The sequence below is a fragment of the Acinetobacter sp. FDAARGOS_558 genome (genome assembly GCF_003937785.1).
In the GTDB taxonomy this organism is placed as follows: domain Bacteria; phylum Pseudomonadota; class Gammaproteobacteria; order Pseudomonadales; family Moraxellaceae; genus Acinetobacter; species Acinetobacter baumannii.
The window spans coordinates 3,114,262-3,228,752 of sequence record NZ_RKJH01000001.1 but is presented as its reverse complement, the minus strand read 5'-3'; the positions used below and the strand labels follow the sequence as shown (position 1 = coordinate 3,228,752).

Genomic DNA, 114,491 nt, shown 5'->3' with positions numbered 1-114,491 from the left:
CACTCGATATAATTGAAAAACATTTTAGTGAGTAAAAAATAGATAAAAAGAAACCACGCAGGAGCGTGGTTTTTAAAATGGTGGCTATGACGAGACTTGAACTTGTGACCCCCGCATTATGAGTGCGGTGCTCTAACCAACTGAGCTACATAGCCGTAAACTGTGTGCGCATTATCTATAGTTCTGTATAGCAGGTCAATACTTCAAAACTCTTTATGCCCACCAAATGAACAAATATGATTCAGATCACCATTATTTGTTCATTTTTTAGCAAATTCTTACTTTAAGCAATTGATCGGCCACAGAAATATATTAAAGATCTAATACCAATTTTTTACCTTTTGCTCTTGATACACAAATCATCATACTCTTTTGTGAAGCTTTTTCGGCATCACTTAAGTATTGATCGAAGTGTTCTGCTTCACCTTCTAAGATAGCGGTTTCACATGTACCACAAACCCCTTCTCGGCATAGACATTCCACATCAATATTTAATGTCTCGATGGCTTGTAAAATAGTCTGGTTACTTTGTACTTCAATTTCCTGATTAGATTTGGCAAGTACCACCGTAAATGCTTCACCATCTTCAGGAACTGTTGAGGCAAATTGTTCCCAATGAATGTATTCATCGCGGTAACGGTGCTTGTTACAACAATCAATCACAGCATCAATCATAGGTTTAGGTCCACATACATATACATGTGTGCCTTTTGGTTGCGATGAAATTAATTCGTCTAAATTAAGCATGCTGCCTTCTGAGTCAACATAACTAAATACATGCCCTGCATGTTTCTGTGTTAGCTCATCAAGTAAAGCTGCATGTTCAGGTGAACGGTAAGCATAGTGCAGCTCATACTCTGCTCCACGTGCTGCCAGCTCATCCATTTGAGGTAAGAATGGTGTAATACCAATACCACCAGCTATCAAGATATGTTTATTGCCTGTTTCAGCTAATGGAAATAAATTTTTTGGTTCTGAAATCTGGATTTCACAGCCTTCATTGCACTGATCATGCATGAAAACTGATCCGCCCTTACCTTCCACATCCTTACGAACGCAGACTTGGTAAGTTGATAAATCTTGCGTACAGCTCATCAATGAGTAGGCATTGGAAAGTTGTTCATTCATTTTGACAATAATATGGCTTCCCCCACTAAATCGAGGAAAGTTCTGCCCATCTTGACGTTTGAACGTAAACCGTTTGATTAAAGGGGTTAGCTGTTCCACACGAGTAACAACCGCTGGGAACATTTCATAATGACTCGCCATATTAGAATCCTTCTTTTACCGCATATTTTTGTTGTTAGGGCTTATCCTTAAAGCCCTAAACACATGTATTTAATGGTCATGAATTCTTCAAGACCATATTTTGAGCCTTCACGCCCAACACCTGATTGTTTCACACCGCCAAATGGTACAACTTCATTTGAAATTGCAGTGGCATTCATACCGACCATTCCATATTCAAGCTGTTCTGACACTCGCCATAAACGTGAAATATTTTCGCTATAAACATACGCAGCCAAACCGAAGATAGTGTCATTTGCTTGAGCAACCACATCTGTTTCATCTGTAAAGCGAATGAGCGGCGCAACTGGACCAAAAATTTCTTCTTGGACAATTTCCATTGTACGGTCAACGTTAGTTAAAACTGATGGTTCATAAAAGGTTTGTCCTAAAGCATGCTGCTTACCACCACAGGCAATCTTAGCGCCTTTGCTCACTGCATCATCAATTAACTGCTGTGCTTTCAAAACTGCTTTTTCATTAATTAATGGACCAATTTGTACGCCATCTTCCAAACCATTACCGACTTTAAACTTTTGTACTTCTTGTACAAACTTCTCGGCAAAAGCTTGATAAATATTGTCATGTACATAAATGCGGTTAGCACAAACACAGGTCTGGCCTGCATTACGGAACTTGGCAAAAATCGCGCCTTGTACAGCTTTATCTAAATCGGCATCATCAAACACAATCAGAGGAGCATTTCCGCCCAACTCAAGCGCCAATTTTTTAATGGTGCTTGAACACTGCTGCATCAGTAAACGGCCCACTGGTGTTGAACCAGTGAAAGTCAACTTCTTCACTTTTTCATGTGAAGTAAATACCGAGCCAATTTCTTGAGATTTACCAGTAACAATATTAATCACACCAGCTGGTATACCTGCCTTTTCTGCAAGCTTTGCAATCGCTAATGCACAGTAAGGTGTTTCATTGGCTGGCTTAATCACGACAGTACAACCCGCTGCTAAAGCTGGCGCTGCTTTACGGGTAATCATGGCAATTGGGAAATTCCACGGCGTAATCGCAGCCACCACACCTACAGGTTCTTTACTGATAATAAAGCGCTGCTGGTTATTTACCGTTGGAATCACATCACCATAAATACGCTTGCCTTCTTCGGCAAACCATTGAATAAATGATGCAGCATAGCGAACCTCACCTTTTGCTTCTGCTAAAGGCTTGCCTTGCTCTATGGTCATGATTAAAGCAAGTTCATCGGTATGATCGAGAACCAGTTTATGCCAAGCCAATAAGATATCAGCACGGTTTTGTGCCGTTAAAGCTTTCCAACTTTGTAAAGCCGTATAGGCAGCTTCAACTGCTTGGGTTGCCTCTGCCGCTCCCATATTAGGAATTGTGCCAATTTCTTCGCCTGTAGCTGGATTACTCACCGGAACCGTGGCATTTGACTGTGCAGCTAGCCATTGCCCATTAATATAGGCTTGTTGCTGAAATAGTTCAGTACTTTGTAAACTCGACATATCGTCTTCCTAACTGAAGAATCAGGTGTAAGTCATCTTTACACCTGAATAAATCCCTTTGTTTTTATTGATGGTACTGCGCCACAAGATGTTGGAAGTAAGCAATACCATGCTCACTGATACCAGAACGTTGCTTGTCAGTCATGATACGGCCTTGACCACGATAACCACGTGATTTCAAACCACGTTGTACGCTCTCTACCAAGTTCAAATCTTCCGGACGGAATACATTGCGATACCACTCAATCAAATCTTTTTGATCTTGAGTCAGTTCTTCGTTAGTGAAGTAAATATCGTAATGCTGCAAAGTTGTTTCTGCATCAACAGGGAATTCATAAATAACTGTCATGAAGTTGCTGCCTGGTGGTACGTTGAACATGGTGCAAGGCCAAGTCCAGAAACCATGAAACTCAGGATCTGTTACTGATGGATCAAGTTTGAATGACTTCTCAGATGAACGTGCAAAGCCATATTGCAATGTCCAGTTTTGATGTGTTGTATGCCAGTATTTATCGACTTGTACAGAGTCAGCAAAGCCTGGATGTGCAGGTCCACAGTGGTAGCATTCCATGTAGTTATCAACAATCACTTTCCAGTTTGCTGGTGTTTCTGTCACAAAGCGTGCTGCCAATTTTAAATCTTTAATCACACCACATGCTTGATTTAAACGTTCAGCAAAGCCCGGGAGCTGGTCTTCTACGCAAGTCGCATTTTCATCCATATTAATAAATACGAAACCTGCATATTCTTCGACTTTTAAAGGCACCATGCTTGAGTTTTCTTTATCGAAAGATTCAACGTGGTCACAGTTACGTGCCAATGCCAAGCTACCATCTAACTTAAATGTCCATGCATGATATGGGCAAGTAATTACGTTTTTTGCTTTACCACTGCCACTTAAAAGTTCATGACCACGGTGTGGACATACATTATAAAAAGCTCGTAAAACGCTATCTTTACCACGAATGATGACAATATTTTCACCAATTACTTTACGGGTAATATAGTCATTTGGCTGAGCCAATTCACTACCATGTGCAACGCAAATCCAGCTTTTAGCAAAGATTGCCTCTTTCTCGTGCTCGAAAACTTGAGATGAAGTATAGAAAACTTTAGGGAAAGTCCATGCAACATCTGGGTTTGCGCAAAAATCTTCAGGTAATTTTTCAACTGCACTCATGTTTTTACTCCATTAAATTCTTTTCGTCCAAATGACTCGATATTAAATTGATGTCTTTTCAGTACTGCTCAACATGCGGTGTATTGCACTTAGCATGTTTTGATATAAATGTTGAACTTCCGGACAGTCACGCATCAGACGTAAACTGCCATGTAATAAACCTTTACCTAAATGAAACTCGTTAGGGATGCCTGCTTGTTCCAGTTTTTGGGTAAAGAGATAACCGTCATCACTTAAAGGGTCATATTCTGCAACAGCCACAAAACTTGTAGGCATATCTGAAAAATCCGTCGCCAATAAAGGGGCTAGACGTAAATCCTGCCAATCTTGTGAGTTCGGAGCATATTCCTTTAAATAAAAATGCATATCTTCTGTCGTTAACAACGGCGCATGGGCGTGCTTTTGTGCGGATGGGGTATCAAATGCTGTCGTTAAACATGGATAAACCAATGCCAGCCCTTGAGCTTGCAAACCACTATGTTGTAGTTCCACTGCAAGGGCAGCTGCTAAATTACCACCCGCGCTATCACCTGCTAGAACGATATTTTCACTATCGATTTGCCAAACTGAACCATGTTGTTTAAGCCATTGATAGACTGCTAAACAATCTTCAAAGGCTGCTGGAAAGCGATGCTCTGGTGCCAAGCGGTAATCCACACTAATAACAACCGCATTTAAGTCCTTACACAAATAACTGGTAATAAACTCATGTGAATCGAGTCCACCCACCATCCAACCACCACCATGTAGATACAACACACATGGCCAACCAGACTCAGGTCGATTTGTTTTTGGTAAATACACACGAACAGGCACAGGATGCTCTTCATTTGCAATCACTCGATCTTCTACATCTAACTTGTCATCACGTGGCAAAGTGTAGTGTCGGCACATGGCATCATATGCCGCACGGACTGAGTCAATATCTGCATCTGCTGGTGAATAAATGCTGCTCCAATACACAAGGCTTTGCATTTCTTCACTTAAGGCATAAGTAGCCTGTTCATATGTCGTCATTACCGTTCCCTCTAGCTGGTTTTTCTATCCAGTTTGATTGAGCTTGCAAGCTCAAGCTGCATCCGTTTTGCATGTTCATCTTGAGTCTGGTTTAAACCAATTTCCTGATCATCATAACCTTGTTGCTCAATTAAATGTGATGGGACTTTGGCATAATCCTGTATGAGCCATTTCACTAAGCCATAGGTCTGAATCAGAATAATCACGATGAATGGTAAAGCCGTCACAATAGTTGCCGTTTTCATGGTGTCTAAAGGTGCTTTACTAAAGATCATGGCAATTGGAACTAAGGTCAGCATGACACACCAGAACAGACGTGCATTTGGCGATGGGTCTTGCCCTTCACTTAAACCGCGTGTACATGTTGCTGAAACTGCATACCCAACTGCATCCATATGTGCTGCCAAGAACACCACCATAATGCCGAGGAAAATCCACATCATGAGTTTTCCGGCAGGTAACAGGCTAAGCAATTGACCAATCGCAACCTCACCACCTTGTTGGCTCAAGATTTGTGGCACATTTACAGCCCCATGAATAAAGCTATAAACACTATAGTTTTCAAACACACCAAAGATGAACCAAAGACCGACACTGCCACCAATGACCATGGCAAAGATCACTTCTTTAATAGTACGGCCTTTAGAAACACGCGTTACAAAGAGTGCCACACCCGGTGCATATGAAATCCACCATAACCAGTAGAAAACAGTCCATTCACGAGTAAACTTGCCGTCACCCATTGGGTCAGTAAACAAGCTCATATCGACAAAGTTGGTTGCCATTAACCCAAAACTCATTAATGAATTATTCAAAATGAATTGAGTCGGACCAAAGCAAAGTACATAAATTGCAAATAGCACTACACCCAAGCACACCATATGGCTTAAACGCTGCATGCCCTTGTCCATACCTACATATGAACTGAGTGCGAACAGAACTGAAACTGCCAAAATAATGATGACCTTGGTCATAAAGGTATTTGGAATGCCTGTGAGCTGAGACAAAATATTGGTAAATGTCACGGCAGTGAGTACCAATGAAATCGTCAATGCACCAAACATGCAAAGCAAAAACATTAAGTCGACTAAACGACCAACCACGCCGGTTGATTTAAAGCCTGTCACAGCCTCAATCACAGAAGCCAAACTTAAGCCTTTATTTTTTCTCACATGATAGCTGTAGCACAAAGAAATTGATGCCAAAGCATAAATTGCCCAAGCACTTAAGCCAGAGTGAAAAAACGAGTAAGCCACGCTATATTTCAATGCTTCTGCTGACTCAGGCGGTAAGCTCAAACCCGGAGTTTGATAATAGTAGGCCCAGTCCAAAAAGCCCCAGTACAATGTAGAAGACCCAATACCCGACAAGATGAACATAAAAATCCATGACATTGTGCTGTATTGAGGTTTTCCTTCTCCAAGCTTAATTTTTCCGTATTTACTAAAGGCAAGACCAAAAGTAAAAATAATGGCTAAAAAAGCAAACAGTAATACTGGGGTTGTAAATACCGATGTCGTCCACTGCATCCATGTTGCAGCAATCTTTATCGATTCTTGCGAATAAATCGCCAAACCAGCAACTGAAATAAATACAAACAGTAAGCTGGTGACGGCAAGAAATTTATCCGTATAAATTTTTGTGTTTTGATTATCCATATCCATACATCCATTTTTGGATGGCGTTATTCCATAGCGAATACGTCCATTTTAGTTTGGGCTACACATGATGCAATTGCATCTCCTACCTCATAAGTCTTTGCCTGACCGCCGATATCGGCTGTTTTTGGGCCATTAATTAATACATTCTCAATCGCCTGCATAATGTCTTGACCCGCTTGGATACAGCGCTCGTCTTCTTCACCAAAGAATTCGAACATCATGGCACCCGACCAAATCGCAGCGATTGGGTTGGCAATTTGTTTACCGTAAATATCTGGTGCTGAACCATGGACAGGTTCAAACAGTGATGGAAATTTTCTTTCTGGGTTTAAATTTGCCGATGCGGCTAAACCAATGGTTCCCGTACATGCAGGACCTAAATCGGAAAGAATATCGCCAAATAAATTCGATGCCACAACCACATCAAAGCGTTCAGGTTGTAAAACAAAACGAGCCGCTAAAATATCAACATGCTGTTTATCAGCTTGAATTTGTGGATACTGTTTTGCCATCGCATCAACGCGCTCATCCCAGTACGGCATGCTCACTGCAATACCATTTGACTTGGTCGCTGCGGTAATTTTTTTTGCATCACGCTGATTTGCAAACTCAAATGCATAACGCAAAATTCGGTCTACGCCATGACGTGTAAATACTGCTTCTTGTAAAACAAACTCTCGGTCTGTCCCTTCAAAAGCTTTACCGCCAATCGCTGAGTATTCACCTTCACTATTTTCACGAACCACGTAGAAGTCGATATCGCCCGGTTTTTTACCTACCAATGGACATTTCACACCCGGCATTAAGCGCACTGGACGTAAATTCACATATTGGTCAAAACCACGACGGAACTGGAGCAGCGAACCCCAAAGCGAAATATGGTCAGGCACTTTATCTGGCCAGCCTACAGCGCCAAAATAAATTGCATCGTAGCCCTGCAAAGTTTCAAACCAGTCATCTGGCATCATTTTGCCGTGCTTAAGGTAGTAATCGCAGCTTGCCCAATCGAAAGCATCTAACTGAAGATCAATGCCGTACTTCTCTGCTGCTGCCTTTACAACCTTAATACCTTCTGGTAGAACTTCTAAACCAATGCCATCGCCTGCAATCGTGGCAACTTTATATCTTTTTGCCATAAGCTTCCTTCACACCTTCGACTAATATCCTTGTATGGCTTAAACATGATGTTTTAAGCAAAAATGATCAACAACAGAACTATCACTCCAATGGACACGGATCGTGAATAATCTACCTAACCTATCGGATTTAAAGGTTTTTTGCACAGTCGCCAAACTAAAAAGTTTTGTCGAATCTGCTGAGGAACTCGGGACATCGCCAGCTTTTATTAGCAAGCGAATTAATATTTTAGAAAACACGTTGAGCTGCAAACTTTTTCACCGCAGTACACGTCACGTTAGCCTGACAGAAGATGGCAAACTCATTCTTGAGAGAGTTTCAAATATTCTTGAAGAATTTGATGAAGTCTGCGAACTGGTCAATAATCCGCTCAGTACACCTACGGGTCGTATGGATATTATTAGTAGCTTTGGTTTTGGCAGAAAACATGTCGCACCAATTTTGTCTAAATTAATGATGCTGTATCCAAAACTACAGATTCATTTTGATACCATCGACAACACCAAAGACCTGATTCAACACAGTATTGATTTAGACATTAGAATTGGTAATGAAATTGCACCCAATATGATTGCGAAGAAGCTGGCTTCTAATTTTCGTATTTTGTGCGCGTCACCGAGTTATTTACTTAAACACGGCGTACCTGACAGTATTGAAGATTTGCAAACACATGACTGTTTAACAATTAGTGAACGCGACCAATCCTCGGTTTTATGGAAATTTAGGCATGCTTCCGAAGATGTCTCAGTGCATATCAAACCCCGCTTTGTTTCAAATAACGGCGAAATTATTCATCAACTTGCCATAGAAGGTCACGGTATTATTTTCCGTTCGATTTGGGATGTTGCAGATGAATTGATTACCGGCCAACTTCAGCATATTTTGCCTGAGTACTGGCAAGATGCAGATGTCTGGGCAGTTTATCCATCACGACTCAAAAGCTCCTCCAAACTGCAAACCTGTATTTTGTTTATTCAAAACGAATTGCTCAATCGTTTACAGCATGTGCAAAACCTAAGCCGTGGACAACTTATTTCACCAGCCGTCAAACGAGAGCCACCGCCTGAAAAAGTCTTTCTATAAAAAAAGCCCTAAGTGGGCCTGTTCACTTAGGGCAATAGTTTACTTTTAACTTCTAGAAATAATATCCAATTGAAAGATAAAACAGTTTATCCCAATCATTACTGCTACCTTGTGCAAGGCCATTCGCCCCACCACCAACCATTGGATCGTTTTTACTCATAATATATTCACCCTGAATACCAATGGCTTTGTAATTAAAATAAACGCCTGCAATTAAACGCTCAGAGTCTTTATATCCATCCTCATCTTTGAAAAAGCGGCTATGAGAGATATAGGGCTTAATATTTTCAAGTTTGTGGAATGGCTGAGCAAAGGTATAGTTAATTTCATTGACCAGATATTTTCCTTTGTTAGCAACTTGATAAGGGTAATCAAATGCTCCAATGGTTGAGCTATTTGGCAATAAATTATCGCCATTAGTGACATCTTGCTTACCTGCTAAGAACATCCATTGCCATGCTTGATATTGCGTTTGAGCAAATACATTCCATGATTTGCGGTGTCCATCTTCATCTGTTCTTTTATTTTCTAAATCTGAATACCAAACTGAACCACCTAACTCGGTCGAAAATTTTTGAGCTTTATCAAGCCCAAATTTTCTAGAGGCCCGCGCAATCCACATATTTTTTTCTTCAATATTGGTTCCTGTAGTTAAATCATCAGCTTCAACGAAATTACCACTATATCGGCTTGAGTCTTTTGATGTCCCCTTATAATTTCCTCCATCAGTTGGATAGAATCCTAAGGTTAAATTGTATTTGTCATCTGCAAATTTATATTTAATCCCCAGATTATCAATATCTTCTAAACCAACGGTATTTAAAAGCGTTTCGTAATAACTACTTCCCCAAAATTCACCAAAGCCAAAATCAACAGGCTGCAAACCTGCCGTGACTTTTTGTTGGTCAGATAACTTATACCCTACCCAAGCTTTTTTTAGAAAAATCGCATCACACAAGCGATCATATTGATAACAGCGAGCATCTGCTCCTGAAATCCAGTTTGGGTTTTCATAACCTAACACTAATTTAATATCAGTAAGTCGCCAGTCATCATTTTGGGAACCTTCATTCGCCCCGACCACATAATCTTTATGTAAATAACGAGAACGTACTGCGCCAGACACTTTAAATTGACCCGAATCTAAAGTTGGATCACCCCAACTCAAATCAGCTGCAGAGACTTGTGCTCCAGCAGTTAAACTTAGAATTCCTAAAAATAATAATGACCTTTTCATGTCTTCAACATCCTTGTTAAGTGTTATAAGAACATGAAGAAATTGGCTTAGACAAACAATGCCAGAACTATGAAGTCGGTCTTTACAAACTGTGTTTAATCAAAAAACAAGCATAAAAAAAGACCACGCAGGAGCGTGGTCTGTAAAATGGTGGCTATGACGAGACTTGAACTTGTGACCCCCGCATTATGAGTGCGGTGCTCTAACCAACTGAGCTACATAGCCGTAAACTGTGCGCGCATTATCTTAGCTTCTTAACCGCGCGTCAAGAAAAATTTTCAATAAAATGAGGTGAAGTGAGCCTATAAGCCGGGTTCTGTCGAGGATGGTCATTCCTCTAGGCGTACAATCACTCATACGCTCAAGCGACCTACCCGAATCCAGTACGGGCCGCACCTAGGATTCCTATTTGGTCTTGCTTCTGGTGGGGTTTGCCATGCCGTGAACTGTTACCAGACACGCGGTGCGCTCTTACCGCACCCTTTCACCCTTACCTCACGAATGAGGCGGTCTACTCTCTGCTGCACTTTCCGTCGGCTTTCACCGCCCAGGCGTTACCTGGCACCCTGCCCTATGAAGCCCGGACTTTCCTCTCCTGCTTCAGTCACGGAGACCTCCACAGCAGCGACCATCCGGCTCACTTCGAGGGCGCATATTAACAAATTTATTGACTAATTGCTTGTGCTTTTTTGAGCAATTAATCTTTTATATTTGTCGAGTAACTGTTCTTCCGTTTCCTCATGCTGCGGATCTTTTGGAATACAGTCTACTGGACAAAATAATTGGCACTGTGGCTGGTCATGGTGACCAACGCACTCTGTACATAAATCCGGATTGATTTCATAAATCACTTCGCCCATAAAGATCGCTTCATTAGGGCAAACTGGTTCACAAACATCGCAGTTTATGCATTCATCAGTGATATATAACGACACGTTACCAACCTTGTTGATGTTTACGTTCAAAAGCTTCAACCACAGCTTGCGGAACAAACTTGGTTACATCTCCTTTTAAACGAGCAATTTCTCGAATTAATGTCGAAGAAATAAAAGAATACTGTTCAGAAGGTGTTAAAAACACCGCCTCGAAATGTGGATCAAGCTGACGGTTCATATTGGCCAGTTGAAATTCATATTCAAAGTCAGAAACTGCTCTTAAACCACGAAGTACTGCTGTGGCCTTTTGTTCTTTAAAAAAGTTAACCAACAAACCATCAAAACCTACAAACTCAACATTTGATAGATGGCCTAATGATGATTGCGCCAGTGCAACTCTTTCTTCTAAGCTGAACAAAGGGTTTTTATGATGTCCAATTGCAATCGCTACTACAACTTCATCAAACATTCTTGATGCTCTAGTAACTAAATCAACGTGCCCATTCGTGATAGGGTCAAATGTTCCAGGATAAATTACACGCGTTTTAGACATCCGCTAGTACTCTAATTGTATTGTGCGCCTATTTTAGCAAAAGTTATACATGAGACGAAATATTGATATGTGGGAAAAAACTTCACCTTGGCATCAGTTTACGGCACAATAGGGACAATTGTGGAAGTTTGAATTATGGCGAAAGCAACAGTAGTAAAGAATAATAAGTGTCGATGTTTATTTTAATTCTCTATAGTTCCTTTTTTAAAGCTAAGTTATTGAATTATAAAAGTTGCTGTTCTTATTAGTTCCTTATAGTTTGTTTACATCCTCCAAAAAAACGGGTAATAATGCGGGTAACAAACTACTTACCCTTACCTCATGGCCTCTGCAAAACTTTCTGATCTTAAAATTAAAGCACTGAAACCTAAAGAAAAAGTCTACAGAATATTAGATGCAGATAGACTTTACATAGAAGTCCGACCTTCAGGTGCTAAAGTTTGGCGGTTTAAGTTTGTTTTTAATGGTAAAGAATCTTCTATGAGTCTTGGCGAATACCCAGCTATTACTTTGGCAGACGCTAGAATCTTAAAGGATGAAATGCGAGCAAAATTAGCCAAAGGCATACACCCAGTAGAAGATAGACAAAATAATAAGGCCAAGGCATTAGAAGAAGGAAAAAATACATTCAACGCTATTGCAGCCGAATTTAAAGAAAAACGTATGACGTTGAAGTCTGAAATTTATCAAGAGAAGTTCGATACTGCTTTAGAAAAAGATATATGCCCAGTTATTGGCAAAAAAAATATTAAAGATGTGACTGCGGCTGACGTATTGAAGATTTTAAATAATACGATTAATCGTGTTACTAAAGAAACCAATGGAAAAATGACAGGTGAATCTGCCGCTTTACAAAATCGAAGATTCATTGGTGCTGTAACCCGTTATGCAATTGCCACATTGCGACTAGAGAATGACCCGACTTATGCTGTACGCGATGTTATCAAGCGCCCTCGTGTAAAACATGCAAGAGCCTTAACCAAAGAAGAAAGAAAAAAAGCAAGAACTCAATTGCCTAAATACAATGGAACAGAAACGGTCAAAAATGCTGGCTTCATTCTCTTATATACAATGCTTCGGGCAATTGAAATTAGAAAAATGCAATGGAAATGGGTCGAGTTTGATACAAGACTTATTAGATTTCCAGAAGAGGCAATGAAAAAATCCAGAATCCATATTCTCCCTATATCTGACCAAGTTTATGAAGTTCTTAAACGCCAATATACTATTTCTGGTGATAGCGAATTAGTTTTCCCTGCTATTTTCAGTAAGAAAAATGATGGCATGTTAGCTAAAGAAACGCTTAACAGTATGCTTGAATATATTGGCTTAAAAGGCGTTACCACTCATGATTTTAGAGCTACAGCTTCTACCCTACTATATGAAAAGGGCTATGAGGAAGCTTGGGTAGAAAAACAGCTTGCTCATGCTGAATCTAACAAGACAAAAGCATCGTACGACCATTCGCAGCACTTAGAGGCTAGACGGAAAATGATGCAAGACTGGGCTGATATTGTAGATAGTTGGAAAGACTAAAAACTTTGCTTCTTATCAAAGGTCCATCTTTTGCCATTGTAAGACACAGTTCCATCCAAATTAATAGGCAACTCTTTTAATGAATAGTCATAGATTTTAAGAACATTCCCGTTCTTATCTAAATCAGCGGGTAGATTGCAAGTATTCTCCATTCTGCCCACTTCCGAAACCATGATCATGACTTGCGACATCACAAAGCCCTTACACAAATCGAGACATTCACATTACTATTAATAGTGTGAGCTGTGCAACCTGAGAATAGGAGGCACAGCAATGTGATGATCGATGCAACTTTGGTACGTTTACACATATAAGTTACTTCTTTAAAAAGAGTGCTCGTTCTGCTTCTCGGCGACGAACTAGGCCCTTCATAACCTTGCCACCTGCTTTGTTCCAAACTAGGAATTGATCAGCAGCACCTTGATAGTCACGTTTATTGAGTTTCTTTAATAAGGTTGAATTATTAAAAGCACCAGAGCCAATGTTGTAAGTCAGCGATACTAATGCATCAAACTGATTTTGAGTTAAAGGTACAGTTACCGATTCATTTACAGTCTTTTCAAATTTGGCTAAGTCATGCTTAAAGTAAGTCTTAGCTTGCTCAGGTGTGCAAGTATCACCTTGCTTAACCTTCACGCCATTTGGATAAACTGTTGTGCCAGTGCCAATAGTCCAGACTCCTACACCATCGTCATAAGCTTTGAATCGTGTGTCTTCAAATCCTGAAATTAGATTTACACCAACATCACTTGTAGTCATGCCAGAAGGCGCAAGTTTATCGACCACCTTATTTAGATCATCTACTTGTGCTTGTGTAAGCTTGCCACCTGCAATCACACGAGCAGCATCAAAGAATGGTTTAGTTGTCATTGGATTCACCTTTCTTTTTCTCTAACTCAGAGCTACCAAAATAAAAGCCACATGCAGTTGTCATAGCCCCAGCAATAAAACCCAATGCCGTATTAATCAGATTGCTGTTTTCTCGCGGCATATCCACAAAAATAAAGCAATCACTAAAACAAACATCAGTCCCACTAATGCGAAAGCTAGATAAGCTCTTGTGTTTTCACTATTCATCGTCCTGCTTCCTCTAACCGTGAAACCTTCTCTTTAATTAAAGATTGATCTTGGCTTAATTGAATAATTGAAGATCCAACCCAAGCGCACAGCGAAAATACGATTCCTGCAAAGATGCCAAGCAGTACACGCAATACAGAAATTCCACCATCTTGCGCTGCTGTGCGGTTTTCTAAATTGGCGACTTTGATATCCAATGTATCGATATCCTTTTTGTTCTGTTCGCTAGTCTCTTTGTGTGCTTCATTAATAAAAGTCAGTCGAGTAACATGATCTGACAACATGCGAATATCACTCTGAATTGAGTCAATTTTCTTTTCAAATCTCAACCCGTATGATTCATTTTCAGTCATGCCTTCCCCCTTTCGTTTAGGCAATAAAAAAGCACCCGGTTGGGTGCTGTTACTTTTTCATTTCAATAACACTTAACGTTCTCGAAGTAATCATAAAGTTGCTTCTTGATTCCACATTTAATGGAATATTAACGCCCTCCTGTCGAGCAAATCCTGCTTTAAGTGTGTAGGTAACATTGCCAATAGTACTGTTATCATCAATAGCTGAAACGATAACCGCAGTCCCGTTGAAATTGACATTAATAGTACCAGTTTCAAGATTTGCACCTAATGAACCCCGTCCAATTAAATTTCCATTCCGATATATAGAAATATAAAAAGAAGCCATGGCCCTGTCATTTGCTGCAATTGGATTACCTCGTCCGTCACTTACACTAAAAGCGCCAAAAGTAGGTGTGCAAATATTTACTGAAGCATCAATTCTAACTTTTCCACCACTTCTATTTAACGTTACTTGTAAAAGTGTACCTATATGATTTTCCCACGCTGATAGGTGGTTGTTAAAATCATTATTAGGCTGTCCACTTGTAACTCCACCTGCAAAAGTAGTGATAGTCTTTACATCAATTGCTTTTACACCTATTGGAACAGTTACTGCTTCATCCTGGATTTTAAGGGTGCTAATTGCACCATCATCAATATTTGCATTTTTAACTTTAATTGAACCTAGATCAGCGCTAATAACACTTAAGTTTTCTGCCCAGATCCTATTCGCATTGATATATCCAAAACTACCATTGTCGACATACAATCCACGCGGAATAACAGTACCGTTTGGCAAAGTAACTGGAGTATTTTGCAGTGTCATTAATGGTTTAGGTTCTACACCATCAACACCGACAGGCGTACCAAACTGAATTGCATCATAGTTAAAGATGAATGTTGATGTTGTACCATCGTTCATTGAACCATGTCCTGAGACATGGCCATTCACATCAAACTTCATGAATTGCTCTGCATAGACACCATCTACACTTTTTGACACTTCCTGAATCGATGCTGTATGTCCGTCAACAGTTGTTTGAATAGTATCAACTTTCTCTGCTGTCGCATTCTGAGCATCAGCCACAGCATTCACTTTTTGTTGAACTGTTGCCAAATTGGTGTTTGCTGTGTTTGCTTTATCTAGGGCATCGTTTGCAGTTTTTTGAGCTGCATTAGCTGCCGCTGCCGCATCCGTTGCTGCCTTATCAGTTACTGTTACCCACGCTGAACCATTCCAACGCTTAGGTGTATTCGCGCCACCTGTTGTATCAATCCAGAGATTTTGTGCAAGGCGTTTATCGGCTGCGGGTACTGTTGATCCAAAAATTACCTCCCCTTTATTACCCGCTGCCGTCGCGGCTGCTTGTGCAGCCTGTTGTGCACTGTTGGCTGTAGCTTGTGCATTACCCGCCGCTACATTCGCAGATGAAGCAGAAGCTTGAACAGTATCAATTCGAGTAGCTTGTGAAGACTGATTATCTGTAAGCGTTTTGATCTGGCTTTGCACTGTGGCTTTGTTACTCTCAAACTGAGTTTGAACAGTATCTATTCGTTGCCCAAGTGCGCTATCAGCATTTACACGCGCAGTAGATTCAGAGGCAATAGTTGCCTTATTTTCATCTATCTGAGCCTGAGTAATATCAATCCGCTTACTTAAAACCAAGTCACCTTCAGCTGCTGCTGACTGTAATGACCATGAGCCAGCCTCTGTTGATGAGCTATCTGCTGTTAAAGCAGTGCTATCCGCTGTAAGCGGAGTAACTTTTGCAAATACTCCACTTAATCGCTCTGTATTTGCATTGATCAAATCCCCTTGCTCATCAACGATAGCTTTCACGCTATCCACATAACCGGTTGAAGCCTTGTCTCCAAGTTCAGCCTCTACAGACTCAACACGATCAATTGCTGCACTAGATGCATCTGCTGCTGCATTGGCTTGTGATAATGCTGTAGCTGCATTTGCCTTGGCTGTTGCAGCGTCACTACTGGCAGTGCCGGCTGTTGCTTTCGCCTGATTCGCTACAGTAACAGCAGACCCAGCTTCCGAAACTGCTGCTTCAGATTTAGTTACAGCAGTAGCACTATTTTCAAGTGCCTGACCTGCTTGATCAGTTGCAGTATTGACTTTGACATCAATTGCATCAACTTTTAAAGCGGTTGCTTCATTGTCTGCAGTATTAATATCAACTCGTTGACTCACTGCTGCTAAAGCTGCATCGTTACTCGCTTTATAAACATTTAAAGCTTGGACTGTAGCAGCATCACCACTCGCTCTTGCTGTAGCTTCCTGTTGAATTAATGCAGTGTTTTCACCAACTGAAGCTGAAACGGTATCGATGCGCTTACTTAAAGCTAAATCGCCATCAGCATAAGCAGACTGAATTGTCCACGCCCCTGCTTGGTTGCTACCACTATCAGCTGTCCAGTTGTTTTGGTCAGCAGTTAATGGAGTAACTTTTGCATAAACACCATCAAGCTTCTGCGTTTGAGCTTTAACAACGCCATCAATATCCTCTACATCCGCTTTGACTTCTTCAAGCGCACCAGTTGAAGCCTTGTCCTCTAAAGCAGCATTGATTTCATTAATAGATAATGCATTAGCACTAGAAGCATCAGCAGCAGCTTGCGCTTTACTGATAGCAGTTGCAGCATTGGTTTTGCAGTTGCAGCATCACTACTAGCGGTATTGGCTGTATTAATAGCACCATCTGCTTTTGAACTTGCCGATTGTGCTGTTGCTGTTGCTTCCCGTGCCATTGATGAAGCTGAACCTGCTTGAGACACCGCTGTATCAGCCTTGCTTATGGCAGTAGCACTATTTTCAAGTGCTTTGCCAGCATCATCCGTGGCAACCTTTACACTGGCTCTTAAACCATCAATTGCCTGTGTATTTGCACTAGTGTCATCAACAACTGCTGTTACATCGTCTATAACCGAAGCCAGAGCCAAGTCATTGGAAGCAATGTAATTATTCAGTGCCTGAACCTGTGCTCCATCGGCATCAGCCAAAGCAATAAGTTTTTGCTGAACAGAAGCATTGTTATTGCCAAAATCTGAACTCAACGTATCAATTCTTTGGCTTAGTGCGCTGTCACCATTGACTCTTGCTAAGGCTTCTTGCTGAATAGCAGCTTGGTTATTTCCCACCTGAGCATTAACAACATCGATACGTTTACTTAGGGCTAAATCACCTTCAGCAAATGCTGACTGAATTGTCCAAGCAGCAGCTTGGTTACTTCCATTATCTGCGGTCCAGTTGTTCTGATCAGCCGTTAAAGGTGTTACCTGTGCGTAAACACCGTCCAGTTTTGTTGCTGTAGCATGTAAGTCATCTGCAACAATATCAACCGATTCTTGAACAGCTGCAATTGATGTGTCGGTGCTTTCTTTATAGGTAGTGACAGCATTAAGAATCTGCTGGTCACCATCAGTTCTAGCCTGAATCTCTTGAGTTAAACCATCACTGACACCTTTAACTGCAGCAATGCGGTCATTGGTTTCTTTCGCAACGGCATCAGAAACTTGCTTAACTTCACCCTGCCGTACCAAAGATTCTTGTGCAATTGCATCTGCACGGGCTTGTGCTTCAGCTGCATCTGCTGCAATTCGATCACTAATTTCTTGTGTAAGGCTATCGTTTAATCCAGAAACATCACTTACTCTTTGCTGGGTTTCAGCATCGATTGCTGCATTCGCAGAATCAATTTCACCCTCAAGAGCAGTAACTTTGTCAATTAAATTTCCGATATCTCCATCAAGACCTTCAATCGTATCAATCTTATTGATCGTATCTCTTAAGTCCTGATCTAACTGCGTTGCAGAAATTAAGCCATCAAGCGCATCAAGAATATCATTCGCCTGTGCAGTTGAAGTGCCACTAACCCAACTAGACCAATCCCCTTTATTACCGATCCGGTCAACCAACCGCCCCCGATACCAGAGTGTCACATTAGCAGCCAAACCCTGCTGCTGTAGTGAAGTCGTTGGATAAGCATAAGAACCCAGAGGCTGAATATTGGCACCATTGGAAGTCGTAGAATATTCAATTTCCGTATATGCAGTGTCTAATGCGCCAGTTGCCGGGAATCCCCATTCCACTTTCATTCCGAACATTGTGCCAACTGCACGGATAAAAGCTATTTTTGGTGGCAACCCTTGCTTACCAGTCAATGCAGTCAAAACTGAGTATGCCGGTAAAGAAGCTATCTCAAAAGCTGAAATCGCTGTTACTCGTGCTTGATATTGACCCGCATAAATACCTGGTACTTCGACTGAGTTGTTGCCGGTTATTGGAAGCTTAATCCAACTACCGTCATCTTTACGCCACTCAACCAGATACTTTACCGCCCCACGGGCTTGTGCCCATGACACAATCATTGTGGCAATATTAATACCTTGATCTACTCGGCTTTCACTTGTAATGGTGACGTTTGTAACCGCATCTTGAACAGTAGGATTAACAATTGAAATTGGTGCTTCTTCAAAATGTGCTCCAGTGTCGATTGCATCAAACTTTGAAGGATTGTATTGAAGAGCAGTAATGTTAAATTGATGTTTATCATCTTGAGTAATAGAGATGACCCGAAACTTCATTGTTGCCAAGTCTTGAGCATCTAAAACCCAAATGTTTTGCACAGCAATCGAATTCATATCAAAAGCCGTGGTTACTGTAATAACTCTACCTGCTATTGACTGAACAATACGTGTTTGGGCTTTGCCATTTTCACCATTAATTACGAGTCGGTCGCCAGCTTTTGCAACCACATTATCTCGGTCCAAAGTAATACTTTTACGATCTGCCGAAATAGCAGATACACGACCACCATTTGCACGACCTGCAAATAGAGGATCAGCAACTTCAATTACTTTCCCCGGCAAAGGAATGTGTCCATCTAGACCAACTTTGAAAGACACTGTGCGTGTTTCAAGTTGCTCTGACTTTAAAGCCCAGTGACCTGCTCTCTGCGCTTGTCCGCGCGAAGTGCATCCCCAAGCATCAATTTCCAAAATACGAACTTGGCCCGCTTCAGCAATTGCTTTCTCATCACGAACAAACTCATATTCGGTTTTGTAGTGATTAGCTGGGTTATCCCACGCAATTTTTACAACATTATGGCGATCACGCGCACGGGTTCCTGAGTATTCAAAATTGCCATCAATGACATTGGCACGCGTATAAGTGAAATACGTATCTTGGGGAATATCCGCATCACAAATAATGCTATTACCATCCCAAAATGTGATAGCACGGAATACACCAACTAATTTCGTTAAAATTTCAAAGGCACCTTCGGCACTCTGAAGATAAACATTACAAGTAAAGCGTGGTTCTTGGCCGCCTAGACCGTCTGGTACCATTTCGTCACAGTATTGTGCTAAACGATATAAGGACCACTTATCAACCATTAGCGGGGTTAATCGGTCACCCAAAGCATAACGGTCTACGGTGCATATATCGTAATAGATCCATGCCGGGTTATTGGAATAAGCCTCTTTGAAAGTGCCGTCCCACATTCCAACATATTGCCGTGTTGCTGGATTGTAATTAGTAGGAACTTTTAGGAGCCTACCCTTTGTATCCATAGCAACTTTTGCTACGTTTCCAAAAGTCTCGGCATCATATTGAAGACCAAGTAAAGCAGTATTTGGATAACGTAATTTTGCATCAATTACCTCTGTTACCGCAGATACATACATCTTGTCGCTGATATATTCAGAAGATGAGTTAGGGGTAATACGTCGAACTCGCAATAACCAGCCACTATCAGCCTTTGGCAGGTCAATACGGTGAGCACGCTCATAATTTGCCGAAGTCTTATCTGAAATTTTAGCTCTTAATACTTCACTCCAACTATTGCCATCAGTCTGCAAATCAATCGCATACTCAATTGTTAATCCGCTCACATCCCCATTTGTTGCGTCTTGAGTACGCAAAGGACCCCATTTGAAACGTACACGGACGGCATCCAGATCTAGATTATTAAATGCTTTTACCCAAGGCGTGCCTGATTTCAACTCAACATCTATTGCTGTCTCATTTTCAACAGCAGGAAAACCCTCAATGTATTCCTGATCATTAGTACCATTTCTAAAATCAACTTTTACATTTTCAAAGTTAAGGCTTCCATCTGCATTCTGAAGTGGAGTTTCTTCTAAATAAATTGACTGAAGCCCATTAGCTAAACCTTCAATCTCGCCTTCAGCTAAACCATATAGAACCTTGATAAAGGTTTTCGATTGAGCAGAATCTGGTGAAATGACAGGTTGCCGTTGTTTTTTACTGCCTTTTTTTGCGCCTACTACTGCATTCATAAGAAATCTCACGCAATAAAAAAGGCGCTAGAAAGCGCCTGTTAAATAATTAAAAATTACATCTGATCTTCAGGATATTGACCTGCGCTCACAATGAAGCCGCCGATTTCCCGTTGACCATAAAGAATTGGAACAGGATTACCTTGTGCAACTGTGGTAACTGCACCGCCAAAGCCTTTATTCGCTCTGTTTCCATCTTGGTTTTGGTCTTGAGTAGTATCAACCTTCGGCATAAGCATCATAGCCACACCACCAAGCATCATTCCAATACCTGAACCAATCAATGCAGCACCGAGTGGTGCTCCACCGCCTAATGTGCCTACAGTTACTAAGACTCCCACCACGACCATCACAGCACCTAAAACAGTCTGTAATATTCCATTACCGCCTGCACCAACTACACGTGGAACAATATGAATAACCTCAGCTTCAGTATTCATATCAAGCTGTTCTTCACCGATATTGTCACCAGTGATTAGACGCTTAGTTTCATGATCGTAAATTGCTGGGCGTTTCTTGCCTCGCTTATTACTTGAGTTCTTTGATTTTAAAAATACGGCAAAGCGTAGGCCCTGCTCATGTGCATGCAACATAAAGTGTTCAAAGCCAGCGATCTGAACAGATAATGCACGCATGGCTTCACGTGTATTTGCGACATCGAGCTTAAATTCACGACCGAATTTTTGCCCCAAGATGCCGTACAACTTAATTGTTTTTAACATCTCTATGCCTCAAGATTTTTACAGTACGTTCAAGCCATTGTTGACCATATATTTCCCGAACAGATTTGCGGTTATATGGATGATGAAGAATTAACGCTGAACCAATGCAGTTTTCACTTTCTTCTGATTTCAATTTTCCGTTATCTCCGAGCCAGACAACCGCATGATTTGGATGTTCAGTACGTCCAACACGACAAACAAGCATATCGCCATATTTTGGTTTATCTACTTCAAAGAAACCTGCTTTTTCGTAATTTTCAAGGTAAAGTGATGGATGGTCTTTATCTTCCCACCATGCATCATCCCGCTTAAAATCCATAAGCTCTATACCTAATTCACGACTATAAAAATCACGTACAAGCGCATAGCAATCTTGCCAGCCATGAAAATAATTACGCCCCACTAAAGGGGCGCGATAACCGCAAGGCTCATATATTTGAAAATCCAGATCCGGATATGAACAAATTACCCATGGCTTTTTATGTAGTTCAATCTGAATCAGATCGAGTTCCGATGCTCTTGTTGTTCCATCTGGATGGGAATGCACGTAAGCTAAGATTTCGCCTTGATCTTCAGCCATAGCTAAATCTTCAGGATGGATTTCGAACTGATCAGATTGAGCGGAAACATTGCGGCAGCGGATATATTCTTTTCCAACAATTACCCCGCAGCATTCATGCGGATAGCATTCATCGGCATGGGCCATGATTGCTTTTTTGGTTTTTGCTGTAAGTTTCATAAAACCTCACAATAAACTTGATGCAGGGAACCCGCCAAAAGGTAATGGCTTGTTTTCACCAAATCGTAAGCGGCATGAACGCAAACTCCCACTACATCGATCTAAAGCTGGATCATTGGTAGGCTCATCTTTATCGGTGAACATTGCCGCTCCGGTATATCCACATTCCTCACCACGGTAATTTCCCATCATGCACCAATGACAAAGTGAAGTAATTTGACGTACAGGAATTTTCAACCCTTCAAAATCAATTGGATTTGAAAGCTCAAAGGTCACTTGCTGGGCATTTTCGGATGTTTTTTGCTCGATATACCAAAGCTGCTCCTTGAACTCATTTGAAGCAGTAGGATTACCTGCCGTGAAGTTTTCGGCATCCAGATATTTAGCCAGCGTGGTAATGACTTTAAGTTTCGCCCCAGCAAAGTCTTTAAACTGGAGACAATAAGCAGAAACAGCATTTTGAATGCCATTAATGTTGTTTGCCATTGTTAAAGTGGGTGCAGAAGCCTTGCCATCCGAGCGCATCTCTAAGCCAGAAACTTCAAGTGCCATTGGCTCAAAGACTTGTCCTTGCCAGATGATGTTGCGCATCCAGACTTTCTGATCGCCAATATTAAAAACTTTATCGGCCTTGATCGTTGCTGTGTCTGCTTTCCAGCTCGTTAAATCCGCAGAGACATAAATCTTTTCCCAATCTTCGTATGAGATATGCCCATGGAATCGCAAAATGCCAGCTCCTAGAGCGCTGGCATCTAATTCATACAGGGTGATTAACCCATCTACATAAAGTTTCTGGAAATCACTATTCAGTGTCATCTGGTAGTGTCTCCTCTAATACAACTTCCTCATGGAAACGGATGTCAATATTACGACCCTCAGGAATATCTACGGGATTTTCCAGATCAGGAACAATCGAAGCAGTTTCAATATCAAACTTCTTCTTATAGGTCTTGATGGAAATATCATTGTTTTCAAGTTGCTTATAAGCTACAGCAACCAACACATTGCCGTTTGCATCCTTTGGCATTTCGATATACCAACCTTCTTGAGCAAAACCAAGAGAGCCTTTAATTAAGTAATCACCAACACCTAATTTTTCTAAAGTGATTGGCTGTTTTTGTGCGTCATCATTTAACTCAATTGAGTCAGCAAAGAGTTTGGCAACGGGTGAAGCGGATTTAATAAATCCGTTTGCATCGACTGTGGTGTTATGCTCTCCGCGCAATGCGTACCACGGTGTATAAGAGCCTTGATATGATTTACGTCTAAAGCCGATATATGTTGCTGAAGTTGCAATACTTAAATTAGCAGCATGTTCAATAGCACTACTCGCATTCAGCCCAAGAATATATTGTGCCTGTGCCATAGGATAATCACCTGCAGCAGTTGCGCCTACACTAGTGCCTTGTAATCCAATAAATGAACCACCTGCATCAAAATTGGATAATGCTGTTGACCCCAAGTTTTTATTTGCAGCAAAACCATTGTTAAGTAATCGTTGATAGTCTAATGAATTGCTACTAATTAAACGTGTCCACGGACTCCAAGTCGCACCTAAATCTGAAGTCGATCGAAAGAAAAAGTTTCCGCTTACTGAACCACCAGTTAACGGAATATAAATTTGTGCTCTATAGTTATTTGTCCCACTGATATCAGTGACAATCAATGTTCCCACTTGACCTGCAACTGGGAAATTTAAAGCCAGCGTTCCAGACGCAAAAGTATCATTGCCATAAAAACCAGGAGTAATGACTTTATTTAAATCTCCAGATGCATCTATGTCTGTAACTCGAATTCCACGCCCGATACCAAAATTTCCAACTGCTAAAGATCGCCCTAAAGTTGCATCTGTATTGCTGGCAGTTTTTGTCATTGTTGCAGCATCACCCAATCCTAAATTAGTCCGTGCAGCCGCTGCCGAAGTTGCGCCTGTCCCCCCTTTTGCAATTGGTAGAGCTGTGGGGAGTGTGGTTGCATTAGTGGTTCCGGTTAGGAAATCATATAGCTCAGAAAAGTTGGCATTCACATACTGGAAAGCTGTTCGAGCTGGTGTTCCTGATCCGTCATTTGCAGCTGAACCAACATTAATAACTTGCTTAGTCATTTTCTTGCTCGCATAAAAAAAGCCCCTAAAGAGGGGCTTCAAAGAGATTAAAAATTAAGGATAAAAGACTTGGGTGAATGTCGTAGAGATTTGCCAAACATCACCGCCCAAACAGCGGGGTTGATATTCACCTGTTTTAACTCGAACCTCACCATCTAACGGCGAATCCCAAAGAAACGAGTCAGCTCCTTTATGGTCATCAAAGAATGCTTTGATTTGCATAATTTCGGCTTTTTTTGCTGTCCGTGAATATTGCCAAGTACCTGTTCGGTTATTGATTCCTATTGAGACATTTTGCTCATATCCATCACCAAACTTAGATGACAAAGTATTAAAGCTCTGTGAACCTGAGTTGCCTTCTAGATCTTGGCACCAAGTGAATTTACGGTTGCTCATTCAATTATTTTGCTCCAAAAAACCCACTTCATAGAGTGGGTTAAAGTGGTTAAACTTGGGTAATTAACGTCTTACAAGATTAAATAAGACACCGCCTTGACGACTTTCACGTCTAGCCCATGCGTCCATTGCATTATTCAGAGATTCAGCAATTTGCTTTTGACCTTGTGTATTGACGCTTGCGGATCCATCAGCAAACGTAATCTGTTGGCTGATTTGCACATTGCCCTCACTAGACCCGTTTTGACGATTATTTAAATAATTCGTCAAATCTTTGTTCTGTTGAGGGTTTAGTACACGTTCACCACCATCTAAAAGCCATGTACCTTCACGCGGGATATTGTCTATACCGTTATGAGCCATACCTTGGATTGTTTGAGCTGCCATGATACCAACTGAAGCGTAACCTGTTGCCCTAACAACTCCAGCCAAAACACTTCCATAAGCGCCACCTTGTGCCAGTGCTTTTGTAGCCCCCTCTTCTGTGTTAACAATTGCTTGAGCTATTGAAGCAGCCTTAGAGGCAAAGAACATAGTTTTGTAAAGCGCATTTGACTTCCCAACACTTTGCTCTAATAGTGCGGTCATGTCTGAAAAAACCTGCCCCGTCATTCCAGCAATTTGCGAATAAACTTGCATCTTGGTTTCAAAATTCTGTTGATCCAAATCACGCTCTTTTTGTGCGTAATCTGCATCAAGTGCAGCTTTTGCTTTCAAAAACTGTTCACGAGCAGCCAACAATTGAGCGTTACGCTCACTCTCATTTTCAATCAATTTAATGCCAGACACTTCATCGTTATAGGATGTTTGGAGTCCTCCGAAATCCGAAGAATATTGATTTTGCAAATTAAACTTTGAAAACTCTTCAGGATTAAGTCTATTAAATAGGGATTGAGCAGAGTTCTGACCAACTTGAAAGACGCTGTCAGAGGCTTGGTTTAAAGTTTCAAAAATTGCATAATCCTTAGATTTTGCCAACTCTTCGCGAACACGTTTACTTAAACTATAAGTTTGAAGTATTTCTTCACGTTCACGTTGGTAACGCTTCACAACAATTTCGATCTGGTTTAGATAACCCTCAAACGCCGACTGAATTTGTGCATCTTCTTCGCGTTTTACGGCAGCAATTTCAACTTGTTTTTGACGCTCAAGAGCAGCTTTAATCTCTAAAGCTTTTTTCGATTTCCCGTACTCATACTCGGCATTAGAGTCGATTAACTCTTTTTGTCGATCAAAGTTTTGTTCAATCTGCTTGATTCGATCAGTTTCAAAAGCAAAGTATTGGTTGTACTCTTCCTTTTTATCAGACTCAAGTTTTGCAATTTGAGCAGCATATAATGCATTCTCTTGAGCAAGCTTTTCTTTTAACTGTGGTGTACCAGCGTACGCAAGTGTGATCTTATCAATATTATCTTGATGCTCCTTGGCAAGGCGTTGAGCTTCAGTGTAATACCGCGCGTTAACTTCTTTTCTTGTATCATCAATAGCCTGTTGAGACTCGGCAGCTTTGTTGATTAATTCAAGTTGATCTGCCTGAGTAGGCATTAAAATTGAATTATCTACAGTAGATTTCCCAGATACTCCAGCGAACCATTTTTGGAAACCGGGTACGTAACCAGCAACCTCTTTGCGCTTGCTATCTGATAGACCACCTTTCAAATAGGTTCTTAAGCCACCTGCACCTGCATTGTAGGCCATTAAGGCTTTTGCACGATCACCAAAGTCTTGGTAGTTTTTTTGCAAGTCTTTAGCCGCTGCTGTTGCAACTTCTTCAATCGAACTTTTTGAATTAAGACCATACTGTTTTCTAAATACACTCGTTGTTTGGAAAAGACCTATTGCCCCAGTATGGCTTCTTGCTCCAGCATTAGCTCCAGACTCTTGAAGAATCAAGGCTGCTAATGTTCCAGCAGGCAAACCATACAAACTTTCAATCTGAGCAAAATTATTTGCCTTAGCAATACCTTGTGCACGAGCAATTGCCTCTAACTCAGCTTTCCCAAAAGTATAGTTTTTGCGATTAAAGCTATTAAGTGCTGCATCAGCAACCGCTTTTGGCAATTTAATTTTATATGCATTTTCTTCATTGGTATTAGCTTGAACATCAGCAAAAAATTCAGCCTTCTCTCTAGTCCAACCGCCTACACGCATATTTTCCTGAATATACTTCTCACGCAAAGCATCCTTGTTGGCCTGATTAATATATTCTCGCTGTTTTTGTGTTAAAGACATCCAAGCTCTTGCAGATTCATTGACAGCTTTTGCTTGGTCTTGCTGTGCCTTTGTTGCATCATTGGTGGCATCTTTAACTAATTTTTGGATCTCTTTTTGACGATCTATAGTGTTATTAGCAGCATTAATTTTTGTATCTAATTCAGCAACAAACTTAAGTGTACTCTCACTAACCAAGCCTTGCTTTTGTAGCTGAGCAAAAGCATTCTTAGCTTCATCTCCACCTTCTTTCAAACTCTTAAGATAGTTTTGAATACCAGTTAGTTGTTTAGTGTCACCTTGAACTCTTAAGTCGTTCTCAAATTGTTCCAAAGCGATAAACAAACTTTTTAATTGTTTAGTTTGTTTATCAATTTCCTCTCCAGCTTCGATACTTTTAAGAGCTAGTTGCGATGCTGTTAATTTTTTATATTTTTCCCTTAGCTCATCAACAACAAGGCCTTGATCTTCAAGTGCATCAGTTGCATCTTGCGTCTGTTTAGACATCAAATAATAGGCGCCACCAGCTACAGCCAATTGCGTAAGAAGCATGCCAATCCCAGCAGGACCGCCCAATAATGCCATTACACTTGTTGTTGCGCCAGCTGTTCTAGCGAAGTTTGCTAAACCCACACCGGCACGCACTGCAAACAATGCTGTTTGCCCAAGTTGATAAGTTGCAACAACCAAAGCTGGTACAAATCTTGTTGCAATACCAGCAGAAACAGCAATCGTAACCGCCTTAATGTCGCCCCAATTCTCTATCACTGTTTCGATAGCAGGAACAACACTATTTACAAGTCTTGCCTCAACGCCCTGCCATTGCAAATCCATTAATTGAAGGTTTTCTCTTGCTTGAGCTAGGCTTTTAACTAAGTCGTCAGACATAATTGCGCCAGCACGCTCAGCAGCATCACCCCATTTTTTAAAACCTTCTCCACCATTTTCTAACAATGGAATAAGCAATGAAGAATCTGAAATGATTGCTTCCATGTAGAATTTCATATCATTGGTAGAGGCTCCAGCTTTTTCCAATGAGTTATAAAATAGTTGAAGCGCTTCTGGACCGGACAGCTTTTGAAACTGTTGAATCGTTACACCAACTTTAGGGGCGATATTTGTGAAAAAGTCAGCTAAAGGACCGCCACCCGTTTGCTGAAAATCGCCTATACGATCCTGCATGTCTTTCATTTTATCTGCAAAAGATTCCAATGAAATTCCGGCAGTTTCTGCCCCTTTGGCGTAATACTGAAATTCACGCACTGAAGCATTCGCAAGTTTTGAAAACTTTTGAATATCATTTCCAGTCTGAATAACTTGATCACTAAAATTAACAAGCTGAGCCACTGAAAGACCAGCCACTGCTCCACTCAATGCACTTACAGCAATAGCAGCAATATTTAAAGAATTAGCAATCCCTTGACTCGATGTTCGCGCCTGCCGTTCAGCTCTACTTAGTGGCTCTGAAAAACTAGCCGTCTGAACCACTAGATCCAGTGTTAATCTGCCAAGTGAAGTTGTGGCCATTACTTTTCTCCGGGCAATAAAAAACCCCACTAATTAGCGGGGTTTTTAAAAATTAATGTTTACTGCTATTTGCAGTCAGAATTCCAAACTTGATTGAAGGCTGCTATAGATGTTGGGTCAGAGTTATAATCATTTTCAAAGTATATTTTTTCTTTTGTGATTATGTAGCGCTGAAAGCCAGTATAGGCGCCAAAACTATTTTTAGCATTTACCTCACCGCATAGCTCCCATTGATTACGAAACTTAGCTGTATCACCATCTTTTAACACATCTCTAACAATTTTTTGCACTTGTAAGTCGAGTTTCTGCCTTTCGTCATTGAGTTTTTCTTGTTCTGTTTTTCCACATCCAAGCAACAAACAGCCCAGAATAACAATAATTAAAAACTTATTCATTTACACACCGTTTTTCACTTTTTTTCAATTTAACAAAACGGTGTGTAAATGTCACATGCCCCACCTTATGATAGGGTTAGTTACTATGGAACCTTTCTAGATATTCCTCTAATGACAATGAATTGTCATCGTCTGGTGGCGTTTCATGAGGCATAAATATATAAGGGTCTACTTTTGTTCCCTCTTTAACTTTGAAGCCTGTGTAATGTGCCATCCAGCTTCCAAAGCTTTGCTCTAAACGGCGACCAAAGAAAAGAGAGCCATACTTTTGACGGTAGGCTCTCCATTCCATCAACTCTTTATGTGAAAGTTTTTGTTCAGCTTCTTCTAAGGTGTTTCCGCCGATTCCGTTGAGGACGAGTTCAATGAGGAGTTCTCTGTCTGCAAGCTCTTCTTCCGAGACTTTCCCAAAAAATTATTAACTTCATCAGCAGCAGCATACATAGCATTTATTAAACTAGGCTCTGCTTTATAGATGTCATTAACACTTGAGAAAAAAGGTGTTCCCTTTTGATCTGAGCAAATTGAACCAAGTAATTGAGCAGCTTGCATGTGAGTTGAATCGATTTTCTTAACTTTTGAATCCTCAAGATTCTCATAATTAAGATCCCATTCAATTGCTTTGGATGCCTCGCGACTTTCCTTGAAGTTCATTTTTTTGACAAAAATATCAGCTTCAAGCTCAACAATATCACCAAGTTCTAATGAATTGTTTTTCGTCAATTTTTTAAGTGACTCAATATTACTTTCAGTCGCTTCAACATTCCACTTGACGGCTTTTTTAACTGGAACGTTTAGAGTAGTTACACTCTGCTTTAAGTCTGTAATGCTGATCTTAGCCATTATGGAGCCACCGTGCGTTTAGTTGCAGTTACGCCAGAAGTACGAATCAATGTGAATGAATAACCAACTACAGAATCGACTTCAAAAGCATTTGGTGCTGTAGGGTTAATATAGCCCTTGAATGACCACCACATGCGATCTTCAGGAAGATCAATACCAGTGGTTGGATCATAGGTCGGAGGCGTTGCAGCATGACCCGAACCAACATGCCATTCCAAAATCTCTCCGGATTCGGCAATTTCAATTAATTTGTCATGACTGGTGTTCGTATCATCGTAATCGATTTCTACTGCACCTTCGCCGGGATCACGCATACCGCGAATATACTGTTTTGATTCTGCATCAAGACAAGTCACATCAATTTTTTGAAATGAATCTTGCCCCAAGTCAATCCGTTTAGAGCAAACAAAACGAACCACTTGACCATTTAACACAGTAAATAACTGTGTTTTTTGAGTTTTAACATTAGCCATTAAGAGCGCTCCTTAATTTTAGGCATAAAAAAGCACCCGAAATGGGTGCTAAGTGAATATGGTTTAAGTTTTATTAGCGGTTTACGATCCAGCTAACATCAAAAGAATAGTGAGGCATGCCTGTTACGGGGTCCTTATCTGCCTCGCCATAACGAACCACATAACAATCAAGCTCTATTGCATCTCTCATTGCAGTTGCAACTTGCTCCACAACATCTTCATCTGTTGCGTATACATCAATTTGAATAATTGCATTATCTGAAACAGGACGTGAATCAAGGTTGCTATTTGAATCACCAGAAATTGTTTGCCATGTCACATATGGCGCTTGTGGCTCATCTGGAGCACTTCCAAACTTCCAGACTCGCAAAATTCCATCGCTTTCAAGTAGAGCCTTAACCGCTGGATCTGCTCTGGCTAATTTAAAAATTGGAACATCAATCATTAAGCTGCACCTAAAACCACGCTGAGTTCAAAATTAAACACCTGAACAAATTTATCGGTAACTTGTTCAATGTTTTCGTATAAAGCAGGGCGTAAAAACGGAGTAGCAGGCTGTTTACTTGTGCCTAACTCAAGGAATCGCCAGTAAAAGACTCGTCCGTCCGCTTGGTAAGTTTGACCAACACGACCAGCACGTCTATTTTGGGCATTATTTGTATATGGAATACGTGCCCCACCACGCACTCCCACACGCATAACCAAAGTGTTTTTATTTCTACTCCGGCCATTTTGAACCACAATTTCTTTCCAGATTTTTTCGGGAGTGGTAGGATCATCTAGGCGTTTAACTTTTTGACGAGCTGCATCTCTTGCAATGTTCATTGCCTGCCGCATCGCTTTACGGGCAATACGTTTTACAGTCTTGTCATTACCAATTGCCCGCATTCGTCTTAATGCAGGCTCCAAGCCATGTATTTGAGTAGCCATAAATCACCCATTCCATGCTTTATCACCTGTTGCAAGGTTGATAGTTAAATACTCACGGCGTGAGTCTGGGTCTCGCATTGGGTTCCCATCAATCTTGTAATAGTAACCATCAAAAAGAACCCGCATTGTGCTATCAACTTGTTTTGTAGCGCTGCTATATCGCACCTTAGCACGGGCTTGTATTGCGCTGTTTGCTGCTTTAGCCGCAATAACATCCCTTGTTGAAAGGTCAGTAACTTCCGCCCAAATTGTTGCAAAATTAGACCATGAGGTGATTAATTTTCCTGTGTTTTGGTCTTGGGTTTGAATTGCTTTTTGAATAGTGATGCGGTGACGTAGGTCGCTTGCTTTCTGTCCCATAAATACCTCAAATAGCAGTAGGATTGCGAAATTTATAGAGCAAAGCTCTTACTGGAGGTGGTAGATAATTGTCATCAACCATCATTCCATTTTCAAGATTTCGATTGCTATCGTAATAACCGCACAGAAGAAGAACCGCTACTTTAAATTGATTTGGATAATTGCCATCTTCAAATTCATCGGTTACATAATCCAAAACAGCCTGCTCTGCTGCTTCTCTATATGCATCAAGCTCCAAATCATTATCGTTTGTGTCATAACGCAAGTGAGCTTTAACAGTTGCTAGGTCAGTAATAGGCATTATTTAGCCCCCTTCACACAAAGCTTAAAGCTTGAATGGTTAAATTCCCCAGTGTGATCTTTTTCGCAATGCCATAGGCTTCCTTTGTGCGTTACGAATTGGCCCTTTTGATAAGGCACTGAATCAGAAAAGACACCACGGTACAAAGATTCAAACGACTTTTGGTCATCTGATTTTTTTGAACTATCGGATTTTTCAAATGGATCGTCTTTGGCATCACGCTTAGCAAGAGCTTCTAGTGAGTAGTTTTGCTGCTGCATATAAATAGCATTACCACCAGGCACAGGAAGCATGCCAATTTTTGCCCGCCCTTCATCTGGGGTCAAAATACAGCCTTTAACATCTTCACGGATCATGTTGTGGAATCTTTCTGAATCCATGCGAATTAAAGTATCAAGATCAAGAAAACTCTCTAATTTAAAGTCTTCAAGATTCAAACCTTCATCAATCAGATTTTCACGCGATTCAATGAATGCTTGTAGGCAGTCGGAATAATAGATTCCATTTGCCTTTTCTGGATCATCTGGCACTGTTCCTATGCCAACCTTAAAAGGTGGAACATTAAACACACTACAGACCACACGGCCAGACATCTCCAGAAGCTCAAGCATTTGGGAATCAGCAGCACTCATACCCAAAACGGTATAAGTCATTCCGTCACCAATGACAGCCGTTTTACCGTAATTTGCCCCAGAATAGTTTTGATTCCATCGTGCTTGAATTTCTTCAGCCTTTTCTTTTGAGATTGGTCCGGGTGCAACCAAAATTCCACCCGGTCTACTTCCGTTTCCAAAGAAATTTGCAGCATTATTGATGATCTTTACCCCCATTTTGGCAACAACGCCACACGCCATAATTGGAGATAAGCCAACTAAAGGGTGGTAAAAGGTATTGATTCGATCATGAATAATTTCAGAAGCTGGTAGAATTTCAGATTCTGCCTGAGTCAAACAATCCTTACTTAATTGGTAAAAGACATTCCCATTTTTATCAATTAGCGGTGTTACCAAATCGGGGTTTAAAACCACCATTCGATAAACCTCACCAAAGGCATCGCGTAATTTCCAAACGTAGGTATTGCCGCGCAATAATAGACTTGATGTCCATTGTTCTTGAAACTGTTGCCATGTCTGATAGTTATTTGGCTTTTTTAACACCCGAAGCTTTTCTGGGATGTCAGCATGTACCAGAACACCATCAACTTTAGTTTTGAGTACAATGGGAAGTTTGCCGATATCTTTGGAAATAAGGCTTACACAAGAAAATACTGCATGAGATGCTGTTAGTTCAGTGCGTGTTAATTCGTCATTTTTCTGCCATGCGCCAGAATATGGCTCCTGTACGGTTAAGCTGTTCCAAACATTCTGCCCAGAATTATGGACACTTTGGAGGCTTTTTTTACTTTTAAACCAGTCTCTAATGCCCATATTTACCGCCTTATTCGATTGGTTTTACTTCTTTTTTAGGTTTTACTGATGCCTTTTTTTGCTCTTCATAAGGCTTTGCAACACCTATTTTAATTAGGACATTTGCTGCCAAGTCTGGTACATCCTTAATGTCACCAACATTGGCATCATGCATCTGCTTTAAATATTCAATTTTCATGAGACTGTTCCTATAGCTAAACAATTGTGATGCTTAGATATAAAAACAGCCCAATTAAGGGCTGTTTTTTAATCAATAGATTCAAACAATTAAGTGTATTGAATGAAGCTTGCAGCAATCGGACGGCGTTTAGCCCAAGAAACAAAACGTTCAGCACGAATAGCAAATTTGTTTTCTTGCCATAAGTTATGAACAGTTGTTCCATCAACTAAAGTTGCTTGGTCAGAGTAAGCAATTTCAACTTGACCACCATCTGCCATCAGAATTTCAGATGTTTTAACAAGAATAATCACATCACCCACAGTTTCAGATTCAATAACTGGGATGCCGCCTAAGGTCTTCTGATTAAGTCCTGCTTCCATGCCTTTAAAGTAGGTATTGCCTAAAGCATCGCGCATATCTGCAAGCTCTGCAGCCTTAACTTCACTCATAAGGTAGTAAGCACCAGCAAGAGAAAGGTTGTTAGATAGGAACTGAGCACGTAAAGCGCGCAAGTCATTAGCAACTGCTTCAGGTGTATTACCTGTTGAAGTAATTGGCGTAACGCCATTTAAAAGACCTGCTGGCTTTTTGGTGGTTCCTGCACTAGCGCTAAGGAATTCAGCATCAGTGAATTGAGCAGATGAAGCAACCAAGTCATCACGAATTAATACATCAACTGCTGGATCGCTACCCTCTAAAAGCTCAAGGGTGTAAACCACAATTGCAGCTACTTTATGCTTGCCGACTTTGACATCTGCGTAAGTTGGATTAGTTAAAGGCTTGGCCTCGCCCTCACCAACCCAAGCCGTCATAGAACCTGTCGCCTGCGCGGGAATTTCAACATTAAATGGAACTTTTCGGAATTGCAGCTTATCAAGCACTGTATTAGCGCGAAGCAATTCAATGTATTCACCTACTAAACGGTTTGTATGCACCAATGGTGAAGCAAAACCAGCATCAGTCGTTGTGCCTAGGGTGGCTTTTTCAATTAAAGCAATTACTTCTGGCGGCTCACCTAAGCTTTTAGCAACATCAACTGCTGATTTATAATTGCCCTTCTTCGCTTCAATTGAGGCAATCATTCGACACTTTACAAATTTTGCAAAACCAACACCTTTTTCAAGATTGGATTCAACCTCAACACGTGGTGCTGGATTACCACCACCAGCGGTATTAGCAGCCTCTTCTGGACTGCCACCTGCTACAGGTGTTCCATTTTCCCCAGCCTCTTCGGCTTGTTTGATCATGTCTTTTACACGATCAATATTTTTTTGAATTGTGGCAATTTCTTGATCAATTGCAGTAATTTGCTCTTCTTCTTCTTCATTGGGTGTGCGCTGATCATCCAATGCTTTAGTGATAACACCTTGCTTTTCTGCTTGTTTTTTTGCCAACGCATCAAGCAATTGTTTTAAATATTTATTCATAGAGATACTCCACCCTTAGTTGGGCTACCAAGTTTTACGATTACGTGTTTTTGCTCAGATGAAACGCCATCTGCTGCGGGTTTCTGAGGTTTATTGCCCAACGCGGCTTTGTATTCCTCGAAAGCTTTTGAATAATCTGTTGAACTGTCGCGATTGCATGGAATGGTCACCAGTGAGAGTTCGTACCACTCCCATTCGTTAAACTGGATGCCACCACCTTCGATAAATTGGGCCTGTTCCCAATCGGCTAAAAACCCAACTGAAAGCCCTTTAACTAATCCATACTTGAGGCTTTGATAGGCTTCATCGACACGGGCTTTTAAGTTCCCTTCTTCTATGATTTCTGGGATATGAATCTCTACTTCGATTCCCTTATCAGTCACCTTTGCATCAATGACCTGTCCGATCGGAGCACTGTGCTCATGATGGAAAAGAAGTGGCATTGGAAGCTCGAACTTAGCCCCGCTTGGGACCATGATGTCTTTTGCGCGGTCTGCATTTGGTGTGCTTGCAATCCCTTTAAAAGTTCGCTTTTCCTCGTTCGTGCTCTTAATTTCAAAAGAGCCAAATGATTTCTGTAGAGCAGGCATTAAGCTCTCCTTTAAAAAGAAAAAGCCCGCTATTCGCGGGCTTTAAGTTAAAAATTATTTAGAAAAAATAGACGTTGTATTCTTTATTTGTTGGCTCAGGGTTCATGGTCATTAGAGCCACGGCATTAAATGTTGCAATCAAAGGGTCAATTTTCCCCACCCCTGATTCTTGCTTAGTGATTCGCATCCCATTACCAACCATTACAACACGCGCATTTCCCGCTGCCCAAGTCATGAGTTGCTGACCTGCATGAAATAAATTTCCCTCTGCAAGTTTTCTTTCTGTTGTAAGGATATAACCCATCAACTTGTAGCCTTGTGGAACAGCAAGCATCGACTCTTCTGGTATTCCAACTTCTAACAACCCGTCAAGTAAGCCCCCTAAACCAAGTGGATCTAGTCCAATTTTATAAAGCTTGCCGCTGTCATAGACTTTCTTAGCAATTGCTGCCAATTGGTCGATATCTTCGCCAACTTTCTCAACTACAGTCAGACTTCCCTCTTTTTCAAAGTCTTGGTACTTTGGGATATTTTCTTTTCGGCGCTCCAAAGCAACTTTATTTGCCCATGCATGATTCCAAAGCCACCAAATGCGAGGATCTTTTTTAAGACGCCCTAAAACCGCGGATCCAAGCAAATCATCTAACCCACCGCCATCAATACCAATCGTAATGACATCTGACTGTTCAATTAGTTGGTCTAAGCCGAAAACATGTTTTTGTTGATTCCAGAACTCTGCACCAGCCCATCGATTTGCACGTAAATTCATGCCAATCTCGATGTTTAAATGTTTGGCCAAGAAGTCTCTAAGAGATTCTTCACCAGCATCTTTAACTTTGTTAAATTCCGAAATCAGATATTCATGATCAACCGAAGCACCTAAGTTTGGATTGGTTATATAGAAGTTTTCTGGCTTTAAATGTTCTCCAGCTTCTACAAGATGCTTAGGGAATTCATAAATAAGTGGCAGAAAGCTTTTATCCTCTTTAATGCCGTCACGCACATCACGGGCATAATCTAAAAGCTGCTTAAATACACCACATGGCACTTCATCTGACATCGTAGAGAGGTAAATTACACAACCTTCTGGACGAGATGCTAAACCACCCTTTGCTTCACGGAACATTGATTCAGCGTTGGCACGTTTCCCGAATAGCCAGACCTCATCTATCAAAATGATTGAAGCTTTCTTACCAGCTGCAGCGTTAGATTCTGCTGCAATAACTTTAAGTGTTGCTCCGGTACCTAGATGCGTAACTGTTTTGTGTGCTCAGATACATTAAATCTTTCACTTAATTCTTCATCTGCGCGTATGAAATCCCGGATTGGATTAAATGAGTTATCAGCAACTTCTTTAGTAGGCGCAAGAATAATTAGTTCGGCAGATTGTCGATCATTAAGAATTAATGCAGTAAGCATAATGCCGGCGGCAATCGTAGATTTAGTATTCTTCTTCGAAATCAAAAGAAAGAATTCACGAATTAATCTGCGCTTTGTGCTTGGATCATATGCGCCAAAGATTGCACGAACAAACTCGATCACCCATTCCAATGTGACATCACCCATCTTAGGGCTACCCATCACATCAACAAGAATTAACTCTTTAAAGATACGCTCCGCTACGTCAGCCACTTTGGGAAATAATGGCTTACACGGCATTAACGATTGTTTAGCAACAATACGAGTCGCCCAATCTGGGCAAGCTGTAGTCCAGATGGGTGACATTGAAGACATAATTTAGCTCATCAATTGATTATCTAAAGTTGCAAACTTTCCTGATTTACTACCTTCTCTTGCAGTTTCTGCTTTGGTTTGTTTCTTGCCTTTTCAGCAACCTTCCCGTGTTTATAAGGCAATGCTGCAATTGCGGCTTGCATTCTTAGTGGCAGCTTGTTGCCATTGAAGTTCATGACCTTAATTAAAAAATCTAAGGGATCATCACCCTCAAATTGAAATTCCTCAATAGGGTCTTCATCTTCACCACTATTTTCGGGTGTATCTTTAAGTTTAACTTTTGGTGAATCAGATGTTAAAGAACGCCCTTCTTTTTGAGCCTTTAACATTTCAATATAGACAATAATTTCAGGATCTTTTGCTAACCTAGCACCTGCGGCGGATGCAGTTTTTCTGCATAACCTGCTGAAATTGCTGCTTCTTTATTTGTCTTGCCGTCAACAATGGCAAGAGCAAATTTTTCCATTTTCTCTGTTAATGCCATTGCTCTACCTTTAACTTGATTTTAACTTTTTGCTTTAACTTTTTCTGAAAGGGAATTTTTTTTATAAATGAGATGGGGGGCGGTGTCCAACGGCGAAGGGCTTGGAACTTTTGACCTCCCCCCCTGCCTGCTGGATTTTTGTGCGTCATTTTGCTGCACCCCAAATATATTTAATAAAGCTTACAACCCGCTTCTATCTCTTCCGGTTCTGCATGCCGTACCTTGCTTAAATCTGCATAATCGCCTGACGTAAAGTAAACCTTCCCATACTCTACCTTTTCAACTGTCATAAGGTCAGTCCAAGCACCCTGCAAAGCAACCACATCACCTTTAGCAAAATCATTAGTAATCATTTAGCAATCCTTACCCGCATATAGGATCTTTATAGAGTCTATAGAATTGATCTATAAGCAGAGCTTCCACATCACCATTATCGTGACGAAATAAAACATGCTGCTTATCCAGCTCTTCCATGTAGTCTCTAGTGTGAACACAAATGGAACTGCCACCAATAAGAAACTTGTTTTCTTGGTGCATCTTTTTACCCATGCAGGCAATGTTGAAAAATCTTCTTTTGCTCTTATTAAAAGCGCCTCAACATGCCAAGCATCAACTGTGCGCTCAATTGTTATGCATTTCATTGCCGACTCTCCTGTTGGGTTTTCTTTTATGGCATGGAACACAAAGAGACTGGAGGTTTGATTCATCATCCGTTCCACCTCTTGCCACATTCACAATATGGTCAAGCTCTAAGTCTTTAGTGACAATGCCACAACATTGACAGGTCCACTCATCACGTAAATGGATCTTAGCTTTAAGACGGCGCCACGGACGGCCACCTCGACCAGAACCCCAATTGTTTTGTTTAGGATTCTTCTGGGTTTGTGCGGGTGCCTGTAGCGTCTGTAACTTGTTCTTGAATGTTTGGAGTTTCATTTAAGTTTACTCGCGCATCTACACCATTAAGTAAGTCAATGGATATCCAATCGATATCCAAACCGTCACGTTGATAACTTTGAACCAGTTTAACTAATTCAAGCTCCAGTTCTTTGCGCTTCAATTCAGGAGTTCTAGTCTGTTCCAGCATACTTAAAGCATTTTTATCCCACATCTTCCGAGTATCTTCATCAATTAAGAAAAATTGCTGGCCTTTATTCATTATATTCACCCATCCAATGATGTAGATTTACGTGTTGGTTCGCCGTCTTCAAACATCATTAGAACTTCATTTAATTGGGCGGCTTGCTCAGCATTGATTTGGACAATCAAGCTGTTTTGTTCAATCAACTTATTGTTTTGCTCTATCAGCTTAAGCACCACGTCTTGCAAATTTGAATCATTGCTCATTTTGATAACACCACTTAAGGTCATCCGGGATAATCAACATCACGCCCAAGTCTCTATGTGCATAGATGTTGATCTTATCCAGATATTTGGTGAATTCTTTAATGGTGGCCTTCTTGCTTTGCAGGTGGTCTTTAATGAAGGTATTGACCAAAACTTGGTAATCCTTTTCAAGTTGACGGCGCTTAGGTCCATCGAATGCTTGAATAACATCTTTAAAGTTCTGCAAAGCCATGTACTTTTCTGCAGTCTCTTGCCGACCTTCAACATAGATCCGGGCAAGAAACTTTTTCTTAAAAGTAAATGAAGGTCATCCTTTGAGTTACCGGTCTTTTGCTTGATCTGCTCAAGCCAAGCCCAATAAAGCCGATTTTGTGCGGCGCTCCTGTCGTCTTCCTTCTGGTTGATTCTAACGACTAAAGGTTTACCTTCTGCGGCTGCTTTGGAGTGGTTATTGTTCAGATAGTTAATTACCTGAACAATTCCTGAATAACTATTGATTGGGAATGTTGCTGGTTCCATATTCCCACCTATACCTTAACCCACCGCTTTTAATGGGTTTGTTTGGGTTATTTATAATTCAAAATAATTCTTTATCAGACTCAAGCATTGCGTTGGTTCGCTTAAGCCACTTATTAAATAAGTCTTCGCTTTCCTGTCTGTTGCCTAGTTGGTAGGTATCAAATAAATGATGGCAGGAAAAACACATAGAAACAGTTTTAGAGTCGCAAGCCTTAATAGATCTGCCTTTACCGTCTTTGCTTGAATTAGAGTGCGCGGCTTGGCTTGGTGCTGGTGCACCACATCTCATGCATGGCAGCTTGCGTACTTCGGCTAGTCTTTTGGCATCACGCATTCAACATAGACCGTAAATTATTAATCTTGTTTCTCAGTCGAATAATGATTCGATCTATAACAAGCATTTCTTCACGACTTAACCCAGTGCGAGATAAGTTCTGGTAGCGGTTTAATTCATCCGAATATTTATTTAGATTTTTCTTGGCTTCGCTTGTGTCCATAGTCACCCCATTAATAGCTTGTAAGCCCCGTAGACAGCCAGACCTAAGATAACCAAGATTGAACCCAAACAAATGTAACTATGAATACGATCTGCTCGGTCTGCCTTTCTAATTCTTTCTTGCATTCGTTTTGAATAGTCATCCATTGGCATTCTCCAAAAATAAAAGCCCCGCCAATAACTAGTATTTGGCAGGGCTTCATGCGCCGTAATCCGTTCGGCAAAATTGAGAGGTGCCCCAACAAAGCACCTCCCGCGAGATATTCTTGGTGGAAGATGTGAGACTCGAACTCACACGGCTGTAACACCCAACTGTTTTCAAGACAGCGACCCATAGACCGACTTGGTTTAATCTTCCTGAATTGCCACAGCTTTCTCAGTACTGTGGCCTACTGCTACTCAACACTACTTGCTTCTCAAAGTTAGCTATTGATCGGCTTTTGTGTCTTTCGTTCGCTTTGGGCGGGGTGTCACCCACAACTTAGGGCTCTACGGCTAACTCAGCATGTGACGAAATCATACTGGATTCAAACCATCTACACGGCAGGTTTCAGCATCTCACCGTTTGCAATACAAATACTGCAAATCTCATCACAAAAAGATGAGCGCCTATTAACTTAAGGTTCCCTAATAGGTAGGACCAGAAACGCAAAAAGCCCATCAACTTAATGACAGGCTTTGATCTAGTTTCGCCTTCTTGCGTATGGTGCAAGGGTTACTTACTAATTTAGTTGCACCTTATTTACACTTCGCACAACTTTAACATAAAAATACCACTAGCCCTGATCAGGGTCAAGTGCTCAAGCAAAATTATTTGCATATTTCTCAATAATTTTTTGATCATGTGGTTTTGTAAATAACACGGAGAATTGAACTAGGTTTTCAGGGGTAAATAAGCGATTACCTCTTTTTATATAGTCCTCCAACTCCCTCAAATTTTGGTCATGCTGTCTAAGCTTTTTGGATAATGCCTTAATTGCCACCCCGTCCATTTGGTTGGGGTTCTTGATTTCCCTGTACAGACGATCAAAGTAGTCCTTTAACCTTTCAGCATTATGCCAATTGGCGATAACATCATATTCAGCAATATTTGCGACCAAAACCCGCTTGATGTCTGAGATGTTCTTTCTACCACTTAGGATTTCAGCATTGATTTCTTCTTCTGTTTTGAAGTCATCAATAAAAATAGATCCGTTGCTTGTTACCTCTTGTCCAATTCTCCTTCGCATCCAGTAATCAAATGCATCTTCTTTAAAGCTCTTTACTGCCATCTTTATTTGCAAGAATGTCATTTTGCCCGACTGGTTCAAAATTCTTTCTAGACTTTCCTTTAACTGTGGCAGCTTTTCATACATTGCCTTAATTTGCAGATATTGATTCGCATTGTCTCTAAGATGCTTGAATTGTTTAGCTTTTTCATCAAAACTCACACCAAAGTGTTTTTTCCCGCACTTATGGCCAATGATAATTTCATTTCCATCATGCAGTGCTGCGATATAACCTTTTTGATGTTTCTTTCCACAACTAGAAATCCCACAACTAACAAAATCCCTTAGCACATAAAAACCAACTAAATCAGAGATAGTGTTTTGAACATCCTCACCCCTAGCAATCGTCACTTTTTCAACAAAATTAGGTCTAGATGTGATTTCTTCAAAATTTGTTATTAAATTAAAATGTTGCGGATTTTCTATCATTCTTGCTCACCGTTGTTTAATCTTCATACAATTATCTGAATTACCAATAAATATCAATAGTTAGATCATACTGAGCCATTTTTATATCTAATAAACTGGTAGCGATTGTGCAAAGCTGCTAAGCCACAACGAACATCGTATTTTGCATCCATGGCTGTTCGCTCTGGAGTTACTAACTGAGTCCATGATTTTTGATTGAAATAACGCTCAATAATTGCATCCATCCAATCAAGCATAGCCTCAGAAGTGCAACCGTCTAAAATATCAATAACCAAGCGCTGTACAGCTCTAGCCTCATCGTCTGTAATTAGACAGACATTAGGTTTTTTAGATGGCTTCTCGATAAAATTTTCATCACAGAGATAATAAGCAACGATCTTTTCCCTATCCCCTTTCTTAAGTCTAAGTTTTGCTTTTTTAATCGCTCCTACTAATGGATTTTCAGTAGATCCACCAAAGCGAATCACTGCCCCTTGCCAATAACCAAATTGGCGCAACCATTCAGGCAAATCATATTTAGACCAGTCTACACCTTGCATGATATGCAACTTTACATTTTCTTTTATCACGCTTTACGCTCCCACTTTTCGAACCGATAAAAAATTAGATACAACGCCAACAAAAATAAAATTCCGTGAGAAAACGCCAGATATTTACCTCCACCCAATACGATTAGGGTCAAAACACATAAAAAGAAAAAAGTGATATCCATGAAAGCCAAAGAAAAACGAAATTTAGCTAGACTTCCTGAAAACTGGTGCAGCTTTGCAGCTAATGCAGCCATAACCAAACCCATAAAAGTTGCAATACAAACAACGGTCATAATGATTAGGAACGTTTTCATTCTGCAGTCACCTCAATTGCCTTAAATTTACAAACATCTAGAAACTCTTGAACGCGCACACTCCCTCTTTTGCCATGTCGATTTTTGGCAATAATCAGTTCAGTGACCCCAAGAGGTTGTAGTGTCTTGTCATCAGTGAGCGGATTAACGAGAATAATTTGATCCGCATCTTGTTCGATCTGCCCTGATTCCTTGATGTCAGAAGCTTTCGGTTTCTTACCTTTTTCTGATTCACGATTTAATTGAACGAGCGCTACTACCGGGCATTCAAACTCCTTAGCCATAGATTTAAGTTCACGACTAATAGAGCCAACTTCTTGAAAGCGGTCTTTTTTGCTCGGATCTCTTACAAGCTGCAGGTAATCAACAATAATGCATCCTAGTTTTGTACCCATCTTAGAGAAACGGCGCTTAGCTCTCCTTGCATATGCTCTTACTTCACTAATGCTTGGTTTTTGCTTTGGCTCTATCCAGATAGGCAGATCGCTATAAACTTGTTTGTAATTTGCATATTCTTTTAGCAGCCCATCGTAAAGTGTTGCATTGTGTAGGTTGTTGTATGGGATGGAGCTAAGTGAGCTAAACATACGATTAGAAAGTGTTTCTTTGTCCATTTCTGCTGATATGAAAAGAACACCCTCTTTTTTAAGCATTGCCGTATCAATTGCCATCATTTGGGCTAAAGTTGACTTCCCAGAACCGGGGCGACCACCAACTACACAAAAATGACCGTTTTGTACGGTTCCCAGCATCTCATCTAGTGTTTTAAGGTTGAACTTAACACCTGTTGTTTCGTGTCTGCTCTGCTTATCAAACTTGTCAATCATTTGCTCTAAGGCACTATCGAGAGCACTTCCAAAACTTGCCCCCATATCAGCATCATCCGCCTTATCTACTTGCCCAAGAAGATTTTCAGCCTCAACAAATACATCAGGCAAAGTTGTATCTTTCGCCATTGCAGCAATACGTAAACCAATCTGCTCAATTCTTCGATGTGTTTTGAGTTTATTTAACTGAGTGATATAACTTTCAGCGTTGTAAAAACTACTCGGTGCATCTTGCATAAGTTGAATTAAGTATTCTTCCCCACCCATCAAATGCAAAACGTTTTTGCCTTTTAGGTGGTTACTCACCATTACCACGTCATACGGACAGTTGCTTTCTGATAGCTCTACAATGGCCTTATAGATCTGTTGGTGACGATCTGAATAAAAACATTCAACATCCAATTCTTGACCAATTGTCTCAAGTGACAAAGCTGTGGTCATTAGAGCAGCTAGTACACATTGCTCCATATTCACATCATGAATATTTGAACTAAACCCCATTACCATCTCCCTTCAATTACTTTGTATTGAGTGGGTGCTGGTTGCTCATCCTCAGTTTGTGGTTGGATAGCAACCTGTGCTGGATTAGACATGGCAAGAAAGTGATCAAGCTTGGTTGCATCGCGGCAAATTAGCGTTAGATCAGTATGATTGCCCTCAATATGGAATTGAGATTTAGAGCACCCAACAATAGCTGTCTTGATATCTTCAACCGTGTAACCCTCTTTGAGTCTTGCTTGAATTTTGGATTTGCGCGGGTTATCAAGAACGGTTCGATTATTCTTGTTAAACGTCACTTTCCAAAACTCGAAAACCTCTTGAATCTCATTTTTTAAATTCTCTTTAGGCTTTTCAGCAGACATAGGTTCGCCGTTAGGCGGACATATATTATTTTCTTGGTTAGATGGTTCGTTGGTTAGATGGTTAGATGGTTTAGGCTTTGTTTGGGTTTCTTTGGGTTTTTCTGGGTTTAATTCACTTTCATTTGGGTTTTCTTGGCTTTCATTTTTAAAGCCAGAATTATCAAAATCATTCCCATTATTACCAGAATCATATTTTGGGTTTTTCTTTGGGCGACCACCTTTTTTGCCATTCTCTGCTTGTTTAGCAAGGAAGGCTCTATACTTTTCAAGCTCTTCTTTAATGTGGTTTTGAATATAAACCCCGTCCTCATTTAATTTGAAAAACTTCTTAAGTACAAATTTAACAGCGTCAATTTCTTCCTCAGATTCCGCCCATACCCATTCAATAGCCTCTTCAAGCGTTGGGAACGATTCACGGTCGTAACAGGCATCCATGAGCAAGTTATAAACCCCATGCTGCAAGATATTTAATCTTCCAGCCTTGCGGTAATAGTCGCCTATATTTCGCTCGTAGTAATGCATTACAACTTATCCTTTGCTCTTAGACGGTTGATTACGGCATCTTCAAAGCGGTTAATTAGTGCGTACAAGTGCCCGTTCTTTCGCAAGTCTTCAATGATTTCCTTTGCGCTATGAGAAGTTTTGTCAAAGTCCTTTTCAATACCTAAAGCTTTTTCAAGATCCCTGTGTGTTTCTCTATAAGCATCAATCGTTTCAACATAAGCATCATGATCAATTTGCCATTGAGTAAGGACTTGATCCTCATCATCATATGGGCTTGCACAGTCTGAATTTTGTGCTAAGATTTGTTCATTCATTTTGGTTCGCTCCAAATACGATATTCAGACCGCTATCTGTTACAGCAGATGGCGGTTTAATTTTTTGATAAATCAATATTGAGTAATTCACTATTGGCGGGTCTTAATTCGATCCAGATATCTTGGTATGTATCTGGGAAAAGCTCTTTTCGTGTACATACCCCCATATCCTCAGCTATTACAGCAAGCCTGATTTTTCGATCGACAGGTATTGAACTCCATCCAGATACGGATGCAGCTGTTATTCCAAGAAGTCTTGCAACAGCGTTGACTCCACCTAATTTTTTAATAAGTTGAGCATCATTCATTTAATTCTCCTTGCTCACACAATTATTAGGTATGCCTAATATAAAATCAATAGGGACACCTAATAAATTTTGTGTTAGGATTGCCTAACTTTATGAGGATATTTTATGAACACTCTTGCTGAACGTTTGAGATACGCAATGGAAATATTGCCACCTAAAAAAGTTAAAGGTATTGATCTTGCTCGTGCAGTTGGTGTTAAGCCACCTTCTGTAAGCGATTGGTTATCAGGCAGATCAAAAACAATGGAAGGAGAAAATCTAATAAAAGCAGCCAAATTTCTAGGAGTTAATCCTGATTGGTTGGCGACTGGTGCGGGAGAGCCCAAAGAAATTAATGAAGCAAAATTTAAAAACTTAGATATTGAAGCCTTTAAGCAGAAGTACAATATTCCGGATAGCGAAGATGCTGTTAAGTTTGTTCAAACTCCAGTTAAACCTTTCCCTGTTCAAAAAAGATATGTGCCTGTTAAAGCTTATTCTAAGATGGGCATGGATGGATATTTTACCGATATGGGTTATGATGGAAATGCTGGTGATGGCTATGTTCCAACACATACGGGTGGTGAAAGAGCTTACGGAATTAAGGGAACTGGAGATTCAATGTTTCCAGCAATTCGCAATGGTTGGTATGTTGTATGCGACCCTGATGCTGAGCTAGTGCCGACTGAATTCGTTCAGGTGTGCCTGAAGGATGGGAGATGTACCATTAAAGAATTTATTGGAATCCATAATAATGTACTAAGCCTTATTGCAGTAAATGGCGGTGAACGCCTTACTTTCAACATGGATGAAGTTGAAAGTATTACAGCTATTACAGATATCGTACCGCCTAGCCAACACAGACAAGAACATCCTTATTCGCATTAATCACAGGAAGACTTATGGACAACTCTAAACTACCAATCAACCAGATTATTGCTCGCATCAATGATGCTGCGAAACATGGTGAGGCTTTGGTGCTAACCGCTGAAGAAGTAAAGATTCTTTCTAAAGATATTGGCGACAAAGTCTTTATTCCTGTGCTTACTAATGAGCAGGTCGTGCAGTTGGTAAAAGAAGGAAAGCTTGGGCAGAAAATTAATAACACCAAAGATTAATAAGCTGTGAACCCGACACAGTACTTTATAACAGTTCGGGCAAAGTGGTGCGACAACCAATGTCAAACTCATGATGAAACTAAAAATACAGACTGTTAGACTATGACAATAACCAATACAGACCTGATTGATGATGATGCTATGAGTGAGAAATTCCATGTAGTTTATGATGGCAAAGCATTAGAAGAACACCTAATGGATGTTCGAGATCTTGCGCCTGCTATGATGGCTATAAGTGACCTCTTGACTCATGCCAATAAAGAGATCAATGGGGATAAGCTTGAAATTCAATTAAATGTCAAAGCAAACTTTAAAACAGGTTGTTTTGGAATAGAATTTGTTGAGCACCTATCTTGGGTGAATCAAATCAAAGATCTATTAGTTGGCCCTACTGCAACGGCCTTAGCAAACGCAAGTGGGATCTTGGGATTGGTTGGTTTTTTTGGGGGTGCTACTGTTGGTGTAATTCAAATCTATAAAAAACTGAAAGGCAACCCTCCTGTTAAGATAGAGGAAACTGTTGATCATGCAAAAGTCTTTTACACTGAAACTGAATATTTAGAAGTTGATAAAAGAGCGTTACGTCTTTACCGAAGCAAGGTGATTGCATCCGATATTGAAAAAATGCTAGAACCACTAAGCAAAGATGGGATTGACTCATTTTATGTTGTAAAAGAAATGCTTGATGAAAATGTTGAGCTATTTATTGACAAAAAAGAAGTTGAGTATTTTAAATTTCAGGACATTGATGATCATTTGAGCGAAAGCATCACAGAAACTTTTTTGCAAATTGAATCAATATCATTTAAGGAAAAAAACAAGTGGCGATTCAATAATGGCGGCTCAACAATTAATGCTTCTATTACTGATGAGGTGTTTCTGCAAAAGATTGATTCTGGATTGCTTCGTTTTGGTAAGGGCGACTTACTTAAGGTTAAGCTAAAGACCATCCAATTTTTAGCTCATACAAAACTTAAGACAGAGTTTGAGGTTATGGAAGTTATTGAGCATAAGACTACCAAACAAGAAGAATTTGATTTTTAAAATACAAAATTAGCAACGCTTAACCCACCCCGTGTGGGTTTTCTTTTGTCTATCAAATAAAAAATTAGGAATACCAAATTTAATTAGGCTTCCCTATTGACATTGAAATTAGGCAAGCCTAATATTTATATCAACAAACACAAAAAGCCCCACACTGTGGAGCTGATTTACTAACTAGATGCTTTCTCTGTCCTCTACCAAAATTTCAGAGCAGCATCGCTATAACTGGTGCTTTATTATGAACCAAATCACAGATATTAGTCAACAGGGCTGCATTAGCCCATACCTTCGCTCATCAAACAAAAACAAGACTCCTGAAAAGATGCTTGCCCAAATTAATGCATGGTTGCTTGATGAGGACTTTTGTCATTATTTTTCAATTCAAATACAAGGCCAAGAGGTTTATCCATTCGGCGTGATAAATCGTCCGTTCTTTCATCTTGATCAAGCAGAAAGAAAGCTAGAAAGCTTAAAAAGCTCAAATCCAGAAGTGGATTACTACATTACTGCAGGCGCTTTTGCCACCTATGCTTTAAATTTTGAAGACGAAGAGGCGCCAATGTGGGAGCGAGTTTGGCTCAATTTTCATGAGTACCGACTAATAAATCTTCAAGTTCAGAAAATGTCTCATGACGAGTTGGTAAAACTTGTACCAAATTATAATGAAACATTGCTTTGGCAAGAAACTCAAAACACTGAAAGTGCTTGTCACTATTACATGGCTACAGCATTAGATGAGTCTGACCAAGGCATCTCTATGTCATCAGAGTGGTTTATTGATTTGTTAGATGCCATTAGTGCAAAACAGTATTTTTCCAAAACATATCCTGGTCGCAAAGTTGAGATTCGCTCAGGCGTTGTGTCCACTGAAGATTTAATGGCTTTAGATGGCCGTACTAGTGATTGCTATCAAGCTCTAATCGATGCTCACAAAGAGCGCTTAGCTTCACTTAAAAATAAAGGGGAATAATCATGCGTACTAGTTCACAACTTTTTCCAGAAAACAAAAGCGTGACTGTGGATGACCTTATTGCAGCTCGTAGTGAAGCTAAGAATGATATGGGTGATATCAATGCCCTACTGTCCGCAATTGAGCTAAGTCTTGTTGACAAACTTAAGGACCATAACTTAAGTAAGTTTGCCTTTGATAAAACCTTTCGCTTGATTGATGTTGCCAAAACTCAAGCAGATTTATCTCAAGATTATCACAACGGCGAACTTGCTCAATTAACTGGTGGTCAATACCAACTTGATGAGTTGAAAAATAATATTACACACCTAGAGGTTGTCCCAGAGACGCAAGTAATCAACACAAATCATTTAGCTCCAGCGAATGCGGCCATCTCTAAAACACTTACGGAAGGTTTTAAGAATGACGGACGGCGTTAATTACGCCGACCTCTCTAGGGAGGTTCTTTTTAAGGCGTTTTTATTGTGGCTTACAAAGATTGGGTATCGCGGAATTGTTAGACCATGTGGGCGTATGGAGTTTTATTGCGCCACGGTAAGCAAACTTTTTCCTAGAAACGTACACATCATGTATGACGGGAAAATGAATAAAGCAGCTACCCAACTTTATAAAGAATTTGAAGATCATTTAAAGGCGTGATCATGAGTAATGTAATTCGCTTTAGACGAAACGGGCTTGCACACAAGATCAGCCCGCAAGATGTGAAACAAAGATTAATCAATCCAAGTAAGGATGTTGAACTAAAGAAAGCAGATCAAATACTTGGAATTGATTTTGAAAGCTTGCCATATGATGAGCTTTTAAAGTTGGCTAGAGCTGGAGCTATAGACCTTATAGAAACAGATGCTCGCTATAAGAAAACCAATAATGCAACTAAACAGATTCTTCACTTGCTAGGTAGATTCTTGGATCGCCGATCTAAAGAGGAATGGAAGAAGTATAACGACTCCATGACACTAGATTCAGAAGCAGCAGCAAGAGCTATCGCCTTTGAGGAAGCCAATAACATCTTGCCAGAATTAGCGGGCAGTACGTTTGCCAATGTGTTTGCAAATAAAAATGAGGTGCAACCATGAACTTTTTGAAACAAGTAACTCTTAATTATAAGCACCTTCAAGCAACAAGTCTTTTTGCTGCACATCGTGAAGTAAGGTTCTACTTAATGGGTGTATTGGTTAAAGATGGAGTGATGGCCGCAACAAATGGACATTGTGCTCTTATCTGTGACGCTCCAGAAGTAAAAGATTTAGAGGTGATTATCCCAATTGAAATAGTTAAATCTTTTATTAAAAAGGTCGGTAATAACCCAAAAGTAAAGACTATCACTTTAAGCCAAATTGATGATGAATTTTGGTTGCTGGATTACGAAAATGGGATGTTTGAATTCTTCCGACCAATTGACGGCAAGTTTCCAGATATAAGCCGTGTTGATATTCCAAAACCGACCGAACCCCCTAAAGAGTTTGTGCAGTGGAATTTAGAATATGTGGGCCAATTCATGAAGTGCTCCAAAATTCTTAATTGCCGATTCCCTCTCTTTTATCCATCTGGTGCCACTACTTCAACTTATGTGGAATTTGTGGACGGCGTACACGGCCTATTGATGCCATTGCGAGTTTGAGGAGAAAGCTAATGTTAGATTTGAATAAGGAAAGAGAGGCTTTTCTGAATACCTTCCAATATTACAAAGGAAGAAGAGACATTATTTTTAGTAATGAGCATGAACTGTTTATGACTAGATCAAACAATCCTTCTGAAATTGCTCAGAAAGAAATAAGCAACATGAATAGACGTTGGGATGCTTGGCTTAGATGTGCAAAGCATCGTGATGCAGAGCTAGAAAAAGCCAAAGCTCAGGCGGTGCCAGAGAAAAAGATTTACTTAACCTGTGAGCAATTATATGCAGCAGCAAACTTTGGTGCACCAAACAAAGATCCAGAACTTTTAGAAACTGAATTAACAATTGCTTGGTTTGATGAAGCTCATAGCGGCAGTGGTTACTACGTTTATATAAGTGAGTATCCAGAAGAAGGTGCAATGAAGTTGGAAAGCGAATCAGGAGCTGAGGGATGAGTGAATTTAACTTTGAGCAACTTTATCTAATGGCTCTCATGAATAGTAAAAAGCCAAAGTACGTTTTGAATTGGGTTCATGTATCCAGACATGGGCCAGGTGCGACAAAAGCTACAGAAATTTGTGAATATTTTGGGATAGATCCAGAAGGCACTGATTTTAGAAAAGCGGAAAGTAAGGAGGGGTAAATGGAGATTGATCGTCGAGTACGTGCTAAAGAGTTTATGATGCTAATGTCTATTGGCCGGACTAAATTCTATCGCATGATAAAGAATGGTGAAATTCCTCAACCTATCAAGGTAAGTGACAAAGAGGTATTTTGGCACGAATCTAGTGTTAAGAAAGTTGTCGAAAAACACAAAGATAATTCTGATATGATAGCCTGCTAATTGCAGGCTTTCTTTTAAGTCGAGTGTGTTTAAAAACGGGTAATTAAACGGGTAACACTCTAGCCATTTAGAATTTAATTGATCATTTTCAAAAGGTTAAGATGAACAAGATAGTTGTAAAGAAACATAATGGCGGAACCATCGCACAAAACAAACGTGCCCGTCATGATTATTTTATCGAAGAAAAATTTGAAGCTGGCATGTCTTTACTAGGCTGGGAAGTAAAATCTTTACGTGCCGGTCGTATGAGTTTGACAGAAAGTTATGTCATTTTTAAAAATGGTGAAGCATTCTTATTTGGTGCTCAGATTCAACCACTCCTTTCTGCATCTACACATATTGTGCCGGAAGCTACACGTACACGAAAATTATTATTATCTCGTCGTGAACTTGAAAAGCTTATGGGTGCAGTGAACCAAAAAGGTTATTCGTGCGTTCCATTAGCATGTTACTGGAAAGGTCATCTGGTTAAGCTTGAAATTGCACTCGTGAAAGGTAAACAACTTCACGATAAACGAGCGACTGAAAAAGAACGTGACTGGCAACGTGATAAAGCACGTATATTTCATAAGTAATAGACTAAAAAGCCTCTTTATAGAGGCTTTTTTATTTTTCACTAATTTAATCTATATAAAAGCCCAGCAATATATTCACCAAACCATTTAGCAGTATCTAAATCACCTTGTGGGGGTGTAATTTCAACAGGTGCATTATCTGATTGAGTCATCAACCCTAAACAGCTCGATAAACGGTTTAAATCGGTTTCAGTATGGCCTGTTGTCATTAAAGGTAAACCTGACCACAACATGCCGTGCTGCATCGCAAAAATGTTAAGTTGTTGCAGAACCGCCAGTTTATCACCACTTAAACCGCCCGAATTTGCAAAACCCGCTGCTAACTTACCCTGCCATAAACGATTTTTCCAACGTTTAGATGTACTATCCATAAACTTTTTAAAATCGGCAGTTACACTTCCCATATAAGTTGGGGAACCAAAAATAATGCCCTGTGAGGCATCTAAAACATCCCAATCAATATGCTCAATATTCATCACATGTACTTTGACGCCCATCACTTCGGCGCCACTTGCGATAGCAGACGCTACCTTTGCAGTGTGACCATAGGGACTGTGATAGACAATAGAGAGATGTTTTTCAGGCAAAGACATAAGCTTAATATTTTGAGCGATTTTTTCTATTTTATCATTTTATTAAAACTTGCTAAACCTTCCTCTATAAACATGAAATCTCAGTACTTGCCTTAATTTCTTGAATAAATATGGAAAATTCAAAATAAAAAACTCTCTTATGCTATTTTGAAATTTAAACAACATAAGAGAGTATTATTACAACAATCATATCCTTAAGAAGAAATATGATTTTTCAAAACTACATAAAAACAAAAGTTGCCATACGGCCAGTTTTAGCCTCACGGCGGTAAGAAAAATATTCATCTTGCTGTTGGTATGAACACTGATCTCCCCCTAAAACTTTTTCAACTCCTAGGCTCTGTAAGATAAAACGAGCAATTGCGTACAAATCAGCATGAAATTTATTTGGAGCTGCCCCATCAATAAATGCAGTTTCCAATTCAGGATATTTACTACAAAAAGCAGTTTTTACCTCTGCTCCAATTTCAAAGCAAGGTTGACTAATCGCTGCACCCAACCATGCCCATGTTGGAGAGCTCTGCATTGCAGCGACTGTATTTTCAATAATACCTCCCGCTAAACCTCGCCACCCTGCATGTAAGTTAGCAATTTCTGTACCTTCAGCATTACCAAGCACGACAGGTAAACAATCGGCTGTCATCATCATTAACGCATGACCTTTGGTTTGCGTAATCAAGCCGTCGCCAATTAAAGCTGTAAAAGGAATTTGTTCATTTACTGTATGGCAAATCGTGCTATGTGTTTGGGTCATCCATGTCATTTTTTTAACCCCAAACTGAGCAAATTCATCTAACAGCATCATCCGATGCTGCTGGACACGCTGAGCTTCGTCTTTAACGTGCAAAGCAAGATTAAAACCTGTTAGCTCTGTTTGCTCTGTTGGCAATGCCAAAGGGTGTTGAACTCGTGTCTGCCCTACGAATACGCCTTGAGGTAAACCTTGAACAAATTCCATATACCAGTCCTTAATATGCAGCGTTTTCTGTACGTAAAACATTAACCAACTGCGTAAAATCTTCAGGCCATGGTGCTTCGAATAACATTTCTTCACCAGTACGAGGATGTTTTAAGCCCAATTTAGCTGCATGAAGTGCTTGGCGTTTAAAACCGCGTAAAGTTTCGATGAGTAACTCAGACGCCCCTGCCGGAATACGTACACGGTTCATATAAACTTGGTCACCGACCAAACCATGTCCAATATAACTAAAGTGAACGCGAATCTGGTGGGTACGGCCAGTCTCAAGTTGCGCTTGTACACGGGTAAAGTCTCTAAAACGCTCTTTCACGTTATAGTGCGTTACAGCATCACGCCCACCCGGCAAAATTGCCATTTTTACACGGTCAACCGGATGTCTTTTAATCGGCTCATCGATTGTGCCACCTGCAATAATATTGCCATAAGTGACTAAGTCATAAATACGATAAACAGATTTATCTCCTAATTGTTTACTCAAAGAAAATTGTGCTTCGAGATTTTTAGCAACAACTAGTAAACCACTGGTATCTTTATCAATACGATGTACTAGACCAGCACGTGAAAGCTCGGCTGACTTGGGTGAATGGTAAAGCAAAGCATTGACCAAAGTACCCGAGGTATTACCTGCGCCAGGATGAACCACCATACCTACTGGTTTATTAATGACTAAAATATCTTCATCTTCGTAAACAATATCGAGTGGAATATTTTCTGGTTGACTGTTGGTCTGTGCTTCAAGCTCAACATTTAAAGTTAGCGTTTCATTGCCTTCGCAGCGATATTTAGGTTTGACAATGTTACCATTTACCAACAGATGACCTTCTTTCATCCATTGTTTAAGTTTTTCGCGTGAAAACTCACTCCACACCATGGCTGCCACTTGGTCGATACGTTGCCCTAAGTAGCTTTCATCTAACTGAACTTGCAACGATAAACGTGTTGCAGTTGTATCAGAAGTATGGTTATCTGCATCCTCAGAATCTTCTAGTAAATTGAAGTCTGTTTCAGAGAAGTTTGTGTTTGAAGATTGTGCTGAAGTCATTTGATCATTTAGATAAAAGTGGTTTAATAGCGCAATTGTAGCTCATTGCCCAACATAACAGAGGAGTTTTTATGTCGCTACCACGTTATAAAATTACGATGCTTGCCTTATCTTTAGGTGTAGCGTCTGCATTTGTGGGCTGTAGCAGCAATCCAAGTAAAAAAGAAGTGGTCGATACTGGCCCTCAATCTAGTGAACAAGCATATTTTGACAAGGCTCAAAAAGCTCTTGATCGTGGTCAATATCTTGACGCTACCAAATCTTTAGAAGCGATTGATACTTATTATCCAACTGGACAATACGCACAACAAGCACAACTTGAACTTCTCTATTCAAAATTTAAGCAAAAAGATTATGAAGGTGCGATTGCACTCGCAGAACGTTTTATTCGTTTAAATCCTCAGCATCCAAATGTAGATTATGCTTACTATGTACGTGGCGTATCTAATATGGAGATGAACTACGATAGTTTGTTGCGTTACACCTCTTTGCAACAATCTCATCGTGATGTGAGTTATTTAAAAGTTGCATATCAAAACTTTGTTGATCTTATTCGTCGCTTCCCAAGTAGCCAGTATTCTGTCGATGCAGCACAGCGTATGAAGTTTATTGGACAAGAGCTTGCTGAAAGTGAAATGAATGCAGCGCGTTTTAACGTTAAACGTAAAGCGTGGATTGCCGCGGCTGAACGTTCACAATGGGTGATTGAACACTATCCACAAACACCTCAAGTACCAGAAGCTTTAGCAACTTTGGCATATAGCTATGATCAATTAGGTGATAAGGCAACTTCGCAACAATACATCGAAGTTTTAAAACTTAATTATCCGAGCCTTGTCAATAAAAACGGCACTGTCAACATGCGTGCTGCACGTAAAGAAGGTAACTGGATCAACCGTGCAACCTTAGGTATTCTTGGTCGTGAATCTAAGTCTGTAACACCAGATACGACTACTTCTTCTGAAGCTGAACCAAAACGTAGTCTACTAAACCGCGTAAGCTTTGGTTTAATTGGTAACTCGGGTAAAGAAGAAACTGAAGAAACAACTAACACACCTGTTGAAGCACCAAAAAGTGAACGTAGTTGGACTAATCGCTTAAGCTTCGGTTTATTAGATAAACCTGAGCCAAAAGCAGCAGAAGGCGCAACAATTGCACCAGCAACATCTTCGAGTGAAGCACCGAGTGCCTCACCAGCAGATAACGAAGCAGATGACGCTGCTCAATAAGCAATAAAAGCTTAAAAATAACCAACAAACAGGCAAGTAATATCACTTGCCTGTTTGTTTTTATAAAATAGTAAAATATTTATCGGGCATATCTCGATTCATCATGTCAGAATAATCTGACCTATCGCATCATTAGTTTAAACACGGTTATCTGAATTATGGCAATTCCACAGCATACGATTGATCAGATCTTAGATCGCACAGATATTGTCGATCTGATTGGTCAACGTGTGAAACTGAAAAAAACCGGACGAACTTATTCTGGTTGTTGCCCTTTTCATCAAGAGAAAACGCCTTCTTTCCATGTTTACCGCGATAAACAGTATTATCACTGCTTTGGCTGTCAGGCGAACGGAAATGCTATTCGCTTCCTAATGGACATTGATAACCGAAACTTTATTGATGTGATGAAGGAATTATCGAGTAATACGGGAGTCGAATTACCAAAAGATAATACTGATAATAAAAAACTGTCTTATACACGCCAAGTTACAAAACCATCAACACCGCCCAAAACGGTTGCTGAACCGACTACTCAAGCACCTATAGAAGATCAGTACAATACGTTTGAACCCGTATATTTTGATGATCCCTTTGCCCAGTTTGAACAGCCATTTAGCTTTGATGAGCCAGTACAAGAAGGTAATTTATATGACCTTCTAGAAAATGTTGCCCAGTTTTATGAACATCAATTACCGACTAGTCAAAAAGCTAAAAACTACTTTAAGCAACGTGGTTTAAGTGACCAGACTATTCAGTTCTGGCGTTTAGGTTATGCTCCTGAAGACTGGCAGCATCTAGAAAAAGCTTTCCCTTATGATATTGAGGGCTTAAAGCAGCTTGGCCTCATCCGTTCAAGTGACAGTGGTCGTGACTTCGACCTTTTACGTGATCGTGTTATTTTTCCAATTCGGGACCCTAAAGGCCGTGTAGTTGGCTTTGGTGGTCGTGCGCTCAATGATGAAATTAAGCCTAAATACATCAACTCGCCCGATTCGGAAGTATTCCATAAAAATCAATTACTGTATGGGCTATATGAAGGTCGAAAATTAAAAGCAAATGACTGGTTAATGGTCGAAGGATATATGGATGTCATTGCATTACAGCAATATGGCATTACTGGTGCAGTTGCGACTTTAGGAACAGCAAGTAATACCGAACACCTTAATATCTTATTTAAACAAAATAACCGGATTACGATTGCTTTTGACGGTGATGCTGCAGGTCAAAAGGCCGCACGCCGAACTTTAGAAATTGCATTACCCTTACTCAATGATGGTCGTGAGCTCAAATTCTTTGTATTGCCAAATGACCATGACCCTGACTCTTTAATCCGCCGTGAAGGGGTGGAAAATTTCCAGAAGCTTCTACAGCAAGCTCCTTTACTTTCTGACTTTGTTTTTGCTCATCTTACTGGGCAACATGACATTAGTACGCCCGAAGGTAAGAGTCTTGTTATGGGCGAATTAAGAGAATTGACCGAGTTATTGCCAAAACAAGGGTCTTTTCGCTATCTACTAACCCAATCTTTCCGTGAAAAATTAGGCTTAGGTAAGCGCTTCACTCCACAAATTAGCCACGATGCATCCCTATCTTTTAATATTCAAACGAAAGATGAAGACTTTGCAATTGCAATTTTGATGCACCATCCGTTTCTTTATATTCATTTTGAAGGATTACGGGCTTATATTCCTCAAGATGAGTTGTTGGCTAAAATATTAGCAATTTTAAACCGTATATTTGACGAATTGCCTGATGACCAAGAACTAGCTACCTATTATGTTTTAGGTGCTTGTAGCAGTTATTGCCATGAAATTGCAGATATTATGCAAAGGACCAATATTCAAGCCTTAACTCAAGCACCGGAAGTAGCAGATAAACTCGCAAAAGAATATGCTTTAGGCTTACAAGAAAGATATTTACGTCAAAAACTAAAATCTAAAATCTCATTAGTTGAGTCAAGAAACTTAAGACAACAACTCAATGAACTTACCAAACAAATTAGCTTAAGACTTCTTTCTTAACGTTTGGGTTTTCGCTCATGATCAAATACATCCTGTAAATGCTGCTGTAACCATTCAAAATAGTCTGGGCTCTCTGCTTTTGCAGCTTCACGCAACAACATAGAGGTCGGATGTATTAGTTTTTGCGTCAAACGATGGGCAAATTGCTGCAACACTTGCTCAGGATTTCCACCATGATGCAGAGCCTCTAATGCATGGGTAAGCTCTCGCTGGCTAATTTCTTCACTATGTTGGCGATAAGCATGAATTGTACTGCCCGCCTCTTTGACTTTTTGATGCGTAATTAGCTGGGTGGCTAACTGATTAACCATCACCTCAGCTTCAACAGCCGCTTGACGACGTTGAGCCAAGTTTTCATCAATCACACTTTGTAGATCATCTACACCGTATAAATACACCCCATCAAGCGACTCTACTTTAGGGTCAATATCACGCGGTACAGCTAAATCGACCATTAACATTTGCTGATAACGGCGTTTTTTTAATGCAGTTTTGACATCTGCATAAGCAATAACCTGATGCAAACTACCCGTACAACTTGAAACAACATCGGCACGATATAGATTCTCAGCCAAATCTGAAAAATCAATAATCTCAACTTCAACTTGATGTGCAATTTCTTGGGCCAATTGATCAGCACGTTCACGGCTACGATTACAAACAATTATCTTGGCAACGCCCATTTCGGCTAAATGCTTGGCAACAAGGCTGTTCATTTCGCCTGCAGCAACCACCATAACCGTTAGTTTTTCAGGTTTACTAAAAACCTGTAAAGCGAGCTGCGCAACTGCATAACCCATTGAAACGGCATGACTACCTACAGCTGTTTCAGAGCGCACACGTTTAGCGGCGTAAAAAGCGTACTCAAATACACTATTTAATTCTGGAGAAACTGTTTGCGCTTCTTTAGACAATGCTAGAGCACTTTTCACCTGCCCTAAAATTTGCGGTTCGCCCAACATGAGTGAGTCCAAACCACTTGCTACACGCATTAAATGTGTGATGGCTTGAGCATTTTCGTAACGATAAACATGATGAATTAACTGCTTTACATCAATATTATTGGCATCGGCTAACCATTTCAGAAGGCTTTCGGCATCTTCCGCCATGGCGTAGACTTCTGTACGGTTACACGTTGAGACAACCACTAAGTCTTTTAAAGACTCGTGATGACGTTGTTCGGCAAGCAAATTACTTAATCGCTCTGCATTGAAAGCAATTTGCTCGCGGAGTTCTACAGAAGCTGTTTGATGGTTGACACCCAATGCAAAGAAAGACATATCAGATCATCATTTCGCTAAATTTATGCTATTGTGCAACATCGGTGTCATAAAAAGCATTACTTTGGATCAATAAAAATTGCGTCAAATGAATAGCCGTATTAATTTTAACGGTGCTTCGATAAGACAGTATTCTACCACATTCTTATTGTTAGGTAGCATGTCCTCATATGTCTATGCACGTCCAGTGCAAGAGACCTATGCCGTGCATTCATTTGATCAGGCTTTACAGCAGAGTATGGTTGCTGAATTTGCCTTAGCTTATGACGATATTCCCACAGCACTGCACAATTACACAGTGCTTGCGATAAAAAGCAACTCAACAACAATTAAACAGCGTGCATTAGACGTTGCACTTGAATATAACGACTTACAAGCTGCCCTAAATATTGCAACACATTGGGTTGTTCAAGAGCCTAAAGATGTCCCTGCTCTATTTTATTTATCGCATATTGCACTAAAAACACACGAATATCAGCTTGCTGCCGAGACTTTAGATAAAATTTTAAAAATAGATCCAACTGCCGATCTTGAACAAATTTTGGCAAGCATTGCACCTGAAAATGCACAGGATCGAGAAGTTTTATTAACCGCTTTACGTTCTAGTGCAGAGAAAGACAACCCATCCATCTTAGCGCTTATTGCCAACCTAGAAGCACAAAATGGTCAGTTAGAACCGGCCTTAAGTACCATTAATCGCGCACTACGCCGTCGCCCTAAAGTGACCAGCTTTATCTTAATGAAAGCCAATTTACTAATCGCACTCAGTGATCAGGAAGGTGCTTTAAAATGGTATGCAAAATCAAGCCGTAAATATAAGAAAAACCTAGATATTCGCCTAGCCGAAGTACGTTATCTCATCCAGATTAATCAACCCCAGCTTGCTCTTGAAAAATTAGAGAAAATTATTGAAAGCAATCCTCATGCTGAAGAGGCTTTGTTTATTGCTGGTTTAACCAGTATTGACCTTAAGCAATATGACAAAGCAGAACAATATCTGGTTGATTTACGCAACTCTGCAAAATATCAAAATGAGGCGTATTACTACTTAGCGATTAATGCTGAAAGAAAACAACATTATGAAACTGCTAAAGCTTACTACCGTTTAGTCGATGGTAGTTTGTATATTGTTTCAAGACGCAATCTCATTGCGATCTATGATAAACAAGAAAACTTACACGACGCTTTACGCTTTTTAACCCAAGAGCGAGTCAATTATCCTCAGCATGCAAGCTTTCTTTACCAAGCTCAAGCTGAAATTTTAAAGAAGATGGGCAATAAAAAAGCTGCATTAAATTTATTAGATGAAGCGATCAAAAACTTACCAGATGATCCGGAGCTCATCTATGCAGAAGTTTTATTATTAGACCCTTATACTGACCGCGATAAACTCGATAAAACACTCAAACAATTATTGCAGTTAGAACCCAATAGCCCAACGTATCTAAACGCCTATGCTTATACATTAGCTTTGCAAAATCGTAGGCTTAAGGAAGCACGTCAATATGCTGAACAGGCTTTAGAATATGCCCCAGAACAAGCTTCTATTCTGGATACGCTAGGCTATATCGCATTTTTACAAAATGATTATGAAGCGGCTGCGGAAGCTTTAGGCAAAGCATATGAACTAAGTCATAACATAAATATTGGCATTCGTTACGCTAAGGCACTTTATATGCAAGGATCATTAACTCAGTTCAGTGCCGTGTTACAACAACTGAAACAAAAGCACGCAAATGATCCACAATTACAACAACTTGATGCGTTAATTTTACCTACATCTGCAAAAAAGAGTTAAATTTATGAGCAAACTTGCCCAACTGTGCACAGCAATCTGTGGATCAAGTGTTTTATTTTTAACCGGTTGTCAGCATTTTACTCAACCTAAAGCTGCAGTTACCCACCAAGTACAAGACGAAAAACACTTCAATTTACAAGGTAAAATTGGAGTACGCACTCCCCAACAAACTGGTAGTGCATTCTTTACATGGATTCAACAGCAAGACAATTTCGATATCGAATTAAGCGGTATTTTAGGTGTTGGAAAAACACAAATTCAGGGTAAACCTGGTGAAGTTACTCTAAACAGTGCTAAAACTGGACTGATTACGGCTGCATCTCCTGAAGAACTTTTAGAGCGTGCAACTGGCTGGCAAGCACCAATTACTCATTTAACCAGTTGGATTTTAGCGAAACCTGCAACTTTAAGTGCTCAAATTAGTAAAGATAATGCAAATCGTGTGAGCCAACTCATCGAAGATGGCTGGACAGTTAATTTTAGTTATGATGGTGAACAAACTCTACCAAATAAACTGGTTTTAAAGCAGGCTCTTGCTGAAGATAAAGAAAACCGTATTACAATGGTGATCCAAAACCGCTAATCCTTATTATATAAATCTATGATTCGAGTACCTTCTCCAGCTAAGCTCAACCTGTTTTTGCATATCACAGGACGACGTGAAAATGGTTACCATGAACTACAAACCATTTTCCAACTTATTGATTTATATGACTGGATGACATTTACGCCTATATCTGAAGATGAGATTCAGATTGAAGGTTTAGGTGAGGTTCAACTTGAGCAAAATCTGATTTATCGGGCGGCACAGATATTACGCCCTCACACTCAAAATCCTTGCGGACTCCATATAAAAATTGAAAAAAATATTCCGATGGGTGCTGGTTTAGGTGGCGGTTCTTCCAATGCAGCAACGACGCTTATTGTCTTAAATCAATTATGGCAATGTGGTCTAACTGAAGAACAATTAGCTCAGTTCAGTGTCAAGCTTGGTGCCGATGTTCCAATTTTTATTTATGGGTTAAATGCATGGGCTGAAGGGATTGGTGAACATTTATCATTCATAGACTTAGATCAAAAACAATTCATTGTTTTAAAACCTGATTGTTTTATCAGCACTCAACTGCTTTTTTCACAAAAAACATTGACAAGAGATTCTAAGCCCACTACATTTTGCGCCTATCAGTTAGAACCTTCTAATTTCGGAAATAACTTTGAGCCTTTGGCTAGAGAGTTATACCCTGAGGTTGAAGAAGCAATGCAATATCTCGATCAGTTTGGTCATGCAAAGCTTACAGGTACAGGTGCTTGTGTTTTTGCTGAGGTAACCGATGAAATGAATGTTGATGACATTCTTAAACATGCACCATGTAAAGCTTACTTGGTACATAGTTTAAAAGAATCTCCTTTACGTCATTTTAAAGTTGCAAGTTAGGGGCGTCGCCAAGTGGTAAGGCAGCGGGTTTTGATCCCGCCATCCGTTGGTTCGAATCCAGCCGCCCCTGCCATTTTCCACCTGTAATGATGATTGTATTAGGGGCGTCGCCAAGTGGTAAGGCAGCGGGTTTTGATCCCGCCATCCGTTGGTTCGAATCCAGCCGCCCCTGCCATCTTAATACAGCATCGAATTTAGGGGCGTCGCCAAGTGGTAAGGCAGCGGGTTTTGATCCCGCCATCCGTTGGTTCGAATCCAGCCGCCCCTGCCATTCTCTTATTTAAAAGACAGACTTAATTGCCTTGCTTTTTGTTGATTAACCTTGACATTGCATTGCAAAAATATTAAAGTTCTGCCGCATTAGGGGCGTCGCCAAGTGGTAAGGCAGCGGGTTTTGATCCCGCCATCCGTTGGTTCGAATCCAGCCGCCCCTGCCATCTACTTCATTACATACCAACCGCCAAGGGTGCTTCATGCCCAATCTTGTCGTTTTTAGTGGAAATGCTCATCCACAGTTCGCTCAAAAAGTCGTAAGTCACTTACATATCCCTCTAGGTGCTGCATCAGTCGGTCAGTTCTCTGATGGTGAAATTTCAGTAGAAATTACTGAAAATGTTCGTGGTAAAGACGTATTTATCGTTCAGCCTACTTGTGCTCCAACCAATGACAACCTTATGGAAATCTTGGTTATGGCAGATGCTTTGCGTCGTGCAAGTGCTGGTCGTATTACTGCTGTTATCCCTTATTTTGGTTATGCTCGCCAAGACCGTCGCCCACGTTCTGCACGTGTGCCGATCACAGCGAAAGTTGTTGCAGACATGCTTACCACTGTTGGTATTGACCGTGTCGTAATGATTGACTTACATGCTGACCAAATCCAGGGCTTCTTCGATATTCCAGTCGACAACATCTACGGTACTCCTGCTTTGCTTGCTGACTTACGTCAACAACAACATGACAACCTTATGGTGGTTTCTCCTGACGTTGGCGGTGTTGTACGTGCTCGTGCCGTTGCTAAACAGATGGGTGATATCGATTTAGCAATCATCGACAAACGTCGTCAAAAAGCCAACGAGTCGCAAGTTATGCACTTGATTGGTGACGTAAAAGATCGTGATTGCGTTATCGTAGACGACATGGTTGATACAGCTGGTACATTGTGTAAAGCAGCTGATGCGCTTAAACAATTCGGTGCACGTCGTGTTGTTGCTTACGCAACTCACCCTGTACTTTCAGGCAAAGCAATTGAGAACTTACGTAACTCTGTTATTGATGAGTTAGTTGTAACTGACACAATTCCTCTTTCTGAAGAAGCATTAAACTTAGGCAAAATTCGCCAAGTTTCTGTTGCTAGCATGGTTGCTGAAACGATTCGTCGTATTAATAACGAAGAGTCTATCAGCGCGATGTTCGATAGTTTATAATATTGCAGCTTTTTTCTTAACCCTAGCTTTGGCTGGGGTTTTCTATCACTAAACTGGTCGCAAGTTTAGTTTATTTAATCTTTAATGAGGATTTATCTCATGGCAAACTTCGTATTAAACGCTCAAGCGCGTGCTGAAGACAAACAAGGGAAAGGTGCGAGCCGCCGCCTTAGTCGCGAATCTTTAGTTCCAGCTATCATCTACGGTGGTAACGCTGAGCCTGTAGCAGTTACTTTAGAACTTCGTGAGCTTGTAAAAGCTTTAGAAAGCAACGCTTTCTTTGAAGAAGTTGTTGAAATCAAAGTAGGTGACAAAGTTGAAAACGTTAAAATCCAAGCGTTACAACGTCACCCAGCTAAAAACACTCCTATACACGCTGACTTCAAACGCGCATAAGTGTTTAAAGGCGTAGATTAGTGTCAAATATTTCGCTAATTGTTGGTTTGGGCAATCCTGGTTCAGAATATGCCCAAACCCGCCATAATGCAGGTTTCTGGTTCGTCGAACAGCTTGCAGATAAATATGGCATTACATTAAAAAATGATCCAAAATTTCACGGAATCAGTGGTCGTGGTAATATAGAAGGGCACGATGTTCGCTTACTTCTACCTATGACTTATATGAATCGTTCCGGACAAAGTGTTGTTCCTTTCTCAAAGTTCTATCAAATTGCTCCTGAAGCAATTCTGATTGCTCATGATGAACTTGATATGAACCCTGGTGTAATTCGCCTCAAAACAGGCGGTGGACACGGCGGTCATAACGGTTTACGTGATATTGTCCCGCATATTGGCCCAAATTTTCATCGTTTACGTATTGGTATTGGACATCCTGGCTCAAAAGAAAGAGTTTCTGGACATGTGCTCGGGAAAGCACCAAGTAGTGAACAAAGCCTGATGGATGGAGCAATTGATCATGCTCTCTCTAAAGTAAAGTTACTTGTTCAAGGGCAAGTACCACAGGCCATGAATCAAATTAATGCGTATAAACCAGCTTAAATTGTTGAACAATCAAGCTTGCTATCTTGCTTTTTTAGGAGCAAAATGCGCATCAGCCACCTAGCCGGCGGCAAAGGCGAAAGATTTCACCATAAGATCTTCATCTTAGGTCTACTCAGGAGACGCTAGCCATGCTATCTCGTTTATTAAAATGCAAAATTCACCGTGCAGTTGTAACCCATGCTGAACTTCACTATGAAGGTTCTTGTGCAATTGATGGCGTATTGATGGACTTAGCTGGTATTCGTGAATACGAAGAAATCCACGTTTGGAACGTAACTAATGGCAAGCGCTTCACAACTTACGCAATTCGTGGTGAAGATAACTCTGGCATTATTTCAGTAAATGGCGGCGCTGCACACCAAGCAGATGTAGGCGATTTAGTTATTATTGCTACTTTTGGTGATTTCACAGAAGCTGAAGCAAATGCCCATAAACCACGCTTGGTATATGCAAACCCAGATAATACAGTCAATCACACAGCGAACTGTATTCCGGTGCAAGTTGCCTAATTAAAGATTTAAAAATAATAAAAAGCCCGTAAATACGGGCTTTTTTTATAAGACTTTATAAACTTCTGGCAGTTCCCTTCCACCAGCTCTGTTGCTGCTTACAATTTAGAGGCTGTAGCTCTTCTCCACGTAAATCAAATAAAATCGCCTCTCCTTTTGCATTTACCTTAAATTCAGCATATTTCGCTTTCTCATAGCAATGAGCTAAGCCTTCGGCAAATAAGAAACTGCGAGAAGCTGGGTACAAAGATTGATAGTGATTGTCCGGATTTTTTAAAATTAAATTCTGCTCATTAGATAAAGATTTAGGGTCTAAAACCGTACGGATTACTCGATTTCGTGAATCTAAAATAACTTTTGCTGGAACAGAAGCATGATTAAAAATCACCTGATCTAAAGCTTCACTTTCACTTCCTGTCAGAGCTTTGAGAGATTGTAAATTTAATTCATAAGCCAACGCCATGTAGTCTCCTTGTAGAATAGAACGGGGATCAACTGGTTTCAGCTTAATAAAAATACTTTTACTCTGATGCAGGTGCCATTCATTTTTCATCACTAAACCTGCAAAAAATAAAACAGTGACTATTGCAAGCATAAGAGAGAAATACTTTTTCATTACTTTTCTCCCTCAATACAATTAATTTTAGCTTCTTTCATAAGTAGCCCATATAGAGCCAGCAATATAATGCCCGACACCAAGATTGATGCACTTTTAGCTAAAAAACTTAATTGTAAACTGTAATAAAGTTGCCAAAGCACAAAGGCAAATACTACGAGCGTAACACCATAAACAATGCGATCTTTATTTTTTAAAGCCCATGTCAAAATAACAAATAAGATGAATACTTCAAAATAGCCGAGTGCAATAAGTAATATGCCAAAAACTAAAAAGGCAAAAAAAGTTATACCGTGAAGTTGCCGATAGAGAAAGAAAAAACTAAAGCATAATAACCATACGCACGGCAATGCATAAAGGAACCATAGTGACTGATCAGCCGAATCAACAAGTGCTAATCCTATAAAGGTATCAAAGAATGAACTCACCCAAATTACAACGAGCGTACATAAGAAGATACTCCGCTTATACGATACGACCGCTTTACTTCCTATCAGTAGTACCGAGCTAAAAACCAAATAGTTAAGTAAGACTAAATTTAAATAAGTCTGAGTAGAGTTTAAGGACCATAATGAATGATCCATTTGTAGTAGATAGATTACTGCTATACCATAAGTTGCAAGCATTTGAATTAAAATAAAGAACCAGTGAGGCTTAAGAAAATAACTAATACATAAAATAAAGATCTGGGCAATCAATACCCATAAAATTTGATCTGTTTCAGAACCAAGATGAAATAAAAAAGCAGTCTGTCCACTCACAAATAAACAATATGCAAACTGCCGGATGAAATAACTTTGCGATTTTGTTAGTAAAGTTATAGCTACAGCAACAAAGATGATTCCAATAATTAAGGAAATAGTATCCCAAAACACCAAAGTAAATGCTGCAAGCGCTAGAGCAGCAAGCCAAGCACCAATTGCCAAAGGAATGATATAAAAACGGCTTTGACGGAAAATCTTGATTAAGAAATAACTAATGAGTGCAAACCAAGTAAAAATAATCCCCGCGATCAGTAAAAAGATGAACTCATTAGAATCTTTAAATAGTTGATTAATACCATCCACAAGCCATATGGTAGCCGTCACACCAAGAACAGCAGCCATTAAACTGGCACACAACTGATCACCTTTATTAAAAAAATAATAAAAAGCGATGATTCCTAAAAAAAAAGCCGAGATCAGATAAGGTAAATTTTCACTTGATAAGAATTGGATCATCCCTGTTATTGAAATAACAGCAAACCAAGCAATAAAAATAAAACGTAAAGCCGTATATTTCTTTTGACAGATCCAAAACTGCACAAGACTTAATAGATTTAGAGCAAAAAGATAAAGATAGGGAAATTTTTCTGCCCAGAAAGTCTGTTTAAAAAATAAAAAAAGGGCGAGTTGGCTTGTGATACAAATTAAAGCAAAGATTCCAATATTTGGTCGATATAGCCACGGCAATAAAAGCAAAGTCCAAATCAAGAAAAGTAAATAACTGTCTGCACCAGTTTGATAAACTTGCCCAATTACAGCCAAACTCAAACCGACCATTAAGCCGCAGATGCCATGTAAAGTTTGCCTTATTCCCTCACTTAAAGTCTTTTTGATACTCACCCAAGCTGTCATAAGTAATATAACAGGTGGAATAATGAGTTGAATGCTATCTGGAAGCATCAACCAATTAGCAGCAATTAAGTACAGAATACTGAGCGCCATAAATACATAACTGAAAATATGGAGATGCTGAATAAATAAAGTATTCCTAAAAGGATAATAATCTCTTATCTGCATGAAACACCTGTTTTATTTATAATTTTCTAGAAAAAACATAACATTCACTTTTAAGCTCAACAAGTAAGCTCTTGTTAAAAAGCCTATTTCAATTTATGAAAATACTTATTCATAAAGAGACTTAGCATTCTACAAAAGCATCTAGCCAATTTTGCCAAGCGCGCTATAATAAAACCCATCGCTTCAGGGCGGGGTGTAATTCCCCACCGGTGGTAAAGTTAATTTTTATTGTTAGATTAACAAGCCCACGAGCTTAAATTATGTAATTTGAGCAGATTTGGTGAAACTCCAAAGCCGACGGTATAGTCCGGATGAAAGAAGACGACGAACTGGAATAAATCCGTTTTATTTCAGTACCAGCCTGTTTTTGCATCAGTCCTGAAATGTTCAACCGTATTCTTACGAGAGCGTTTCATTATGTCTAGTTTAATTCAACCAGAACTTTTTTTCTCAGCCCTCTCTCCTGCTGAGCAACGCATTCAACAAGCATTAGAAGATATCCGTCAAGGCAAACCTGTCTTGGTGATGGATGACTTCGATCGTGAAAATGAAGCAGATTTAATTGTTGCAGCAGAAACCCTAACTGTTGAGACCATGGCACGTATGATTCGTGATGGCTCAGGTATCGTATGTTTATGCCTTACTGAAGAGTTAGCTGATCATCTTGAACTTCCACCAATGGTTTCTCAAAACTCAAGTCAGTTTCATACTGCATTTACAGTGACTATTGAAGCTGCTCAAGGCGTTACCACTGGCGTTTCTGCTAAAGACCGTGTAACAACGATTAAAACTGCTATTAAAGATGGTGCTGTTGCAAGTGATCTTAACCGTCCAGGCCATGTTTTCCCATTACGCGCACGTAATGGTGGCGTGCTTACCCGTCGAGGTCATACGGAGGGGACTATTGATCTAGCAAGATTAGCTGGTTTAAAACCTGCTGGAGTATTATGTGAATTAACCAATCCGGATGGGACAATGGCATCAGGAATTCAAGTTTTAGCATATGCTCAAACTCATCATTTAACCGTGATTACAATTGAAGAGCTTGTACAATATCGTCAACAACACGGTATTTAAAAATAAATAAAAAGGTTTGACTTGTTCACTTGCAGGTCAAACCTCTAAATTATAATTCTTGAAATTTAAGAAACTTTCTTTTGTGCGGCCTGTTCTTCAACATAATCTAAAAGTTCAGAAAATTTTGTAATCTTTGCTTTAGGTTGTGCTTGAGTAAGTTCTTCTGGTGTCCCATAACCATAAGTCACAGCTACCGCTTCAATACCATTATGACGGGCACCTAAAACATCATATTGACGATCACCTACCATTAAGCATTCTTCTGGGTTTAATTGCTCACGTTCAAGAATATAATGGATAAGCTCAGCTTTATTGGTCCGCTCACCCGTTAATTCACTACCGTAAATTTGTACAAAATATTGGCTTAATTCAAAATGATCTAAAATTCGTTTTGCATAAATCGTTGGTTTAGCAGTAGCAACGAACAAACGATACCCTTCTGCTTTTAAGGCCTTAAGTGTTTCCGCAACAGATGGATATACTTCATTTTCAAATAAACCAATCACCGAGAAACGCTCACGGTAAGCAAGTAAAGCTTGCTCAGCTAGTACATCATCTTGAGTAGCTAATAATTTTGCTAATGACGCTTTTAAAGGTGGGCCAATCGTCCAATCAATATTTAAATCGGCAGCTAATGGATAACCTAACTTATCCATTGCATAACGAATTGATGTATGGATACCAACTTTAGGGTCTGTTAAGGTTCCATCTAAATCAATCAAAATATGTTTTATAGCCATTCAATCACTAACCCAGTAAAGTATTTAATTCAATTGGTCGAGAGTTTAATTAAACTCTCTTATACTAACGTAAATTTAAATTGAAAAGGAAATAACCGTGCGTCCAACCGTACTTTGTTTCTCGGGTTTAGACCCTTCAGGTGGTGCAGGTTTACAAGCCGATATTGAAGCGATTGGACAAAGTGGTGCACATGCAGCAATTGCATGTACAGCCCTCACCATTCAGAATTCTCAACAAGTATTTGGCTTTGAAGCAACCTCAAAAGAACTATTATTAGCCCAAGCAAATGCTGTTGTAGGCGATTTACCCATTAAATGTGTTAAGTCTGGCATGCTAGGCACTACCGACAATATTGCGGCTCTAGCCGAATTTTTACGTGCTCATCCTGACTATCAATATGTACTTGACCCTGTCTTAGTTGCAAACAGTGGCGGTTCGTTAGGAGACCAAGCAACTTTAGTTAAAGCATTTGTTGAACTGATTCCCCTAGCGACACTCATTACTCCAAATACAGTTGAATTGCGCGCTTTAACAGGCGTTACCGACTTAGATCAGGCAACCCAAAAGTTATTTGAAATGGGTGCCAAGGCTGTATTAGTGAAAGGTGGGCACGAAGATACACCTGACTTTATTAAAAATAGTTTATATATTGATGGCGAGCTTGCAGCAAGTAGTACATGTCCGCGCCTTGAAGGTGAGTATCATGGCTCAGGTTGTTCATTAGCGAGTTTCATTGCAGGTCGTTTAGCTCTAGGTGACTCTTTAAAAATTGCAGTTCAACATGCAGAAACATGGTTATTTGGTGTGTTAAAAAATGCTGAAACACCTGTACCCAATGGACAAAAGATTCCAAAACGGTTTTAACCAATAAATAAAAAAGGCGCTTTAAGCGCCTTTTTTTATATTCCTATTACTGAGGAATACGTAAAACTTGTCCTGGAAAAATCTCATCTGGATCTTTCAGCATTGGTTTATTCGCTTCAAAGATTTTTTGATATTGATTGGCATCACCATAAAATTCTTTTGCAATTTTTGAAAGATTATCACCAGATTTCACTGTATAAAATTTGCTTTCTGGCTCAGGAGTTGCAACAGTCATCTGGTCATCTACTTGTGCCACATGATCTACATTACCCACAATAAGAATGATTTTTTCTTTATCTGCTTGGCTTTGGACTTGCCCTTTAATAATAGCAGTGTCAGTTGAGCCATTATATGTTACAGATAAGCCTTCCACCCCAAGGCCTAAGCTTTTAATCAATCCCAATAATTTATTCGCAATTTCTTGTGCAGAAGGTTCTGCTGGTGTTGCTGGAGCTGCTTGTGGTTCTGCTGGCGCGGTATTTTTCTTACCAATACCTTTTACAAAATCAAAAAGACCCATTTTTTAGTCCTCATATTATTGTTTATAGTAAAGTCATTAAACTGACCCTTATTGTTATACTTGAAAAAAGAGATACCTCTGCTATCAATTGAGGTTGATCTTGTAAAAATATGTATCTCTATCAATTATCTTACCGTATAAAAAAAGCCACCTTACGGTGGCCTTCTTTTTTAATCAGCAATATGCGAATTAACCAAGTTTTTTAGTTACATAGTCAATTGCAGATTGAACTGTAGTGATTTCGTTTGAATCTTCATCAGGGATAGTGATGTCGAAGTCATTTTCGAAAGACATAACAAGTTCAACTAAATCTAAAGAGTCAGCACCCAAGTCATCCATGAAAGATGCTTCGTTTTTAATCTCTTCAGCTTTAAGACCAAGTTGTTCTGCAACCGCTTGTTTAACGCGTTGTTCGATATCGCTCACAGGAATTCTCCTCATTGCTTGTGGCGTTTGATTTGCCACTAGTTTAATTGAATATAAAAATTTTTAAAAGTTTATACATCGGCGTTAGGCCATGTATAAACCACCATTTACATGTAATACCGTACCGGTAATGTAACCTGCTTTATCACTTGCAAGGAAACTCACCGCATTTGCGATATCTTGTGGCTCGCCTAAGCGATTTAAAGCCACTTGATCACTCATTTTTTTGCGAATGTCTTCACTAAGTGCATCTGTCATTTCTGTCGCAATAAAACCTGGCGCCACACTGTTTACAGTGATTTGGCGACTACCCATTTCTTTTGCAAGACTACGGCTAAATGCTTCAATACCTGCTTTAGCAGCAGAATAGTTTGCTTGGCCTGGGTTTGCAAAGTGAGCTACAACAGAACTGATATTAATAATGCGACCAAAACGTGCTTTCGTCATACCCTTAAGCACACGTTTAGATAAACGATAAACGGCTTTAAGGTGGATATTAAGGATGTCATCCCAATCATCTTCCGACATACGAAGCAACAAATTGTCTTTCGTAATACCTGCATTGTTAACGAGAACAAGTACAGGACCATAGTTCTGTTCAATATGAGACACGACTGCTTCAATCTCATCGAGATTACGCACATCGAGAGCCAAACCTGCACCTTGTTCACCAAAGCTATCAGTTAGCTTTTGTGCACCAGATTCAGAAGTCGCAGTACCTACGACAAAATAACCGTCTTGAATAAGTTGCTGGGCAATTGCAGCGCCAATGCCCCGACTCGCGCCCGTTACTAATGCAACTTTGCGTTCTTGTGTCATGCAATTTTTCCTTCTGCCACTAAAACAGCATTTAGGGCATCTTCCATTTTGCTCTTACTATCAATAGAAAAAGCTTTTTCAATATTTGGTAAACGCTTTGCGAGATTACTCAATACTGTACCTGGGCCACACTCAACAATGTACTGAATACCTTGGTCTTGTAGAGACTGCATGGTACGTGTCCATTGTACAGACTGGTACAATTGTGCTGTTAAAGCCTGACGTAATTGAGCAACATCGGTAGCAATTCCCGCGTTGACATTTTGTATTACAGGAATGGTAGGTAGCTCAATGGCAGTTTGTTCCAAAGCTTCTGCAAATTTTTCTGCTGCCGGCTTCATCAATGAACAATGTGATGGAACAGAAACCGGTAAAGCAATTGCTTTAGCAGATTGTTCTTTTGCCAATGCCATAACTTGCTGTACAGATGCAGTACTACCAGCAATCACAACTTGACCTTGTGAATTATAGTTTGCTGCTTCAACTGAACCTTGGCCTAATGCAGATACGCTCTGGCACAATTCAACTACTTTATCATCAGCTAAACCAAGAATAGCAGCCATAGCGCCTTCCCCTTGAGGAACAGCATTTTGCATGAGTTTTCCACGCAAATTAACCAACTTAACTGCATCCGCCAAACTCATTGAACCTGCTGCAACTAAAGCGCTGTATTCACCTAAAGAGTGACCTGCAAGGTATTTAGGGGCTAAACCACCTAAATCTAACCATAAACGCCATAAAGCAATACTGGCAGTTAATAATACAGGCTGGGTATTTTCTGTTTGGTCTAAACCTTCACCACTTTGTGCAATGTGCCAAAGATCAAATCCTAGCGCGTCTGAAGCTTCGGCAAAAGTTTGCCCAACTCCACTAAACTGTTCTGCGAGTTCAGCGAGCATACCAACTTTTTGTGAACCTTGACCTGGAAACACAAATGCAGTTTTTGTGGCTAAAGCTACTTGTTCAAGACGTTTAGCAGACATAAGAAATCCTTTTTGGGTTTTCACTCATTTCTCTGGAGCGGAAATTTAACATTTAATTTGTATATTTATAATTGCGAAAAACAACAAAAAAAGGGAGCTTTCGCTCCCATTTTTTCTATACTTAAGCATCACGCTTAATGCATATCATGCAATTATTCAGCATCAGCTGCTTTAGCGAATAATTGGCGACCACGGTAGAAACCGTCTTTAGTCACGTGGTGACGACGATGAGTTTCACCAGTTGCTTGGTCTACTGTTAATGCATTCTCGGTTAAAGCGTCATGTGAACGGCGCATGTCACGGCGAGAGCGACTTTTACGGTTTTGCTGAACGGCCATGATGGCTCCTTACAAAGATCGAAAAAATGGATCAGAACAAATTCAGTTGTCTTATCCCATAATCATAACACAAATTATGAGTTAAGTTTACCCTTCAAACCTGCCAAAACATCAAACGGATTATCCCGTTTCTCTTCGACAACGTTCTGAATGGTAGGTTGATGTTTATGTTCACAAGCATCATGCTTGGGAGATAAAGGCATCAACAATAACAGTTCATCTTCTAGTAATGCGAGTAAGTTGATCGAGGCAGGTGTATCAAAATCACCTTTTGTCGAAGACTCACTTTCACCTAAAACGATGAAATCAGCATCCTCATCCAAGCGCTCTATCAGTGACTCATCATCTACAAGTGCAATATGAAAGTCAGAAACAATTGGCATTTCAACAGGTTCCAAACAACGTTGGCACTCCATTGGAACTTTTGTTTCCATGTGACCATCTAACCACACAATGCGATGATAGGCATCCATTGATAGCTTACAGTCTATGTTGATCAATTGATTATCAATTGACCCAACAGCTTCACGAGCAATACGAGCAAAGCGAGACAATGGCAGTTGACCTGACCATGTAAAGCCTTGTTCAGCCCATTTAAACGGCTCAATCTGTGCCGGAAAGGTATTTGCTGACATAATTAAGGCGGCAATTCTACAAATTCATCGGTACTCTGTCAAAGATTAAGATACAATTTTGTACTTCTTTAGACAGAACTCGGGGTAAATTAAGCAATGCACCTGTTGCAGCCGCAACCTGAAGTTAACACTTCATTACTCGTTTGCACCCATTCAACCCACCAGAACCCTCTTTTACCTGACGTGGTGCAACTCTCACCATGGCCAAGCTCAAAATTAGAGTCTGAGCAAGTTGATTGGCTTATTTTACACTTTAATCACTGGTTTTCCCACCATAATGTGACATTAGTTCGTGGAGAATTTGAACCAGAATATTTCCCAGCGAATGAGCATGAGCCAGCGAAAATTCAATTTGCTCATGGTTTTTTCAATAGTGCTCTTCACGAAATTAGCCATTGGACGATTGCAGGTGCAAAACGTCGTCTATTACCCGATTTAGGTTATTGGTATGCGCCAGATGGCAGAACTAAAGAACAGCAAGATTTATTTGAACAAGTAGAAATCAAACCTCAAGCCATTGAATGGTTATTTGCACAGTCTTTTGGCAGAAAATTCAGAGTCTCGCTAGATAACCTTACGGGCGATGGTGGAGATGGCAGAAAGTTTAAAGATAATGTTTATGCCCAAGTTCAACGTTACTTTTCTGGTGAAGCAAAGCTGCCTGCCGATGCAGCAAGATTCATTGAATGTATTTGCCAATGTACGCGAGCAGGTGCAGCATTACAATTAAATGAATTTAAACGTGAACTCCTTGATTAAATGACAAAAAAACTACGTAAGTTACTTGCTTCACAAGTTTGAAAGGTCTAATACTATTTTTAATAATGGCGTGATGGAGTCTCTAAAATATGCTGCATTTACATGTACATCCTGAAAATCCACAGCAACGCCTCATTGAGCAAGCGGTTGAGCGTATTCGTGCCGGAGACGTTGTGGTCTACCCTACCGATGCTGCCTATGCAATCGGATGCCAGATTGGTAATAAAAATGCGATGGAACGGATTGCCCAGATTCGTGGTTTAGGTCCTAAACATCAATATGCAATTATGTGTTGCGATTTATCAGATATCGCGACTTATGCCAAAGTTGATAATGCGACGTACCGTTTACTAAAGGCAAATACACCAGCCATCACCACTTTCATTTTACCGGCAACCAGTGAAGTTCCACGTAGGTTAATGCACCCTAAAAAGAAAACGATTGGTCTACGTATTCCAAGCAATCCAATTTGTCAGGCTTTATTAAAAGAGCTCGGTGAACCTTTACTCACCAGTACATTAATTTTACCGGGGCAAGAAGATCCACTAGATGATCCTTACGATATTGAAAATCAATTAGCTAAGCGTATTGATGTCTTTATTGATGGCGGTTTTGGTACTTTAACAACCACGAGTATTATTGATTTATCAGGTGAGCATCCTGAAATTATTCGTCGTGGTGTCGGTGATGTAAGTGCTTTTGAATAAGCACTTACTTTTCATTTTTTACCAATAGTTTAAAAAAAAGCATTATCAAGAAAAAAAATACTCTTTATTTAGTTTGGATTTTTTTTACACTTTAGTCGTTAAGCAATTTATTAAAAGTCACAATTCCTTTAGAATGCTTCTCACTATCTGCTGTTCTTCTGCTACAGCTATTATTGACTTGAAAAACAAGTCTCATGCTTTTGAAAATTCGCGTGGCTTATAATCGTAATGAACCAATCACTTCATCAATCCATGGAAGACGTTCCACACATCCGTGTTTTAGATGAGTGGCACGATACGATTCCTGAGGATCTTTATATTCCTCCAGCTGCCTTTGAGATTTTGCTCGAACAGTTTGAAGGACCACTCGACTTTTTAATTTATCTGATTCAAAAAAACGGTTTTGATCTCATCCAGCTTGATATTGCTCCTATTGCAACTCAATATTTGGCTTATATGGATAGTATGAAATCCTTAAACATTGAGCTGACTGCCGACTATATGGTCATGGCTGCTTTATTGGCTGATTTGAAATCTCGCTTACTTTTACCTAAGCCTACTGTAGTAAGCATCGAAAAAGATCCTAAACAGGATCTTATTGATCGACTCGAAACTTATTTACGCATTAAACGAGCCGCTGAACGTTTAGGCCAAATGCCAGTTCTTGACCGTGATACATTCAGTGCCAATGTAAGCTTAGGTCATATTGCGCCTGTTTATGAAGGTTATGATGTTTCAGCATTACATGATGCTTTGTTCTGTGTATTTAACCGTCCGGAACCTGTAACACACACAATTGCGCAAGAGCCTGTACTGTTAGAAGAACGTATTGCTTATATTGAAGAGAAATTAGAGTCAGGCGACGTGTTAAGTTTTAAAGAATTACTTAATCCCCAACAAGGCCGTATGGGAATGGTTGTAACTTTTATGGCTGTTTTAGAATTGACCCGACAACAAAAGATTAAGATTATTGCTACAGGAGTTGAAGCTCCACTAGCTATTCAAGGGTCTTCAATATGAGCAGTTTTGAACAAAATAATAATGATTTGTCATTAGCCGATATTCATCATGAAGTTTTATTACAGCTTGAAGCCATTATTTTTGCTAGTGAAGCGCCTGTCTCAATTGCCCGTTTAAAAGAAGCATTTAATAATCAATATAACAAACAACAGCTTCGTCAGCTTTTACAACAGCTTGCCCTTTTACAACATGGCCGTTCCATTGAGTTGATTGAAACTGCGCAGGGCTTTCGTTTTCAGGTAAGATCCAAATATCGCAATATCATTGCGCAGATTTGGCCAGAGCGACCAACAAAACTGTCGCCATCATTACTAGAAACGTTGGCTGTCATTGCGTATCATCAACCGGTCACACGTGCTGATATTGAACAAATTCGTGGTGTATCTAATAATAGTCAGATTCTCAGAACGCTATTTGACTGGAACTGGATTAAAGAAGCCGGTTTTAGAGATTTACCCGGAAGACCTGCGTTGCTAATTACAACGCCTCAATTTCTGAATGCTTTTGGTCTAGCCTCTCTAGGCCAATTGCCTCCCCTGCAGAACGCCAAGGAAGCATTTATGGCTCTCGATGCAAATGCACCGAAGTCATAAAGAGGTGGACTGTTGATCATTATGTCTAAGGTTGTGCTGTCATGAGTGAAAAATTGCAAAAAGTATTAGCGCGAATCGGATTAGGTTCTCGCCGATATATGGAAGAGGTTATTGCCGCAGGACGCGTGAGTGTGAACGGCCGCGTTGCCCAAGTTGGCGAGCGCATTGAACCAGGCGATGAATTACGCATTGATGGCCGTAAAGTTCAGTTCCAGATCGAAGATGAAATTCGTCGTCGTGTACTGATTTATTATAAACCAGAAGGTGAAATCTGTTCACGTAATGACCCTGAAAAGCGTCCAACCGTATTTGATCATTTACCACAAATTGCAAATGACCGTTGGGTAATGGTAGGCCGTCTAGATATTAACAGTACAGGTTTATTACTTTTTACAAACGATGGCGAGCTTGCTAACCGCTTAATGCATCCATCTAATGAAATTGAACGTGAATACGCTGTACGTGTAATGGGTGAAGTAACACCACAATTACGTCAAAACATGGTCAATGGTGTAGAGCTTGAAGATGGCCCTGCCAAATTCGAATCTTTCTCTGAAATTGGTGGTGAAGGTATTAACCGCTGGTATCAAGTTGTAGTGAAAGAAGGCCGTAACCGTGAAGTACGCCGTATTTTTGAATCACAAGGCCTTAAAGTAAGCCGCTTATTGCGTACTCGCTACGGTACTGTCATTTTACCACGCGAATTACGTACTGGTCGCTGGATGGAACTCGACAAAACTGACATCGACAACTTGGCAAAATCTGTTGAGTTAAAACCACGTCAAGGTACAGGCTTATTTGGCATGGCAAAACGTCGCACCGAACGTATGACAGAAAAGCCAATGGCAGCACGCCGTGGTGGTTACTTACGTCAGCAACGTCGTGATGATGAAAAAGAAGCGCCAGCTAACACAGGCAATCAGCGCAAATCGACTGGTTTTAACCGTGGATTTAAAAAGTTCTAAGTAAAGTTTTTAAATCAAAAAACCGCTCTAAATTGAGCGGTTTTTTTATGGCCTACTTTTTTAATTAATTCATTTTTGCTAGTTCAATCCATTCAGCTTCAGGGAAATGAATCGCTATATAATCCTTCAAATAATTTGAAGTATCTTGAGAGATTAATGGATCTTTTGATTCATCTTTTAGATTGTAAACCAAAGCTTTTAATTTCAGACCACGTGACTTAAGTGCCTCGAGACTAAGCAATGTATGGTTAATACTCCCCAAACGACCAGACGTCACCAAAATAACAGGAAACTGATGCTGAGCAACGTAATCAATAGTAAGTAAACTGGTGGTTAAGGGTACCATTAAGCCACCTGCACCTTCTAACAATACAATTTCAAAACGCTCAGCCAATGTTTGAGTCGCATTCTCAATTTTTTGAAAATCGATCTCTCGGTTATCAAGACGCGTTGCTAAATGAGGTGAAGCAGGATAACTAAAGATTTCCGGCATAGTCAGCTTGTCATGATCTTCCTGAAACCAACCTTGCCCCATAATTTCACGATGCTTCTGGATATCCTCAGAGATATCAGCATTACCTGTCTGAATGAGTTTTTGGGTAATTACTTTTTTACCCTGCTCAGTCCATAATTTTGCTAAGAAACCTGTCGCGTAGGTTTTACCAATTTCGGTATCAATCCCACTCACAAAATAGATCTGGCCACTCATTTACTTCATTCTCCGGGCAATACAATAAATCGGGTGATATGTTAGGGAGTACCCCTCGGCGTGCTTAAACTGGTCATAATCTTGATAAAACTGCTGTAAAGATTGCTTAGTCCAACGATGCTGAGCAGTTGCCGTTACGCCTGTTGCTTTTAAATGCTGCAACACGGCTTTAGGCGAATCGAAATAAAGCTGAGTTTCTGACTGTGCCAAATGCAAAATCTCAAAACCAGCCTGAGTTAAGGCACTGTTCCAATTTTCAAGATTCCAATAATTTAAACCTTGTCCGGTTAGCTCTTTAATTTCAATGAGGTTTCTAGGACCAAATGTTGAAAAGCATAGCCAGCCTTGCTCATTTAAAGCAGCATAGCAATGTTGAAGTAGCCGTGGTAAATCTTGCATCCATTGCAAAGCTGAACCGGAAACAATCATATCAAGCTGCTGAGGGAATTCTAAGGTTTCAACGTCTCCAATTAACCATTTCACATGTTCTTCATGATTAAAGTGCTGTTGCACCTCTGCATACAAATCATTTAAAACTAAATCTTCAATTTGAAAAGATTCAACAAGCAGACGAGTTAAATTGCCAGAACCACAACCAATTTCAAAGACACGTGACATCGTGCTTGGACAAAATTGCTTTAGTAAGTTCGTTAAGTTTTGGCAAATTTGTTTTTGGACAATTGCATGCTTTGAATAGCTTTGCCCTGCTTTAGCAAAACGTTGGGCAACCAAATTTTTATTCAAACTCACAGGAAACTCACCAAGGCTTCAAGTTCATGTTGCTCAACCATTGATGTTAAGGAAATGCGCAAACGCGAACTATTTTTAGGTACTGTTGGTGGACGTACAGGCATGGCATAAAAACCGCTTTCCTGAACCTGTTTCGCCTTATCGATAGCAGCCTGACTTTCTCCCACAATCACTGGAATAATATGGCTGGTCGATGGACTCACATACCCCTTTTGCACCACTGCTTGTTGAAGATATTGGCTAATATTTTTTAAATGTTCACGTTGAGATTGAGCGTTTAATACTTTTTGAAAAATAAAATTTGCCCATGCCATAACAATCGGAGGTTGAGCGGTACTAAAAATAAGCGGACGCATTTTATTAATGAGATAATCTTTAATAATTGGATGGCAAATAATATAACCACCGACTGCTGCTAATGCTTTACCCAAGGTACCAACTAGAAAATCAATTTCCTGAATTACATTATATTGTTCGGCACACCCTAAACCTTGCTGTCCACGTACGCCAATTGAATGCGCTTCATCGACATATAACATAGTTTTAGCAAAACGTTTTTTTAGCTGAACTAAAGCGGCTAAATCCGTCTCATCACCGTCCATACTAAAAATACTTTCTGTGACCACAATGATTCGTTCAATCTGGTCATCATCATGATACTTTTGTAGAAGTTGCTCTAAATGCTGTAAATCATTATGTCGATACCGCACATACTGGGCACCAGACAAACGGATCCCATCAATCATACTGGCATGAACTAACTTATCTGCCAGAATTAAAGTTTTACTATCAGCAACAGCGGGCAAAATACCAATATTCATATGGTAGCCACTATTAAATAATAGAGCCGCCCGACCACCAAATGCTTGGCTTAGGCTATTTTCCAACTGTTCATATTCATCAAAATTGCCCGTTAATAAACGTGAAGATGAAGAACTAAAATAGCTACGTTCTAATGGATAGCAATCTAAAAATTCTTGGCGAAGATCAATATCAGCTGCCAACCCAAGATAGTCATTTGAAGCTAAATTGAGCATCGTTTTATTTTGAATTGTAATAAAACGGCCATGCTGCACATTTTGGGTAAATTGTCTGAAATTACCTTGTCGTTTTAACTCATCTAACTCTGTAGCAAAATGATCGAGCAATGACATCTTAATGTGCCCCCTGCATCGTTTTAACTACTTCAACCAACTGTTCGAGCAAGTCACTTAACTCTTGTTGAGTGATGACATAAGGCGGCATGACATAAACTAATTTTCCAAAAGGACGAATCCAGATTCCACGCTCTACAAATTGTTGCTGTAAAGTTTTCATATCGACATTAAAGGTGAGTTCTACCACACCAATTGCACCGAGCACTCGTACATCAGCAACATAATCAAGCTGATTTAAAGGCATTAAATATTGGCTAAGCTGTTGCTCAATTCGCTTAATATTGGCCTGCCAATCTTGCTCAATTAATAATTGCGTACTTTTTAAAGCAACGGCACAAGCGAGTGGATTGGCCATAAAAGTTGGGCCGTGCATAAATACCCCAGCCTCACCGCGACTAATGGTTTCTGCTACATGCTTTGTCGTTAAAGTCGCAGACAAAGTCATATAACCGCCTGTTAACCCTTTACCTAGGCACATAATATCCGGCTCGACTTGTGCATGTTCCCAAGCGAAAAGCTTACCTGTACGACCAAAACCAGTGGCAATTTCATCAAAAATTAATAACAGATGATATTGTTCACAAAGCGCTTTAGCCTGACGTAAATATTCAGGGTGATAAAAGCGCATGCCCCCTGCACCTTGGACAATCGGCTCAATAATAAGTGCAGCAAGGTTTTCATGATTTTGCTGAATAGCTTGCTCTAACTCGGCAATATCTTCTCGGTTCCACTCCTCATGAAATTTGGTTTGCGGAGCTGCTACAAAAAGACGGTTCGGTAAGCTAGTACCAAAAATCTGATGCATGCCTGTCACTGGATCACAAACAGACATCGCATTCCATGTATCACCGTGATAACCAGAACGTGTAGTAATAAAATTTGTTTTTTGTGGCTGGCCTTGTGCTGTCCAGAATTGCACAGCCATTTTCAAAGCAACTTCAACGGCAACCGAACCTGAGTCTGCATAAAAAATTTTATCGAGACTCGGCGGTGTAATTTTTAAAAGAATTTTGCCAAGTTCAATAGCAGGATCATGAGTTAAACCGCCAAACATGATATGAGACATATTTTGTAGCTGGTCGGTCACTGCCTGATTAAGTTCAGGGTGGTTATAGCCATGAATTGCACACCACCAAGATGACATACCATCAATTAAAGTTCTACCATCATCAAGTTCAATCGTTGCCCCATAGGCACGCTTCACTTTAAATGTGGGTAAAGGTTGGGTCATTGAAGTATATGGATGCCAAATATGTTCCAAATCAAAATTATCGGTCATCCTCTATACCCTTTTACAGCAATCAAATCTTTCATTTAGCACATGTTAAACCTGTTAAGAATGAAAGAAAATTGCGAGATCAATCAAAGCTTATGAACTTTGCTGATGAATTGTTAAAAATTGGCAGATTTCTTCAATTGTTCTTTCTACCTGTAAGTAGGGAAAAGCATGTGTAGCATCTTTTATTAGCTTATAACTCATGTTTTCTGTCGCTATATCTTTAAAATTTTCCATAATCTTGCAAGGAATGACATTATCCTGTTCAGCAAACAGGTGAAGTTGTCGTCCTGGATAGGTTTTCAAGTTATCTACCAAATTTAGCTGCTCAAGCATTTGCAAAGCTTCTAACAACAGTTTATTTGAGGGCGGATTTGCTATGTTTTGTACACTAAGCCAATCTTGTTTTGCCTGAGATGAGCCAAGTGTAATTAAATAATAAAAACGTTTTAAAGTAGCTTGGGGATTCTGTAAAAAGGATGCTTTAAATTGACTAAATACATCAGCAGGCATAGCAGTATGCCACGAGGTATTAGCCACAAAACAAGGATTAGAGGCAAGCGTAATTAACGTTTTAGTTTGGCCCGTTTGTTTATAAAAAAAGTCAACCAGATATGTTGCTAACTGTCCACCTAAAGACCAACCTACAACCACATCAATATCAGTTAAAAAATCAAGCTGCTCGTGAAAGTCACCATCTAAAATATTAAAAATATTAATAAGTTGTGTGTCATACCCAGCTTTCGTTAAACCTAATTTTAACGATTGCAAAGGTTCTATTCCTACTCCCCAACCTGTAATCAATAAAATTTTATTTTGTAACTTCATATGCACGCTCAAAGACAAATTTATGGAAATTATATATTAATATCAATTTAAAATATCTTTTAAAATCAATATAAAAATTGAATTCAAAAAAGTAAAATCAACTATTTATGGCTGTTAAATATTCTGAAATATATTGATAAATAAGGCCTAAAATATTTATATGAAATATACAAAAATTTAATTATCTAAACATTGAAGCAAATCAAAAAACAACATAATCCACACTTGACCCATAAATCCATTATGCAATGTAATTAATGTTAATACTTATGTTTTTTTATTAAAAAAAATGACTCATCAATTCATTTTAATGTTAGAAGATTAAATATTGATCAAAAAATATGGGCAGGCAAATATGAACAATCAAAGTATAATATCTGATGGGAGAGAAAAAGATACATATTTTGTTACACCCAATGATATTATAAATATCTTACCTACAGATAAAAATTATTGTTTATTTCTGGATATTGATGGAACATTAGCTCCATTTCAAATTCATCCTGAGCATAGTTTTATTCCAAATACTACCTTAGAAGTTATAAAAAAAATTATTGAATTAAATATACCCGTGATTGCTGTAACAGGACGTGATGTTGAAACAGCGGGTAAGCTACTTCAGTCTATTGAATTACCTATAGCGGGCTTACATGGTTTAGATATTTATTTTGATTCTGATACTTATATTCGCCCAGATTTAAGCGATATTAATTTTCAAAAATTAAAAGAAGATATTATAAATTCTTGTGAAAAATATCCCGATTTATTAATTGAGGATAAAGGACATTCTATTGCTTTACATTATCGAAAAAACCCAGAATTAGAAGATAATGCAATTTATATTATGCAACAGATTAAATATTTTTATCCTCAATTAAAATTAAATAGAGGAAAATTTGTCGTTGAATTATTACCTAAACAGGCAGATAAAGGTAAAGCAATACAAACAGTATTAAATCATATTAATTTACCGTTAACCCACCCTATATTTATAGGAGATGATTTAACGGATGAATCAGGTTTCATTTTTATTAATCAACAGTTTGGCACTTCAATTAAAGTAGGTTCTGGTGAAACAGAAGCTCAATATAGATTAAAAGATATTAATAGTGTGTCTAATTTTCTTTTTTTCTTCCTAGAAAAAATAAAAAAGTTATACGTCAAAAATAGTCAAGATCAGAATGGAGAACAAATATGTCTAAATTAATCGTGTTATCGAATCGAATTAGTATGCCATCGGGTAAGGCTTCAGCAGGTGGCCTTGCAGTAGCTGTACAAGATGCATTAAATGATAGTAACGGCATTTGGCTAGGCTGGAATGGTCAGCAAATTACCGATACTGAAGCGCCTGAATTCGATCAGGCATATTCTCATGGGATCGACTACATTACCTGCCCTCTTACACATCAGCAATATGCACAGTACTACTGTGGTTTTGCCAATAAAGTATTATGGCCTGCCATGCATGATCGGGATGACCTGATCGAATATAATGCAGAAGAATATAATACCTACCAAAAGGTCAATCGTTTATTTGCTGAAAAATTACAACAGATTGCTCAGCCTGATGATCTTATTTGGGTGCATGACTATCACTTTTTCAGCGTAGCTCGTCATTGCCGTGAATTAGGTATGCAAAATAAAATCGGTTTCTTTTTGCATATTCCTTTCGCAAGCTTAAATATCTGGCGCAAGATCCCAGTTGCACTACAGTTGGTCCAAGATCTTTGCCAATATGATGTGATTGGTTTACAAACTCAAACCGATCAGAACACCTGTATGCAAACCTGTATGGGCTTACTTGAAGCTCAAAAAATACTAAGCGACAGAATCAGTTATAAGAAACGTCAAATCTTGATTAAGTCCTATCCTATCGGTGTTCAGCCAGAGCTTATTCAGCGCCAAGCACAACAGGCCTTTCATACACCATACGTATTTAACTTTGAAGATATACCACGTCAAAAAACAATTATTGGGGTTGACCGGATTGATTATTCAAAAGGTTTACTTGAGCGTTTCAATGCATTTGCAACTTTCCTTGAAACTAATCCTGAATATCATGGATTGGTACGTCACCTTCAAGTTGCAACGCCTTCACGTACAGATATTCCAGCCTATCAACGCTTATACCAACGCTTTAAGGCCAAATTAGAACTGATTAATGAAGAGTTTGCTCATGAAGATTGGCGACCTATCGATTGTTGCTTCGACACAGTTCAACATGACAGCTTGATGCATATTTATCGTCGTTCTGACATTTGCTGGATTAGCTCATTACGTGATGGTATGAATTTGGTCGCAAAAGAATATATTGCGGCTCAAGATCCAGAGAACCCAGGTGTGCTGATTTTATCTAAATATGCCGGTGCTGCTGAACAAATGACTCAAGCATTGATTGTTGATCCATTAGATAGAGCAGCCATGATGGATTCTTTAAAAACCGCTCTAGAGATGTCCAAAGCTGAACGTATTAATCGTTATGAACAGTTAATAGAAGGTTTAGCAGCTACTGACCTGAGCGATTGGCGAAATAATTTCTTGAAGGATTTAGAAAATTCTCCGACATTCACAAAGTCTAAATTGTCCTTACAAGAAAAGTATCAACCCACTTACCATGTTTTATAATAATTTAAGCTTAGGGAACATCGAGGATGTTTTTCTCGATGTTCCGCGGCTGGTAAGCAAGCTTAAATTACTTTGCCTTCACAAGAGTAAAGCGATTGAGTATAGCAATCATGGTTAATAAAACTGCCACTCCTGATAAGACGGTGGTTAGGCTAGTCCACTGGCCAATCAAACCAATTAAGGCTGGGCCACTTAATGAACCTGTATAAGCAATCGTTGACACTAAAGACAGTGCCGCTGCTTTAGGCATATCATTTTGGCGTCCAACACGAGAGAACATGACTGGTACAATATTAGAACAGCCTAAACCTAAAAGTGCATAACCCAATACGACAACTTGCCAAACAGGTGCCATCACAATAGTGACCATAGCAAGAGCAGCAACAATTGCACTATAAGTCACAATAGTTTTCTCACCCCACTGTTTTAACAAGATATGCCCTGCAAAACGACCACTTGTCATACTAAGCGCGAAGAAAGTATAAGCCAGCCCAGCAAAGGCAGGATTAAGCTGGTATTTACTAGTTAAATAAATACCACCCCAGTCCATTGCCGCACCTTCTGACAAAAAGGCAATAAAACACATCATCCCAATCAAAAGGATCGTACCATTCGGACGTGAAGATTTTTTAGGCGCGTCAGTTATTTCCGCTGCACCTTGTTCATCTTGCTCAAATGTTGTTAAGGCAGATGGAATGGCAACAAAGCTCACCACCAATAAAACCATGACTACAGACAATGTGCTCATGAGTGGTGAAAGGCCAATTGCTAATAGTGCAGTGACAAGCATGGCACCGATTAAACCGCCAAGGCTACACATACCATGAAAACTAGACATGAGCGCACGTAAGCTGTGCTTTTCCACCACAACTGCTTGTAAATTAATAGCAACGCCAAGACTACCTGCTGCCGTACCAAAAATGAATAACGCTACAGCCATCGATACAAGACTATGCCAGATCGTTAAACTTGGTAGTAATACCATCAAGAGTATGGTCGCCACAGCAATTAATGGACGACATCCCCAACGCTTAACTAAAGCCCCAGTCGCAGGCATAGCAATCATTGAGCCGATTCCCATACAAAGCAGCAATAAACCAAAATTTGCGTGATTTAGGTTTAAACGTTGCTGAGCATACGGAATAAGTGGTGCCCATGCAGATATCGCAAAGCCCAAGCTAAAAAAGCTAAGACGAGTTGCTAATCGTTGTGTACTTAAGAGAGTAGCTGTATCTAAAACAGCAGGTTTGGAAAATAACATATACGCGAAGCTCACCATAAAACCATTGGCGATCCATACCAACCGATTCCCCATAGAAAAACCCTTGCCTCATTAAATTTCTAGGCAAGGGTTTTTGTTGGCGAAATTATATCCAATTCCACAGAAAAAACATGGGGTCTGATACAAATTTTCTGACTTTTTTGTAACTGCCAAAGCCTTATGTAATAAGGCTTTGAATATATTCAATTTGGCAGAATTAACATTTAAATGGTGACTTCATTTTATTAAAATGAGCCAATAAAAAAACCCAGCCTAAGCTGGGTTTTTCAAGTCATTAAATTTGAGACTGGATATAATTTTGTAGGCCAATCAGTTCAATTAAACGCAACTGTTTTTCAAGCCAATAAGTATGGTCTTCTTCAGTATCTGATAATTGTTGACGTAACATGTCACGACTGATGTAGTCGCCTTTTTCTTCACAAAGTTTAATACCTGTCGCTAATTTTTCACGCACATGATATTCAAGTGCTAAATCAGCTTTTAAGCAAGATACAACGTCTGTACCAACATTGATATCTTCACGATGCATGTTTGGTTTGGCACCTAAAAATAATACACGACGAATAATCGCATCGGCGTGAGACGCTTCTTCTTGCATCTCATGGTCAATACGTTCATAAATCTTGTTTAAGCCCCAATCTTCATACATACGAGAATGGATTAAATATTGATCACGGGCAGCCAACTCTCCGCCAATGAGCATATTTAAATAGTCTATGACTTCTGGATTGCCACGCATAATAAATCTCCTATCGTATGAGTCTATTATGGGCAAACTTAAAAATGATTGCAAAACAAAAAATAGTTAAGTTTATGATTTTTATCAAATTAAAATGAGAAACATACGCATTTGCAGTTTAAGTTATTTAAATTTCCTTTGCAAAAAGAAACGCTTGTCCGATTTATAAGCTCAGACAAGCGTTCAAATATAGCAAAAACCATCAATTTATAAATTTGTAACTAAAATCAATGGTTCTTATTTCGCTAACCTTTTAGCTCAAAGTTTGCCCATAGCCTGCCATGAGTGATAAGAAATCTGTTTCATTCATGACAGGGATACCTAACTTTGCAGCTTTTTCTAATTTTGAACCCGCCTTCTCACCAGCAACTACACATTTTGTTTTGCTAGAAACACTCCCACTTACTCGTGCACCTAATGCTTGTAGCATTTGAGTGGCCTGATCACGGGTCATTTGCTCTAATGTACCTGTAAGTACCCAGCTTTCACCATTTAAAGGCTGACGCGTTGGTGCTGTTGGCGCATCCCAATGAATTCCTGCAGCAATTAAACGATCGAGTACTTCAATGTTATGCGGTGCCAAGAAAAAGTCAGCAATCCACTCTGCTGTAATATCCCCTACGTCTGGGGTTTTCTTTAAAGCTTCTACATTCGCAGCTTTAAGAGCCTCAAGCGTCTGGAATGTATTTGCTAACATTCTAGCCGTTGTTTCACCTACTCCACGAATACCTAATGCATAAATAAAACGTGCTAGAGTTGTTTTCTTACTTGCTTCAATCGCATCTATTAAGTTCTGTACTGACTTTTCTCCCATTTTTTCGATGCCCAACAGAGTTTCTCTGTGCTCATGCAAATGGTAAATATCAGCAACATCTTTAAGTAAATCGAGACGTAATAAAGATTCTACCCAACGATCTCCCAAACCCTCGATATCCATCGCTTTACGCGATACAAAGTGACGAATGGCTTCAATACGCTGTGCGGCACAATATAAACCGCCTGAACAACGTGCGAGAGCCTCACCTTCAGGCATCACTACAGGCGAAGCACATACTGGGCAGGACTCTGGTAAATGAACAACTTCTGCTTCAGCAGGACGGAACTCCGGCCAAACTTTTTCTACTTTAGGGATCACGTCACCCGTACGATATACACTTACCGTATCGCCAATGCGTACATCCAGACGATGAATTTCCCCAATATTATGCAACGTTACGTTAGAAACAGTCACACCACCCACAAAAACAGGGTTTAAGCGTGCTACAGGGGTCAAAGTCCCTGTACGCCCTACTTGCCAGTCAATCTGCTCAACTGTAGTTAATGCAGCTTGTGCCGGGAATTTATAAGCAGTTGCCCAGCGTGGTTCACGACTTAAGAAACCAAGCTGCTGTTGTTGTTTTAGGTCATCAACCTTCACCACCATGCCATCAATTTCAACTTGCAAGTTTGGACGTTCTTGCTGAATTTGCTCATAGCGCTGCTGTACTTCTTGAATTGAATTACACAAGTACTGACGCTCAGCAATTTGGAACCCAAGTTCCGTTAACCATTGCAAGCTATCATGCATGGTTGTTAGGCCATGATTTGGTTCACACTGTGCAATCCCATACGCATAAAATGCCAAAGGTCGAGCAGCAGCAATATTTGGATCAAGTTGTCTTAAACTTCCAGCGGCTGCATTTCGAGGGTTAGCGAAGGTTTTTTCTCCCTTTGCTTCTTGGTCAGCATTGAGTTTTTCAAAACCAGACTTTGGCATCAATACTTCACCACGTACTTCAAGTAGACGAGGTATTTCATATTTTTCTGAATGCAGAACTTTAGGTAAGTTACGAATGGTTTTAACATTTTGAGTAATGTCTTCACCCGTTTCGCCATCCCCACGGGTTACGCCGCGAACGAGTACGCCATTTTCATACCATAGTGAAATCGCAAGGCCATCGAGTTTTAACTCAACTTCATATTGTACTTTCTGGTTCGGAAGTCGCTCTTCTACACGGCGTGCAAATGCAAATAAGTCTTCTTGGTTAAATACATTACCAAGTGAAAGCATTGGCACCACATGTGTCACACTCTCAAATTTTGAAAGCGCTTGACCACCTACTTTCGTTGTTGGTGAGTCGGCTTGTACAAATTCCGGATATTGTTCTTCTAAAGCTTTTAACTGATGAAATAAATGATCATATTCACTGTCCGAGATTGTCGGCTGATCCATGACATAGTAGGCATGGTTATGCTTTGCAATCAGTTGAATAAGCTGACGCATCTGTTCGATCACGGAAGTTATTGCCATTATTTTATTCACCATAAAAAAGGGTGGAAATTTCTCCACCCTGAGCTGCGACTAGATATATTACAATTATCGCAACCTATACCAAAAATTTAAACTAGGCTGTTGCCTGTGCTGGACGATAATCAATCACATGATGGCGCCAATGTTCTTTTAACTGTGGCGTAAATTCAAGGTTATTTTCATCATAAACCTTACCATCAATTTCACGAGCAATAAGGCCTGCAATACTGGTCATCATGTCAAAACCGGTAACAGCTTTGCTGTTTGGAAGTGCAAGGAAAAATGCTAAGCCTTGAACTTGTTCAGTCGATAAAGTTTCTAAATCGAAACCAGCAGGACCATTATCAGTCATACGCAATACAGAGAACATCAATGCACTCGGCTCATCGGTATTTTCATAGCGGTGGAAACAAGACATTTCACCGTAACGTAGACCATATTTTAAAAGCACTTTCAGTGCTTTATCACCCGATAACGCACGGCGCGGATTTGGATATACATTTAATGCGATAATCTGCTCAGCCATTGCTAACGCACTTTCGTCATCAAAACGCTGCTGCTCATGTAAATGTACATCAAGAATGTTGCTTTCACCTTCAAACTCAGCAATTTCAGCAGTTTCGATATTTGGATTTAAGCTTAATTCCGGCTCAGTTTTCGGTTGCCCTTCTGCAACTTTTGGTTCTGATGAGCTAACAACTTCTGGTTCAGCAGAAACGGTATCAACTAACTCAACTGAACTATTTTCACTTACAGTTGGGCTAACAGTATTTTCTTCAGCTTTAACTTCTTCTACTTCTACTGGCGTATTTTCAACGGGTACTTGTGTCTGGACTGTTTGAGCTTGTGAAGCCTGTTCTAGTTCTTTTGTTCCCTTTTCTTCTGACTGTGCTGGCTCGCTTAAAGTTGGTTCCACTCGTTCAGCAACGGCTGCTGACGCAACAGTAACTTCTGGCTGTTCAAGTTGATCTCGTACATGACGAGGGATAACCGGTTGATTACTTTCAGGATTAATATGCAAATCACTGTCTAGCGAGGGTTCAGCATGGTTCGGCTTTTTTAAAATCATTCTTAAGCCAATTAGCATGATAATAATGGCAACAACGATGCCAATAATCGTATTGATTTCCATTCTATGACTCCGAAACTAACCCGTATTCTTTTGCCTGTTCTAAATTGACAGTGACTAATTTTGATGTACCCGGTTCAGGCATGGTTACACCCAACAAGTCAGTTGCCATGGTCATCGCCAGCTTATTATGTGTAATGTAAATGAATTGTACATGTTCAGAAAGCTCTTTTACCAAATTACAATATCTCTGTACATTCGCATCGTCGAGTGGAGCGTCCACTTCATCAAGTACACAAAACGGTGCCGGATTTAACCTGAAAATAGCAAATACTAATGCTAACGCTGTTAACGCTTTTTCTCCACCGGAAAGTAATGCTAGAGAACTGTTTTTCTTACCCGGTGGTCTCGCCATGAGCTTAACCCCAGATTGCCAATCATCCTCAAGACTTAAACTGGCTTCACCACCATTAAAAACTTTTGGAAATAGATTTTGTAACTCTTGATTAATCTGATCAAAAGTCGACATAAACAACTTACGGGTTTCTTGGTCAATGCTCTTCATCGCATCTTTTAACTGAGTTACCGTATTTTCCAAGTCTTGAATCTGGTGGCTCAACTCATCAAAACGCTGAGAAACTTCTTCAAACTCTTGTGAAGCAGCTAAGTTAACTGCACCGATTTTTTCAAACTGTTTCTGTACTTTTTCTAGTTTTTGCTGGTGTTCAGTTAAATCTATTTTCAAGCCCGTTTGAAGCTCGGCATTTAACTCTTTGAGCTGTTCTTGATAGTGCTCTCGGTCCGACTTGGCGGCTTGCCATGCTAAACGTTTGGCTTCAAGCTGCTCTCTAAGCTTTTCATCTTGCTGTTGGTATTGATGGCGTTGATCTGTAAGCGTTTGTTGCTTCTCTTGGACACTATTAAGCTCAATCTGCCATTCATTCCATGTCTTTTGCAGCTTTTCGGTTTGAGCAAACTGTTGTTGAAACTCTGACTCAAGGTTTGGCAACTCTAACTGAATAGGGTCAACAAACTTTTTCGCCTGTTCCATTTGCGCTGTAATTTGTTGATATTGGCTCTGCAAGAACGAAATATCTTTTTCAAGCAGCTCAATTTGTTGAGTTGTCTGCGTACTATTACGTCGTAAAATCTCACGTTCTTGTTGTTGCTGTTGTAAGACTTGTTGCTGTTCCTCAAGCTGCTCTGTTAATTCTTCTACCTGAAATTGCAAAGTTTTATAGTCAGGTAAAATAGTTTCGAGCTTCATTGCCAATGCATGCAAATCAATTTCAAGATCATCTTTTTGCATCGCATCTTCTTCAAGCTGCGTATCTAATTGAGCGAGTTGATCTTTCAATTGCTGTTTTTGCAATAAAAATGCTTGTGCTGCGGTTTGTTGCTTGGCAATTTGTACATCAAGCTGTTGCAAGTCTTTTTGTTTTTGTTTAATGACTTGTTGTTTTTGCTGTAGGTCAACTTGTAACTGTCCTAGCTCATCTTTTTGCTGAACTATAATTTGATCTAATGCTTGTAATTCTGGTTGCTGCTTTTGAAGAACTTGTTCAATTTCGTCTAGACGAATACGATGACTGAGCATACCTTGCGCACTTTGACTTTCGTCATCATACATAAGAGCAATTACCCAATCTTGCCCGACATGATAACCATCTAAAGTCAAAATAGACTGGCCATATTGCAGTTGCTTTTGTTCATTTAAAGCATGAGATAAATCTTGTGCAATCGCTACATTCGAGAATATTGATAGCTGTGGCGATGCAATCCAATCATTCAAGCAAGTCAGGTTCCCCTTAAATTTGCTTGATTGCTCTGAAGGCTTTAACTGGCGAGCAATTCCTTCCTGAAAGGCTTGTTCAGTTTCAACAATATGTGCCTGCAACCATTTTGCTAAAAACTTTTCAATAATCTGCGCGTGTGGTTTGCCCTGCTCTGTTAACTCTAAAGCCTGCATTAAACGTAGCGTATCTTGGTTTTGCTTTGGACTTTGTTTAGCAACAAGCTGGCTTAAGTTTTTCTGCTCTGATAATAAAACCTGTATTTCTGTTTTTAACGTTTGCTGCTGGTTTTTATTTGCCTGATACGATTGTTGAGCTTGTTCAATACGCTGCACATACTGCTCAATTTCCGCTTCTAACGTTGAAATTTCACGACAAAGCTGCTGCTGTAATTGCTCAAGCTCGCCTTGTTCATCTTCGTGTACTTGCGATTGGATCTGGTTTGCTTGATGTTGCAGCGTTTCTTTTTGCTGTTCAATGCGCTGTACATTTTTGCCTAATTGCTCGATTTGGGCAGACATTTGCATTTTTTGCTGCTGTTGTTTTTCAACCTGAGCTTTTACTTGCTCAAATTGTTGCTGCGCTTGCCGTTGCTGTGATTGTAACCCGGCAAAACTTTGCTCTGCTTCAGCTGCTGTATGCTCAATTGCAGTTAAAGCTTCGGTTTGCTCTTCTAACTGGCTATTCAGTGTTTCGAGTTGCAATTCAGAAAGCTGTAAACGTTCTTTCGTTTGGGCTTTTTGCTGTTCTAACTGAACGAGAGTTGTACTATTTTGCTGAAATAAACTTTGTTTTTGCTCTAGAGTCATTTTCAGTTCAGACAGTTTCTTTTCAGCTTGTTGCCATTCTTGTTGTAACGGTGAAGATTGCTGAATAAGTCGCTGAAATAAAGCACTGGTAGATTCTAAATCATGTTCAATCGTACTTAATTCTGAACGAACTAATTTAAATGTTTCCCCCAGTTCGTTCATTTGAACGGTATATTCTTCTTGTAGGCGTACACTTTTCTCTGCCTGAAAAGACAAAATTTCAATTTTTAGGGTACGAATCTGGCTTTCTAACGTTTTATATTGAACTGCCGCTTCTGACTGGCGTTTAAGCGTTTTAAGCTGCGATTTTAACTCAAGCGCAATATCTTCCAAGCGTGAAAGGTTTTGCTCCGTATGTTCAAGATGTTGCAAGGTTTCGCGTCGACGCGCCTGATAGCGTGAAACACCTGCCGCCTCTTCAATGAAAATACGCATTTCTTCAGGCTTGGCATCAACCAAGCGGTTGATCATGCCTTGTTCAATGACTGCGTAAGAGCGTGGCCCTAACCCTGTTCCCAAGAAAATGTCAGTAATATCACGGCGGCGGCAACGTGTACCATTTAAGAAATACTCAGATTTACCTTCGCGAGTCACCTGACGACGAACTGCGAGCTCATTATAAGCGTTATAAGCTCCACCTAATTTGCCATAGGTATTGTCAAAACGCAGTTCTACACTAGCAACCCCAACAGGCTTACGCTTGGATGTTCCGGTAAAAATAACATCTTGCATGCTACCACCACGTAGCTGACGAGCGTTTGACTCCCCCATCACCCAGCGGATCGCATCAATAACATTGGATTTGCCACAACCATTTGGACCAACCACTGCTGTGCGGTTCGCCTTAAAATTTAAAGTTGTACTATCTGCAAAAGATTTAAAGCCGGAAAGTTTTAAACTGCTTAAACGCATAATGCCCTAACTAGCGGCGTGAGCGTCTCGCCCAAGCCAATTCAATCTGTTTCATTCGTGTCAGCGATTCCAACACAAGGTTACGTAAGTGTCGACAAAAATCTTCCATAAATAAAGCGGCTTGTTGTGATTTTCGGATCAAAATTGCATCAGTCACGAGTTTAAATAATGCAAACGCTTCTTGTAGTTCCCGTTTAGAGGTATTTAGCGTCAAAAAATAACTACGACGTAATGATGGTAATAATTCTTTATAAAATTTCATTAAATAAGGATTACCGACCATATCTTGTTGTTCAGCAAGATATTGGAAAATAGCATCGTAGAATTTTTCAATATCGCCTGCTTTTACATGCTCAAGAAGCTGTTCTAACAAGAGTTGTAATTGATCGGCTTCATGGGCACGCCATGTTTCGCTTATGCGTTGTACAATATGCCCCAATAACATCATATTTGTATCAAATAACGCTTTGACCTGTTGTGCCGACATTTCCGAAACAATTGCACCACGACGCGGAAAAATTTCAATGAGATGCGTACGCTCGAGTAATAATAGCGCCTCACGAACTGATCCCCTACTTACGTCAAGTTCTTTAGCGATACGAAGCTCTTGTATACGTTCGCCCTCAACCAATTCGCCACTAATAATCTGTTCGCTAATATATTTGACAATTTGCTCAGAAAGACTTTCTGTCTCTTCGAGATTCATAAATCACCCGCTACTTTTTATATGCATTAATCCATGCTTTTCTTTCGCATCCTTGTTTTTAACTGATCCCATCCATTAAAAACTATGTCATTGTCTGACAATTTTATTGCATTTTAAGCCAACCCACCCAAAATCCATACAGAAATCGGATGAAAAACTCACCTTTAATCTTTTCAAGTCTTCAAATAAAAAAGCTTAAACCGTGAGAGTCTAAGCTTTCTTTTCTATATATTTTTAATAAAACATTTTTAATTCATAAAACCTTTATAAATAAAATAACTGCCGACCACGACTAACAAGCAAGCAAAGCATTTTTTTAGCATTTGTGGTGACAATGCGTGGGCAACCTTGGCCCCAAGTTTAGCGGTGACAAAACTCATGACACTAATACCAATAAAAGCATAGATATGGATATATCCAATCGTATTAGGTACAGAAATGTGCTCTTTAGCACCAAACCACATAAAACCAATTGCACCTGCAATAGCAATAGGTAAACCACAAGCAGCAGAGGTCGCAACTGCTTTTTGCATGACTACGCCATGACGGTTTAAATATGGAACGGTTAAACTTCCTCCCCCAATTCCAAAAATTGCAGAGGCAATACCAATGCCTCCACCCGCCATGAATTGCATAGGGGTTGAAGGAAGCTGACGTGTTGGGTCAACCACAACATGGGCTCCTTTGAACATCCGATAAGCCATCACAACAGCAAAGACACCAATAAGAAGCTGTAAATGCTGTCCAGACAAAAGGTCGGCAATACCTGCACCTAAAAAGGAACCAATCACTAGTCCCGGTGCTAAATTACGAAAAACAGGCCAGAGGACTGCACCTTTTTTATGATGAGCCGAAACTGAACTAAAGGAAGTCACAATAATGGTTGCTAGGGAGGTTCCGACTGCAATATGTATGATTACCGCGGGATCATAGTGCAACTGGGTAAAAACGACATAGAGAATTGGTACAATAATTAGTCCACCACCAACTCCAAACAGTCCGGCAGTAAAACCAGCAATTGCGCCAATGAGTAAATATATGATTAACTCCATAAATGTTTTACCACTCTGCTCATATTCAACATGGATTTAGAGACTCGCCAACTACAACAACTTTTAAGCGCAAAAAACCAGCTTCCAGAAGTGGTTTTATTAAAAGCAACCACAACTTCGACCAATGATGATATTCGTGAAATTGCCCAAAAAGGCATTACAACAGGCTTGGTTTGCAGTGCTCAACAAACTCAAGGGCGAGGTCAACATCAACGGCAATGGATTTCACCTGAAGGAAACATTTATTTAAGCACATTGGTGCAAACTCGAACACCCTTAGATGGTCGCTTAGCACTTGAAGTTGCGTTGAATATTTTGCAAATTCCACAGCTACAACCTTTGAGCCTACAAGTGAAATGGCCAAATGATTTGTATAGTACACAAGGAAAATGGGGCGGAATTTTGGTTGAGCCTCTTTCCCAACATCAGGCGATTGTAGGTGTAGGTATTAATTTAAAAACACCACCAGTCACTGATAGTGATCAACCGATCACGTCTCTAGAAGATTTAGGCCTAGAGCAAATGAGTCGTCTTGAGTTAATTTCGGAGCTTTATGTTGCAATTCAAAATGCAGCCCGCTGGTTTGATCATGGTTGTTATAACCTTGCAGGACGTTTTAACCACCATGCTGCATGGCTTAATCAGTTAGTTCAGTTCGAACATAGTCAAGGACTGGTATATGGCCGTTTCGTTGGAATCTCTAATGAAGGTGCGGTGATTCTTGAAACTCCTGAACCACAGCAGTTTTATCAAGGTCGTCTAAGACCACAAACCACTCAGTAATCAGGTATTTTTCCCATGAAAAGTTTATGGCTTGATATCGGAAACACCCGTTTAAAATACTGGATTACTGAAAATCAGCAAATTATTGAACATGCAGCTGAGTTACATTTGCAGTCCCCTGCCGATTTATTACTGGGATTAATCCAACACTTTAAACATCAAGGCTTGCATCGTATTGGGATTTCTTCGGTTCTCGATACCGAAAATAATCAGCGTATTCAGCAGATTTTAAAATGGCTAGAAATTCCTGTTGTTTTTGCCAAAGTGCATGCTGAATATGCAGGTTTACAATGTGGCTATGAAGTTCCAAGTCAGCTCGGGATTGACCGCTGGCTACAGGTACTTGCTGTTGCTGAGGAAAAAGAAAACTATTGCATTATTGGTTGCGGAACAGCGCTTACTATTGATTTAACCAAAGGCAAACAGCATTTAGGCGGTTATATTCTGCCAAACCTTTATTTACAGCGTGATGCGCTGATTCAAAATACCAAAGGTATTAAAATTCCTGATTCGGCTTTTGATAATCTAAATCCAGGCAATAACACCGTAGATGCAGTACATCATGGTATTTTACTGGGCCTCATTAGTACGATTGAAAGCATTATGCAACAATCACCTAAAAAGCTACTCCTCACAGGTGGCGATGCTCCTCTTTTTGCAAAATTTCTACAGAAGTACCAACCTACTGTTGAAACAGATCTTTTACTTAAAGGGTTGCAACAATATATTGCATATCATCCTAAAGATTAATAAATACTCTACAAAATAAAAGGCGCTCTGGGCGCCTTTTATTTTATATTTTTATTTCTTTTGGTCATTGTTCCCAAACAGTGGTCCCATACCACCACCACCGCCAAATTGTTTTTGCATATTGCCTAATGAGCGCATCATTTTGCTCATACCAGATGGATTCGCAAACTTCTTCATCATTTTAGCCATTTGTGCTTGTTGCTTAATGAGTTTATTCACTTCAGCTACATCCATACCACACCCAGCTGCAATACGTTTTTTACGGCTTGGGTTCATCAGGTCTGGATTACGGCGTTCCTTAACAGTCATTGACTGGATAATAGCTTCCATCTTTTTGACTTGTTTTTCAGGGTTCGCTTGCTCAATCGCTTGCTGAATCCCTGCACTGCTCATGCCTGGCAACTTGTCTAAGAAGCCCATCATGCCGCCCATCTTCTTCATTTGCTCAAATTGCATCAGCATATCTTCAAAGTTGAAGCTGCCGCCTTTTTGCAATTTTTTCGCCATTTTTTCGGCTTTTTCTTTGTCGATTTTACGTTCAACTTCTTCGACTAAAGAAAGTACGTCACCCATACCTAAAATACGTTGGGCAACACGGTCCGGATGGAATGGTTCTAAAGCATCAAGCTTTTCGCCCATACCTAAGAACTTAATTGGCTTACCGGTAATCGCACGTACAGAAAGTGCCGCACCACCACGCGCATCACCATCAGTTTTAGTAAGAATCACACCTGTAAGCGCTAAAGCATCATTAAAGGCTTTTGCTGTATTTGCAGCATCCTGACCTGTCATAGCATCAACCACAAACAAGGTCTCAGTCGGCTTAACTGCTGCATGCAATTCTTTAATTTCGTCCATCATGTCTTCATCGACATGCAAACGGCCCGCCGTATCGACAATCAACACATCAGCAAACTGGATTTTTGCCTGGTCAATTGCACGGTTAACAATATCAATTGGTTTTTCAGAAGGATCTGATGGAATAAAGCCTGCACCAACTTCTGTTGACACAGTTTCTAACTGTTTAATCGCTGCCGGACGATAAACGTCGGCAGAAACGGTCATTACTTTTTTCTTTTGACGTTCTTTTAAGAAACGTGCCAGCTTGGCTGCTGTCGTTGTTTTACCTGCACCTTGTAAACCAGCAAGTAATACCACAACTGGAGGCTTAGCACTTAAATCCAGTGTTTCATTGGCCTCACCCATCATCTTGGTGAGTTCATCATAGACAATTTTTACAAATGCCTGGCCTGGAGATAACTGAGTCATCACTTCTTGGCCCAATGCCTCTTCCTTAACTTTCGCGATAAATTCACGAGTTACAGGTAACGCGACATCGGCTTCAAGAAGAGCCATACGTACTTCACGTAAGGTATCTTTAATATTGTCTTCGGTCAGCTGCCCTGAGCCAGTAACATTTCTTAAACTCTGCGTGAGTCGTTCTGTTAAGGTATCAAACATTGCAAAATCCGCTTAAAATGGCTAGTTGCAAAAAAATCTTTCTCGAAATAGAAAATTTATGCATAGAATGCTATAGGATACTTTAGTTCGCAGCGAATTTATATCTTATCTAGATGAATTAATCCTGAAAAAGGTTTGACATGATTAGCCTCCCCTTGGTTTACACAATTTTGGCACTCATCGCATATACCACTTCTTTCTGGTATCTGTTCATACGTTTAATGTCAAAACGTGAACCAAACCCATGGTTATTTGCTTTTGTTACGACCTTAGCACTGCTGTTACATGGCACAGTTTTATGTCATGCCATGCTGACGCCATCAGGAATTAACTACGATGTTTTTAATCTGGTGTCTTTTACATCAGGACTTATGTTGTTGTTAAGCTTAGTTTTTAGTACTTTCCGCCCGATTGTACCGTTAAACTTGCTCGGCATTCCTGTAGCGGCGATTGGTCTTATTTTAGGTTTTGCATTTAGCCGTCCCGATCAGTTTATTGAACAGCATTCATTAGGTTTAGATACTCATATTATTCTTTCACTTTCTGCTTATGCTGTTTTACTGATGGCAACCATACATGCGATCTTGATATGGTTCCAAAACCGTGAACTCAAAAAGAAACAAAAAAAACGTATTTGGGTCAATTTACTTCCATCCATTCAGGCCATGGAGTCTTTATTATTTGACCTCATCATTACTGGTTTTATTTTATTAACCATTGCTCTCGCGTTTGGTTTCTTAACAGTTGATAGCTTCTTTGCCCAGCATCTCGCTCATAAAACCGTATTTAGTATTATTTCATGGTTTATTTATGGCTCTTTATTGATTGGCCACTATAAACTTGGCTGGCGCGGTCAAAAAGCGATTCGTTTCACCTTAATTGGTTTTGCATTATTAGCGATCGGTTTTATTGGCAGTAAATTTGTGCTTGAGATGATATTGGGCCGATAAAACAATTAAAATTTCAGCACTACTAGACAGCGTTATACATATCCCGTATAACGCTGTTTTTGTTTTGCTCAGGTGACTCAGACTGTGAAACTCATACTCGCTCCAATGGAAGGTTTAACTGACCCGATCATGCGGGATACACTCACATCTGTTGGTCACTTCGACTGGTGTGTAACCGAGTTTATTCGCGTTACAGACAGTATTTTGCCAGACCATATTTACTATAGTTTTTGTCCTGAACTTAAAAATGATGGTAAAACAGCTGCTGGAACACCTGTACACGTCCAGTTCTTAGGCAATAACCCAGATATGCTGGCAGCAAATGCGGCAAAAGTCGTTGAACTGGGTGCTCCTGCAATCGACCTTAATTTTGGTTGTCCTGCAAAAACCGTCAATCGACATCGAGGTGGTTCGGTACTTCTTGATGAACCAGACGTAGTACATATGCTGATTAAAGCTGTTCGAGATGCTGTACCTGCGCACATCCCTGTTTCAGCAAAAATGCGTTTAGGTTATCTAGATGAAAACCACACCATGGAAAACGCCCATGCTGTTGAAGATGCGGGTGCAAGCTGGTTAACTGTACATGCTCGTACTAAAGCAGATGGTTATACGCCACCAGCTTATTGGGAAAAAATTCTGCCTATTAAAGAAGCTTTAAAAATTAATGTGATTGCTAACGGCGAAATCTGGACCAATGCTGATGCTAGAGCTTGCCAGCAACAATCTGGCTGTGAAGATTTAATGATTGGCCGTGGTGCAGTGACTACTCCAGATTTAACACAATGTATTCGCCAAAATATGGATGAAGCACTGTTTACTTGGGAACAACTGGTTGACTTACAAATACGTTTTTTAAATGGTCAAGCAAAAACAGAAATTGGGATGGTTGGCCGTTATAAGCAGTGGTTAGGTATGATGACAAAAGCCTATCCTCAAGCGAAAGAATTATGGGACCAAGTGAAACGCATTAAAGCTTTAGATGAAATTGTTCAGCAGCTAGAGCAAACCAGTTCTTCTCGTATTTAATCACTCAAACAAAAGAGAGCGATTGTTTAGACAACCGCCCTCTTTTGGTATTTCAGGTTAAGTAATTATTAATTATTTTTTTAAAAGCCACTTACTTTCATTTTAAAGTCGGTCACCGAAGCACCCGTAACTCCAAAACTCCCCATAGACCCATTGGGTAAATTATTAAATGTTGTTGTACTTTGTGTACCTAAATTTCCTAAAGTCACATTGTTAAGTGATGCATCAAATTTACTAGATACACCTATATTTCCAAAGGTAAGTCCTGTCGGGTCAACTCCAGCATAAAATCCATCAAGAACAAAACCCGTTGACGCATTCGTACCTGCAAATTTAAACCCAAATGTAGCACCTGTGTTATCGGAAACTAAAGTAATCGGGCAGCCAGATGCAGCAGAACAAATCGATTGAATAGCTCCTCCAAATTTAACCATAACCGACTGGGCAGCATGTCCCAATTGAATATTTAAACGAGGCTTATTGGTTTGTACAAAGTTAATATCAAGATTACCAGTAGAACGAATCAGCTCTTTTACCCCGGTATTCACCGTTGTGCCCGAACTAAAAATTGATTTTGGTGCATAACTTGTTAATGCATAATCGGATGGGCTAGATAAAGATGTACTTGGTGCTAAATAAACTGAAAATGGTAAAAGCCGAATACCATTTACGTCACTCCCCATCGTGACAGCTAAATTTAAAAAAGGATTTCCACCACCAGCATCGGTATCGATTGCAATATTAAAAGAAGGATTTGTAGATACAGCAGCTTTAATAAACTCTATGCCAGGAACCGGATTAGTAGAGTTTCCTGCAATGATAAGACCTGCTTTACTGTTGTAAGACGTAGATGCAATACCGTTCGTATCAATCAAGGCAACTTGATTAAATTTAACTTGATCGGCCTGAATACCTAAAGTTAGACCATTTTGACCCGTCGCAGCTGCAAGACTTTGATCATCCAAAGGTTGCATCGCGCAAACACTTGAACTACCGGCAAGTAACAGCCAGCACCCTATATTTTTATTTTTCATGTCGCTCTAATCCTTAAGAGACAAACGTTTATTATTTGTTCAGACTATCAGAATAATATTCAAGTACAAAGCAATTATCTCTATAACCCGACGAATGCAAATCCAATCACACTAAACTAAAATTTATATAAAAAAGTGACGTTAAACGTCACTTTTATTGATTAGTTAAAGGCGCCATTTCTAGGCACAATGCTAAAGCTACTATTTAGACGTCCCCCCGTAATTGCAAGCTCACCTAAACGTGCTCCTGCACCCGTTGAAGGTGGATAGAAATTAATATCTTTTACACGTAATGCGCCGTCAATACTCTTATCAGGATTAAAATAAACCGCGGTATTTACACCAACTTTACCTAAACCACTTGCAGTATCTTTACCCACAACTAAAGCGGTATTAAACGCTAGCTTTCCAGTAATATTGTCAAATCCAATTGCAGAACCATCAATCGGATCACTAATTTGTACAGTATTTCCAGTTGCTGTCGCAGGCATTGTAAAATCACCTAGTACAGTTAAAGCACTACCATCTGCAATTGAACTATTCGGCACTATCGATAAATTAAGATCGCCGCCTAAACGTAGTTTTAAACCAAATAAGACATCATTATTTTTGGCAAAGTTATCGATTGGGGAAGTACAAGACCCGGTTGCCGGACAAGTTTTATATTTAGCTCCTGGTAAATAACCTGCTGCAATTTCGGTTGATAAAGCAAGTAACATATCTTTTAAACCGATATTTAAACTGCCATTTTCTAAACCAATAGTGCCATTGCCTTTGAGGAACATATCAATATTACGTAACCCCATATAATAATCGGTAGGGTTGCCCGCATTATTAGCATTTGGAGAACCATCAATTAATAAAATTGAAGTTGTTTTAGTACCGCCTGCATCTCGACCTGTCGTTCCGACAGCTATACCAAAACCTAAACGTGAAGTTGTACCAGATGTTGCAACTAAATTTTGAATCGGTTTACCGTTGGCATCTTTTGTATAGTAATAAGCACCATTTGCAGGCGCATCTACACCATAGACAGCGGCATTCGCATTTAAATTATAAAAAGGTAATGCCAAACCCCACTGGTTATTTAAACCATTATCTGCAAATTGATTGGCAGCAGCGACATTTGCACTGGTGGTAAAACGACCGCGTCTTGAAAATGCCTGAAACTCTGCTCCACGCATGGCAAGAATTAGGCTAAATGGATTGGTAACCGTATCACGGTGGATATTATGTTGATAATCGGCAGCAGTTGTTAAAGTGCCTGATCCTAAACGAATTGCATTTAGTGTTGCGTTATTTGGCATTAATAAGGTTTTTGTATCAGCAAGATTTAGATAAATATTTCCGCTGTCAAAATAACCGCGTGTAGCCGAGTTCAGCCCCGTTAAATTACCGAATTCAAAACCATAGGCGTTCAGCCCTGCCCCACCAATTTCCAAGGTAGTTGCTTTACCATCTGAACCTAACATCGAATCATTATCTTTAGTGAACTCCCCTTTCATACGAAAGGCAATTCCAGAGTTACCTAAAATACTATTACTTGAACCCGTTCCAGAAGCCGTATTGGCAGTACCTAATGTTGTTTTATCTGAAGAGCCATCCATACCACGGACTTGTAGGTAACTGTTAACCATACGGCCGCTAGCACCTAAACGAATCAAGCCTTTAGAATTCTGTGGGCTATTTGTCGTGTCTAGGGCATAAGGATTTGCCTTATCAACATTTGAGCTAAGCATTACCTCAATATTCAGACCTGAATTGGTTACTTTCCCACTACTGTCTACATATGTACCAGCAGTTAAACCAGAAGCAGAATCGGCGACACGATTAAAATCGACATAGCCATAGGTACTATTTGGAGTTTGCCCAACCGCAGCAGTATTATTCCCTGTATTAGTTTGTAAGACTATGCCACGGGTAGGATCAATAAACATGACGCCTTTACCAACAAAATTAAAGTTAAAATTCTTTAATATCAATTGATTTAGCTGACTACGCGCGTCTAATTGCCCCAAATAAATATTTGCATTATTTAGACCAAGCGTCATGCTTGACTGACTATTCGGGCTAAATAAACCATCTTGAGTAGTAAGAGCCAAGTCTAAAGGCGAAGTGGTTTGTATAGCCAACTGTCCTAAAGTAGGTGAACAAGCAGCCGAACTATTACAGACTTTGACGCTATTTACAGTAATGAGCGAGGGACTACTTTGCATAGAAAAATCGACCCCTGCTTTACCTGTAGTCGCATTACTTCCTACGTCTAAACGGTAGTTTGTACCTAAAGCTTGTGTAGAGGCATTACTTTTTTGTATTTTTACGCCACTCGCTTGAGCTCTTAAAATTTGATCAGCACTTGTTGGTGTGCCTGCATGGTCGTCCCAATAAGCATTATCAATATTGATTTCGTTGAAAGTCGTTTGTATCGAGATTCCATCTTGACCATTGACTGCACTCAAATCGGCATCTGTTAACGCTTCTAAAGCAAAAACCTGTCCGCTCACTAACAACATACTGGCTGTTAATGTATTTAAAATAAACTTTGAGCCGTGACTTTCTTTATTTTTGTTCATCACTTCAGTTCCTTTGAAATCTACATTAACCTTTAACAACGTGGATGGCTTCCATCACAGCTAAAGACCATGACTTTTCCTTGAATTGCTAAGTTGCCATTCATCATTAAGCCCATAAATCCTGTTTCACGACCGTAGTCATACGCCGATGGGGTTGCAGTAGCCACTTGCTGGTTCGCACTATTAGCAGTCGCTGCATAAGTTGGCTTTTTGAAATATGCATAATCATACATATTTGCACTCGAGCCTTGCGTTGTTGTTGAGCTCGTAAAGTTATCTTGCTCAATTGACAGAGCATTAAAACCAAAATTACGAATTAAAATTGGCTGTGCTGCACTAAAACTAAGTTGAATAGCCGGTTTTATAATTTCAGTATTACTTTTATCAAGATACTTTAAATCAGCACCATCCAAACCCATTTTTTGAATATTTAAAGTGCCTTGCACACCTTTAAATACTAACCAAAGTTTATTACCGCTGTCACTATTTTCAGCCCAACCACTTGGCTTAGTCGCGTCTGCTTGCACAAAACGTTTATTAATTGCTAAACCAATGTGACAGAACTCTACGTTTTCACAAACTCCACCACTGCCATTATCAAATATACCGTTACTGGTCTGGTTTAAATTAAGCATCAAAGATAAATCAGCACCAGCTTGGCCATTAATTGCCTGTAATGCATCATTATCCAAGGTTTGCAATTCTGCATGAGTCACAGTTGCACAAAGAGCAAAGAGCAAAGCAGTTATTTTTTTCATCGCGTTACTCTCCTCTTATAAACCTTTTGTGGTGAGCTTTAAATGTTGAATTAAAACACCATCAATAACAGCTGACCCCATGTTATTACTAATTGAAGAGCTAATTTGTGCTCCTGATAATTTATACGTGTTTATATCTGCATTTGGTGTAGTCGTATACCAACGTCCATTATTGTAAAGTGCATCAGGTAAAGGTGTACCATTTGGTACAACAAATTGAGCCCCATTCCCTGCATCTGTGGTGGTATACCCTGTCGTGTTGGTTGTCGGATTATAATAAGCAGTACTATCAATATTCGCCCAGTTTGCTCCTTGAGAATCAAATCTTAAGCCTGAGCCAGCATTTCCTGTCCAGCCTGTTGCCGTACGGTATTGCCAAGTATCATAACAAGTGCTTAAGTTTAAGAATCCACAGCTATAGCTACCACCACGACGTTCTTGATTTTGTAATTGATAGAAGTTTCTAGTTTGTGTTGTAGCAGTAACAGTTCCTGTCGGTAGTTTCCCAAAAGAAATACCTACAGCATCTTGAGCATTATTCCCTTTAAATGCCTCTAGAGTATTATTCGTTGCATTATAAACAGTAGAACCAATCGAGATACTACTATGTGTTGCATTAGAACCTTGATAGGTTTTACCACCTAAGGTTACATTGGCACCACATTGGTAAACATTACAGGTGGAGCCGAGGTAACTACTATCTGTTCCAGTATAGTCAGTATAAATTTTCTTATAGATTTCTGGTTTATTCGGAATACGCGCTAGTTCCAAACTAAAGTTTTTACCATCTGAACTCAAAACTAAAGGTTGATATAAAGACCCTAATACAAGATTAATATTAGGGTTATAAAGATATAAACCTTCGTTTGCATCAAAGGTTGGTGCAAGCCCCCCATTAATAGCGGGAGTAATTAAATTCCCCTGTCCAGTACCAGATTCACGAGTACTCAAACGCAATACATTATTCATAGCGCTATCAGTTGGTGCAGTCCATGAACCTGTTGAAGTAATAGTAGTCGTTTGACTACGAATACGATATAACCAATCGGAACTAGGAGAATTATTGCTAGGCGCTCCAGTATATTGAGTACTATAACGATTTACCCATGGTCCTACTGTAGATGTTGGGGTATTTGCAGTAATTGTTGCTCTTAAATTAGTTGCATCGCCACTATTTAAACGTACAACACCCGCAAAACCTAAAGTATTGTTATAAAATGGACTCAAACCATTTGCGGATGTTGCACCACCCAAAGTTTGGAAGAGCTGTAGACGGCTACCATTTAAACTAAAATTATTCCAAATACCTTGCAGACGTAAACGATTCGCGCGGCTTGCATCAGTACTCGTGCCGATCAAACCATTAGAGTCACCATAGTTAAATTGATCTGTTGCACCATTTATTTTATTTGGATTACGAACAAAAATATCTGACCATAAACCTAATTTAAGTTTATAGGCATCAAGTCCAGCAGTATCTCTTGTCCCTACTTCATATAAAGGCGCTTCTAAAGCTAAATAGGTTACTTGGCAAGTTGGATCAGCTGCTCCACTACAATTTGTTGCACTGAAATTAGGCACAGAGTTTTCTGTCGCAACTTTAAAAATCCACGGATTAATAGCTGTACCCCAACTCGAAATTGCAGCTGCTGTATCGGTAGAAGCAAGACGGGTATTTGTATCGTTATCTGATTTAGAAAGAGCTAAACCATAAAGAAAAATATCAGCTTTACCTACTGCACGGTCCCCAGAGTCAATCGTACCGTTTTTATTCGTATCTGCAGCAGTCATACTTAAAGGCCCAACAGGCACATAATTAATATAACCTGTATCTTTAGTACGATCCGTTAAAATTTGATTGGTGGTTTCGTTCGCTCCAGCTCCGCGCAATACCATGTAAGTATTTTGAGGTAAAATAGCAATACCTTCACCAGTAGTTTCACTCAAACCAGCATCAGAGAGTTCTTCAAGAGCGAAACTCGATTGGCTTATACAAAGCCCAATTAAAGTTGCCAAAACGGTTTTTTGAAACCTTACCGTATAATTAAGTGTAGTCATCTTGACCTTCCTGTTTTATACGATGCCGTGCACCATATTTATTTTTCTTTAACAATCCTTGATGCTAGGTGAAGCCATCCTTTTCACCTTAGACCAGAAGACAAATCCAGCTAGATATTGCCAACCTTTCCACATTTCTATTATGCGGAATATTTGCACAAATGCAAAAAAAAGCATGTAAAAAATTACTTTTCCGATGAATGTAAAGCAGCCTAATCTACTTTCTCGGAATTTAACAAAAAGTTAAACCTGAACCATGGCAGTTTGGCTTAAAGTTTTGATTCGTTAACTGCAAGTTGCTTAAATTTAATGTGAGCGGACTATTTTTTAAATCAATCGTACCAATATTTACATCTAAGTCAGCCCCTAATAATAATCCATCAAGATCAGAAGTTTTGGCAGGGTTAGCCTGTAAAAATGCAGAAACTGCTGTTGAAATTTGTGGAAATAGTGGGGAAATATCAATTGCATCTTGTGGAATGATGTTACCAACGTTAACTGGATTTGCAAAAGACATCCACCAGCCTTTTTGAGCTACATCATCTGCTTTCGCACCCGGCCATTGGAGCATTTGATTTTGTAGTGCGAGATACATTGGTGAATTAATTGGTAAATTATGAATAAGGCCCAATGACTGGGTTAAATTTAAATTTGCAGTAATATTTGAAATCGTACCATTCATATATACGCTTGAAAACTTTTTACCCTCCCCTGCTATTGCACACACTAGAAGGTTGCTGCAACTAGTAACAGTTGCCTCGACCTTACCACCTTGAGTATAAATACCTGTTGGTTCAGGATAAGCTGGATCATGTGGACCTGCTGCATTATATTGCACCGTACCATCTACTGGATAAGAACTACTATGACCTACATAAATATTAGGGACTTTCACTGGAGCAGATAAAACTTTTGAGGTAACACGATTACCATTAACTTGAATTGGAGCAATTTCAAAATAGTTATTTTGAATACCAGGAATGTTAAAGCCACCATTTGAGGTAATAAATTCTACTTCTGCCAATGAGCCAAGTCCTAAAGCTTGTAAACGTCCTGTTACGGCATTTGCACCATATAAATTATCTCGCGTGGCCGAAGTTGTTGCATAACCTTTAATCAAACCGCTACTATCGGACTGAACTTTCATATAACCAGAAATAGAGTTGATCCCATTCGGGGTGGTTGTATTTTCAGTACCAGCTGTTAATAAGCCAATAAATTTTTCAGCACTTAGTCTTAAACCAACTACTTCACGTGTTGATGCTGAGTTTGGATTCTTAACAGCAAACTCAATGAATGGATTGGTTAAAACAGCCGAAGATGAGGCACGATCTTCATTAGACATAGGTAGCGGATTACCATTGGCATCAAAATTCTGTCCACTTAAACTTAAATTATCAATATCAATATCACAGCCACCCGCACCATTTACACCGCCACAACCTAACTGTAGTTTACGAATATTGGTGTTAATTTCTAATTCAGCTTCCAAACCTAATTTATAGAAACCAATATTACTACTGTTGTCGCGTAATTTTTCTAAATTTGCAGAGTCCGTAGGCGCAATATAAGACATACTCATCAAGGCTTGGCCACGAGTAGCTGACAATTCAGCATCTGACATTGGAACTAAAGTAGAACCAGCATAAGCTGAAGAAAAGTATAAGCTTCCAAGCGCTATAGCTATATGAAGAGATGTAAACTGTCGCATGACCGACCTCCGTATCCTTGGGGGCATAATCTAATTTAATTTCTTTTTATTTGGTTTATCTAAAATTAGTAGATATCTAAACAATTACTACTAAAAAGACAACCTATATCCAATACCTTTGCTTTTAAATTCTGTGATGCAGAACAAAAAAACAAATCAATTATTGATCATTTTATATCATTTTTTACAAAAGAAAACGTTCAATTATAAATATTCCGATGAATGCCACTTTGTTTATTTTTCAACAAAAATGGGCCACCTCAAGTGACCCATTTTTAGAATTTAATCTAATTTAAAACAACTTAGGTTTTAGGAAGCGTAACGCCAGTTTGTCCTTGGTATTTACCACCACGGTCTTTATAAGACGTTTCACAAACTTCATCACTTTCGAAGAATAGCATTTGTGCTACCCCTTCACCCGCATAAATACGCGCAGGCAAGTTCGTGGTATTTGAAAATTCTAAAGTAACGTGTCCTTCCCATTCTGGCTCTAAAGGAGTGACATTTACAATAATACCGCAACGTGCATAAGTTGATTTACCAAGGCACACAGTCAAAACATTACGTGGAATACGGAAATATTCAATTGTACGCGCTAGAGCAAATGAGTTAGGTGGAATAATACAAACGTCAGACTCAATATCGATAAAACTTTTTTCATCGAAATTTTTTGGATCAACAATTGCAGAATGTACGTTAGTGAAAACTTTAAATTCGCGGGCACAGCGTACGTCATAACCATAGCTAGAGACCCCGTAGGAAATCAATTTTTCGCCATTCTTATCAAAACGGACTTGATTCTCTGCATAAGGTTCAATCATGCCGTGTTTTTCGCTCATCTCGCGAATCCAACGATCAGACTTAATAGCCATGTATTTTCTATCCAAAAGGTAATTTCATTGATTGCGACGTACTTTAACGTAAAAAAGCAATTATGAAAACAATGGCGGCTACTCTTATCGCCAAGAATAGCCCGGAATAAATTTTTAAAGATTTAATAAAGCAGAATAGCTAATTGGAATTGAGAAACTAACTAAAACCAACGAGGCTGTTCTTTGTAAATTTGATTGATTTAACCAACGTACTTTATTTGCAGCCAAGACTGACCCTAAAAAAATCCAGAATAAGGCAATTGGGGTAATTAAAGCTAAATAAGCCAGCATATGAATGAGATAAATATGAAAATTAGTCCACGCTGCAACAGGGAAAATCGCTGAAGCAAAAAGTAATGCCTTAGGATTTAGTAAAGTTGCACAAAATAATTCACGTGGGCGAATAGTTGGCTGATCTAGTTCAAGCTGTTGATTTGCCGTGTGCCATAATTTAATTGCTAAAAAAATAATATAACAAGCACTGAGCAATTTAAGTATAGGAGGTAATAAAGGAAGCGTTGCAGAAACTTTCCCGATTAACATTCCCCAAGCTGAAATCGAAATCACATACCCTAGAACTTCTGCCGGAATTAATTTAGCAGATTTTTTGAGGCCTACTTGTACTCCTGATGATGCAAGTAAAGTATTTGTTGGGCCAGGGGTAAGTAAAATAGTGGCAACCAAGCCAATAAAAAGCCATGAAATCATTGAATGACCTCACAATGTAGTCATCTCAGATTAATAGATATTATTCTAGAAGGCAAAATCTAATTGTAAGACAATTTTTTAACCTCTTAAGAAATAAAATTTAAAAATTATTTACAAACAATAACTTATTAAAATTTTATTAATTCTAAACTAAAAAACTATAGAGTCAGTTGCAGAGTTTTGCGTACCAAATTGTATTTAAGTAATATAAGTATTTTTATTTTAAATCTATTTTTACATTAAAAAGGCCTATAATAAATTATTACAGCAGTAAGTTTAATTTTTAAGCTTTTAATAAGTTTCAATTAATATATTGTTTCTTTGTGTTTATATGAGCCCCTAAGCTCTACTATCCTATGATTATGGCAAAGCAATTTTTTCAATCTTGGCTTCCTTCTCCAGAGAAAGTTTCAAATATGAAATTTTTAAGGATTTTCGGGCAAAAAACCCTTAATCCTGTGCTTTGGTATGTCAACCGTAAATCTATTACTCGCGCCATTTTTGTAGGGACTTTTTTCGGTTTACTGCCTATACCCTTTCATAGTGTATTTATTGTTATGGCAGTTTTACTGTTTGAAGTTAATTTACCTATTAGCTTAATGCTTGCTTGGCTCAGCAACCCTCTTACATTAGCGCCTATTTTGTATATTGGTTTCTGGTTTGGTGCACATATTTATCATGTGCATATGATAAATAAGAAAATGCTTTTAGGGGTGCTTCACCAGATTTCACGTTGGATTACGCATTTTGGTCATGGTCATATCGATTTGAGCCTCGCTAAAATTTTAATATCAGGTCTCATTGTCGAAGCGTTTGTATTTGCAACCATACTATATATAGTGACTGAGGTTTTTTGGCGTTGGATGGTCATTCGAAACTGGAAAAATAGAACAGGACATAAAAAACAAGAAGACGCTCTATAAGAATTCATCTTCTTGCCTAAAATTAAATTGTTATTTTGGTAGTTTAGATTTCATATATTCTTCAGCTACGTTAAGCACGTAGTCTTGGCAAGCTTCTCCTGTACCAGGGTCATAAGCACCATTATTTGTAATATTATTAGATAAAATTCGAATTCCTAAAAACGGAACATTAAACTGGCTGGCGATTTGTGCAACAGAAGCCGCTTCCATTTCTTCAACTGAGGTACCATAACGCTCATGGAAAAATTGAATTCGGTCAAGTTCATTATTCCAAACATCTGCCGAGCCAATCGTCCCTTCAACCACTTCACCTTTGTCATAACGTACTTTATGTGCCGCCATTAATAGCTCTTGGTCACCTTCAAATTTGCGAATTGCAATAGGCTCAGGGTCAGATTCTTTTGTTGGTAAAACGTCGAAAGCCTCAACCCATGTTAGTGAGTTTGAACCGCCACCTAATGGCTGTTTAGGCGTTCTAAAAGCGCCAATATTGGTTGCATATTTTCCTAAAACAATATCATAAACATGGAGATCAGGATCGTGCCCCCCTGCTGTTCCTTGGTTAATAATCGCAATCGGTTTATACCGTTCAATTGCCAAAGCGGTTGCGGCAGCAGAGTTACTCATCCCCATACGTGTTTTAGAAATAATCATTGGATAGCCATTGTAGGTTCCTTTCCAAAAGGTCCAGCCACCTATTGTTTCAACAGTTTTATTTTCTAACTTTGAAGCCATTCTTTCCGACTCTACGGGTAAAGCACCCTGAATAATAATCGGCTGTAACTTCTGTTTTTGTTCCTGAACTGTTGGTGTTTGTGAAACTGATGAGTTGTCATCATTACATCCAACTAAAAATAAAGCGCTACATAAACTGATTACGCCCAAACTATACTTAAATTGCATTTTCCACCTGTTTCTTTGAAAAAGAAGCGTAAAGTAGCAATCTACATGCCAATTTCAAGTTTAACTTTGTTATTTAGATTCAGTAATTTAAATTTTTCTTTTAATCAGCCAATAAAAAACCCGACTTAAAGTCGGGTCAAATGAATCAAAAAATTCGTTTGTCATCTCGTGTGCGCTGAGGGATTTTTTCAATCTGTTGCCACACTGCTTTCGCAATATCGATATAACTATCAGCTGCATCATCCATTGCAATCACACTCGGTTTACCTTGATCAGCATGCTCACGTATTTGAGCATTTAGAGGTAAGCGTCCTAATAATGGAATATGGTATTGCTCGGAAAGCTTATCACCACCACCGATACCAAAAATTTGCTCTTCATGACCACAATTTGAACAAATGTGGGTCGACATGTTCTCAACGACACCTAATACCGGAATACCAACTTTATTAAACAACTCGATTCCTTTAGTCGCATCAAGCAAAGCAACATTTTGTGGGGTCGTCACAATGATTGAGCCAGTCACTGGAATACGCTGTGCAAGTGTCAGCTGAATATCACCAGTACCCGGCGGCATATCAATCATGAGTACATCTAAATCTGGCCAAAGCGTTTGATTAAATAATTGCATTAGAGCGCCTGTAGCTTTCGGCCCACGCCATGCAACAGGTGTGTTGTTATCGCCAGTTAGATGTCCAATAGAAAGTACAGCCATACCGTAAGCATCTAACGGTACAAAATTTTCACTTTCAATAAGAGGAGTTTTACCAGCATTACCTAGCATGGTCGGGATACTTGGCCCATAGATATCAGCATCTAATACCCCAACCTTAAGTCCCATTTTTTGTAAGGCAAGCGCCAAATTGACCGTTGTTGTCGATTTACCAACACCACCTTTACCTGATGAAACTAAAATAACATTCTTGATTCGAGGATGAAGTGGCACATCTCTTTGTTGCGGCGCTGCTTTCTGAATTGGTGGGTTATTTGGATCCGGTTCAGACTTAGGTGAAGCATCAAGCACAGGAGGTAGGTTTGAATTTTCTTTCGGTGCTTTAGATGAACAACTTTGACCCGAACTCTCTTGTGTAGGGCGCTTTTGTTGAACTACATGTAAATTAAGTTCTTCAATACCGCACTTTTGCAAAGCACCAGCTAAATCATCATGAATTTGCTGCAAGTATTCTTTTTCGTCTGGGAAAGTATTAATGGTGAGTTGTAAAACACGACCTTGCACTTGAAGCTGACTAATGCGCTCTTTTAAAGCATCTTTTGAATCTGGCAATAAATAATTTTGGAGTACGGTTTGGATTTCCTCTTCTTTCACTTCTTGTGCGGGTGAAAAAACGGATTTTAATGAAGAAAGCCAAGACATATTGTTTACTCCAAAAACAGATCATTACAGCTTAATGGAGATAGTGTAACAGTATTGCTCCGCACTCGCTCACCTTGGGATGAATAATTACTAACTTCAGAACTCATCTTTTAGGTAAGGAGTACGGATTTTAGTTTAAATCAGCTTATTCAGCAGAATCATGATTTTTCAATTTATTAAGTTTTTCGGTAGCTGTTTTCTTCAACTCATCAAATTTTGCAGTTGCTTGAGTTTTTAACTCATCAAATTTTGTAGCCGCCTCTTCCTTTAATTCTGCAGCTTTGGCTTTAGCATCATCAAGTTTATGCGCTGCTTCAGTACGTAAATGGTCAAACTTATCTTGCAGGCTATGCTGAGCATCATCAAGTTTGCCTTTCAAATCATTAGCTTTATCTTCAACTGCCTCTTTTGCAGCAGCTTGTTTTTCTTTTACATTTTCCTTTAAATCTTCCAAGGCTTTTTCACCTTGTACTTTTGCATCGGCCGCTTTGGTCTTTAGCTCATCTACTTTATCTGCAACTGCTTCTTTACCCGCAGTTTGTTTCTCTTTTACATTTTCTTTTAAATCGTCCAAAGCTTTTTCACCTTGTACTTTTGCATCAGCCGCTTTTGCCTTTAATTCATCTAATTTATTTTCAGTAGTCATCGTTGTTATCCTCATCGTTAATTAAAAAAATTACCTGAATAAGTTATTAGTTATACATCGTTATGGCTTATTTTCTGACCGTAACTGCAATTTGAAACAAAGACAATACAGGAAGATTCAAATATTTTTTGATTTGTTTATCTGTTCTAAAGAGAAATAACTTCTGGCTTTAAGTCCATTTTTATAGATACCTCTTATATTTAGTCAAAGATTATTAATCTTTGCTTATCTTCCTGCATCAGTTAAAATCTTCCACCTTATAAATACGAATGAGAGAATGAGATCCGTGCGTAAAATTTTAGTCACCAATGCCCTCCCTTATGCCAATGGTCCAATTC

120 protein-coding genes, 7 tRNA genes, 1 other RNA gene, 5 pseudogenes and 1 riboswitch (2 of these 134 only partly in view) are annotated in these 114,491 nt (G+C 39.6%); of the genes and pseudogenes, 42 read left to right on the top strand and 91 right to left on the bottom strand.

Annotation, left to right across the window (positions count from 1 at the left end; translation table 11 throughout):
* Positions 1 to 35: the end of a hypothetical protein gene (locus EGT34_RS15570; protein ID WP_000139295.1), read on the top strand. It extends 994 nt beyond the left edge of the window; the window shows 35 of its 1,029 coding nt (coding positions 995–1,029); its start codon lies off the left edge, out of view; the stop codon is at positions 33 to 35.
* 43 nt (positions 36 to 78) lie between these two features.
* Here the strand turns inward: EGT34_RS15570 and EGT34_RS15565 are convergent.
* The 7 genes from EGT34_RS15565 to EGT34_RS15535 all read right to left on the bottom strand — a co-directional run bounded on the left by EGT34_RS15565 (position 79) and on the right by EGT34_RS15535 (position 7,762).
* Positions 79 to 155, bottom strand: a tRNA-Met gene (locus tag EGT34_RS15565).
* 157 nt (positions 156 to 312) lie between these two features.
* Positions 313 to 1,269: a carnitine monooxygenase, reductase subunit CntB gene (cntB, locus tag EGT34_RS15560; RefSeq protein WP_000146428.1), complete on the bottom strand. Its 957-nt coding sequence runs from the start codon at positions 1,267 to 1,269 to the stop codon at positions 313 to 315.
* Positions 1,270 to 1,316: 47 nt separating this feature from the next.
* The gene (locus tag EGT34_RS15555; RefSeq protein ID WP_000096955.1) at positions 1,317 to 2,768 is read right to left on the bottom strand and encodes an NAD-dependent succinate-semialdehyde dehydrogenase; all 1,452 of its coding nucleotides are present in this window, start codon (positions 2,766 to 2,768) and stop codon (positions 1,317 to 1,319) included.
* A 64-nt stretch (positions 2,769 to 2,832) separates the two neighbouring features.
* Positions 2,833 to 3,948 carry a carnitine monooxygenase subunit alpha gene (gene cntA, locus EGT34_RS15550; RefSeq protein WP_001277084.1) on the bottom strand — a complete coding sequence of 372 codons (1,116 nt, stop codon included), beginning with the start codon at positions 3,946 to 3,948 and terminating at the stop codon, positions 2,833 to 2,835.
* Positions 3,949 to 3,990: 42 nt separating this feature from the next.
* Complete coding sequence (locus EGT34_RS15545) at positions 3,991 to 4,965, bottom strand: alpha/beta hydrolase (protein ID WP_000214732.1); 975 nt, start codon at positions 4,963 to 4,965, stop codon at positions 3,991 to 3,993.
* A gap of 11 nt (positions 4,966 to 4,976) precedes the next feature.
* Entirely contained in the window at positions 4,977 to 6,629 is a 1,653-nt protein-coding gene (locus EGT34_RS15540; protein WP_001984224.1) for a BCCT family carnitine transporter, read from the bottom strand.
* Positions 6,630 to 6,649: 20 nt separating this feature from the next.
* A complete protein-coding gene (locus EGT34_RS15535) occupies positions 6,650 to 7,762 on the bottom strand; it encodes a tartrate dehydrogenase (RefSeq protein WP_001129667.1) in 1,113 nt (370 codons plus the stop codon).
* 103 nt (positions 7,763 to 7,865) lie between these two features.
* On the opposite strand from EGT34_RS15535, the gene EGT34_RS15530 reads away from it, so the two are divergent.
* On the top strand, positions 7,866 to 8,846 hold the full coding sequence (locus EGT34_RS15530; RefSeq protein ID WP_001061609.1) for a LysR family transcriptional regulator: 981 nt from the start codon (positions 7,866 to 7,868) through the stop codon (positions 8,844 to 8,846).
* A 52-nt stretch (positions 8,847 to 8,898) separates the two neighbouring features.
* On the opposite strand, the gene EGT34_RS15525 is transcribed toward EGT34_RS15530, so the two are convergent.
* The 5 genes from EGT34_RS15525 to coaD form a co-directional block, all read right to left on the bottom strand.
* Positions 8,899 to 10,083, bottom strand: coding sequence for a porin (locus tag EGT34_RS15525; protein ID WP_000830721.1), 1,185 nt, complete (start codon positions 10,081 to 10,083; stop codon positions 8,899 to 8,901).
* A 148-nt stretch (positions 10,084 to 10,231) separates the two neighbouring features.
* Positions 10,232 to 10,308: transfer RNA gene (locus EGT34_RS15520), tRNA-Met, on the bottom strand.
* Between the two features lie 64 nt (positions 10,309 to 10,372).
* Positions 10,373 to 10,727, bottom strand: an RNA gene (gene rnpB, locus EGT34_RS15515) — RNase P RNA component class A.
* 27 nt (positions 10,728 to 10,754) lie between these two features.
* Positions 10,755 to 11,018: a YfhL family 4Fe-4S dicluster ferredoxin gene (locus EGT34_RS15510; protein WP_001979799.1), complete on the bottom strand. Its 264-nt coding sequence runs from the start codon at positions 11,016 to 11,018 to the stop codon at positions 10,755 to 10,757.
* A gap of 1 nt (position 11,019) precedes the next feature.
* Complete coding sequence (gene coaD, locus EGT34_RS15505; protein WP_000047853.1) at positions 11,020 to 11,511, bottom strand: pantetheine-phosphate adenylyltransferase; 492 nt, start codon at positions 11,509 to 11,511, stop codon at positions 11,020 to 11,022.
* Between the two features lie 321 nt (positions 11,512 to 11,832).
* On the opposite strand from coaD, the gene EGT34_RS15500 reads away from it, so the two are divergent.
* Positions 11,833 to 13,047 (top strand): tyrosine-type recombinase/integrase, encoded by a 1,215-nt coding sequence (locus tag EGT34_RS15500; protein WP_017725138.1) that lies wholly within the window; start codon positions 11,833 to 11,835, stop codon positions 13,045 to 13,047.
* On the opposite strand, the gene EGT34_RS15495 is transcribed toward EGT34_RS15500, so the two are convergent.
* From EGT34_RS15495 to EGT34_RS15305, 43 genes and pseudogenes are all read right to left on the bottom strand, one after another.
* The gene (locus EGT34_RS15495) at positions 13,044 to 13,238 is read right to left on the bottom strand and encodes a hypothetical protein (RefSeq protein WP_031979471.1); all 195 of its coding nucleotides are present in this window, start codon (positions 13,236 to 13,238) and stop codon (positions 13,044 to 13,046) included. The two genes, EGT34_RS15500 and EGT34_RS15495, sit on opposite strands and share 4 nt — an antisense overlap.
* Before the next feature lie 124 nt (positions 13,239 to 13,362).
* Positions 13,363 to 13,917, bottom strand: a complete 555-nt coding sequence (locus tag EGT34_RS15490; protein WP_031975085.1) for a lysozyme — start codon at positions 13,915 to 13,917, stop codon at positions 13,363 to 13,365.
* A pseudogene (locus EGT34_RS15485) lies at positions 13,907 to 14,124 on the bottom strand (hypothetical protein). Before EGT34_RS15485 ends, EGT34_RS15490 begins: the two are co-directional and overlap by 11 nt.
* Positions 14,121 to 14,477: a hypothetical protein gene (locus EGT34_RS15480; RefSeq protein WP_000138204.1), complete on the bottom strand. Its 357-nt coding sequence runs from the start codon at positions 14,475 to 14,477 to the stop codon at positions 14,121 to 14,123. Before EGT34_RS15480 ends, EGT34_RS15485 begins: the two are co-directional and overlap by 4 nt.
* Positions 14,478 to 14,526: 49 nt before the next feature.
* Positions 14,527 to 16,662: a hypothetical protein gene (locus EGT34_RS15475; RefSeq protein ID WP_228713127.1), complete on the bottom strand. Its 2,136-nt coding sequence runs from the start codon at positions 16,660 to 16,662 to the stop codon at positions 14,527 to 14,529.
* 362 nt (positions 16,663 to 17,024) lie between these two features.
* The gene (locus EGT34_RS15470) at positions 17,025 to 20,774 is read right to left on the bottom strand and encodes a phage tail protein (RefSeq protein WP_416376730.1); all 3,750 of its coding nucleotides are present in this window, start codon (positions 20,772 to 20,774) and stop codon (positions 17,025 to 17,027) included.
* Between the two features lie 56 nt (positions 20,775 to 20,830).
* Positions 20,831 to 21,496, bottom strand: coding sequence for a tail assembly protein (locus EGT34_RS15465; protein WP_000920728.1), 666 nt, complete (start codon positions 21,494 to 21,496; stop codon positions 20,831 to 20,833).
* On the bottom strand, positions 21,480 to 22,235 hold the full coding sequence (locus tag EGT34_RS15460; RefSeq protein ID WP_031979436.1) for a C40 family peptidase: 756 nt from the start codon (positions 22,233 to 22,235) through the stop codon (positions 21,480 to 21,482). The genes EGT34_RS15465 and EGT34_RS15460 overlap by 17 nt, the downstream gene beginning before the upstream one ends.
* A gap of 6 nt (positions 22,236 to 22,241) precedes the next feature.
* The gene (locus tag EGT34_RS15455; protein WP_042791358.1) at positions 22,242 to 23,051 is read right to left on the bottom strand and encodes a phage minor tail protein L; all 810 of its coding nucleotides are present in this window, start codon (positions 23,049 to 23,051) and stop codon (positions 22,242 to 22,244) included.
* Positions 23,038 to 24,339 (bottom strand): pyocin knob domain-containing protein, encoded by a 1,302-nt coding sequence (locus tag EGT34_RS15450; RefSeq protein ID WP_031979562.1) that lies wholly within the window; start codon positions 24,337 to 24,339, stop codon positions 23,038 to 23,040. The genes EGT34_RS15455 and EGT34_RS15450 overlap by 14 nt, the downstream gene beginning before the upstream one ends.
* A 54-nt stretch (positions 24,340 to 24,393) precedes the next feature.
* Positions 24,394 to 24,735, bottom strand: coding sequence for a phage tail protein (locus tag EGT34_RS15445; protein ID WP_000071085.1), 342 nt, complete (start codon positions 24,733 to 24,735; stop codon positions 24,394 to 24,396).
* Between the two features lie 63 nt (positions 24,736 to 24,798).
* Positions 24,799 to 28,473, bottom strand: coding sequence for a transglycosylase SLT domain-containing protein (locus EGT34_RS15440; protein ID WP_125305486.1), 3,675 nt, complete (start codon positions 28,471 to 28,473; stop codon positions 24,799 to 24,801).
* Positions 28,474 to 28,538: 65 nt separating this feature from the next.
* Entirely contained in the window at positions 28,539 to 28,868 is a 330-nt protein-coding gene (locus tag EGT34_RS15435; RefSeq protein WP_031979559.1) for a hypothetical protein, read from the bottom strand.
* A gap of 76 nt (positions 28,869 to 28,944) precedes the next feature.
* Entirely contained in the window at positions 28,945 to 29,160 is a 216-nt protein-coding gene (locus tag EGT34_RS15430; protein ID WP_002021720.1) for a hypothetical protein, read from the bottom strand.
* Between the two features lie 35 nt (positions 29,161 to 29,195).
* Positions 29,196 to 29,711 (bottom strand): phage tail assembly chaperone family protein, TAC, encoded by a 516-nt coding sequence (locus EGT34_RS15425; RefSeq protein WP_001074128.1) that lies wholly within the window; start codon positions 29,709 to 29,711, stop codon positions 29,196 to 29,198.
* Positions 29,711 to 30,184, bottom strand: a complete 474-nt coding sequence (locus EGT34_RS15420; protein ID WP_031979558.1) for a phage tail tube protein — start codon at positions 30,182 to 30,184, stop codon at positions 29,711 to 29,713. The genes EGT34_RS15425 and EGT34_RS15420 overlap by 1 nt, the downstream gene beginning before the upstream one ends.
* Positions 30,185 to 30,257: 73 nt before the next feature.
* On the bottom strand, positions 30,258 to 30,629 hold the full coding sequence (gp17, locus tag EGT34_RS15415) for a tail completion protein gp17 (protein ID WP_031979557.1): 372 nt from the start codon (positions 30,627 to 30,629) through the stop codon (positions 30,258 to 30,260).
* Positions 30,629 to 31,114: an HK97-gp10 family putative phage morphogenesis protein gene (locus EGT34_RS15410; RefSeq protein ID WP_031979556.1), complete on the bottom strand. Its 486-nt coding sequence runs from the start codon at positions 31,112 to 31,114 to the stop codon at positions 30,629 to 30,631. The genes gp17 and EGT34_RS15410 overlap by 1 nt, the downstream gene beginning before the upstream one ends.
* 3 nt (positions 31,115 to 31,117) lie before the next feature.
* Entirely contained in the window at positions 31,118 to 31,474 is a 357-nt protein-coding gene (locus EGT34_RS15405; protein WP_031979554.1) for a phage head closure protein, read from the bottom strand.
* A 7-nt stretch (positions 31,475 to 31,481) separates the two neighbouring features.
* Positions 31,482 to 31,775: a head-tail connector protein gene (locus tag EGT34_RS15400; RefSeq protein WP_031979553.1), complete on the bottom strand. Its 294-nt coding sequence runs from the start codon at positions 31,773 to 31,775 to the stop codon at positions 31,482 to 31,484.
* Positions 31,775 to 33,202 (bottom strand): phage portal protein, encoded by a 1,428-nt coding sequence (locus EGT34_RS15395; protein ID WP_031979552.1) that lies wholly within the window; start codon positions 33,200 to 33,202, stop codon positions 31,775 to 31,777. The genes EGT34_RS15400 and EGT34_RS15395 overlap by 1 nt, the downstream gene beginning before the upstream one ends.
* 10 nt (positions 33,203 to 33,212) lie before the next feature.
* Positions 33,213 to 33,380: a hypothetical protein gene (locus tag EGT34_RS21045; RefSeq protein ID WP_162830747.1), complete on the bottom strand. Its 168-nt coding sequence runs from the start codon at positions 33,378 to 33,380 to the stop codon at positions 33,213 to 33,215.
* Between the two features lie 89 nt (positions 33,381 to 33,469).
* A complete protein-coding gene (locus EGT34_RS15390) occupies positions 33,470 to 34,789 on the bottom strand; it encodes a phage major capsid protein (protein ID WP_031979551.1) in 1,320 nt (439 codons plus the stop codon).
* Positions 34,786 to 35,379, bottom strand: coding sequence for an HK97 family phage prohead protease (locus EGT34_RS15385; protein ID WP_031979550.1), 594 nt, complete (start codon positions 35,377 to 35,379; stop codon positions 34,786 to 34,788). Before EGT34_RS15385 ends, EGT34_RS15390 begins: the two co-directional genes overlap by 4 nt.
* A 58-nt stretch (positions 35,380 to 35,437) precedes the next feature.
* Positions 35,438 to 37,113, bottom strand: a pseudogene (locus EGT34_RS15380) (terminase large subunit).
* A gap of 3 nt (positions 37,114 to 37,116) precedes the next feature.
* Positions 37,117 to 37,597 (bottom strand): annotated as a pseudogene (locus tag EGT34_RS15375) (terminase small subunit).
* A 170-nt stretch (positions 37,598 to 37,767) separates the two neighbouring features.
* Positions 37,768 to 37,950, bottom strand: coding sequence for a hypothetical protein (locus EGT34_RS15370; protein ID WP_024437296.1), 183 nt, complete (start codon positions 37,948 to 37,950; stop codon positions 37,768 to 37,770).
* A 51-nt stretch (positions 37,951 to 38,001) separates the two neighbouring features.
* Positions 38,002 to 38,238 (bottom strand): hypothetical protein, encoded by a 237-nt coding sequence (locus tag EGT34_RS15365; protein ID WP_416376728.1) that lies wholly within the window; start codon positions 38,236 to 38,238, stop codon positions 38,002 to 38,004.
* Positions 38,235 to 38,533: pseudogene (locus EGT34_RS15360) on the bottom strand (HNH endonuclease). The gene EGT34_RS15365 and the pseudogene EGT34_RS15360 overlap by 4 nt, the downstream one beginning before the upstream one ends.
* Positions 38,463 to 38,708, bottom strand: a complete 246-nt coding sequence (locus EGT34_RS15355; RefSeq protein ID WP_049867487.1) for a hypothetical protein — start codon at positions 38,706 to 38,708, stop codon at positions 38,463 to 38,465. Before EGT34_RS15355 ends, EGT34_RS15360 begins: the two are co-directional and overlap by 71 nt.
* A gap of 53 nt (positions 38,709 to 38,761) precedes the next feature.
* Positions 38,762 to 38,944 carry a hypothetical protein gene (locus EGT34_RS15350; protein WP_024437298.1) on the bottom strand — a complete coding sequence of 61 codons (183 nt, stop codon included), beginning with the start codon at positions 38,942 to 38,944 and terminating at the stop codon, positions 38,762 to 38,764.
* Positions 38,934 to 39,463: pseudogene (locus EGT34_RS21545) on the bottom strand (hypothetical protein). Before EGT34_RS21545 ends, EGT34_RS15350 begins: the two are co-directional and overlap by 11 nt.
* A 58-nt stretch (positions 39,464 to 39,521) precedes the next feature.
* The gene (locus tag EGT34_RS15340; protein WP_125551029.1) at positions 39,522 to 39,752 is read right to left on the bottom strand and encodes a hypothetical protein; all 231 of its coding nucleotides are present in this window, start codon (positions 39,750 to 39,752) and stop codon (positions 39,522 to 39,524) included.
* Between the two features lie 37 nt (positions 39,753 to 39,789).
* Positions 39,790 to 39,960: a hypothetical protein gene (locus tag EGT34_RS21040; RefSeq protein WP_162830746.1), complete on the bottom strand. Its 171-nt coding sequence runs from the start codon at positions 39,958 to 39,960 to the stop codon at positions 39,790 to 39,792.
* A 2-nt stretch (positions 39,961 to 39,962) separates the two neighbouring features.
* Complete coding sequence (locus tag EGT34_RS21035) at positions 39,963 to 40,106, bottom strand: hypothetical protein (RefSeq protein WP_153310298.1); 144 nt, start codon at positions 40,104 to 40,106, stop codon at positions 39,963 to 39,965.
* A gap of 120 nt (positions 40,107 to 40,226) precedes the next feature.
* A tRNA-Ser gene (locus tag EGT34_RS20910) sits at positions 40,227 to 40,317 on the bottom strand.
* A 442-nt stretch (positions 40,318 to 40,759) separates the two neighbouring features.
* The gene (locus EGT34_RS15335) at positions 40,760 to 41,656 is read right to left on the bottom strand and encodes a hypothetical protein (protein WP_024437301.1); all 897 of its coding nucleotides are present in this window, start codon (positions 41,654 to 41,656) and stop codon (positions 40,760 to 40,762) included.
* 65 nt (positions 41,657 to 41,721) lie between these two features.
* Positions 41,722 to 42,195: a hypothetical protein gene (locus EGT34_RS15330; RefSeq protein WP_031971957.1), complete on the bottom strand. Its 474-nt coding sequence runs from the start codon at positions 42,193 to 42,195 to the stop codon at positions 41,722 to 41,724.
* A 26-nt stretch (positions 42,196 to 42,221) separates the two neighbouring features.
* Positions 42,222 to 42,500 carry a hypothetical protein gene (locus EGT34_RS15325; RefSeq protein ID WP_024437303.1) on the bottom strand — a complete coding sequence of 93 codons (279 nt, stop codon included), beginning with the start codon at positions 42,498 to 42,500 and terminating at the stop codon, positions 42,222 to 42,224.
* Entirely contained in the window at positions 42,497 to 43,828 is a 1,332-nt protein-coding gene (locus EGT34_RS15320; RefSeq protein WP_024437304.1) for a replicative DNA helicase, read from the bottom strand. Before EGT34_RS15320 ends, EGT34_RS15325 begins: the two co-directional genes overlap by 4 nt.
* The gene (locus EGT34_RS15315) at positions 43,828 to 44,712 is read right to left on the bottom strand and encodes a YdaU family protein (RefSeq protein WP_014538336.1); all 885 of its coding nucleotides are present in this window, start codon (positions 44,710 to 44,712) and stop codon (positions 43,828 to 43,830) included. Before EGT34_RS15315 ends, EGT34_RS15320 begins: the two co-directional genes overlap by 1 nt.
* Positions 44,712 to 45,008 (bottom strand): hypothetical protein, encoded by a 297-nt coding sequence (locus EGT34_RS15310; protein ID WP_001005280.1) that lies wholly within the window; start codon positions 45,006 to 45,008, stop codon positions 44,712 to 44,714. The genes EGT34_RS15315 and EGT34_RS15310 overlap by 1 nt, the downstream gene beginning before the upstream one ends.
* A 56-nt stretch (positions 45,009 to 45,064) precedes the next feature.
* A complete protein-coding gene (locus EGT34_RS15305) occupies positions 45,065 to 45,316 on the bottom strand; it encodes a Cro/CI family transcriptional regulator (protein ID WP_031979547.1) in 252 nt (83 codons plus the stop codon).
* Between the two features lie 105 nt (positions 45,317 to 45,421).
* Here EGT34_RS15305 and EGT34_RS15300 point away from each other — a divergent pair, with 105 nt between their 5' ends.
* From EGT34_RS15300 to smpB, 11 genes are all read left to right on the top strand, one after another.
* A complete protein-coding gene (locus tag EGT34_RS15300) occupies positions 45,422 to 46,183 on the top strand; it encodes a S24 family peptidase (RefSeq protein ID WP_031979546.1) in 762 nt (253 codons plus the stop codon).
* A 14-nt stretch (positions 46,184 to 46,197) separates the two neighbouring features.
* Entirely contained in the window at positions 46,198 to 46,413 is a 216-nt protein-coding gene (locus tag EGT34_RS15295) for a hypothetical protein (protein ID WP_000370477.1), read from the top strand.
* 102 nt (positions 46,414 to 46,515) lie between these two features.
* A complete protein-coding gene (locus tag EGT34_RS15290) occupies positions 46,516 to 47,457 on the top strand; it encodes a hypothetical protein (RefSeq protein WP_020753284.1) in 942 nt (313 codons plus the stop codon).
* Between the two features lie 238 nt (positions 47,458 to 47,695).
* On the top strand, positions 47,696 to 48,427 hold the full coding sequence (locus EGT34_RS15285; protein ID WP_031979408.1) for a hypothetical protein: 732 nt from the start codon (positions 47,696 to 47,698) through the stop codon (positions 48,425 to 48,427).
* A gap of 2 nt (positions 48,428 to 48,429) precedes the next feature.
* The gene (locus tag EGT34_RS15280; RefSeq protein WP_031979409.1) at positions 48,430 to 48,846 is read left to right on the top strand and encodes a hypothetical protein; all 417 of its coding nucleotides are present in this window, start codon (positions 48,430 to 48,432) and stop codon (positions 48,844 to 48,846) included.
* 222 nt (positions 48,847 to 49,068) lie between these two features.
* Complete coding sequence (locus EGT34_RS15270) at positions 49,069 to 49,503, top strand: hypothetical protein (protein WP_031979411.1); 435 nt, start codon at positions 49,069 to 49,071, stop codon at positions 49,501 to 49,503.
* Positions 49,500 to 50,048 (top strand): hypothetical protein, encoded by a 549-nt coding sequence (locus EGT34_RS15265; RefSeq protein ID WP_001010136.1) that lies wholly within the window; start codon positions 49,500 to 49,502, stop codon positions 50,046 to 50,048. The genes EGT34_RS15270 and EGT34_RS15265 overlap by 4 nt, the downstream gene beginning before the upstream one ends.
* An 11-nt stretch (positions 50,049 to 50,059) precedes the next feature.
* The gene (locus EGT34_RS15260; RefSeq protein WP_031979412.1) at positions 50,060 to 50,500 is read left to right on the top strand and encodes a hypothetical protein; all 441 of its coding nucleotides are present in this window, start codon (positions 50,060 to 50,062) and stop codon (positions 50,498 to 50,500) included.
* Positions 50,497 to 50,688 (top strand): hypothetical protein, encoded by a 192-nt coding sequence (locus EGT34_RS15255; protein WP_001288762.1) that lies wholly within the window; start codon positions 50,497 to 50,499, stop codon positions 50,686 to 50,688. Before EGT34_RS15260 ends, EGT34_RS15255 begins: the two co-directional genes overlap by 4 nt.
* Complete coding sequence (locus EGT34_RS15250; protein WP_000401870.1) at positions 50,689 to 50,889, top strand: helix-turn-helix transcriptional regulator; 201 nt, start codon at positions 50,689 to 50,691, stop codon at positions 50,887 to 50,889.
* 101 nt (positions 50,890 to 50,990) lie between these two features.
* The gene (smpB, locus tag EGT34_RS15245) at positions 50,991 to 51,464 is read left to right on the top strand and encodes an SsrA-binding protein SmpB (protein WP_001033994.1); all 474 of its coding nucleotides are present in this window, start codon (positions 50,991 to 50,993) and stop codon (positions 51,462 to 51,464) included.
* Between the two features lie 41 nt (positions 51,465 to 51,505).
* On the opposite strand, the gene EGT34_RS15240 is transcribed toward smpB, so the two are convergent.
* The 3 genes from EGT34_RS15240 to rluD form a co-directional block, all read right to left on the bottom strand.
* Positions 51,506 to 52,057, bottom strand: a complete 552-nt coding sequence (locus tag EGT34_RS15240; RefSeq protein WP_000056378.1) for a flavodoxin family protein — start codon at positions 52,055 to 52,057, stop codon at positions 51,506 to 51,508.
* A gap of 220 nt (positions 52,058 to 52,277) precedes the next feature.
* A complete protein-coding gene (gene pgeF, locus EGT34_RS15235; RefSeq protein ID WP_000397529.1) occupies positions 52,278 to 53,015 on the bottom strand; it encodes a peptidoglycan editing factor PgeF in 738 nt (245 codons plus the stop codon).
* A gap of 10 nt (positions 53,016 to 53,025) precedes the next feature.
* Positions 53,026 to 54,078: a 23S rRNA pseudouridine(1911/1915/1917) synthase RluD gene (gene rluD / locus EGT34_RS15230; protein WP_000199621.1), complete on the bottom strand. Its 1,053-nt coding sequence runs from the start codon at positions 54,076 to 54,078 to the stop codon at positions 53,026 to 53,028.
* 71 nt (positions 54,079 to 54,149) lie between these two features.
* Here rluD and EGT34_RS15225 point away from each other — a divergent pair, with 71 nt between their 5' ends.
* Positions 54,150 to 55,307: an outer membrane protein assembly factor BamD gene (locus tag EGT34_RS15225; protein WP_000056813.1), complete on the top strand. Its 1,158-nt coding sequence runs from the start codon at positions 54,150 to 54,152 to the stop codon at positions 55,305 to 55,307.
* 158 nt (positions 55,308 to 55,465) lie between these two features.
* Positions 55,466 to 57,331 (top strand): DNA primase, encoded by a 1,866-nt coding sequence (locus EGT34_RS15220; protein ID WP_001007229.1) that lies wholly within the window; start codon positions 55,466 to 55,468, stop codon positions 57,329 to 57,331.
* Here the strand turns inward: EGT34_RS15220 and hemA are convergent.
* Positions 57,328 to 58,611: a glutamyl-tRNA reductase gene (hemA, locus tag EGT34_RS15215; protein WP_000007419.1), complete on the bottom strand. Its 1,284-nt coding sequence runs from the start codon at positions 58,609 to 58,611 to the stop codon at positions 57,328 to 57,330. The two genes, EGT34_RS15220 and hemA, sit on opposite strands and share 4 nt — an antisense overlap.
* An 88-nt stretch (positions 58,612 to 58,699) precedes the next feature.
* Here hemA and EGT34_RS15210 point away from each other — a divergent pair, with 88 nt between their 5' ends.
* The 11 genes from EGT34_RS15210 (at position 58,700) to panD (ending at position 64,778) form a co-directional block, all read left to right on the top strand.
* Positions 58,700 to 60,409: a tetratricopeptide repeat protein gene (locus EGT34_RS15210; protein ID WP_001088484.1), complete on the top strand. Its 1,710-nt coding sequence runs from the start codon at positions 58,700 to 58,702 to the stop codon at positions 60,407 to 60,409.
* Positions 60,410 to 60,413: 4 nt separating this feature from the next.
* Positions 60,414 to 60,992 carry a lipoprotein insertase outer membrane protein LolB gene (gene lolB / locus EGT34_RS15205; protein ID WP_000039823.1) on the top strand — a complete coding sequence of 193 codons (579 nt, stop codon included), beginning with the start codon at positions 60,414 to 60,416 and terminating at the stop codon, positions 60,990 to 60,992.
* An 18-nt stretch (positions 60,993 to 61,010) separates the two neighbouring features.
* Positions 61,011 to 61,844 (top strand): 4-(cytidine 5'-diphospho)-2-C-methyl-D-erythritol kinase, encoded by an 834-nt coding sequence (gene ispE / locus EGT34_RS15200; protein WP_000621867.1) that lies wholly within the window; start codon positions 61,011 to 61,013, stop codon positions 61,842 to 61,844.
* Positions 61,843 to 61,917: transfer RNA gene (locus EGT34_RS15195), tRNA-Gln, on the top strand. The genes ispE and EGT34_RS15195 overlap by 2 nt, the downstream gene beginning before the upstream one ends.
* A 27-nt stretch (positions 61,918 to 61,944) precedes the next feature.
* A tRNA-Gln gene (locus EGT34_RS15190) sits at positions 61,945 to 62,019 on the top strand.
* Positions 62,020 to 62,040: 21 nt separating this feature from the next.
* Positions 62,041 to 62,115, top strand: a tRNA-Gln gene (locus tag EGT34_RS15185).
* 91 nt (positions 62,116 to 62,206) lie between these two features.
* Positions 62,207 to 62,281, top strand: a tRNA-Gln gene (locus tag EGT34_RS15180).
* 36 nt (positions 62,282 to 62,317) lie between these two features.
* Positions 62,318 to 63,268, top strand: coding sequence for a ribose-phosphate pyrophosphokinase (locus EGT34_RS15175; protein WP_001133287.1), 951 nt, complete (start codon positions 62,318 to 62,320; stop codon positions 63,266 to 63,268).
* Positions 63,269 to 63,367: 99 nt separating this feature from the next.
* Entirely contained in the window at positions 63,368 to 63,664 is a 297-nt protein-coding gene (rplY, locus tag EGT34_RS15170; RefSeq protein WP_031974819.1) for a 50S ribosomal protein L25, read from the top strand.
* Positions 63,665 to 63,684: 20 nt separating this feature from the next.
* Positions 63,685 to 64,266, top strand: coding sequence for an aminoacyl-tRNA hydrolase (pth, locus tag EGT34_RS15165; RefSeq protein WP_000065594.1), 582 nt, complete (start codon positions 63,685 to 63,687; stop codon positions 64,264 to 64,266).
* 131 nt (positions 64,267 to 64,397) lie between these two features.
* On the top strand, positions 64,398 to 64,778 hold the full coding sequence (gene panD, locus EGT34_RS15160; protein WP_000952664.1) for an aspartate 1-decarboxylase: 381 nt from the start codon (positions 64,398 to 64,400) through the stop codon (positions 64,776 to 64,778).
* A 55-nt stretch (positions 64,779 to 64,833) separates the two neighbouring features.
* Here the strand turns inward: panD and EGT34_RS15155 are convergent, their stop codons facing one another.
* Both EGT34_RS15155 and EGT34_RS15150 read right to left on the bottom strand, forming a co-directional pair.
* Complete coding sequence (locus EGT34_RS15155; RefSeq protein WP_000759827.1) at positions 64,834 to 65,394, bottom strand: GDYXXLXY domain-containing protein; 561 nt, start codon at positions 65,392 to 65,394, stop codon at positions 64,834 to 64,836.
* Complete coding sequence (locus EGT34_RS15150) at positions 65,394 to 67,175, bottom strand: DUF2157 domain-containing protein (protein ID WP_024437616.1); 1,782 nt, start codon at positions 67,173 to 67,175, stop codon at positions 65,394 to 65,396. Before EGT34_RS15150 ends, EGT34_RS15155 begins: the two co-directional genes overlap by 1 nt.
* Before the next feature lie 176 nt (positions 67,176 to 67,351).
* A riboswitch (FMN riboswitch) is annotated at positions 67,352 to 67,502 on the top strand.
* A 90-nt stretch (positions 67,503 to 67,592) separates the two neighbouring features.
* Between EGT34_RS15150 and ribB the strand changes: the two genes are divergently transcribed.
* Complete coding sequence (ribB, locus tag EGT34_RS15145; RefSeq protein ID WP_000096537.1) at positions 67,593 to 68,252, top strand: 3,4-dihydroxy-2-butanone-4-phosphate synthase; 660 nt, start codon at positions 67,593 to 67,595, stop codon at positions 68,250 to 68,252.
* A 65-nt stretch (positions 68,253 to 68,317) separates the two neighbouring features.
* Here ribB and EGT34_RS15140 read toward each other — a convergent pair whose 3' ends face one another.
* Positions 68,318 to 68,992, bottom strand: a complete 675-nt coding sequence (locus EGT34_RS15140; protein WP_000985177.1) for an HAD-IA family hydrolase — start codon at positions 68,990 to 68,992, stop codon at positions 68,318 to 68,320.
* A 97-nt stretch (positions 68,993 to 69,089) separates the two neighbouring features.
* On the opposite strand from EGT34_RS15140, the gene EGT34_RS15135 reads away from it, so the two are divergent.
* A complete protein-coding gene (locus EGT34_RS15135) occupies positions 69,090 to 69,857 on the top strand; it encodes a hydroxymethylpyrimidine/phosphomethylpyrimidine kinase (protein ID WP_001247940.1) in 768 nt (255 codons plus the stop codon).
* Positions 69,858 to 69,903: 46 nt separating this feature from the next.
* On the opposite strand, the gene lysM is transcribed toward EGT34_RS15135, so the two are convergent.
* From lysM to EGT34_RS15105, 6 genes are all read right to left on the bottom strand, one after another.
* Entirely contained in the window at positions 69,904 to 70,377 is a 474-nt protein-coding gene (gene lysM / locus EGT34_RS15130) for a peptidoglycan-binding protein LysM (protein WP_000522216.1), read from the bottom strand.
* A gap of 189 nt (positions 70,378 to 70,566) precedes the next feature.
* The gene (gene acpP, locus EGT34_RS15125) at positions 70,567 to 70,803 is read right to left on the bottom strand and encodes an acyl carrier protein (protein ID WP_001279871.1); all 237 of its coding nucleotides are present in this window, start codon (positions 70,801 to 70,803) and stop codon (positions 70,567 to 70,569) included.
* Between the two features lie 84 nt (positions 70,804 to 70,887).
* Positions 70,888 to 71,622, bottom strand: a complete 735-nt coding sequence (fabG, locus tag EGT34_RS15120; RefSeq protein ID WP_000191300.1) for a 3-oxoacyl-ACP reductase FabG — start codon at positions 71,620 to 71,622, stop codon at positions 70,888 to 70,890.
* Positions 71,619 to 72,605, bottom strand: coding sequence for an ACP S-malonyltransferase (fabD, locus tag EGT34_RS15115; protein WP_001274814.1), 987 nt, complete (start codon positions 72,603 to 72,605; stop codon positions 71,619 to 71,621). The genes fabG and fabD overlap by 4 nt, the downstream gene beginning before the upstream one ends.
* Positions 72,606 to 72,757: 152 nt before the next feature.
* The gene (rpmF, locus tag EGT34_RS15110) at positions 72,758 to 72,943 is read right to left on the bottom strand and encodes a 50S ribosomal protein L32 (RefSeq protein ID WP_000290730.1); all 186 of its coding nucleotides are present in this window, start codon (positions 72,941 to 72,943) and stop codon (positions 72,758 to 72,760) included.
* A 74-nt stretch (positions 72,944 to 73,017) separates the two neighbouring features.
* Positions 73,018 to 73,578 carry a YceD family protein gene (locus tag EGT34_RS15105; protein ID WP_001275712.1) on the bottom strand — a complete coding sequence of 187 codons (561 nt, stop codon included), beginning with the start codon at positions 73,576 to 73,578 and terminating at the stop codon, positions 73,018 to 73,020.
* 96 nt (positions 73,579 to 73,674) lie between these two features.
* Between EGT34_RS15105 and EGT34_RS15100 the strand changes: the two genes are divergently transcribed.
* The 5 genes from EGT34_RS15100 to rluB all read left to right on the top strand — a co-directional run bounded on the left by EGT34_RS15100 (position 73,675) and on the right by rluB (position 77,622).
* Positions 73,675 to 74,337 carry an elongation factor P hydroxylase gene (locus tag EGT34_RS15100; protein ID WP_000550441.1) on the top strand — a complete coding sequence of 221 codons (663 nt, stop codon included), beginning with the start codon at positions 73,675 to 73,677 and terminating at the stop codon, positions 74,335 to 74,337.
* Between the two features lie 89 nt (positions 74,338 to 74,426).
* Positions 74,427 to 75,044, top strand: coding sequence for an L-threonylcarbamoyladenylate synthase (locus EGT34_RS15095; protein ID WP_000902819.1), 618 nt, complete (start codon positions 74,427 to 74,429; stop codon positions 75,042 to 75,044).
* A gap of 228 nt (positions 75,045 to 75,272) precedes the next feature.
* A complete protein-coding gene (locus EGT34_RS15090; protein ID WP_029642262.1) occupies positions 75,273 to 76,064 on the top strand; it encodes a segregation and condensation protein A in 792 nt (263 codons plus the stop codon).
* Positions 76,061 to 76,657 carry an SMC-Scp complex subunit ScpB gene (gene scpB / locus EGT34_RS15085; protein ID WP_000093856.1) on the top strand — a complete coding sequence of 199 codons (597 nt, stop codon included), beginning with the start codon at positions 76,061 to 76,063 and terminating at the stop codon, positions 76,655 to 76,657. Before EGT34_RS15090 ends, scpB begins: the two co-directional genes overlap by 4 nt.
* Before the next feature lie 41 nt (positions 76,658 to 76,698).
* A complete protein-coding gene (gene rluB / locus EGT34_RS15080) occupies positions 76,699 to 77,622 on the top strand; it encodes a 23S rRNA pseudouridine(2605) synthase RluB (protein ID WP_001291249.1) in 924 nt (307 codons plus the stop codon).
* A 64-nt stretch (positions 77,623 to 77,686) separates the two neighbouring features.
* On the opposite strand, the gene bioD is transcribed toward rluB, so the two are convergent.
* The 5 genes from bioD to EGT34_RS15055 form a co-directional block, all read right to left on the bottom strand.
* The gene (bioD, locus tag EGT34_RS15075; RefSeq protein ID WP_000016597.1) at positions 77,687 to 78,331 is read right to left on the bottom strand and encodes a dethiobiotin synthase; all 645 of its coding nucleotides are present in this window, start codon (positions 78,329 to 78,331) and stop codon (positions 77,687 to 77,689) included.
* Positions 78,332 to 79,081, bottom strand: a complete 750-nt coding sequence (bioC, locus tag EGT34_RS15070; protein WP_000055877.1) for a malonyl-ACP O-methyltransferase BioC — start codon at positions 79,079 to 79,081, stop codon at positions 78,332 to 78,334.
* The gene (locus tag EGT34_RS15065) at positions 79,078 to 80,235 is read right to left on the bottom strand and encodes an 8-amino-7-oxononanoate synthase (protein WP_000054322.1); all 1,158 of its coding nucleotides are present in this window, start codon (positions 80,233 to 80,235) and stop codon (positions 79,078 to 79,080) included. Before EGT34_RS15065 ends, bioC begins: the two co-directional genes overlap by 4 nt.
* Before the next feature lies 1 nt (position 80,236).
* Complete coding sequence (bioA, locus tag EGT34_RS15060; RefSeq protein ID WP_000131442.1) at positions 80,237 to 81,517, bottom strand: adenosylmethionine--8-amino-7-oxononanoate transaminase; 1,281 nt, start codon at positions 81,515 to 81,517, stop codon at positions 80,237 to 80,239.
* A gap of 90 nt (positions 81,518 to 81,607) precedes the next feature.
* Positions 81,608 to 82,342 (bottom strand): alpha/beta fold hydrolase, encoded by a 735-nt coding sequence (locus EGT34_RS15055; protein WP_000776137.1) that lies wholly within the window; start codon positions 82,340 to 82,342, stop codon positions 81,608 to 81,610.
* A 355-nt stretch (positions 82,343 to 82,697) separates the two neighbouring features.
* Between EGT34_RS15055 and otsB the strand changes: the two genes are divergently transcribed.
* Both otsB and EGT34_RS15045 read left to right on the top strand, forming a co-directional pair.
* Positions 82,698 to 83,549 (top strand): trehalose-phosphatase, encoded by an 852-nt coding sequence (otsB, locus tag EGT34_RS15050; RefSeq protein ID WP_001064763.1) that lies wholly within the window; start codon positions 82,698 to 82,700, stop codon positions 83,547 to 83,549.
* Positions 83,537 to 84,967: an alpha,alpha-trehalose-phosphate synthase (UDP-forming) gene (locus EGT34_RS15045; protein WP_000040106.1), complete on the top strand. Its 1,431-nt coding sequence runs from the start codon at positions 83,537 to 83,539 to the stop codon at positions 84,965 to 84,967. Before otsB ends, EGT34_RS15045 begins: the two co-directional genes overlap by 13 nt.
* A gap of 67 nt (positions 84,968 to 85,034) precedes the next feature.
* Here EGT34_RS15045 and EGT34_RS15040 read toward each other — a convergent pair whose 3' ends face one another.
* From EGT34_RS15040 to EGT34_RS15010, 7 genes are all read right to left on the bottom strand, one after another.
* A complete protein-coding gene (locus EGT34_RS15040; protein WP_001992131.1) occupies positions 85,035 to 86,228 on the bottom strand; it encodes an MFS transporter in 1,194 nt (397 codons plus the stop codon).
* Between the two features lie 295 nt (positions 86,229 to 86,523).
* Positions 86,524 to 86,988, bottom strand: coding sequence for a heteropolymeric bacterioferritin subunit Ftn (ftn, locus tag EGT34_RS15035; RefSeq protein ID WP_001214863.1), 465 nt, complete (start codon positions 86,986 to 86,988; stop codon positions 86,524 to 86,526).
* A 253-nt stretch (positions 86,989 to 87,241) separates the two neighbouring features.
* Positions 87,242 to 89,278 carry an NAD-dependent DNA ligase LigA gene (gene ligA / locus EGT34_RS15030; protein WP_001018835.1) on the bottom strand — a complete coding sequence of 679 codons (2,037 nt, stop codon included), beginning with the start codon at positions 89,276 to 89,278 and terminating at the stop codon, positions 87,242 to 87,244.
* Between the two features lie 94 nt (positions 89,279 to 89,372).
* Positions 89,373 to 90,410, bottom strand: coding sequence for a cell division protein ZipA C-terminal FtsZ-binding domain-containing protein (locus EGT34_RS15025; RefSeq protein ID WP_000405211.1), 1,038 nt, complete (start codon positions 90,408 to 90,410; stop codon positions 89,373 to 89,375).
* Between the two features lies 1 nt (position 90,411).
* A complete protein-coding gene (gene smc, locus EGT34_RS15020; RefSeq protein ID WP_001239987.1) occupies positions 90,412 to 93,861 on the bottom strand; it encodes a chromosome segregation protein SMC in 3,450 nt (1,149 codons plus the stop codon).
* Positions 93,862 to 93,871: 10 nt separating this feature from the next.
* The gene (locus EGT34_RS15015) at positions 93,872 to 94,567 is read right to left on the bottom strand and encodes a GntR family transcriptional regulator (protein WP_001047228.1); all 696 of its coding nucleotides are present in this window, start codon (positions 94,565 to 94,567) and stop codon (positions 93,872 to 93,874) included.
* Between the two features lie 248 nt (positions 94,568 to 94,815).
* Entirely contained in the window at positions 94,816 to 95,619 is an 804-nt protein-coding gene (locus EGT34_RS15010; protein WP_031974816.1) for a sulfite exporter TauE/SafE family protein, read from the bottom strand.
* A gap of 30 nt (positions 95,620 to 95,649) precedes the next feature.
* Between EGT34_RS15010 and EGT34_RS15005 the strand changes: the two genes are divergently transcribed.
* Entirely contained in the window at positions 95,650 to 96,402 is a 753-nt protein-coding gene (locus EGT34_RS15005) for a biotin--[acetyl-CoA-carboxylase] ligase (protein ID WP_000362828.1), read from the top strand.
* Positions 96,403 to 96,417: 15 nt separating this feature from the next.
* The gene (locus tag EGT34_RS15000; RefSeq protein ID WP_000839417.1) at positions 96,418 to 97,152 is read left to right on the top strand and encodes a pantothenate kinase; all 735 of its coding nucleotides are present in this window, start codon (positions 96,418 to 96,420) and stop codon (positions 97,150 to 97,152) included.
* A 51-nt stretch (positions 97,153 to 97,203) separates the two neighbouring features.
* On the opposite strand, the gene ffh is transcribed toward EGT34_RS15000, so the two are convergent.
* Positions 97,204 to 98,613: a signal recognition particle protein gene (ffh, locus tag EGT34_RS14995; protein WP_000460627.1), complete on the bottom strand. Its 1,410-nt coding sequence runs from the start codon at positions 98,611 to 98,613 to the stop codon at positions 97,204 to 97,206.
* Between the two features lie 140 nt (positions 98,614 to 98,753).
* Between ffh and EGT34_RS14990 the strand changes: the two genes are divergently transcribed.
* A complete protein-coding gene (locus tag EGT34_RS14990; protein ID WP_000624642.1) occupies positions 98,754 to 99,563 on the top strand; it encodes a cytochrome C assembly family protein in 810 nt (269 codons plus the stop codon).
* A gap of 84 nt (positions 99,564 to 99,647) precedes the next feature.
* Positions 99,648 to 100,592: a tRNA dihydrouridine synthase gene (locus EGT34_RS14985; protein ID WP_002067888.1), complete on the top strand. Its 945-nt coding sequence runs from the start codon at positions 99,648 to 99,650 to the stop codon at positions 100,590 to 100,592.
* 80 nt (positions 100,593 to 100,672) lie between these two features.
* Here the strand turns inward: EGT34_RS14985 and EGT34_RS14980 are convergent, their stop codons facing one another.
* The 7 genes from EGT34_RS14980 to EGT34_RS14945 form a co-directional block, all read right to left on the bottom strand.
* Complete coding sequence (locus EGT34_RS14980; protein ID WP_000791865.1) at positions 100,673 to 101,626, bottom strand: DUF6160 family protein; 954 nt, start codon at positions 101,624 to 101,626, stop codon at positions 100,673 to 100,675.
* A gap of 161 nt (positions 101,627 to 101,787) precedes the next feature.
* Complete coding sequence (locus EGT34_RS14975) at positions 101,788 to 104,199, bottom strand: DUF6160 family protein (protein ID WP_024437615.1); 2,412 nt, start codon at positions 104,197 to 104,199, stop codon at positions 101,788 to 101,790.
* Between the two features lie 32 nt (positions 104,200 to 104,231).
* Positions 104,232 to 104,957 carry a DUF6160 family protein gene (locus EGT34_RS14970; RefSeq protein WP_000724341.1) on the bottom strand — a complete coding sequence of 242 codons (726 nt, stop codon included), beginning with the start codon at positions 104,955 to 104,957 and terminating at the stop codon, positions 104,232 to 104,234.
* Between the two features lie 15 nt (positions 104,958 to 104,972).
* Positions 104,973 to 107,015 carry a hypothetical protein gene (locus EGT34_RS14965; protein WP_000209708.1) on the bottom strand — a complete coding sequence of 681 codons (2,043 nt, stop codon included), beginning with the start codon at positions 107,013 to 107,015 and terminating at the stop codon, positions 104,973 to 104,975.
* A 232-nt stretch (positions 107,016 to 107,247) separates the two neighbouring features.
* On the bottom strand, positions 107,248 to 108,726 hold the full coding sequence (locus EGT34_RS14960; protein WP_001248734.1) for a hypothetical protein: 1,479 nt from the start codon (positions 108,724 to 108,726) through the stop codon (positions 107,248 to 107,250).
* Between the two features lie 302 nt (positions 108,727 to 109,028).
* Positions 109,029 to 109,598, bottom strand: coding sequence for a dCTP deaminase (gene dcd, locus EGT34_RS14950; protein ID WP_000985728.1), 570 nt, complete (start codon positions 109,596 to 109,598; stop codon positions 109,029 to 109,031).
* A 114-nt stretch (positions 109,599 to 109,712) separates the two neighbouring features.
* Positions 109,713 to 110,306: a LysE family translocator gene (locus EGT34_RS14945; RefSeq protein ID WP_000626777.1), complete on the bottom strand. Its 594-nt coding sequence runs from the start codon at positions 110,304 to 110,306 to the stop codon at positions 109,713 to 109,715.
* A gap of 356 nt (positions 110,307 to 110,662) precedes the next feature.
* Between EGT34_RS14945 and EGT34_RS14940 the strand changes: the two genes are divergently transcribed.
* Positions 110,663 to 111,229 (top strand): DUF2062 domain-containing protein, encoded by a 567-nt coding sequence (locus EGT34_RS14940; protein WP_000605097.1) that lies wholly within the window; start codon positions 110,663 to 110,665, stop codon positions 111,227 to 111,229.
* Positions 111,230 to 111,259: 30 nt separating this feature from the next.
* Here EGT34_RS14940 and EGT34_RS14935 read toward each other — a convergent pair whose 3' ends face one another.
* The 3 genes from EGT34_RS14935 to EGT34_RS14920 all read right to left on the bottom strand — a co-directional run bounded on the left by EGT34_RS14935 (position 111,260) and on the right by EGT34_RS14920 (position 114,153).
* Positions 111,260 to 112,132, bottom strand: coding sequence for a 5'-methylthioadenosine/S-adenosylhomocysteine nucleosidase (locus EGT34_RS14935; protein WP_001159887.1), 873 nt, complete (start codon positions 112,130 to 112,132; stop codon positions 111,260 to 111,262).
* Between the two features lie 145 nt (positions 112,133 to 112,277).
* Entirely contained in the window at positions 112,278 to 113,507 is a 1,230-nt protein-coding gene (gene apbC / locus EGT34_RS14925) for an iron-sulfur cluster carrier protein ApbC (RefSeq protein ID WP_000118699.1), read from the bottom strand.
* Between the two features lie 145 nt (positions 113,508 to 113,652).
* On the bottom strand, positions 113,653 to 114,153 hold the full coding sequence (locus EGT34_RS14920) for a hypothetical protein (RefSeq protein WP_000206124.1): 501 nt from the start codon (positions 114,151 to 114,153) through the stop codon (positions 113,653 to 113,655).
* A 286-nt stretch (positions 114,154 to 114,439) separates the two neighbouring features.
* Here EGT34_RS14920 and metG point away from each other — a divergent pair, with 286 nt between their 5' ends.
* Positions 114,440 to 114,491: the 5' end (the start) of a methionine--tRNA ligase gene (gene metG / locus EGT34_RS14915; protein WP_001226777.1), read on the top strand. Its footprint extends 2,012 nt past the window's final position; the window shows 52 of its 2,064 coding nt (coding positions 1–52); the start codon lies at positions 114,440 to 114,442; its stop codon lies beyond the right edge, outside the window.

Excerpts from the sequence above, each read along its gene's own strand:
- cntB (WP_000146428.1), bottom strand. The coding sequence starts at position 1,269 with ATGGCGAGTCATTATGAAATGTTCCCAGCGGTTGTTACTCGTGTGGAA.
- EGT34_RS15555 (WP_000096955.1), bottom strand. The coding sequence starts at position 2,768 with ATGTCGAGTTTACAAAGTACTGAACTATTTCAGCAACAAGCCTATATT.
- cntA (WP_001277084.1), bottom strand. The coding sequence starts at position 3,948 with ATGAGTGCAGTTGAAAAATTACCTGAAGATTTTTGCGCAAACCCAGAT.
- EGT34_RS15545 (WP_000214732.1), bottom strand. The coding sequence starts at position 4,965 with ATGACGACATATGAACAGGCTACTTATGCCTTAAGTGAAGAAATGCAA.
- EGT34_RS15540 (WP_001984224.1), bottom strand. The coding sequence starts at position 6,629 with ATGGATATGGATAATCAAAACACAAAAATTTATACGGATAAATTTCTT.
- EGT34_RS15535 (WP_001129667.1), bottom strand. The coding sequence starts at position 7,762 with ATGGCAAAAAGATATAAAGTTGCCACGATTGCAGGCGATGGCATTGGT.
- EGT34_RS15525 (WP_000830721.1), bottom strand. The coding sequence starts at position 10,083 with ATGAAAAGGTCATTATTATTTTTAGGAATTCTAAGTTTAACTGCTGGA.
- coaD (WP_000047853.1), bottom strand. The coding sequence starts at position 11,511 with ATGTCTAAAACGCGTGTAATTTATCCTGGAACATTTGACCCTATCACG.
- EGT34_RS15500 (WP_017725138.1), top strand. The coding sequence starts at position 11,833 with ATGGCCTCTGCAAAACTTTCTGATCTTAAAATTAAAGCACTGAAACCT.
- EGT34_RS15495 (WP_031979471.1), bottom strand. The coding sequence starts at position 13,238 with ATGTCGCAAGTCATGATCATGGTTTCGGAAGTGGGCAGAATGGAGAAT.
- EGT34_RS15490 (WP_031975085.1), bottom strand. The coding sequence starts at position 13,917 with ATGACAACTAAACCATTCTTTGATGCTGCTCGTGTGATTGCAGGTGGC.
- EGT34_RS15480 (WP_000138204.1), bottom strand. The coding sequence starts at position 14,477 with ATGACTGAAAATGAATCATACGGGTTGAGATTTGAAAAGAAAATTGAC.
- EGT34_RS15470 (WP_416376730.1), bottom strand. The coding sequence starts at position 20,774 with ATGAATGCAGTAGTAGGCGCAAAAAAAGGCAGTAAAAAACAACGGCAA.
- EGT34_RS15465 (WP_000920728.1), bottom strand. The coding sequence starts at position 21,496 with ATGTTAAAAACAATTAAGTTGTACGGCATCTTGGGGCAAAAATTCGGT.
- EGT34_RS15460 (WP_031979436.1), bottom strand. The coding sequence starts at position 22,235 with ATGAAACTTACAGCAAAAACCAAAAAAGCAATCATGGCCCATGCCGAT.
- EGT34_RS15455 (WP_042791358.1), bottom strand. The coding sequence starts at position 23,051 with ATGACACTGAATAGTGATTTCCAGAAACTTTATGTAGATGGGTTAATC.
- EGT34_RS15450 (WP_031979562.1), bottom strand. The coding sequence starts at position 24,339 with ATGACTAAGCAAGTTATTAATGTTGGTTCAGCTGCAAATGACGGATCA.
- EGT34_RS15445 (WP_000071085.1), bottom strand. The coding sequence starts at position 24,735 with ATGAGCAACCGTAAATTCACTTGGTGCCAAGATCTAGAAGGCAACTCA.
- EGT34_RS15440 (WP_125305486.1), bottom strand. The coding sequence starts at position 28,473 with ATGGCCACAACTTCACTTGGCAGATTAACACTGGATCTAGTGGTTCAG.
- EGT34_RS15435 (WP_031979559.1), bottom strand. The coding sequence starts at position 28,868 with ATGAATAAGTTTTTAATTATTGTTATTCTGGGCTGTTTGTTGCTTGGA.
- EGT34_RS15430 (WP_002021720.1), bottom strand. The coding sequence starts at position 29,160 with ATGGAATGGAGAGCCTACCGTCAAAAGTATGGCTCTCTTTTCTTTGGT.
- EGT34_RS15425 (WP_001074128.1), bottom strand. The coding sequence starts at position 29,711 with ATGGCTAAGATCAGCATTACAGACTTAAAGCAGAGTGTAACTACTCTA.
- EGT34_RS15420 (WP_031979558.1), bottom strand. The coding sequence starts at position 30,184 with ATGGCTAATGTTAAAACTCAAAAAACACAGTTATTTACTGTGTTAAAT.
- gp17 (WP_031979557.1), bottom strand. The coding sequence starts at position 30,629 with ATGATTGATGTTCCAATTTTTAAATTAGCCAGAGCAGATCCAGCGGTT.
- EGT34_RS15410 (WP_031979556.1), bottom strand. The coding sequence starts at position 31,114 with ATGGCTACTCAAATACATGGCTTGGAGCCTGCATTAAGACGAATGCGG.
- EGT34_RS15405 (WP_031979554.1), bottom strand. The coding sequence starts at position 31,474 with ATGGGACAGAAAGCAAGCGACCTACGTCACCGCATCACTATTCAAAAA.
- EGT34_RS15400 (WP_031979553.1), bottom strand. The coding sequence starts at position 31,775 with ATGCCTATTACTGACCTAGCAACTGTTAAAGCTCACTTGCGTTATGAC.
- EGT34_RS15395 (WP_031979552.1), bottom strand. The coding sequence starts at position 33,202 with ATGGGCATTAGAGACTGGTTTAAAAGTAAAAAAAGCCTCCAAAGTGTC.
- EGT34_RS21045 (WP_162830747.1), bottom strand. The coding sequence starts at position 33,380 with ATGAAAATTGAATATTTAAAGCAGATGCATGATGCCAATGTTGGTGAC.
- EGT34_RS15390 (WP_031979551.1), bottom strand. The coding sequence starts at position 34,789 with ATGAATAAATATTTAAAACAATTGCTTGATGCGTTGGCAAAAAAACAA.
- EGT34_RS15385 (WP_031979550.1), bottom strand. The coding sequence starts at position 35,379 with ATGCCTGCTCTACAGAAATCATTTGGCTCTTTTGAAATTAAGAGCACG.
- EGT34_RS15370 (WP_024437296.1), bottom strand. The coding sequence starts at position 37,950 with ATGATTACTAATGATTTTGCTAAAGGTGATGTGGTTGCTTTGCAGGGT.
- EGT34_RS15365 (WP_416376728.1), bottom strand. The coding sequence starts at position 38,238 with ATGAAATGCATAACAATTGAGCGCACAGTTGATGCTTGGCATGTTGAG.
- EGT34_RS15355 (WP_049867487.1), bottom strand. The coding sequence starts at position 38,708 with ATGTGGGATAAAAATGCTTTAAGTATGCTGGAACAGACTAGAACTCCT.
- EGT34_RS15350 (WP_024437298.1), bottom strand. The coding sequence starts at position 38,944 with ATGAGCAATGATTCAAATTTGCAAGACGTGGTGCTTAAGCTGATAGAG.
- EGT34_RS15340 (WP_125551029.1), bottom strand. The coding sequence starts at position 39,752 with ATGAGATGTGGTGCACCAGCACCAAGCCAAGCCGCGCACTCTAATTCA.
- EGT34_RS21040 (WP_162830746.1), bottom strand. The coding sequence starts at position 39,960 with ATGGACACAAGCGAAGCCAAGAAAAATCTAAATAAATATTCGGATGAA.
- EGT34_RS21035 (WP_153310298.1), bottom strand. The coding sequence starts at position 40,106 with ATGGATGACTATTCAAAACGAATGCAAGAAAGAATTAGAAAGGCAGAC.
- EGT34_RS15335 (WP_024437301.1), bottom strand. The coding sequence starts at position 41,656 with ATGATAGAAAATCCGCAACATTTTAATTTAATAACAAATTTTGAAGAA.
- EGT34_RS15330 (WP_031971957.1), bottom strand. The coding sequence starts at position 42,195 with ATGCAAGGTGTAGACTGGTCTAAATATGATTTGCCTGAATGGTTGCGC.
- EGT34_RS15325 (WP_024437303.1), bottom strand. The coding sequence starts at position 42,500 with ATGAAAACGTTCCTAATCATTATGACCGTTGTTTGTATTGCAACTTTT.
- EGT34_RS15320 (WP_024437304.1), bottom strand. The coding sequence starts at position 43,828 with ATGGGGTTTAGTTCAAATATTCATGATGTGAATATGGAGCAATGTGTA.
- EGT34_RS15315 (WP_014538336.1), bottom strand. The coding sequence starts at position 44,712 with ATGCATTACTACGAGCGAAATATAGGCGACTATTACCGCAAGGCTGGA.
- EGT34_RS15310 (WP_001005280.1), bottom strand. The coding sequence starts at position 45,008 with ATGAATGAACAAATCTTAGCACAAAATTCAGACTGTGCAAGCCCATAT.
- EGT34_RS15305 (WP_031979547.1), bottom strand. The coding sequence starts at position 45,316 with ATGAATGATGCTCAACTTATTAAAAAATTAGGTGGAGTCAACGCTGTT.
- EGT34_RS15300 (WP_031979546.1), top strand. The coding sequence starts at position 45,422 with ATGAACACTCTTGCTGAACGTTTGAGATACGCAATGGAAATATTGCCA.
- EGT34_RS15295 (WP_000370477.1), top strand. The coding sequence starts at position 46,198 with ATGGACAACTCTAAACTACCAATCAACCAGATTATTGCTCGCATCAAT.
- EGT34_RS15290 (WP_020753284.1), top strand. The coding sequence starts at position 46,516 with ATGACAATAACCAATACAGACCTGATTGATGATGATGCTATGAGTGAG.
- EGT34_RS15285 (WP_031979408.1), top strand. The coding sequence starts at position 47,696 with ATGAACCAAATCACAGATATTAGTCAACAGGGCTGCATTAGCCCATAC.
- EGT34_RS15280 (WP_031979409.1), top strand. The coding sequence starts at position 48,430 with ATGCGTACTAGTTCACAACTTTTTCCAGAAAACAAAAGCGTGACTGTG.
- EGT34_RS15270 (WP_031979411.1), top strand. The coding sequence starts at position 49,069 with ATGAGTAATGTAATTCGCTTTAGACGAAACGGGCTTGCACACAAGATC.
- EGT34_RS15265 (WP_001010136.1), top strand. The coding sequence starts at position 49,500 with ATGAACTTTTTGAAACAAGTAACTCTTAATTATAAGCACCTTCAAGCA.
- EGT34_RS15260 (WP_031979412.1), top strand. The coding sequence starts at position 50,060 with ATGTTAGATTTGAATAAGGAAAGAGAGGCTTTTCTGAATACCTTCCAA.
- EGT34_RS15255 (WP_001288762.1), top strand. The coding sequence starts at position 50,497 with ATGAGTGAATTTAACTTTGAGCAACTTTATCTAATGGCTCTCATGAAT.
- EGT34_RS15250 (WP_000401870.1), top strand. The coding sequence starts at position 50,689 with ATGGAGATTGATCGTCGAGTACGTGCTAAAGAGTTTATGATGCTAATG.
- smpB (WP_001033994.1), top strand. The coding sequence starts at position 50,991 with ATGAACAAGATAGTTGTAAAGAAACATAATGGCGGAACCATCGCACAA.
- EGT34_RS15240 (WP_000056378.1), bottom strand. The coding sequence starts at position 52,057 with ATGTCTTTGCCTGAAAAACATCTCTCTATTGTCTATCACAGTCCCTAT.
- pgeF (WP_000397529.1), bottom strand. The coding sequence starts at position 53,015 with ATGGAATTTGTTCAAGGTTTACCTCAAGGCGTATTCGTAGGGCAGACA.
- rluD (WP_000199621.1), bottom strand. The coding sequence starts at position 54,078 with ATGACTTCAGCACAATCTTCAAACACAAACTTCTCTGAAACAGACTTC.
- EGT34_RS15225 (WP_000056813.1), top strand. The coding sequence starts at position 54,150 with ATGTCGCTACCACGTTATAAAATTACGATGCTTGCCTTATCTTTAGGT.
- EGT34_RS15220 (WP_001007229.1), top strand. The coding sequence starts at position 55,466 with ATGGCAATTCCACAGCATACGATTGATCAGATCTTAGATCGCACAGAT.
- hemA (WP_000007419.1), bottom strand. The coding sequence starts at position 58,611 with ATGTCTTTCTTTGCATTGGGTGTCAACCATCAAACAGCTTCTGTAGAA.
- EGT34_RS15210 (WP_001088484.1), top strand. The coding sequence starts at position 58,700 with ATGAATAGCCGTATTAATTTTAACGGTGCTTCGATAAGACAGTATTCT.
- lolB (WP_000039823.1), top strand. The coding sequence starts at position 60,414 with ATGAGCAAACTTGCCCAACTGTGCACAGCAATCTGTGGATCAAGTGTT.
- ispE (WP_000621867.1), top strand. The coding sequence starts at position 61,011 with ATGATTCGAGTACCTTCTCCAGCTAAGCTCAACCTGTTTTTGCATATC.
- EGT34_RS15175 (WP_001133287.1), top strand. The coding sequence starts at position 62,318 with ATGCCCAATCTTGTCGTTTTTAGTGGAAATGCTCATCCACAGTTCGCT.
- rplY (WP_031974819.1), top strand. The coding sequence starts at position 63,368 with ATGGCAAACTTCGTATTAAACGCTCAAGCGCGTGCTGAAGACAAACAA.
- panD (WP_000952664.1), top strand. The coding sequence starts at position 64,398 with ATGCTATCTCGTTTATTAAAATGCAAAATTCACCGTGCAGTTGTAACC.
- EGT34_RS15155 (WP_000759827.1), bottom strand. The coding sequence starts at position 65,394 with ATGAAAAAGTATTTCTCTCTTATGCTTGCAATAGTCACTGTTTTATTT.
- EGT34_RS15150 (WP_024437616.1), bottom strand. The coding sequence starts at position 67,175 with ATGCAGATAAGAGATTATTATCCTTTTAGGAATACTTTATTTATTCAG.
- ribB (WP_000096537.1), top strand. The coding sequence starts at position 67,593 with ATGTCTAGTTTAATTCAACCAGAACTTTTTTTCTCAGCCCTCTCTCCT.
- EGT34_RS15140 (WP_000985177.1), bottom strand. The coding sequence starts at position 68,992 with ATGGCTATAAAACATATTTTGATTGATTTAGATGGAACCTTAACAGAC.
- lysM (WP_000522216.1), bottom strand. The coding sequence starts at position 70,377 with ATGGGTCTTTTTGATTTTGTAAAAGGTATTGGTAAGAAAAATACCGCG.
- fabG (WP_000191300.1), bottom strand. The coding sequence starts at position 71,622 with ATGACACAAGAACGCAAAGTTGCATTAGTAACGGGCGCGAGTCGGGGC.
- fabD (WP_001274814.1), bottom strand. The coding sequence starts at position 72,605 with ATGTCTGCTAAACGTCTTGAACAAGTAGCTTTAGCCACAAAAACTGCA.
- rpmF (WP_000290730.1), bottom strand. The coding sequence starts at position 72,943 with ATGGCCGTTCAGCAAAACCGTAAAAGTCGCTCTCGCCGTGACATGCGC.
- EGT34_RS15105 (WP_001275712.1), bottom strand. The coding sequence starts at position 73,578 with ATGTCAGCAAATACCTTTCCGGCACAGATTGAGCCGTTTAAATGGGCT.
- EGT34_RS15100 (WP_000550441.1), top strand. The coding sequence starts at position 73,675 with ATGCACCTGTTGCAGCCGCAACCTGAAGTTAACACTTCATTACTCGTT.
- EGT34_RS15095 (WP_000902819.1), top strand. The coding sequence starts at position 74,427 with ATGCTGCATTTACATGTACATCCTGAAAATCCACAGCAACGCCTCATT.
- EGT34_RS15090 (WP_029642262.1), top strand. The coding sequence starts at position 75,273 with ATGAACCAATCACTTCATCAATCCATGGAAGACGTTCCACACATCCGT.
- scpB (WP_000093856.1), top strand. The coding sequence starts at position 76,061 with ATGAGCAGTTTTGAACAAAATAATAATGATTTGTCATTAGCCGATATT.
- rluB (WP_001291249.1), top strand. The coding sequence starts at position 76,699 with ATGAGTGAAAAATTGCAAAAAGTATTAGCGCGAATCGGATTAGGTTCT.
- bioD (WP_000016597.1), bottom strand. The coding sequence starts at position 78,331 with ATGAGTGGCCAGATCTATTTTGTGAGTGGGATTGATACCGAAATTGGT.
- EGT34_RS15065 (WP_000054322.1), bottom strand. The coding sequence starts at position 80,235 with ATGTCATTGCTCGATCATTTTGCTACAGAGTTAGATGAGTTAAAACGA.
- bioA (WP_000131442.1), bottom strand. The coding sequence starts at position 81,517 with ATGACCGATAATTTTGATTTGGAACATATTTGGCATCCATATACTTCA.
- EGT34_RS15055 (WP_000776137.1), bottom strand. The coding sequence starts at position 82,342 with ATGAAGTTACAAAATAAAATTTTATTGATTACAGGTTGGGGAGTAGGA.
- otsB (WP_001064763.1), top strand. The coding sequence starts at position 82,698 with ATGAACAATCAAAGTATAATATCTGATGGGAGAGAAAAAGATACATAT.
- EGT34_RS15045 (WP_000040106.1), top strand. The coding sequence starts at position 83,537 with ATGTCTAAATTAATCGTGTTATCGAATCGAATTAGTATGCCATCGGGT.
- EGT34_RS15040 (WP_001992131.1), bottom strand. The coding sequence starts at position 86,228 with ATGTTATTTTCCAAACCTGCTGTTTTAGATACAGCTACTCTCTTAAGT.
- ftn (WP_001214863.1), bottom strand. The coding sequence starts at position 86,988 with ATGCGTGGCAATCCAGAAGTCATAGACTATTTAAATATGCTCATTGGC.
- ligA (WP_001018835.1), bottom strand. The coding sequence starts at position 89,278 with ATGGCAATAACTTCCGTGATCGAACAGATGCGTCAGCTTATTCAACTG.
- EGT34_RS15025 (WP_000405211.1), bottom strand. The coding sequence starts at position 90,410 with ATGGAAATCAATACGATTATTGGCATCGTTGTTGCCATTATTATCATG.
- smc (WP_001239987.1), bottom strand. The coding sequence starts at position 93,861 with ATGCGTTTAAGCAGTTTAAAACTTTCCGGCTTTAAATCTTTTGCAGAT.
- EGT34_RS15015 (WP_001047228.1), bottom strand. The coding sequence starts at position 94,567 with ATGAATCTCGAAGAGACAGAAAGTCTTTCTGAGCAAATTGTCAAATAT.
- EGT34_RS15010 (WP_031974816.1), bottom strand. The coding sequence starts at position 95,619 with ATGGAGTTAATCATATATTTACTCATTGGCGCAATTGCTGGTTTTACT.
- EGT34_RS15005 (WP_000362828.1), top strand. The coding sequence starts at position 95,650 with ATGGATTTAGAGACTCGCCAACTACAACAACTTTTAAGCGCAAAAAAC.
- EGT34_RS15000 (WP_000839417.1), top strand. The coding sequence starts at position 96,418 with ATGAAAAGTTTATGGCTTGATATCGGAAACACCCGTTTAAAATACTGG.
- ffh (WP_000460627.1), bottom strand. The coding sequence starts at position 98,613 with ATGTTTGATACCTTAACAGAACGACTCACGCAGAGTTTAAGAAATGTT.
- EGT34_RS14990 (WP_000624642.1), top strand. The coding sequence starts at position 98,754 with ATGATTAGCCTCCCCTTGGTTTACACAATTTTGGCACTCATCGCATAT.
- EGT34_RS14980 (WP_000791865.1), bottom strand. The coding sequence starts at position 101,626 with ATGAAAAATAAAAATATAGGGTGCTGGCTGTTACTTGCCGGTAGTTCA.
- EGT34_RS14975 (WP_024437615.1), bottom strand. The coding sequence starts at position 104,199 with ATGAACAAAAATAAAGAAAGTCACGGCTCAAAGTTTATTTTAAATACA.
- EGT34_RS14970 (WP_000724341.1), bottom strand. The coding sequence starts at position 104,957 with ATGAAAAAAATAACTGCTTTGCTCTTTGCTCTTTGTGCAACTGTGACT.
- EGT34_RS14965 (WP_000209708.1), bottom strand. The coding sequence starts at position 107,015 with ATGACTACACTTAATTATACGGTAAGGTTTCAAAAAACCGTTTTGGCA.
- EGT34_RS14960 (WP_001248734.1), bottom strand. The coding sequence starts at position 108,726 with ATGCGACAGTTTACATCTCTTCATATAGCTATAGCGCTTGGAAGCTTA.
- dcd (WP_000985728.1), bottom strand. The coding sequence starts at position 109,598 with ATGGCTATTAAGTCTGATCGTTGGATTCGCGAGATGAGCGAAAAACAC.
- EGT34_RS14945 (WP_000626777.1), bottom strand. The coding sequence starts at position 110,306 with ATGATTTCATGGCTTTTTATTGGCTTGGTTGCCACTATTTTACTTACC.
- EGT34_RS14940 (WP_000605097.1), top strand. The coding sequence starts at position 110,663 with ATGATTATGGCAAAGCAATTTTTTCAATCTTGGCTTCCTTCTCCAGAG.
- EGT34_RS14935 (WP_001159887.1), bottom strand. The coding sequence starts at position 112,132 with ATGCAATTTAAGTATAGTTTGGGCGTAATCAGTTTATGTAGCGCTTTA.
- apbC (WP_000118699.1), bottom strand. The coding sequence starts at position 113,507 with ATGTCTTGGCTTTCTTCATTAAAATCCGTTTTTTCACCCGCACAAGAA.
- EGT34_RS14920 (WP_000206124.1), bottom strand. The coding sequence starts at position 114,153 with ATGACTACTGAAAATAAATTAGATGAATTAAAGGCAAAAGCGGCTGAT.